Origin of the sequence: Nocardioides albus (genome assembly GCF_014648255.1) — a bacterium.
Classification (GTDB): Bacteria; Actinomycetota; Actinomycetes; order Propionibacteriales; family Nocardioidaceae; genus Nocardioides; species Nocardioides albus.
Genome location: NZ_BMQT01000012.1, coordinates 1 through 111,870, shown reverse-complemented (window position 1 = coordinate 111,870; position 111,870 = coordinate 1). Strand labels below are relative to the sequence as shown.

The window sequence follows — 111,870 nt, the reverse complement described above, 5'->3', positions numbered from 1 at the left end:
CGGCTGCCACTGCTCGGAGAACACCTATGAAGGGTCGCGCACCTACGCATCGCGGGTCGAAGGCACCGTCGACCACGGCGCCATCGAGCAGATCGGCGCATTCAGCAACTCCGGAGCGAGCCTCGAGCAGACGTTCTCACCGCGGTTCTCCACGCGCCAGGGTTCGGGTGCGTGGGCGAGCCTGGTGGACTCGAACGGGACGTTGTGGGTGGGGGGTGACCTCACCCACGCGGCGAGGGACACCCTGGCGAAGCGGTGGACCGGAGGATTCGCACGGTTCGGTGCGAGGGACGCTGCCGCGCCGGAGAAGCCCTCCGACCTGAGGGTCTTGGCCGACGGCTCCTCACACATCCTGTCGTGGACCGGTCCGGGTGAGAACGGCGTCACCTACCAGGTGCTCCGGAACGGCCGCCCAGTCGGCACGACCACCGAGACCACCCTCACCGTGCCTGCCACCGACGGCGCGCAATACACCGTCCGGACGATCGAGGCCGCGGGCAACGCCTCGGCAAGCACTGCCGTCGAGTCGGCCGCTGACGCCCCGGCGCTGGTGGTGCCGAACGGGGCACAGTGGGACGTCTCGTACGGCCAGGGCACGCCCCGCGGTTGGCCGGCAGTCGGGTCGCTCGACGCGTACGGCCCGGCGCCGCTCGGCTGGGGGACGACCGACGTCGCCACGGAGATTCCCGCAGCCGCGGACGGGTCGCGCCCGATCACGTCCTACTACGCGCGGGCGTTCGAGGTCCCGGAATCGGCGTCGGGCGACGGGCTCGAGGTCACGGTCCGGGTGGACGACGGCGTCGCCGTCTATCTCAACGGCACCGAGATCGTTCGAGAGAACCTGCCCGGCGGCGCGCTGACCGAGAACACGTACGCATCCTCGGCGGTGAGCTCGTCGTCCGCATCCACCTCCACCGTGAAGGTCGTGGTTCCGCGCGACCTGCTCGAGACCGGCACCAACGTCTTGACCGCTGAAGTTCATTCCAACTACCGCAAGACGCCCAGCCATACGTTCGATCTGAGTGCGGCCCTCGCGACCGACGGTCGTTAGCCGCCCGATGACGAGCTCGAGGAAGGTCCCACACATGCAACAAGACTCGATTCGTAAGATCCCGACACGTCGTGTCCGGCTAGCGGTGGGCGTTGTCGTCGTCGCCGTCTCGGCAGGGCTGTTCACCGCATGTCAGCTGCGGGACGAGACTGACCCGACCGGCGGCGAGAGGAAGAGCCAGGACGGCCTTCCGGGCCCGTCGTCGTCGCCGTCACCTGAGACCACGCCGCAGACCATCGAGGCACCCAGCCCGCTCACCCCGGAGGACGGACCCCGCGCGAGCGAGGGGTCGAAGGCGGGCAAGGGCACTGGCAAGCAGGAGGACGAAGGCTCGACCAAGCGCGGTGCCACCTCCCCGAACGCAGGGTCTGACGCGGAGGCAGAGGACCCTGATGGGTGGCGAACGCTGTGGCGGGACGACTTCACAGATCTCGACAGCAGCCGGTGGAACGTACGCGACTACGGGCAGGCACCCAACCAGGAGGCGCTGTTCATGCGCGACAACGTCAAGGTGGACCAGGGGCTGCTCCACCTCCGGGCCAAGAAGCAGGACGTGGCGGGCTGGAACTACACCTCGGGTTACGTGGACAGCAACGACAAGGCCGCGCTGCCCGACGAGTTCCGGCTCGAGGTGCGGGCCAAGGTGCCGGTGGAGCGCGGGCTCTGGCCGGCTCCGCTGTGGCTGCGCCCCGACGACCGCTCGTCCGGCGAGATCGACTTGATCGAGACCTTCGGGCGCGAGGTCAACGATCCAGCCACCCATCACACGGTGCACACCGCCTACGGTCCTGGCCGTGAGCAGGATGTCGAGGTGAAGAAGTACTCCGAGCTTCCCGGCACGGCCGACGGCTGGCACGTCTACTCGATGGTGAAGACTCCGGGATCGATCCGGATGTGGGTCGACGGTGTCCCGACCGCCACCTTCAAGTCGGGTGAGCCGTCGTGGTTCGACAGGTACTACGAGGTAGGCAAGAGCTGGAACATCCGGATCAACCTCAACGTCGGCGGCGACTGGAACGGGATGCCGGACCACACGACCGACTGGTCTGCGTCGGAGTCCGTCATGCACCTCGACTACATCCACACGTGGGTGCGGGACTGAGGTCACCGCGTGACGTTTCTCCTGACTCGGGAAGGAAGTCGATGAACATGCTCCAGCGCAATCGCGCCGGCTGGGCCGCATCGATCGCGCTGGCGGCCGTGCTCGGCCTGGGAGCCCCGGTCGCCGGCGCTCCGCCGCCGACGGCACCGCTGGGCACGGAGTCGAACCCGGCCGGGTCGTGCTGGGAGATCAAGCAGGTGCGGCCGGACGCGCCGTCGGGCACCTACTGGCTGTGGACGCCGGAGCTGGTCATCGCCGACCAGTTCTACTGCGACCAGGTGACCAGCGGTGGAGGCTGGGTGCTCGTCGGCCGCGGCCGTGAGGGGTGGAGCCCGGCCGCGAGCGGGCGCGGCACGACCGCAGACGTACGGACCGACGTCGCGAGCGTCGACGGGTTCTCGCCTCGCCAGCTGCCGGTCGCGACCGTGGACGCCTTGCTCGGTGATCTGCGGGTCGATGACACCTGGGTGCGGCTGAGACGCGCGACAGACGCGGCTGGGACCAGGTGGCAGGAGGCGCAGTTCCAGTTCGGCGGCGAGGGCCAGCCGGGGTGGACGTGGCAGTTCGAGTCAGCGATGCCGGTCACCAACGCTCTGTTCGACGGCACCCCCACAGCCGGCGGCACGGGCGCTCGATTCGGAAGCGACACCAACCTCGCCTTCGACGTGAACACCACGACGGACGCCAAGTCGGGCTGGTCAGAAGGATGGGGCATCACGGACCCCGTGAACGTCCTGGGCGGTTCGACCTCGGGCAGCAGCTACCTCTACAAGAACGGGACGCAGGTCACCAAGCCGTTCACCCAGGTCTACCTCCGTCCGGCGCGCTTCAGCTCCGACTTCGGAGAGCTTCCAGCGGAAGGTACGCCTGCCGTGACCCGGCCCGCGGTCGCGAAGAGCGAGTCGCGGTGGAACCCGTGGGGAGTGAGCGGCGTCGGTCCCTCGTACGACAGCTACTACGACGTCGAGGTGCAGGCGTTCGCCGAAGGTGACGGCGTGATGTACGTCGGTGGGAACTTCACCAAGGTCCAGCGCGATGGGCGCGGCACGGACTCGGTGGATCAGCCGTACCTGGCGGCCTTCGACGTCGGCTCGGGTGAGTGGGTCTCGGCCTTCCGGCCGGCTCTGAACGATCAGGTGCGGTCGCTGGAGGTGCTGCCTGACGGTCGGCTGGTCGTGGGCGGTGAGTTCACCACCGTGAACGGCGAAGACCACCAGGGACTCGCGGTCATGGACCCCTCGACCGGGGATGTCGACGACTCGGTGACGACCAAGCTCCTCAACCGGGTCGGCACGTTGCTTCCCTCGGTGTGGGCCACCGAGGTGAAGGACGGGCACCTCTACATCGGTGGAAAGTTCACGCACGCCACAAGCGCGCGCTCGACCCACGAGGTCTACAGCCGCAACCTCATGCGTCTGTCCGCGGAGGACCTTTCTCCGGACAGCACCTTCAAGGCGAACCTCAACGGGTCGCTCTTCGACCTGGACGTCTCCGACGAGGGCGATCGGCTCTACGCCGCCGGCCGGTTCACCATGAACGGGTCCGTCGACGCCGTCAGTGCGCTGGCGATGGATCTCACGACCATGAGCCAGATCCCCTGGACGATCTCCAAGTCGCACGACGTCTACTCGCTGCAAGGGGCGGTCCTCGCCGTCGGGGACGACGTGTGGCTCACGGGAGCCGAGCACCTGCTCGCCGTCTACGACGCCGACACGATGCAGGTGCGCCAGACCTGGCTGAGCCACAACGGTGGCGACGGTCAGACGCTGGTCGCCGACGGGGACACCGTGTACGCAGGGTGCCACTGCTCGGAGAACGTCTACGAAGGTGCGTCGCGGATGCTGGAGTGGACTCGAGGGACCTCGAACCACGGCGCGGTCGATCAGATCGGCGCGTACGACAGCTCCGAAGCGACGCTCGAGACTGCATTCGCGCCGCGGTTCACCACCCGGGAGGGTTCGGGGGTGTGGGCGAGCCTGATGGACTCGAACGGGACCATGTGGGTCGGCGGCGACCTGACACATGCTGGCCGGGACTCGATCTCCAAGCGGTGGACCGGCGGATTCGCCCGGTTCGCTCGTGCGGACGCGGCCGTCCCGGCTGCCCCTTCCGGTCTGAAGGTCGTGTCGGACGGGGTGACGGCCTCGCTGTCGTGGACCGGGTCGCCCGAGCCAGGCGTGACCTACCAGGTGCTGAGGAACGATCGCCCAGTGGCGATGACCACCGACACCATGATGGGACTGCCGGCGGAGATCGGTGCGGCCTATGCGGTACGCGCGATCGACGCGGCGGGCAATGCTTCCGCGAGCACCGCCACCGCGACGCCCTGACAACCAGATCCCTCGGTCAGCTCCGCGTTGATGGTGCGGCGTCCGAGCACCGGCCGGACGGCGAGTGTGCGCTGTCCGGCCGGCCCCGTCTGTGGTCCAGCTCCGTCTCGTTCTAGCGGAGGACGGCTTCGAGGTCGAAGGTGGAGCTGGGTGCCTTGGTCCAGTTGGAGTGGACTTCTGCGGTGATGGTGTTGGTGCCTTCGGCCAGGTCGGCGACGGGGATCCGGACGGTCTTGGTGCTGTCCGGTGCCGCATAGCCGGCGACCGAGGTGGTGGCGTAGGTGCGGTCGGTGAGGTCACCTGTGGGCAGGTTCTCTCGCAGGATCTCCTTGCCGTTGAGGTAGACGGCGGCGCCGTCGTCGAGACGTACGGTGAGGACGAGCTCCTTGTGGGGTGCGTCGGCGGGGAGGTCGAACGCTTTCGCGTAGTACGAGGTGAGCGGTCGGGTGCCGTCGGCGGCTGCCGGGAACTTCGTGACGACGTCCTTGGTGCCCCAGCCGAGTGGCGCTGTGCCGGTGGACTCGAGGGTCTCTACGGTCGGCCAACCCTGCGGTATGCCTGCGTCAAAGGAATAGGTCCAGCTCGCGCGCGGCGAGATGACCTGGACCGGCTGGGTCTCGCCGCCCTCCGGGATGCGATCGGGTGGGATCGTGCCCGGCTCTGCGGCAGCGGGGCTGCCGGTTGCGGAGGCGTTGCCTGCTGCGTCGACGGCGCGTACCAGGTATCGGGTGCCTTCGGGGCTCGCCGGCACGGTGACCGTGGTGTCGGTCGTCTGCGCGACCATTTCGCTGCCGCCGATGCGGAACACCTGATAGGTCAGGTCGTCCTCGCCTGCTGGGTTCCAGGAGAGCGCGTCCCAGGTGCCGTCGGTGACGGCGGTCAGGCCGGTCGGGACCGGAGGTGCGGTGGCGTCTCCTGCTTGCTCGAATCGGACGAAGCCGCCGGTCCAGCGGCGTGAGGTCCAGCCGTGGGGCTGCGCGTGGGTGAAGTCGCCGCCTGTCCACAGGGTGCCACGGGAGTCGATGAGGCTCGCCCAGGCGCCGTCGCCACGGCGGGCGGAGAGGACTGGGTCCCAGACCTCGGGCTTACGCTGGATCGTCGCGGCAGCGGCGTCATAGGCGCCGATCGCCGAGATCTGCTCGAAGTTGCTCGAAGTCTGTCCGAGATTGCGCGAACCTTCGTAGGTGTTGCCCCAGCAGTGGCATCCGGCGAAGACGGTGTCGCCGTTGCTGGCGATCGTCTGGCCGTCACCGCCCCAAGCCTGGATCCAGGTCTGCTTCAACGTCAGCGCAGCCGGGTCGTAGGCCGCGATGAGGTGTTCGGCGCCGGTGAGCCAGACCGAGGAGTCGGTCGCGACCACGCCATATTGGCGGGTGTTGAGTGGGGCGGTGCCGTAGCTGGTGTGGATCTTCCAGGGGATCTGGGTGCGGTCGGTGAGGTCGATGGCGAGGGCGCGGAATGCTGGGGCGCCCTTGTTGGTGCTGAAGGTGCCGGCTGCGTAGAGGCGGTTGCCTTTGATGTCGAGGTCGACGGCGCCGCCGTTGAGCTCTGTGGTGAAGTCGCGGTCGGGGGTGAGGTCGTCGAGGCGGAGGCGGATGAGGTTGCGGCTGTAGACCTCGCGGGTTCCTGGTTTGCTGGCGTGGGTGAACTTGCCGGCGAGGTAGAGCCAGCCGTCGTCGATCACCGTGTCCCAGACCGAGACCGTCTCCACGGAGACCCGGTTGACGAGCAGCGTGGTGAAGTCTTCGTGGACGCGGCCTGTGGTCTTGTCCAGGACCACGAAGCCCTCGTGCGGTGCGCCGTCGGCGGTGCTGAACTCGCCACCGACCGCCAATCGGCCGCCGGGCAGCACCTCGACCGACTTGACCTGTCCGTCCAGCGTGGGCCGGAACGTGGGGATCCACTCGCCGCTCACGGCGTCGAACGCCGCGAGGAACTCCTGGGTCTCGGCGTCCGTGCCGGCGCTGTCGCGTTGCACGGTGGTGAAGTTGCCGCCTGCGTACATGGTGTCGGTGGCCTCGTCCTCGCCGAAGGCTTGGACCTCGACGTCGAGGTTGTCCTGGAACAGGGGACTACGACCGGTCACACCCCACGGGTTCTTCATCGACCCGCTGCGAACCACCTTCTTCGCCCTGCTCTCGGCCAAGCCCTCTTCCGGGACAGGCACGGGCGGGCTGTTCATGCTCAGGCCGCTGATGCGGAAGTCGTCGCCCGGCGTGACGCTGTTCGTGATCGCGGTCATCGCGAACCGAACCACGCCAGCTGCCGGGACGTTGTCCGGAAGAGTCACCTGGTACGCGGTGGCGGCCCGTTCCGCAGACCCTGTCGTCGGCGCGATCGCAGCCCCGTTGGCGACGACCACCTTCGACGAGCCGGCCGGGTACGGGGTCTGCCAGGCCGCGTAGTTCACGCCCGCGTAGGACAGGGTCAGCTGCATGGCGTCGCCGGGGTTGGGGATGCCGTGGTTCCAGTACACGGTCACGGACAGCGTGCTTCCCGGCGTCACGCCGGTTACCGTCTGCTGCAGCTGGCTGCCTGCGCCGCTGGGGGTGTCGTCGGCGTTCGCGTAGCCGGCGCCACCGCTGAGCTCCACCCAGTTCTGGGCCCCGCTTCCGGACGGATCACCACCGTTGCCCAACGTCCACGCGCCGAACTCGAGCGGGTCGTAGTCGTCAGCGGGCACCGCAGCCAGCGCCGCCGCCTTGCTCGGTGGCGATGCAGCCTCCACCGGCGACGGGGACGCGATCGTCGAGATCCCGAGCGTCACGGCGAGGATGAGCCCTATTCCGGTGCTTCGGCGACTGAGCACCCGAACCCCACCTCCGCTCGGGGAGGGTCGGGTCATGGAGTTCTTGTGCATTTGGGCTTCTCTTCCTGTGCTGTGTGTTCAACAACCAAGACACCGAGGAGCCGTGGCTATGACGCTGTGGCGAGCACCGGCCGGACAGCGATTGCGCAGTGCGCGCTGCCCGGCCGGCCCGTTCTGATTCCGCTTCTGTCCTGGCTTCCGTTACTGCAGGACGGCTTCGAGGTCGAAGGTCGAGCTGGGTGCCTTGGTCCAGTTGGAGTGGACCTCCGCGGTGATGGTGTTGGTGCCTTCGGCCAGGTCGGTGATGGGGATCCGGACGGTCTTGGTGTTGTCCGGTGCCGCGTTTCCGGAGACCGACTGGGTGGCGTACGTGCGATCGGCGAGCTCCCCGTCGGGGAGGTTCTCGCGTAGGACCTCTTTGCCGTTGAGGTAGACGGCGGTGCCGTCGTCGATGCGGACGGTGACGACGAGCTCCTGATGTGGGGCGTCGGCGGGGAGATCGAAGGACTTGGCGTAGTAGGAGGCCAGGGGGCGGGTGCCGTCGGCGGCGGCGGGGAAGGCGGTGGCGACGTCGTTGGTGCCCCAGCCGAGCGGTGCGGTGCCGGTTGAGGTGAACGGTTCGACGGCTGGCCAGCCGTCGGGTCGTCCGGCGTCGTGGGAGTGGGACCAGGTCGCGCGTGGCGAGATGAGCTGGACCGGCCGGGTCGGGCTGGCCTCGGGGATGAGATCGGCGGAGATCTCGCCGGGCTGGGCGACGACGGCGTTGCTGGTTGCGGAGATGTTGCCGTCGGAGTCGAGGGCGCGTACGACATAGCGGGTGCCATCAGGGCGCGCAGGCACGGCGACGGCGGTGTCGGTGGTCTGGGTGACCAGTTCGCCGCTGCCGATCGCGAACACCTGGTATGTCACGCCCTCACCTCCCGGTTCCCAGGAGAGCGCGTCCCAGGTGCCGTCGGTGACGACGGACAGGCCGGTCGGGACCGCGGGTGCGATGGCATCGAGGTCTTGCTCGAACCGGACGAAGCCACCGGTCCAGCGACGCGAGGTCCAGCCGTGTGGCACCGCGTGGGTGAAGTCGCCACCGACCCACAGAGTGCCGCGGGAGTCGATGTGGCTGGCCCAGGCACCGTCACCGTGACGGGAGGAGAATGCCGGGTCCCAGACCTTGGGTGTGCGCTGGAGGGTGGTGCCGACGGCGTCGTAGGCGCCGATCGCAGAGATCTCCTCGAAGTTCGTCCCCGATGCGCCCCATTTCGCAGCACCCTCGTAGGACTTGCCCCAGCAGTGGCATCCGGCGAAGACGGTGTCACCGTTGCTGGCGATCGTCTGACCGTCGCCACCCGCGTACTGCATCCAGGTCTGCTTCAGCGACAGATCGCTGGAGTCGTAAGCCGCATGGAGGTGCTCCGCCCCCGTGAGCCACACGGAGGTGTCGGTGGCCACCACACCGTACTGGCGGGAGTTCAGGACCGCGTTGCCGTAGCTGACGTTGATCTTCCAGGGAACCTGCGTGTAGTCGCTGAGGTTGATGGCGAGTGCCCGGAAAGCTGAGGCGCCCTTGTTCAGGCTGAAGGTGCCGGCTGCGTAGAGGCGGCCGTTGTGGATGTCGAGGTCGACGGCGCCGCCGTTGAGCTCTGCGGTGAAGGTGCGGTCGGGGGTGAGGTCGTCGAGGCGCAGGCGCATGATGTTGCGGCTGTAGACCTCACGGGTGGAGCTCGGGCCGGTGGCGTGGGTGAACTTGCCGCCGAGGTAGAGCCAGCCGTCGTGGGTGACGATGTCCCACACGGAGACGGTCTCGACGGAGACGCGGTTGACGAGCAGCGTGCTGAAGTCCTGGTGGACGCGCCCGGTGGACTTGTCCAGGACGACGAAGCCTTCGTGGGGTGCGCTGTCGGCGTTGCTGAACTCGCCGCCGACGGCGAGGCGTCCGCCGGGGAGGACTTCGATGGACTTGACCTGCCCGTCGAGCTCGGGGCGGAAGGTGGGGATCCACTCGCCGGTGGTGGCGTCGAAGGCGGCGAGGAACTGCTGGGTGGCGGCGTCGGTGGCGCTGCTGTCGCGTTGGACGGTGGTGAAGTTGCCGCCGACATACATGATGCCTGTGGCCTTGTCCTCGCCGAAGGCCTGGACCTCGACGTCGAGGTTGTCTCGGAACAGGGGGCTACGCCCGGTGACGCCCCAGGGGTTCTTCAACGACCCGTCGCGGACGACGGCCTTGTTGCGCGCCTCGGCCAGACCCTCCTCCGGAACCGCGACGAAGGCGGACGAGGTCACCTTCGGCCGGCTGAACACCTGCGTGAACGGCACGTTGAGCCAGCCGCCGCTGTGGTAGACGTAGCTGTCGCTCGCTGTCGAAGCGCCGGGCAGAGCTGCCGTCTTGTGGTGGGCCCAGGTGCCCCCGTTGTAGGTGTACGCGTTGATCCGGGTGTAGAGGCTGGCGATGCTCTGCTGGGTCCCTACCCAACCTACGGTGTTGCTTCCGGCGGCGGCTGTCGCACCGTCGAAGGTCACCCCTTTGACCGGAGTCTCGGCTCCGTGGGCTGCAGGCCAGGACCAGGTCGGCATACCCGACGAGTAGGCGTAGCGGGTCTCCTGCCAGTTGGTGCCGGTGCCGTCCAGGGCGCGGCGCAGCCGCATCTGCTGGGCGTCGGCCCGCTCGCCGTTGTACAGGCCGTTGATCACCTCGGCCGAGAGGGTGCGAGGGGCGAAGGCGCCGGGGCCGGTGATGGTCTTGCGTACGTCGGCGGTCGTGCCCATGCCGGCGTCGGACCGGTTCCAGGCTTCGCGGCCGCGCCCGATCAGCACCCAGCCGCCGCCGTCGGTCTCCTGGTCGCAGTAGAACTGGTCGGCGACCTCGAGCTTCGGCGTCCACAGCCAGTACGTCCCCGACGGCGCGTCCGGGCGCTGCTCCTTGATCTCCCAGCACGACGCCGCCGGGCGAGAGATTGAGCCGAGCGCTGCGGTCGCGTCCGGAGACGTGGCCTGAGGTGTGTCCGTCGCCGGGGACCCTGTCGCCGGCCGTCCTGCCGCCGCACCCGTGGATGCCAGCACCGTGGTGGTGACCGCCAGGGCGATGGGCAGTGCGACCGCCCTCATCTTGTGCCGGCGTCGGCCGGGTGTGGACGTCGTGATCATCTGTTCCCTCATGTCCTGCGCATCTCTGGGGGCACGGCATCGATGGCCGTGCGGTGGAAGGTTCCCGAGAGGTGGAGGTTTTTCAGGCCGAGCAGTCCGCGTTGCCGGCGAGGCTGCGGGAGGTCACCCGCCACTCGCCCTTGACCAGGTCCATCTCGAACACCGACCGCGACCGGGTGGCGGTCTTCGTCGTCATGTCTCGGCCGGTGGAGTTCTTGATGGTGACGTCGCTGGTGTCGACGCACGCCCTGATCGTCATCGCCTTGGGCTTGCTCGGGTCGTCGACCTCGACCACCTCGAGGTCATCCATCGTGGGGGTCCCGGTGATCGTCCAACCGGCGTCCTGACGCTCGTACTGGACGATCTCGATCTCGTCAGCCAGAGCCTTCCCGACGTTGGGGACCTCGGGCTTCTCCCCCTCTTCGAGCGGAGCGAAGAACGAGTCGAGCGCCGTGTCGATGCTCGTCGTGGCGTCCGCGACGGTCGCGGGTTCGACCGAGGCCTTCTTCGCGGCGGCGGTCAGCGCCCCCGCGCTCAGGCCGGTGCTGTCGCTGAGGTCGGGCGTCGTGTCGGCAGCGTTCGGCGCGTCCTTCTCGCTGTCCGGTGACGCGCTCGGCGCGCTTGGCGAGCTCGCCGTCGGTTCGTCGGGTGTCGGGGTGCTGCCGGTCAGGTTCATGACGGCAACCACGCCACCTCCGGCCAGGAGGAAGGCGAAGGCGCCCATGATGACTGCTCGGTGTCGTCTTGGCTCGTGCAACGGGGGTACTTCTTTCGGATCGAAGTGATCCACACGAGTTCCGCGGATGGTCGCGAGCGGCGCTGCTCGCTCCGGTGCGGTACGTGTGGAGTGACTCGATAGGCCAAGACAGCGATCCGACCGTGCTATGACGGCACAGGAGAAAGTGTGACGCACATCATCTCCCCGTCTGGGGAAGGGAAAGGCGCCTGAACTCCTCGTCTTCGTGGCGTCATGATCCGCGTCGGGGGTGTCTTGAAGGATTAGACGACAGAAGAGTCGCCTGTCATGACAAGGGGGAAACCGTGGACGATCGTGCACGACTCGAGGCGTACTTCGCCGCCGTTGACGTGGCCCAGGAACGGCTGAACTCGACCAATCCGACCGACTCCTGGCTTCGCCGGATCACCAAGCACGCCGTTCCGGTGAGCAAGCGCGGGACTGCCCGGATGGTCGTGACCAACGCGGTGAGTCCCGTTCAGCGTCGCAAAGCCCGAAGCATGTTCCGGGCGGGAGGCTTCCCGGAGCCCGGTCGTCGCATGTTCGGCGACACCGAGCTCGACGCCGCCCCTGACACCGAACGGCGACGGGCCGAGTCGCTCTACATGGAGGCCATCAAGCCCTGGTAACCCGGGGCACGGATACTCCATCGAGGATCTGGGGGAGTGCTTCGGCGAGGAGCCGGTCGGCGCGGGGGTCGTCGGGCCGGATCGTACGCATCGTGAGGCTGTGCAGGAACACGCCCATCATCGTCTGGGCGAGGAGATCGGTCGGCATGGTGGAGGTGCAGTCGAGGCGGTCCAGGGCGAGCTCGACCACCTCGACCAGCTGCTCGCTCAGGGCGGTGAAGGTGGCCGAGCTGATCTCCCGCGCGTCGGGGTCGCGGAGGCTCTGCAGGACCACCTCGCTCTGCAGGACGAACCAGCGGTCCTGCGTGGGGCGGACCGCGTCGAAGGCTGCCGAGATCAGCGACTCGCTCGACTCGGCGTCGGCGTGTTCGGCGACGGCGGAGCGTACGGCCTCGATGAGTCTCTCGGACTCCTCCTTGAACGCCTCGAGGAGCACCTCCTCGACGCTGGCGAAGTTGGAGTAGAAGGCTCCGCGCGTGTAGCCGGCGGCGCTGACCAGGTCGTCGACGGTGACCCGGCGCGCCCCGCGCTCGACGAAGACGTCGACGGCCGCGTTCAGCAGTCGCGCGCGGGTGTTCGTACGTCGCCTGGGGGCCTTCACCTCGGTCATGTAGCAATCCTCACATACGCCGACGATACAGTTTTGTACTGAATGCGTTAATGTATCGAATGTGTCCTCCTACCTCTACCGACTCGGCCGACAGGTCGCGCGCCACGCCAAGACCGTGCTGGCGCTCTGGCTCCTGCTCGCGGTGCTGCTGGGTGCGCTGACCGTCTCGCTCGGCGGCAAGCTGCAGAACGACTTCACGATCCCGGGCACCGAGTCCCAGCAGGGGCTGGACGCGCTCACCCAGCGCTTCCCCGAGGTCTCCGGGACCTCGGCTCAGCTGGTTTTCGTGGCTCCCGAAGGGGATCGGATCGAGGACCACAGGGGCGAGGTCGCGGACGTGCTCGCCGAGGTCGAGAAGGTGGACCACGTCGCGACGGTCACCGACCCGCTTGCCTCGGAGAGCAGGACCGTCAGCGACAACGGCCGGGACGCGCTGGCGACGGTGCAGCTCGACGTCGGTCTCGACGAGCTCCCCGAGGGTGTGACCTCGGATCTGGAAGATGCTGTGGAGCTGCCGTCGGGGTCTTCGCTGGAGCTCCACGTCGGCGGGGATGCGTACTCCGTCACGGGGGTGCACGTCAGTGCGACCGAGGGGATCGGGATCCTGATCGCCCTGCTCGTCCTGGCGATCACGTTCGGGTCGCTGCTGGCCGCCGGCCTGCCGATCCTGACCGCACTGCTCGGGGTGGCGATCGCGATGGCGGGGATCTTCTCGGTCGCCGCCGTCACCACGATCTCGGCGACCACCCCGACGCTGGCGCTGATGATCGGGCTCGCGGTCGGCATCGACTACGCGCTGTTCGTGATCGCGCGGCATCGCAGCCAGCTCGCCGCCGGTCTCGGGGTGGAGGAGTCGATCGCCCGGGCGGTGGCGACAGCCGGCAGCGCGGTCATCTTCGCGGGTGTCACGGTCATCATCGCGCTGTGCGGCCTCGTGGTCGCGGGCATCCCGTTCCTGGCGGTGATGGGGTACGCGGCCGCCTCGGCCGTCCTGGTCGCGGTGCTCGTCGCGCTCACCGCCGTGCCCGCTCTCCTCGCTCTCGCGGGTGAGCGGCTTCGGCCGAAGCCCGGGTCTCGGGCCCATCGGCGTGAGGCTGTCGCGGAGGGGCGGCCTCACGCCAACACTCTCGGGGCACGCTGGGTGCGACTGGTGACCAAGGTGCCGGTTCTCACCGTCGTTGTCTCGCTGCTGGTGATCGCCGTCCTGGCGATCCCGGCGCGCGACCTCGCGCTGGGGCTCAACGACAACGGCAGCGCCGAGCCCGGGAGCGCTCCGCGGGAGACGTACGACCTGATCAGCCGCGACTTCGGGCCGGGCTACAACGCGCCGCTGTTCGTGACCGCGGACATCATCGCCAACACAGACCCGATCGGGGTGATGGACTCCCTGGGCGAAACGCTCGGGACCTACGACGGGGTGCAGAAGGTCGCCCTGGCGACGCCGAACCGGACCGCAGACCTCGGGCTCGTGGTGATCTATCCGACCACCGAGAAGAGCTCTCCGGAGACCGCTGCCCTGGTCAAGGAGATCCGCGCGGACTCCGCCGACCTGGAGAAGCGGTTCGGGGTCGAGGACGTCATGGTCACCGGGCAGACCGCGGTCGCCATCGATGTCAGCGCTCGGCTGTCCGGGGCGATCCTCCCGTTCGGAGCCGTCGTGGTCGGGCTGTCGTTGATCCTGCTGGCGATCGTGTTCCGCTCGATCGCGGTGCCGTTGAAGGCCACCTTGGGCTATGTGCTGTCCGTGGCGGCCTCGTTCGGTGTCGTCGCCGCGGTCTTCGAGTGGGGCTGGGGCGCCGACCTGTTCAACGTCGCCAAGGTCGGCCCGGTGATCGCGTTCTTCCCGATCATCCTGATGGGCGTGCTCTTCGGGCTCGCGATGGACTACGAGGTGTTCCTGGTCTCCCGGATGCGCGAGGACTTCGTCCACACCGGCGACGCGCGGCGTTCCGTGGACACCGGGTTCGCCGCCAGCGCCCGCGTCGTCACCGCCGCGGCGATCATCATGGTCGCCGTCTTCGCGGCCTTCGTGCCCAACGGCGACCCGATCGTGAAGCCGATGGCGCTGGGTCTCACCGTGGGCGTGCTCGTGGACGCGTTCCTGGTGCGGATGACGCTGGTTCCGGCGGTGCTCGCCCTGCTCGGGCGCCGGGCCTGGTGGCTGCCGCGCTGGCTCGATCGACGGATGCCGGTCCTCGACATCGAGGGCGAGGCGCTCGTCCACCACCTGGAGCATGCCGACTACGTGGCCTCGCACGGCTCGGTTGCCGTGCGGGCTCGTCACGTCGCGGTGTCCGATGCGCTTGCTCCGCTCGACCTGACGCTGCGGCCGGCGGGGATCGGCGTCGTCCACGGATCCGACCCCATCGCCCGGTCTGCCGCACTCGCTGCCCTCACCGGCCGGCTCGGGTTCTCCGGGCAGCTGGTGGTGCTCGACCGGCTTCTGCCCGAGGAGTCCGGAGCGGTACGCGCCCGGGCGGCCCTCATCGGCAGCGTCGACGAAGCGCTTGGGCTCGCCGAGACCCGGCGGGTGCCGGCGCTGGTCGCGATCGACAACCCCACCGTGCTCGACAGCGGCCAGATCGCGGCCCTGTCAGCGCTGACCTCGCGAGGCGCCACCGTGCTTCTCGGGATGCCGTCCCTGCCGGCCGTGCCGCAGGTCGCGGACGCGATCGTCCATGCCGTACCGGCCGCAGACACCCGACCCCAGACCGCGCTCGCTGACCCCGTCGAGCCGGTCGCCGACCTGGAGACAGTCCGATGAAACGTACGAGATCATGGTGGGGCGGCCGCCGTCTGGTCGCCGCCGCGGTCCTGCTGCCGGTCCTCGTGACGGCGCTCGCCCTCGTCGCGCTCGGCGACCGTGCCGAGAACCTCGACCAGGTGCCCGCCGCGGTGGTCAACCTCGACGAGCCGGTGACGACGGGGAGCGGGAAGGACAAGCAGACGATCTACGCCGGGAGGGCGCTGGCCGCGGACCTGGTCTCGTCCTCGGGGTCGTCCGCGAGCCCCACGCTCGGCTGGGAGCTCACCGATGCTGCGGATGCACGGGAGGGTCTTACCGGTGGGGAGTACGCCGCGGTGATCACGATCCCCAAGGACCTGTCCAAGACGCTGTCGGGGGTGCAGGGCAGCGACCCGAGCGCCGGCCGGGTCAGCGTGGAGGCGTCCGACGCCTCCAGCGAGGTGACCGCCGAGATCGCCCGGCAGGTGGCGCGGCAGTCGGCCTCGACCCTGGGACGTACGGTCACGACGACCTATCTCGACGGCGTCCGGGACCAGACCGGGAGGCTCAAGACCAGCCTGGACTCGGCCGCCGACGGTGCCGACCAGCTCGCCGAGGGCACCGCTGCCGCCGACTCGGGCGCCGGGAAGGTCGCCGATGGTGCTCGGTCGCTCAGCTCCGGTGCGTCCGGGGCTGCTGACGGCGCCTCGCAGGTCGCGGGTGGGCTCGATTCGCTCGCCGGCGGGACCGCGCGGCTGGTGTCGGGGGCGGGATCGCTGGCAGGGGGAGCGGGCAAGGCGTCCAAGGGCGCATCCTCGCTGACTGTCGGAGCCGACGAGCTCAGTGGCGGGCTGAGCCGGCTCGAGAGGTCGACCGCGGGGCTCCCGGCGCAGGCCTCGTCGCTCGCGACCGGTGCATCCCAGGTTTCGGAGGGAGTGGCCGGCTACACCCAGCTCGCCAAGGGCTGGGCGCAGGCGTGCGCGAGCGACCGGCTGCTCGCGGCCTCCAAGCCGCAGCTGTGCGGTGCCACCGCCTCGGCGGTCGGCTCCGGCGGCGGGCAGGCGGACCAGCTCGCGGCCGGGGCGGAGCAGGTCGCTTCGGGAGCTTCGGCTCTGTCGCAGGCGGCTCCTGAGCTGAGCGGAGGGATCTCGTCGGCGGCGGACGGTGCCGGGAAGGTCGCCTCCGGGGCCTCGCAGGTCGCCGACGCCAATGGTCGCCTCGCTGCCGGCGCTCGTGAGCTCGAGGCCGGTCTCCGCAAGACCAACGGCGGCGCCACTGCGCTGGCCTCCGGGGCCGATCAGCTCGCCTCCGGGACCAAGCAGCTCGAAAGCGGGTCGGCGTCTCTCGCCTCTGGGGCCGACTCGCTGGCCTCAGGCACGTCCTCGCTGACCGAGGGCGCCGACTCGCTGGCCTCGGGTCTCGACGACGGTGCCTCGCAGATCGCGGTCCCTGGCGAGAAGCAGGCCGAGGTCGTCGCCGACCCGGTGCAGGTCTCGGTCGCCTCCGGCCCCTCGACCGCAGGGGCGACCCGGCTGGCGCCGACGGTGATCGCGCTGGCGCTGTGGCTCGGTGCGCTGGCGATCTACCTGCTCCGTCCGGCCTTCCCGGCCGGGCGGCTGCGGGAGGCGCTCACAGCGCGGCGGCTCACCTTCATCGGCCTGTGGCCGGCGACCCTCGTCGGGTTGGTGCAGGCTGTGCTTCTCACGGTCGCAGCTGCGCTTCTCGGCGCCGATCTCGCGCGACCGTTCGCCACGGTCGGGATCGCGGTGCTCGCCGCGTCGGCCTTCGTCGCGGTCCATCAAGCCGTCGTCGCGCTCGCCGGCCAGCGCCGCGGCTGGCTGATCTCGCTCGCCTTCCTCGCCCTGCAGCTGGTCTCCCTCGGCGGGCTGCTGCCGGTCGCGGCATCTGCGCCGCTCGGTGGGTTCGGTGCGTTCGCGGGGATCTTGCCGGTCCCGCTCGCCGCCGAGGCGATTCGAGGAGTCGCGGTTGCGCAGAGCGGCGCCGCCGTCGGTACGTCGGTCGGGGGCCTGGTCCTCTGGCTCCTGCTGGCGCTGTCTGTCAGCGTCTTCGCGGCCGGGCGGGCGCAGCGTACGTCTGTGGCGGAGATCCGTGGGGCGGCGGCTGCTGGCTGAGGCTGGCCGGCCGGGCCGGCTGTAACACGTCGTTCGTAGTACTACTCGCCCTATCAGATAGGGCGAGTAGTACTACGAACGACGTGTTACACCTCGGCGCGACCGCTCCCAGCGCAGCGGCGGCGGCTACAGCGAGGTGTCGTGCAGGACCACGTGCTCGTCGAGCGGAGCGCGGGTCATGTCGACGCGGTTCACCGAGGCGTCGGGGTCGGCGGTGCCGAAGGAGATGCCGTAGAGCAGCTTGCGGTCTGCCGGCAGGCCGAGGTGGGCGCGGACGGTGTCGGCGAACAGGCCGTGCATGCCCTGCGGGACGCCGTGGTAGCCGCGGGCGGTGAGGGAGAGCAGGAAGTTCTGGGCGTACATCCCGACGTCGTTGGCGGCGCGTACGACATCGCCGAGCTCCGGCACGAAGAGCAGAGCCACGTGGGGCGCACCGTAGAAGCGGAGGTTCTCGGCGACGGCCTTGGCGCGTCCGTGCTGGTCGTCCCGGGCGATGCCCATGGCGCCGTAGAGGGTGGCGCCGGCCTGCTGGGACCGCTGGACGTGGACGCTGTCGTCGTCACCGTACGTCGTGCTGAAGTCAGGACTCATCTGGCCGGCCTCGAACGCCTTCAGCATCGCCTCGCTGAGGCGGTCGCGGGCGTCACCGGAGAAGATGTGGACCTCCCAGGGCTGGGTGTTGCTGTGCGACGGGGCGCGCTGGGCGTCCTCGAGCACACCGCGGATGTCGTCGGCGGGCACCGGGTCGGGCAGGAAGGCTCGCGCGGAGCGGCGCGAGCGAATCACGTCCGTGAAGGTGTCGACGGCAGTCGTGGTCACAAGGAGTTCCTCTCAGGTCTGCCGAGGCCGGTGGCCTCGATCCACTCCTGACGAAAGACGGAGGGACTCTCCGGTATTCCCGAGATCGGTGCCGAGGTGGCCCAACACACAGTCCAGGGTCCTACCTGGTTCGGGTGATACCCGGGGATCGGACGGAGGTCTTTACCGAGGCGCGACGAAGACTCGAGGTCCGACTATCTGAGGGGGAACCCATGATCCGAAAGCTCGCCGGCGCGGTCGCGGCGGGGGTCGCTGCGGCGGCGCTGTGGTCGATGCCGGCCTCGTCTGCGCCGGTGCTGCAGCTGTCCGGCGCGATCTTCACCACCGACGTCTCCGGCGCGCCTGTCAACCTCAACCACTACGCCGCCAAGCAGGACGTCTACCTCAACGGCGGCCCGGGGATCAATGCCCCCGATGACGCGGCCGGACTGCCTGCCGGGATCTATGCCTTCCAGGTGACCGACCCGTCCGGCAAGACGCTTCTCTCCACCGATCCGGCCTCCTGCCGGCGGGTCGAGGTCGACGCCAGCGGCCGGTTCGTCAGCGTCGCCCCGAGCGGTGCCTGTGCGCACTCGACCGGCACCGATGCCGAGGACGGTGGCATCACCGTGCAGCTGTTCCCGTTCCTCGACACCCCGAACAACGGTGGTGAGTACAAGGTCTGGCTGACGCCGTACGCCGCGCTCAACCCTGCCGCTCCCGGCAGCCGGCACGGTTTCGTCCCGGCAGACAGCAAGACCGACAACTTCAAGGTCCGGGCCCGGGCGATCGTCGAGATCGACACCCGGTTCTCGCGGCACGGCGGGCCGTTCATCGACGGTCTGGCTGCCGAGTGGACCGACACGCTGGGCGCGCACAACGTGAAGTACTCCGAGTACAACCCGGCGGTCCTCGCGTTCCACGAGGCGCACGTCGAGGCTGCTGAGGCGGGGCTGCACAAGATCACCGTGACCCATCAGACCGGCTGCGAGATCGACGACGTGCACTACGCCGGGCAGACCTTCGTTCCCGGCGCGAACGGCTCGGTCGCGGTCCCGGTGCAGGTCAAGAAGCACATGAGCGGGAACCACACCTACTGGGTCGACGTGCACTGCGTCTGAGTCGCGATCACTCGGATCCGGTCACCGGGACCACAACCTAGCATTTGCTTGGTAGCCGCTCTAGACTGCCGGACATGGCAGTCGAGATCGACTTCAGCGGCAAGGTGGTCGCGGTGACCGGCGGCGCTCGCGGTGTGGGCGCCGGGATCGTCGCGCGGTTCCTCGAGGCGGGCGCGGAGGTCGAGATCTGCGGCCGGAACGCCCCCGCCGAGCTCCCCGTGGTGGACGGACGCAAGCCGGTCTTCTCGCAGGTGGACGTGCGTGATCCCGCCCAGGTCGCGGCGTGGGTCGCCGCGATCACCTCCCGGCTCGGACGGCTCGACGTGGTCGTCAACAACGCCGGTGGATCGCCCTACGCCGACTTCGCGACCGCCTCGCCGCGCTTCCACGAGAAGATCTCCGCGATCAACTTCCTCGCCACCGCCTACGTCTGCCAGGCGGCGTACGAGGCCTTGAAGGCCTCTCGCGGCTCCATCATCAACATCAGCTCGATCTCGGCACGGCGCCCCAGCCCCGGGACCGCGATCTACGGCGCCGCGAAGGCGGCAGTCGAGAGCCTGACCGGGTCGATCGCGGTGGAGTGGGCGCCCGACGTACGCGTCAACGCGGTCTCCTGCGGGATCGTCGCGACCCCGGGGTCTGAGGACCACTACGGCAGCCCTGAGCAGCGGGCCGCCGTCGCGGCGACCATCCCCCGCGGGGTCTTCGCGACGCCTGAGGAGATCGGCGACGCCTGCCTCCTGCTCGCCTCGCCGCTCGCCGCCCACGTCACCGGTGCGGTTCTCGCCGTCGACGGCGGCGGGGAATGGCCCGCCTTCCTGCAGCACACCCCCAACTCCTGAGGAGAAACCGTGCCTGAAGCCGTCATCGTCTCCGCCGCCCGCTCGCCGATCGGCCGCGCCTTCAAGGGATCGCTCAAGGACCTGCGCCCCGACGAGCTGGCCGAGCAGATCGTACGCAGCGCCCTCGCTGCGGTGCCCGAGCTCGACCCGACGCAGCTCGACGACCTGATGATGGGCTGTGCCCAGCCGGCGGGAGAGCAGGGCTACAACATCGGCCGGGTCGTCGGCGTACGCCTGGGTCTGGACGCCGTTCCCGGCACCACCGTCCACCGCTACTGCGCCTCGTCGCTGCAGACCACCCGGATGGCCTACCACGCGATCCGCGCCGGCGAGGGAGATGCGTTCGTCTCCGCCGGGGTGGAGTGCGTGTCCCGCTATGAGCGCGGCAAGGCCGACGGGATGCCGGACACCAAGGCCGAGGAGTTCCTCGAGGCGGGCGAGCGTGGCGCTGCGCGGGTGGCCGCGGGTGAGACCTGGTCCGACCCACGCGAGTCCGGCGAGCTGCCCGACTACCACCTCGCGATGGGCGAGACCGCGGAGAACGTCGCGTCGATCTACGGGGTGACGAGGGAGGCGCAGGACGAGTGGGGCGTACGTTCCCAGAACCGTGCCGAGGCTGCTGCTGCGCGGGGCTTCTGGGAGCGAGACATCACCCCCGTGACGCTGCCGTCCGGCGAGGTGGTGTCGTCCGACGACGGGCCGCGCGCCGGCGTGACTCTCGAGAAGGTCGCCGGGCTGAAGCCGGTGTTCCGTGAGAACGGCACCGTCACCGCCGGCAACTGTTGCCCCCTGAACGACGGCGCCGCTGCGCTGGTGATCATGAGCGACTCCCGCGCCGCCGAGCTCGGGATCACCCCGCTGGCCCGGATCGTGTCGACCGGAGTATCCGGGCTCTCACCCGAGATCATGGGCCTCGGACCCGTCGAGGCCTCCCGTCAGGCGCTCGCCCGCGCCGGGCTCTCTGCGTCCGACATCGACCTCGTGGAGATGAACGAGGCCTTCGCCGCCCAGGTGCTGCCGAGCATCGACCAGATCGGGCTCGACCCCGAGCGGGTCAACGTCAACGGCGGCGCGATCGCTCTCGGCCACCCCTTCGGCTCCACCGGCGCCCGCCTCGCGACCACCCTCCTCCACGGTCTGCAGGAGACCGGCGGCCGCTACGGCCTGGAGACCATGTGCGCCGCCGGCGGTCAGGGGATGGCGCTCGTGATCGAGCGCCTCTGAACCTGGCTGGTCGAGCCGCGAGTCTCTCCCGTCGGTCGAGCCGCGAGCGCCAGCGAGCGTGTCGAGACCAACACGGTCTCCTCGGCGTTCGATGGGACTGTGTTGGTCTCGACGACGGGGGTCAGACGCTGCGGCGACCCAGGTGGATGACGGCGACGGTGATGTGACGCTCCTCGATGACGTACACGATGCGGTAGCGACCGACACGGAGACGGTAGCGGTCCTTCCCCCACGCGTAGGCGCCGACGTCGCGCGGGGTCTCGGCCAGGGTGTCGATCGTGTCGAAGACCTGGATCAGGCCGATGGGGTCGTCGTCGACGTACGCCTCGGCCGAGCGCAGCGCTTCGTCGGCCCAGACGACTTGATAGGTCACCGGCAGGTCACTCGCCGACCGGGCCGTCGAGGCCGAGGGCTCGGCGAGCCTCGGCGTGCGGGGTGTAGCTGACCTCGCCGAGCTCGCGTCGCAGGGAGTAGCGCGCGATGGCGAGATCGTCCTCGAGATCCTCGACGCGCCGGTCGTGGTCGTTCAGATAGGCGCGGATGGCCTCGCGGGCGATCTCCTGCTTGGACCGGTTCTCCGTCCGGGCGCGGTCGGTCAGCAGCCGGTCGTCGGCCTCGCTGAGTCGCAGTGTCATTGCCATGGACCCAGCGTAACCCGCGGTGGTATCACGCGGTATCGTACGTGTGTCGGAACGTCGAGTTTCAGCCTGGGGGATATCCGAATATGTCGCTGACCGCGCTCTACCTGCTCGTCGCACTAGGAGCGGGGCTGGTCGCGATGTTCCTCAAGCTCCCGCCCCTGGTCGGCTTCCTGGCCGCCGGGTTCGGGCTGCACGCCGCCGGAGTCGGCGAGCTCGAAGGACTGCACACGCTGGCCGATCTCGGTGTCACGCTGCTCCTGTTCGGGATCGGCCTCAAGCTCGACGTGAAGTCGCTGCTGAGACCCGACGTGTGGCTGAGCACCTTCGCCCACCTCGGCTTCAGCGTGATCGTCGGCGTGGGTCTGCTGGTCGGGATCGCACCGCTCGGCTTCGCGCTCCTCGCCGATGCCGACCTGGCGGAGATGGCGCTGATCGCCTTCGTCCTCTCGTTCTCCTCGACCGTCTTCGCGATCAAGGTCCTCGACGAGCGTCACGACAACAACACCCTCTACGGTCGGATCGCGATCGGCGTGCTGGTCATGCAGGACATCGTCGCGGTCGTGTTCCTGACCGTCTCCAAGGGTCACTGGCCCTCGCCGTGGGTCTTCGCGCTGGTGCTGCTCCTTCCCGGCGCCTGGCTCGCCCACCGGGTCTGGGACCGCATCACCTCCACCGAGCTGACCGCCCTCTTCGGCCTGGCGATCGCGCTCGTACCGGGCTACTGGCTCTTCGAGGCCGTGGGGCTCAAGGGCGACCTCGGCGCACTGGTGGTCGGCGTGCTCCTCGGGTCGCACGCGAAGGCGCCGGCGCTGGCGAAGGTGCTGTTCAGCACCAAGGAGCTCCTGCTCATCGCCTTCTTCCTGAGCATCGGGCTGACCGGGGTGCCATCTCTCGAGGACCTCGCGCTCGCCACCGTGCTGCAGATCCTGCTGCCGCTCCAGGCAGCCGCCTACGTCGTGATCTTCGTGCTCATGGGGTTGCGCTACCGCACCGCCACACTGGCCTCGTTCACGCTGACCAACTACTCCGAGTTCGGACTGATCGTGATCGTGATCGCCTCCGCGACCGGGCTGGCGTCGGCCCAGTGGCAGACGGTGCTCGCGGTGGCCACCTCGCTCTCGTTCCTGGTGGCCGCGGTCTTCAATGCGTACGCCGCGAGGTTCATCAACCTGCTCAACCGGGCGTTGCCGGAGCGGAAGCCCGAGCGGCTCCAGGAGGCCGACCGGCCGATCAACCTCGGTGGCGCCAAGGCGCTGGTGGTCGGGATGGGCCGGGTGGGACGTACGACCTACGAGGAGCTGTGCGAGACCCAGGGCTACCAGGTGCTGGGCATCGAGCACGACTCGCTGCGGGCCGGCTCGCTCAAGGCCGAGGGCTTCGACGTCGTCGAGGCCGACGCGACCGACCAGGACTTCTGGGAGCGGGTCAAGAAGGGCGCTGGCATGGAGCTGGTCGTCCTCACGATGCCGTTCCACGGCGACAACCTGCTCGCGATGGACCTGCTGCGCAAGCTCGGCTTCACCGGCACAGTGGCTGCGATCGCCCTGCGGCCCGAGGAGCGCGACGAGCTCAAGAAGCGCGGCGCCCACGCCGTCCTGAACCTGTATGCCTCCGCCGGCTCCGACCTCGCCGAGAAGGCGATCCGGGTCAACCAGGAACGCCAGCTCTCTGCGTGAGTTGTGAAGCTGAGAGTGACCCATAGGCCCCTCTCAGCTTCACAACTCGGGTCAGCCGAGCAGGTCGTACCCCGTCGAAAGCGCACCCAGGTAGGTGCGGCTCATGCTCGTGCCGCCGGTCCCGCGCTGGAACGCGTAGAGGTAGCCCCCGGAGCGGGCGAGCAGGTCACCGCCGGCGCCACCGCGGAGGTCCCGGACACCGAGGACCGCGTTGTAGCCGGAGAGGTTGACCGACAGGGTCCGGTAGGAGACCAGGCCACCAGGGCCGTTGCTCTCGTGGACGACCAGGGAGCGACCGTTGACGAAGAGCACGTCCGGGGTGTTGCCGGAGTTCCAGCGGCCGACCCCGACCAGGCGGGTGCCGGAGGCGGAGGAGCGCATCACGATCGAGGTGCCGACCCTGCTGGTGCCCTTGCCCGGCCAGAGCTTGATCCTGCCGTCCGAGGTGCGGCCCATCACGTCGGGGTAGCCGTCGCCGGTGACGTCACCGACGGCGTCGAGCACGTTGACCGAGCCCAGTCCGCTCCCGATCACGACGCCGCTGGAGAAGCCGCCGCTGCCGTTGCCGCGGTAGAGACGCAGCGTGCCGTCGGAGAGCTTGGCGAGGAGGTCGCCCTTGCCGTCCCGGTTCCAGTCGCCGGCGTTCATCAGCACCTTGGCCGAGGTGAGCCTCAGTCCGGAATAGATCGGCTTGGCGAGGTTGATGCGGCCGTTGTTTGGCTTGACGTAGAGCGTCGAGCCGCCCTTCATCATCAGGTCGGGCAGGCGGTTGCCGGTGACGTTGGCGGCGCCGACGAGGGTGCGGGTCACCCCTGCGTACGGGCCCAGCGGCTTGCCGAAGCTGGATCCGCTGGCGGGGTAGACCCAGCCACGGCCTGACTTGTCGCGGCCGATCAGGTCGCCACGGCCGTCGCCGGTGAAGTCGCCGTAGCCGGTGATCTGGACCAGCGAAGACCACGAAGGGCTGCGTGCGGGGAGTCGTACGGCGGTGGTGAAGGTGCCTCGGCCGGTGCCCTTGAGGTAGTAGAGCGCCCCGGACTTGCGGCCAATCAGGTCGCGCCTGCCGTCGCGGTTGACGTCGCCGGTCGCGGCGAGCAGCCCGAAGCCGGACAGCGAGCGCGTGGTCGTCTTGCGGTCGAAGCCGCCGCGGCCGTTGCCGAAGAACCGCACCAGCTTGCCGGTCGAGGACTTGCCGACGAGGTCGTTGTGGCGGGTGCTACCGATGTTTCCGACCGCGGTGATCAGCGATACGCCCCGGAACTTGGTGTAGGGCAGATTCTTGTAGACCGGCGCGAAGGTGCCGTTGCCGCGCCCCTTGCGGATGCCCGCGGAGCCGTTCCGACGGACCTGGATCAGGTCGGCCTTGCCGTCGCCGGTGATGTCAGGGGTGACGACCTGGGCGCGGACCGTGCTGCCGAAGGTCGTCGACTTCTGGGTGCTGTTGAAGCCGGCGAATCCGCCCGTACGCACGGTGAACACCTTGCCGTCGGACTTCCGCCGCGCGACGAGGTCGGAGTGGCTGGTGCCGGTGATGTTGGACTCCAGGTCGCGTCCCGACCAGCTCTTCTGGAGGCCGGCGGCCAGCGTACGGATGGCGGGGATCTTGGCGTACAGGTTCGCTCCGGGGCACGCGGTGTTGACGGCGTCGCGGTGGCCCTTGATCGCGTGGGAGAACGTGGTGCCGTCGATCTTCACGTTGGTCGCGCCTGCGCTGATGCCGTGCAGCGAGAGCTTCCAGGCGTAGAGAGCGCCGTAGGCCTGGATCAGCTCTGTAGTCGGCTGGGCGGTCTCGAAGTTGCCGAGCGCGGAGGCGGCGAAGCTGTCGGTGTTGTAGCCGGAGGTATGGGCGCCTTCGACCGGCCGCGCGACGCCGCCGTTGCGGCCCTCCCAGATCCGGCCGAACTTGTCGATGAAGAAGTTGTAGCCGACATCGCGCCAGCCGTTCGTCTTCACGTGGTAGGCGTAGATCCCCCGAATGATCCCGGGGACGTCGGCCGAGGTGTAGTCGTTCGTCCCGGCGGTGTGGTGGACGAAGCCGCCGTGGATCGTGCGGTACGTCGGCGCGACCTGGTCGCGGATCGACTCGTCGGCACCCCACTGGGCGCGACTGTAGATCCGCGGGCTCGGCGTGTAGGCGGCGGCGGCGAGGTTGAGGTCGGCGTCCTCGTTCTTCTTGTGCGTCGACGGGGCCTTCTTGGCGCCCTCCGCGGTATCGATCTCGGGGAGCTCCTCGATCGTGTCGTCAGGCTTGCCAGGCTCGATGACGGCGAGCTCGAGATCCTCGGGGACCTCGGCGCCAGCCGGGACGACGACCCGGGTCTGGACCTCGTCGACGTGGCCGACGAGGAACTCGCGCGTGCCCTCACGGACGCCCTTCCCCTCGGCGCTGCCCGCGTCGGGGCCGTGCTCGTCGACGTGGACCTCCATGGGCCGCCACTTCGACCATGCACCGTCGGTCTTGGTGCGGACCTTGGCCTTCATGGTGTCGTGGTCGATGTCGCTGTCCGGGGACCAGGTCATGCCGACGACACCGAAGCCGGTGACGTCCTGGGGGACGCTGGTGAGGACGGTCCTGCGTGGCTCGGTCGCCAGCGTGGTTCCGCCGGTCTCCTCGCCTGATTTCGTGGTCAGATCGATCTCGTCGACGTGAGCCTCCACCGGGCCGTCCGGGAGCGTCGCCGGCTTCGACGAGGCCGCCTGGAAGGCGGCCAGGGAGCCGGTCGTGCTGGCACCGGGGGTGGTGAGGTCGACGTCGAGCATGGTCGGCAGCGCGACCGCGGTCGCGGCACCGATCACGAGGATGGTGCCGGAGATGGACGCGATCTTGGCGCGTCGGGGCATCGAAGCCTCCGTGGGGGAAGTAAAGATGGGCTCCGGAAACCTACACCCTGCCCCGGGGGGTGTCTCACCAATTTCGGGGTTATTTCGAGGTTTCGCGCAGATCCGTCTTGAGGACCTTGCCGCTGGCATTGCGCGGAAGGCTGTCGACCAGCACGTACGCCCTCGGCTGCTTGTAGTTGGCGAGGCGATCCTTGAGCCAGGCTGCGATCGTGTCGGGGGTCAGGTCGTCGTCGCGTACGACGACGAAGGCCTTGCCCACCTGGCCGAGGCGTGCGTCGGAGACGCCGACGACGGCGGCCTCGACGATGCCAGGGTGTCCGGCGAGGGTGTTCTCCACCTCGGCGGGATAGACGTTGAAGCCGCCGACGGTGAACATGTCCTTGATCCGGTCGGTGATCTTCAGGCAGCCGTGCTCGTCCAGGAAGCCGACGTCGCCGGTGTGGAGCCAGCCGTTCTCGTCGATCGCCTCCGCGGTGGCGTCGGGATTCTCGAAGTAGCCGAGCATGACGGCGTCGCCGCGGATCCAGACCTCGCCGTCCTCACCGGGTTCGGTGTCATCGCTGGCCGCGTTGACGGTGCGGATCTCCAGGCCCTCGACGGCGGGTCCGACCACCTTGGCCACGTGCGCGGGATCTTCGCCGGGCCGGGTGGTGGTGGCGACCAGGCACTCGGTGAGCCCGTAGGCGCCCTTGACCTCGTCGATCCCGAGGATGTCGCGCATGTCGGCGAAGAGGCTCTCCGGAACGCTCGCGGCGCCGGCGATCGCGAAGCGCAGCGAGGAGAGGTCGTACGCCTTCAGGTCGGGGTGGTTGATGAGCGTGGTGAAGATCGTGGGAGCGCCGGGGAGGACGGTGATCTGCTCGTCCTGGATCAGCTTCAGCGTCTGGGTCGGGTCGTAGGTCGGGATCGGATAGATCGTCGCGCCCGAGGTGAACGCCGCGATGAACCCTGCCTTGTAGCCGAAGCCGTGGAAGAACGGGTTGACGATGGCGTAGCGGTCCTCCGGGGTGAGCTTGGCGCCGCGCGCCCAGACGTCGCCGACGCCGATCGTCTGACGCTGGGCGCTCATCACGCCTTTCGGCTTCCCGGTCGTGCCGGAGGTGAACAGCAGGTCGGCCAGGGTGTCGGGGGTGACCGTCGCCTTGGCGGCTTCGAATCGCTCGTCGGAGATCTCCCGGCCCTTGGCGAGAAACTCGTCCCACCCGATGACCGAGCCGAGGGCCGAGTCGGAGGTCTCCCTGGCGAGGTCGACGATGGTGAGCAGGTGCTCCGGGAGCGGGCCGGCGTCCCGCAGCATCTGGACGTAGTCGGTGCCTAGGAAGCCGTTGACCGTGACCAGCGCGGTCGCTCGGGACCGGTCCAGGATCTCGCGGGCCTCGTGCCCGCGATAGCGAGTGTTCAGCGGCACCACGGTCGCTCCGATCGTCTGCGCGCCGAGGACCGCGACCGGGAACTCCCAACGGTTGGGCGCCCAGATGGCGACGCGGTCGCCGCTGCGTACGCCGCCGGCCAGGAAAGCGCGTGCGGCCGCGGCGGCTGCGTCGGCGAGCCCGGTGTAGGTGAGCGTCGTCGAGCCGTCGACGATCGCCGGGCGGTCGGCGTAGGTCTGCTTGGCCTTCTCGATCAGGGCGGGGATCGTGCGGGGGGTCATCCGGCCAAGCGTAGTTGAGCAACTGCTTGTTTGGTAGACTCCGTCCATGACTGACACGGGGGTTGCGCCGCGAAGGCGGGGGACGGCGTCGGGCTCGTCACGACGAGCCGAGCTGCTCACACTGGCGGCGGAGATGTTCGCGACCAAGGGCTTCGCCCAGACGACCGTACGTGACATCGCGGACGCTGCGGGGATCCTTTCCGGCTCGCTCTACCACCACTTCCGCTCCAAGGAAGCGATGCTGACCGAGCTGCTGTCCGGGTTCCTCGACGGGCTCAACGCGCGGTTCACCGAGATCGTGGAGTCCGGAGTCGACCCGCAGGCCGATCTCGACGGGCTGATCGCGGAGTCGTTCCGTACGATCCACCGCGAGCGCCTCGCGGTTGCGCTCTACCAGAACGAGGCGTCCTTCCTGGCGACGGTCGAAGGCTTCGAGTTCGTCGCCGAGCGCTCCCGCGACAACGAGGCGCTGTGGATCCGGGTCATCGAGGCCGGGCAGGCCTCCGGTGCCTTCCAGGCATCCCTCGACCCGGCGCTGACCTACCGGTTCATCCGTGACGGCGTCTGGTCGACCGTCTCCTGGTATCGGCCTGGGGGTCGGCACACCCCTGAGACGCTCGCGGAGCAGTATCTGAAGCTGCTCCACGCCGGCATCCTCGCCTGACGCTCGCTGGTCGAGCCATGGGCCGGCCCCGCTGGTCGAGCCGCGAGGCCGCCTGCGGCCGAGCGTGTCGAGACCAACACAGTCCCATCGAGCGCGACAGGGGACTGTGTTGGTCTCGACACGGGTTCGTTCGTTCCTCACGAACCCGTGTCGACCGGCGGGCGGGTGTCTTACGGGACCTCTTTGAAGCGGAGACCCTTGGGGTCTTCTGCCTCGATGATCCTCAGCTCCTCCGAAGTGGGCTCGCGGGTGAGCGGCGCATCGCTGGTGTCGATCTCGAAGCCGGTGGCCTCCTGTAGCTCTTCGGGGGTGACGCCGGGGTGGATCGAGCTGACCTTGATCAGCCCCGACTCGTCGTAGCCGAAGACGGCGAGGTTGGTGACGATGATGCCGAGGTCGTGGAAGCGGCCGGCGGTGCCGACCGCGCGGTCGTTGCCGACGCCGCTGGCGACGTCGACGCTCCCGACGAAGATCCGGGCGGAGTGCTTGGCGACCCAGTAGTCGACGCGGTGGTTGACGGTGTTGCCCGGAGCGCCGCGGACGCCGATCAGCTGCCGCTTCGGCTGACGCCAGTCACCGATGGAGGAGATGTTCTGGTTGCCGTGGCGGTCGATCTGGCTGGCACCCATCATCGAGTGCCGGCGGCCGCTGGCGACGATGTCGAAGATGCTGCGGAAAGGCACCCAGGCCTCCGGGGTTCCCCCTGCGGCAGCGGTCTTCAGCAGAGGCGGAGCCTCGGCCATCATGAACGCCTCACCGTCGCTGAGCGCGAGCTCGGGGGTGTGGGTGGCCTTGGCCAGACGTACGCCGATGGCCGGCACGATCCCGACGGCGTGGGCGAGCACCTCGCCGGAGTCCTTGAAGGCATCGGAGACGGCGGCGACGCAGACGTCGGCCCGGGTGACGGTCTGGGTGGTGGTCTGGGTGGTCACTGGGTGTCTCCCTCGTTGGTGAACGCTTCGACTGCGGCCTGGTAGGCGGCCTCGTCGCCGGAGAGGAACCGGGACTCGAAGGCGGTCCAGTCGTCGTCGGAGCGGGCGGCAGCTGCGTACGCCTTCTGGAACGCCTCGTCGCGGCCGTAGTCGGGCTCGCAGAGCGTGAAGTGGGCGCCGCCCGGGGTCTCGACGACGTGATTGACGAAGATCCGGGGGACCAGGAGCGTCTGGGGCGGGGCCTTGGCGGTCAGGTCGGCGGTCGAGACGACCTGCTCCACGGACATGATCGTGGTGTCGGCGGCCATCGCAAAGAGTTCGTCGAAGTAGGGGTCGGGGCCGAGGTACTGCCCGTTGCCCGCCGCGTCGGCGCGGTTGAGGTGGATGAGCGAGACGTCGAGGCGGAGCCCGGGGACGGCGACGTACTCCTCGTCGTCATAAGGCGACTTCACCGTCTTGAGGTCGGGGTTCATCGCCAGTACGTCGCTGCCGAGGCCGGCGCGGATCGGCTGGAACGAGAGCCGGTTGGCGCCCGCCTTGAGCCCGGCCACGAACATGCCCTCGTCGTACTCGCTCGTCTCCGGGATCTCGCCCCGCTCGCGGGCGCGGGTGAAGTTGGGGTCGAGCGGGATCGAGTCGAGCGAGACGAAGCCGTAGACGAGCTTGCGGATCTTGCCGGCGCGGGCGAGGAGACCGACGTCGGGGCCACCGAAGGCGACCACGGTCAGGTCGGTGATATCGCTGCGCAGGATCTCGCGCACCAGCGCCATCGGCTTGCGGCGGGAGCCCCAGCCGCCGATCCCGATGGTCATCCCGGACTCGATCTTGCTGGTCACCTCGCTCAGCGGCAGGGTCTTGTCGATCATCGGGCTCCCTCGATGGTGGTGGGGTCGGTTGCTGCCGCGCGCCGGTGCTCGGCCGCCCGCCCGAAGAGCTGGGCGGTGGCGTGGGCGCGCTTGAAGTAGAGGTGGGCGTCGTGCTCCCAGGTGATCGCCACGCCCCCGTGGAGCTGGATCATCTCGGCTGCGACCTGCGAGAACGCGTCGCTGCACCAGGACTTGGCCAACGACGCCCGTACGCCCTGGTCGGGCTGTCCCACGGACCAGGCCGCCGCCCAGGACATCGTGCGTGCGGTCTCCGTCTGGACCAGCAGGTCGGCACACCGGTGCTTCAGCGCCTGGAACGAGCCGAGCGGGCGGCCGAACTGGTGGCGCTCCTTCAGATAGGCGACCGTGATCTCAAGCGCTCGTGCGGCGGCGCCGGCCTGGAGGGCGGTCATCGCGGTCGCGCCGACGGCGTGGATGCGGTTCGCGTCGGCAGCGCCGATCGAGGTCGCCTGCGTCCTGTCGTAGCGCACCTTGCCGAAGCGGAGCGTCTGGTCGAGGGCATCGATCGGAGTGACCTCGGCGTCGACGACCTCGAGGAGCTCGTCGCCATCGAGCGCGAGCAGGATCTCGGCGCCGGGGGCGTCGAGGACGAGGTCGTCGAGGACGAGGTCGTCGTCGATGACGAGGGCCGCGGTCGTGCCGGCCGCGATCTGCGGGAGCAACCGCCGCTTGGCCTCGTCGCTGCCGCCGATCAGGAGCGCCTCGGTGGCGAGCAGCAGGCCCAGCAGCGGCGAAGGGGTGAGCCCGGCGCCGAGCTCCTCAAGCACGAGGTGCGCCTCGAGGTAGGTGCAGCCGGCCCCGTCGTACTCCTCCGGGATCGCCAGCGCCGCGACCCCGATCTGTTCGGTGAGCGTCTGCCACAGGACGGTGTCGTAGCCCTCCGGTGTGGCCATCGCGGCGCGCAGGTCCATCGAGGTCGCGCGCTTGGCGACCAACGTACGCACCGTGGCGACCAGGTCGGACTGCTCCTCGGTGAGCGCGAACCTCATCGGGCGCCCTCCCCGGAGACCAGCGACTCGAGGATCCGTGCCCGGTGCTCGGCCGGGGTGCCCCACGCGCCGACCAGCGCGCGGACCTTGAGGATCCACAGGCTCAGATCGAACTCGCGGGTGTAGCCGATCGCCCCGTGGACCTGGAGGGCAGTCCGCGAAGCGAGGTACGCCGCATCGCCAGCCGCCACCTTCGCCGCCGAGACCGACCGGGCCGCCGTCGGCGCCTCCGCCTCGAGGTCGACGGCCGCGTTGTGCACCAACGGGGCCGCGAAGTCCAGGGCGACGCGTACGTCCGCGAGCAGGTGCTTCACCGCCTGCTGGGCCCCGATCGGCTTGCCGAACTGGTGGCGCTGCTTGGCGTACGCGACGGAGGCGTGGAGCAGCCTGCTGCCGGCTCCGAGGAGCTGGGCACTGCAGGCCAGAGTTCCGAGATCCAGGGACCGACCGGCGTCGACGGTAGCGATCTGCTCGGTTGGCGTGAGGTCGAAGAGGCGACGTGTCGCATCGACGGATCCATGTCGGTCACCAGGCTCAGCGCGGTACAGCGCGGAGGTGGTCGTGAGCGCGAAAGCGTGGTCGGCGACGTCCGCATCGAGCGCCCGGGGTGTCAACCGTGGGGCCGCGAGCGTGGCGACGGCCTGTCCCGAGGCGATCCCGGCGAGCACCTTTGCCTCGTCTGCCTGTGTCAGTAGCGCTGGGAGGACGGCGACGGACTCGACCCAAGGACCAGGAACCCCGTGATACCCGAGCCTCTCGAACGCGACAGTCACGTCGACGGGGGACGCGCCCAATCCGTCGTACTCCTCGGGCACCAGCAGTCCCGCGACTCCCAGTTCTGCAAGGCGCTGCCACAACGAAAGCCCGAGTGCAGGGTCCCCGTCGGCCCACGAACGTGCCGCGCCCGGAGTGTCGGCCGCCCCCAACAGATCGTCGAGGGCGTCCGCGAACGCCGTCTGTTCCGGCGTACGTCCAAAGCGCATGTGCTCCTCCTTGTGTGACCGCTGCACAGTGAGGTTACCAAGCAAATGCTTGGTCGTCGAGAAGGCGTCCGAAAACCATCAGAGCGCCGCCTGCGACTTGCAGGCGGCGCTCCGACGGCATCGTCAGCGAGGATCGACGAGGACGCGGCGTGAAGCTGGTACGTATCTCGTCGTTCCGGCGTACTTGACGATCCAGTACCCCTTGGCCCGCACCTGGATCGACGTGCGGTAGATCCCGGTCGAGGTGGTGGTGAGCGTGCGCTTCAGCGCGGGACCGGCGGCGCCCGCCGGGTCGAAGTAGATCTTCACCGTAGTCCGTGCGAGAGGCCGCCAGCGCGGCCCGACCGAGGTCTTCTTGACGGCCTTCAGGTCGCCGGCGAACGTGACCCGTGCGCCGCGTCGGGGCGTCTTGGTGGACGCGTTGATCCTCGCCAAGGTCGCCTGCCTGGTGGTCGTCAGCGCCTCGGACGGGGCGTATGAGGCCGAGCCGGGATAGCGGGCGACCCAACGGCCTGGCGTGGTGACGGCGGTGGAGTAGGAATATGCCCCCGACGTGCTTGTCTTCACGGTCGCTCGGTATTGCGGTCCTGTCGTTCCGGCCGGATCGAAGTAGAGCCTCACGCCCAGACCGGCGACCGGCCGCCAGGCGGGGGCCCAGGTGCCCGAGGCGAGGTTGACGGCCTTGACCGTGCCGCCGATCCGGTGCCGGACGCTCGTGGTCGAAGCAGGAGGAGTCGCCCGAATGCTGGTCGTCGTCACCTTCCTCACGGCGATGGAGCCGACCGCAGTGCCGTTGAGGTTGATCGCGTAGGTGCCCGGCGGAGCCATGCCGTCGATCCAGATCGTTCCGCGAGCGGTGTAACTGTCGAGGGTATGAATGAGGTGTGGCCCGAAACGGTCGCCAAAGCCCACCTTGAGCGGCGAGACGGACATCTTGACATCGCCCCACAGTCGGATCCGGTCCCAGCCGCCGATGTATTCGACATCGATGGGCAGGCCGACTGGTTTGGTGCCTACGGTGACGCTGGTCGGCGTGAAGACGCGGGCTTTGATGCTGCCGTCTCCGACCTTGATCGTGACGGTCTTCTCTCGATAGGCGGTGCCGGGGTGGACCCGGATGTCCTCGGCCAACGCGGCAGCGATCTCGGTCGCCGAACCGGCGTACACGGCGCTGATGACGCCACTTGTCGTCGCCGTGAAGCTCGTGGAGAAAGCGCCTGTGGATGAGGAGGTCACGGTCGCGATCTTTCGCTTCGCTTCGGTGCCAGTGGGGTCTAGGTATATGTCAACCGTTCGGCCGGCGGCCGGCGCGTAGCTGGATTCGTCATCGGTGGCTTTGATCGAGCCGAAGACCTTCATGGTCTTTCCGGACGGAGCGATTCGCGGAGCGACATTCATCTCCATGCGTACGTCACGTTTGAGCCCGAACTCGATCGCCTGAGGTGCGTCGAGACGGATCTCGTGCTCCCGCCCGTCCTTGGTGACGATGACGTGCTGGGTCAAGCTGAGGGAGAACCGGCCATCGGTGTTGTAGAGCACGCCACGCGCACGGGTGCGGCTGCTGTCGACGGAGGCCAGGGTCCAGTCCGACAGAGTCGATGTTCCGTCCGCCCGGGCGATCGAGATCGTCGGCCGATTGCCCGCCTCGTCCACGAACCGGAGTGAGGTGCCGTTGTGCTCGTAGTGCACGTCGACGACGACGTTCTCCTCCGTGGCGTTCCACCACCCGCGAGCGTTGGCGGTCGCGTCCTGGACACGGATCCTTGCGGTCACGACGGCGTCGCCGTCGGTGAACTCCCGGGTGACCTCGTTGATGACGGGGGCTGCTTTGGCGCGGTCCTGGGATACCGAGAGGAGGCCTACGCCCGCGGCGAGGGCGAGTACGACGAGACCACTGAGGATGCGGGGCGTTCTCAACTCGCCACCGCCTTGCTCGAGGAGGACGCCGCCCAAGTCGTGGATCCGGAGAAAGCGAGTGACCAGGTCCCCTTGCCCTTCCGGGGAACGATGAGATCGAAAGTTCCGATGGCCGACATGTAGATGCTGCGCTGCAACGCTTTGGGGCTGGTGCCGGCGGGGTCGAAGTAGATCCGAAGGAGTTCACCCGGGACGGCCTGGGTGCGGCCGTACTCTCCGGGCGCCCGGAGAGACCCGGAGAACCGGAGGGTCTTCGTCGTGCCAGCGCTCTCGAGTGCAACCTCGGTCTTGGTCTTCACACTGAAGGACCCGAGCTTGACGTTGCCGAAGGTGAAGTCGTCGTACGCCTCCGCACCCTCGTCGAAGTGTGCCCTCACGCGGGCGACTTCCAGGAAGACCTCGTACTTCCCGTTGAGCGTCGGGGCCGGGCCACGGTTGGACATCATGGGCACGTTGATCCGCGTCGTACCGGCGCCCGTCGGTGTGGAGACCTGCGCGGACGTGCTCACCGGTCCGTATCCATCGGTCTGCTCGATCCGCAGTTGCACCAGGTCATCGGTGAACTCGAGCCGATCGGCCGTCGTCGACCACGTCAGATCGACCGGGACGGTGGTCGACGACGCGTTGCTGAGCGTGACAGTCGACGGAATCCTGGCCGTCACCGTGACCGTCGTGTCCAGCGACTTCGCGGTTTGCTGGTTGGTGCCTATCTGCCAGGTGGCCGCCGGCGTGGCGCCGGCGGTACCGGCCACCAGCACCAAGCCCGCAAGCACACCGAGAAAGCGTGTGGGGGTGATTCTCATGAAGGTGTTGCTCCGAGTGTGTGCCCGAGCCCGGTAGATCCGGGTGCACGGATGCTGCCATACCCGGGGGTGGTGTGCAGGGGCGATTCGTTCACGAACGCCCCTCGTCTGAGCAACAGTTCGCTAGCCGAGCCGGGGGAGCCCCAGAATCCGCTCGGCGACGATGTTGCGCTGGATCTGGTTGGTGCCGGCGTAGATCGGGCCGGACAGGGAGAAGAGATAGTCGTCGAGGCACGGGCCTTCGAGCTCGGCGTCGGCGCCGAGCAGGTCGAGCGCGGTCTCGTGCAGGGAGAGATCGAGGTCGGACCACCAGAGCTTGTTGATCGAGCCCTCGGCGCCGACCGAGCCGCCGGCCTCGACGTGGGTGACGGCGCCCCAGGTGTAGAGGCGATAGGCCTCGGCGCCGATCCAGGCGTCGACGACCTGATCGCGCAGATGCGGTTGCGGATCGGTCTGCCACAGGTCGAGAAGACGGTCGGCGGCGGCGCAGAACCGACCCGGCGAGCGCAGCGAGAGACCCCGCTCGTTACCGGCAGTCGACATCGCGACCTTCCAGCCGTCGCCGACGCCGCCGAGCACGTCCTCGTCGGGCACGAAGACGTCGTCGAAGAAGATCTCGGCGAAGCCGGGGGTGCCGTCGAGCTGGTCGATCGGGCGGACCGTGACGCCGTCGGCCGAGAGGTCGAAGAGGAAGTACGTCAGGCCCCGGTGCCGCTCGGCGGACGGATCCGAGCGGAAGAGGCCGAAGCCGCGGTCGGCGAACGGCGCCCGGCTGCTCCAGGTCTTCTGTCCGTTGAGCTTCCAACCGCCCTCGACCTGTGTCGCCGTCGCGCGGAGCGAAGCCAGGTCAGAGCCCGCTTCCGGCTCGGACCACGCCTGCGCCCAGACGAGCGTCCCGTCGGTCATGTCGCGCAGGTAGCGCTCCTTCTGCTCCTCGGTCCCGTGGCCGAAGATGATCGGTGCGAGCAGCGAGATGCCGTTTTGCGAGATGCGGGTCGGGGCGCCGGCGAGATAGTACTCCTCCTCGAAGATGACCCACTCGGTCAGCGACGCATCGCGACCGCCGTACGCCTCGGGCCAGGTCACCACCGACCAACGACCGGAGGCCAGGGTGCGCTCCCAGTCGCGGTGGGCCGCGGCGCCTTCGGCGGTGTCCATCGAGGGCAGTCGGCCGGGGTTGTTGGCGGCGAGCCAGTCACGGGCCTCGAGGCGGAACGTCTCCTCGGCTTCGGTGAACTCGAGAGTCCCCTGGTCGAAAGTCACTGCTTCATCGCCTTCGCGTTCATCCCCGCGAGCGAGTCCTGGCCGACTTCTGCGTTGTGGGCGTGCGCGGCGTGGTGAAGACCGAAGACCGAGTCCATCCCGGCGCGCATGCCCATCAGGTCCTCGGCCTGGTTGACCGCCTTCTTGGCCAGCGCGAGCCCCAGGCGTGGCATCTCGGCGATCTTGCCGGCGAGCGCGAGCGTCTCGGACTCGAGGTCGTCGCGGGGTACGACGTGGTTGACCATGCCCCACCTCTCCGCCTGTGAAGCAGAGAACCGGCCGCCGGTGAAGAGCATCTCCTTGGCGGCGCGGGGGTTGGTGACCCACGGGTGGGCAAAGTACTCGACGCCGGGGATGCCCATCTTGACCACCGGGTCGGAGAAGAACGCGTCGTCGGAGGCGACGATGAAGTCGCAGGACCAGGCCAGCATCAGGCCGCCGGCGATGCAGGCGCCCTGCACCATCGCGATCGTCGGCTTCGGCAGCTCGCGCCAGCGGCGGCACATGCCGAGGTAGACCTCGGACTCGCGCGCGAAGCGGGAGTCGACGCCCTCCTTGCCGACGTGGTCCCACCACATCACGGCCTTGCGCTCGAAGCTCTCGTCGATGTCGCGGCCCGGGGTGCCGATGTCGTGGCCGGCGCAGAAGTGCTTGCCGTTGCCGCCGAGGACGATCACCTTGATCTCGTCATCGTTGGTCGCGCGCGTGAACGCCTCGTCGAGTGCGTAGGTCACCTTCGAGTTCTGGGCGTTGCGGTATTCGGGGCGGTTCAGCCGGACCACCGCGACGGGTCCGTGGGTCTCGTACGTCACGACACTGGTCTCGGTTGGAGTGGCGCTCATGCCGCAGACGCTACCAAACAAGTGCTTGGTTTGGTAGGTTGTCCGGCATGGACCTGACCTACTCCGCAGAGGACGAGGCGTTCCGTGCCGAGGTGCGCGAGTGGCTGGCCGACCATCTGGTCGGCGAGTGGGCGGCGTTGCGCGGCACCGGCGGGAACGGGCGTGACCACGAGTCGTACCAGGGGCGGCTGGCGTGGAACCGCTACCTGGCCGAGCACGGCTGGACCTGTCTGGGCTGGCCCGAGGAGCACGGCGGGCGCGGCCTGCCGCTGTTCCAGCAGGTGATCTTCCACGAGGAGTACGCCCGGGCAGACGCCCCCGTCCGGATCAACCATCTCGGCGAGGAGCTGCTCGGACCCACCTTGATCGCCCACGGGACCGACACCCAGAAGGAGCGGTTCCTCCCGAAGATCGTGGCCGTGGAAGAGCTCTGGTGCCAGGGCTACTCCGAGCCGGGCGCGGGCTCCGACCTGGCCGGGGTGCGCACCCGGGCCAGGCTCGACGGCGACCAGTGGGTCGTCGACGGGCAGAAGGTGTGGACCTCGAACGCCCACCTGTCCGACTGGTGCTTCGTGGTGTGCCGTACGACGCCTGGCTCCGAACGCCACCACGGCTTGTCCTACCTGCTGGTCCCGATGCAGCAGTCCGGCGTCGACGTGCGCCCGATCCAGCAGCTGACCGGCACCTCGGAGTTCAACGAGGTCTTCTTCGACGGCGCCGTGACCTCGGCCGACCTGGTGGTCGGAGAGCCCGGCGACGGCTGGAAGGTCGCCATGGCGACACTCGGTTTCGAGCGCGGCGTCTCCACGATCGGCCAGCAGGTCGGCTTCGCCCGCGAGCTGGCGACGGTCGAGGAGGCGGCCCGGACCTCCGGTGTCATCGATGCCCCGGACATCGCGGATCGCCTCGCCCAGGCCCACGTCGGGTTGGAGGTGCTCCGACTCCATGCGCTGCGGACGCTCTCTGCGTACGACTCCGGCTCCTCGGGCCCGGAGGCGAGCGTCTCCAAGCTGCTGTGGGCCCGCTGGCACCGCGAGCTCGGTGAGCTGGCGATGGACGTCGTCGGGCTCGCCGGCCTGACCACCGGCGAGGGCTACGCGCTCGACCGGCTGCAGTCGCTCTACCTCTTCTCCCGCGCCGACACCATCTACGGCGGCTCGGACGAGATCCAACGGAACATCATCGCCGAGCGTGTGCTCGGCCTGCCACGAGAGGCTCGTGCATGAAGCTCGAACAGCCCACCCCCGCGTACGTCCCCGGCCACTCGCTCCTCCACGGCCGGGTCGTCGTCGTGACCGCCGCGGCGGGCGCCGGGATCGGCGCTGCTGTGGTTCGTAAGGTGCTCGAGGAGGGCGCCGAGGCGGTCGTCATGTCCGACACCCACGAGCGCCGGCTCAAGGAGTCGCGCGACGCGCTCGCCGAGGAGTTCGGGGAGGACCGGATCACGGCCGTGACCTGCGACGTCACGCAGGAGGACCAGGTGCAGGCGCTGCTCGATGCGGCCGAGCCGTACGACGGCGTCGACGTGATGATCAACAACGCCGGCCTCGGTGGCACCGCCTCGGTGCTCGAGATGACGGACGACCAGTGGTCCAAGGTCCTCGACATCACTCTGACCGGGACGTTCCGGTGCATCCGCGCGGTCGGGCAGCGGTTCGTGGCCGCCGGGAAGCGCGGCGTGATCGTCAACAACGCCTCCGTCATCGGCTGGCGAGCCCAGGAGGGCCAGGCGCACTACGCCGCGGCGAAGGCCGGCGTGATGGCGCTGACCCGCTCCGCCGCCGCCGATCTCGCCCCCCACGGCATCCGGGTAAACGCGGTCTCGCCGTCGCTGGCGATGCACCCGTTCCTGGAGAAGGTGACGAGCCCCGAGCTCCTGGTGGAGCTCAAGGGCCGTGAGGCCTTCGGCCGCGCGGCCGCGCCCTGGGAGGTCGCCAACGTGATGGTCTTCCTGGCCAGCGACTACGCGTCGTACATGACCGGCGAGGTCGTCTCGGTGAGCAGCCAACATGCCTAACCCCCCGAGAAGTCAGTTCTCGACGCCGAGAAGTCAGTTCCTGACGCCGAGGAGTCAGTTCCTGATCCCCTCGGCGCCAGAAATCGACGTCTCGAGCCCAACTACTGACGTTTCGGCGTCAAAAATCGACCTTTCGGCGGAGATCAGGAGTTCACATGGGTGAGGCATTCATCATCGATGCGGTTCGTACGGCGGTTGGGAAGCGCGGGGGAGCGCTTGCGGAGGTGCATCCGGCCGATCTGGGGGCGCACTCGCTGACGGCGCTCGTCGACCGCACCGGGATCGACGCGGGAGCCGTCGACGACGTGATCATGGGGTGCTGCGACACCATCGGCGGGCAGGCGGGCGACGTCGCACGGACCGCGTGGCTGGTGGCCGGGCTGCCCGACCACGTACCGGGCGTGACCATCGACCGGCAGTGCGGCTCCTCCCAGCAGGCGGTGCACTTCGCGGCTCAGGGTGTGATGTCGGGTACGCAGGATCTGGTCGTCGCAGGTGGGCTGCAGAACATGTCCGCGATCCCGATCTCGGCGGCGATGCTGGTGGGACAGCAGTACGGGTTCACCACTCCGTTCGCCGAGTCGCCGGGCTGGGTGAAGCGCTACGGCGACCAGGAGGTCTCCCAGTTCCGCTCCGCCGAGATGATCGCGGAGAAGTGGGACATCTCGCGGGAGGACATGGAGGCGTATGCCCTCGCTTCGCACCAGCGTGCCAAGGCCGCGATCGCCGAGGGGCGGTTCGACCGGGAGATCGTGCCAATCGGTGACTTCACCGTCGACCAGTGCCCGCGTGAGACCTCGCTCGAGAAGATGGCCTCCCTGGAGCCGCTCGCTCCGGGCGGCCGGATCACCGCAGCCGTCGCCTCGCAGATCTGCGACGCCTCCTCGGCGCTGCTGATCGCCTCCGAGGCCGCCGTCCGTGACCACGGGCTCACCCCGCGCGCACGCATCCACCACCTCTCGGTCCGCGGCGACGACCCGGTCTGGATGCTCACCGGCCCGATCGAGGCCACCCGTCACGCCTTGGCCAAGACCGGTCTGACGGTCGACGACATCGACCTGTTCGAGTGCAACGAGGCCTTCGCCTCCGTCGTCCTGGCGTGGATGAAGGAGCTCGACGTCCCGCACTCGAAGGTGAACGTCAACGGCGGCGGCATCGCCCTCGGCCACCCCATCGGCGCCACCGGCGCCCGGCTGATGACAACGCTCCTCAACGAGCTCGAGCGCACCGGCGGCCGCTACGGCCTGCAGACGATGTGCGAGGGCGGCGGCCAGGCCAACGTCACCATCATCGAGCGGCTGTGATCCTGAAGTTGTGAAGCTGAGAGTGGCCTATAGACCACTCTCAGCTTCACAACTCCCGGACCGACCGGGTCAGGCCGGCTGCAGCCTGAGCGTGCGGCGCTCAGCGGCGGGGGAGCCGGGGGTGGGGAACCTGTGGTGGATGACGGCGGCTTGGCCGGCGGTCCACAGGCCGCTGATGACCCAGTAGACGAGCAGCGCGAGCGGGACGGTGCTGCCGGCGAGGAGCATTCCGACGGCGGAGATGACGGGCATGAGCTCTTGCATCCGGATCATCGACTCGGGCAGGTCGGCGCGGACCATGTTGGGGAGCACCCACAGACGCTGGCTGAGGTAGCTGACCAGCGCAGCGGTCGCGGCGAGACCGAGAGTGATCACCAGGTGGGCGGTGTCGCCGGTGAGGTAGCCGTGGCCGGTGAGCGGCGTGCCGAGGAAGGTGGCTGACCCGAGCGAGGCGACCAGCGAGTCGTTCATCGCGCCGACCGCAGTGTCCCGGCTGACGTCGGAGAGCAGATGGTAGAGCGCCAGGAAGATCGGCAGCTGGGCGAAGGCGGCGAGCATCGCGAAGCGGGGTACGCCGTGCTCCTCGTTGATCTTGCGCCGCTCCGCCATCATCGCCATCACGTCGTCCTGGCTGGGGCTCCCGGACGATCCCTTCTTGGCGTACTTCTTCGTGAGGGCCTGGAGCTGTGGGCGCGCCCGGGCGGAGGCGTGAGCGTGGCGTACGCCGCGGATCGTGAGCGGGAGGAGAGCGAGCCGGACCAGCACCACGAGGGCTGCGATGGCAAGCAGCCAGCTGGCGTTCGGGCCGATGGAGGCGAGGACGTGGTGGGCGCCGGCGAGGACGGCGGCGAGGGCATGCGACAACGGGGCGAGAACGGACATGGGTGTGCTCCTGAGCTGAGTGGGTAGGACTGACGGGCTCGCCGGTGGCGAGAGTCAGAACTGCTCAGGAGCGCGCGGGCGACGCGGGGAGCACACCGGGTCGGTGACCCGGGCAGCCAGATGATGGGGTCCGTCGGAGACGTCCGGGCGGACCGTCGAACGTGCCCTGACCAGGGCGAACGAGCGAACGTTGTGGAGCGAGCCCACCGCGACGGCGGCGAGCGCTGTCGAGACCGCGATGGTGAGCAGCGCCTGCTCGGGGTCGACGCTCATCAGCGCCGGGAGCATCAGCGTGAAAAGAGCGACCAGCGCGATGCGTACGCGGCTCGTCTCGGTATTCACGACTCACACTGTACCGATCAGGGCCAAGCCGGGCCTCATCTCAGGTCGCGCCGCATCAGTACGCGGGGGTGACCGGAGAGGACCGAGGTGGTGTCGGCGGCCCAGGTGAAGCCCGCGGCCTCGAAGTTCTTGCGGATCCCGGCGTACGCCATCGTCAGGTCGACCTTGGCGCCCTGGTTGTCGAGCGGGTAGGCCTCGATGGCCGGGGCGCCGCGGTCGCGCGCGAAGTCGATGGCACCCTCGATGAGCGCGTGCGAGATGCCCTTGCCGCGGTAGCCGGGCCGGACCCGGATGCACCACACGGACCACACCGGCAGGTCGTCGACGTGGGGGATCTTCCGGTTGCGGGCGAAGGTGGTGTCCGCACGCGGGGCGACGGCGGCCCAGCCGACCGGCTCGTCGCCCTCGTAGGCAAGCACGCCGAGCGGGCCGGAGGCGAGCAGGTCGCGTACGAACTCCCCGCGCTCCTGGCCGCGCATCTTGTTGTTGATCGTCGAGGGGATCCGGTAGCTCAGGCACCAGCAGACGCTGGCGTCGTCGCGCTTGGGGCCGACAAGGGTGCGTACGTCGTCGAAGACCTCTGCCGGGCGAACCTCGATCGTCATGGGATCGCCCTGAGGCTCAGGTCCGGGTCGCGTCCAGATATTTGAGGCGGTCGGCGGCCTGGGCGACGATGCGGTCGACCAGCTCCTCGCAGGTGGGGAGGTCGTCGAGGAGACCGACGACCTGGCCGCTGGAGAGCATGCCGGCGTTGGTGTCGCCCTCGACGAGGCCGGCCCGGAGGAGCATGGGGGTGTTGGCGGCGAGGACGACCTCGGCCCACGTCCGGTCGCCGCCGTGGACCATCGCGCGGCCGTCCTTGAAGAGCGTCGACCACTTCGAGCCGGACATCTCCTTGAACTGGAGCGTGCGCTTGAGCGTCCGCAGCAGCTTCGCGGTCGCCCCTTCCTTCTCCAGGGTGTCGATGAACTCGGTGCGGAGCAGGCGGTGCGGCATGCCGTCGGCCTTCGTGGTCACGACGGTGCCGTCGAGCCCGAAGTCGAGATAGCGACGGCGTACGTCCTCCGGGACCGCGGAGTCGGCGGTCAGCAGGAACCGGGTGCCCATGCCGATGCCGGCCGCGCCGTAGGAGAGTGCAGCGGCGAGACCGCGGCCGTCGAAGAACCCGCCTGCCGCGACGACCGGGATGTCGACGGCGTCGAGGACCGACGGGAGGAGCAGGGTGGTGGGGACCGCGCCGGTGTGGCCGCCGCCCTCGCCGCCCTGGATCATCACCATGTCGGCGCCCCAGCCTGCCACCTTCTTGGCGTGCTTGGCCGCGCCGATCGACGGCATCACGACGACGTCGTGCTCCTTGAGCGTGCTGATCAGCTCGGGTTTGGGTGCCAGCGCGAAGCTGGCGACCTTGACGCCGTGGTCGATCAGCAGCCGGCAGCGGTCGGGGGCGTCCGAGGCGTCGGCACGGAGGTTGACGCCGAACGGCTTGTCGGTGCGGCCCTTGACCTCGACGATCGCCTTCTCGAGCTGGTCGAGGGTCATCGTGGCCGAGGCCAGGATGCCCAGCGCGCCGGCGTTGGCGGTCGCGGAGACGAGCCGCGGGCCGGCGACCCAGCCCATGCCGGTCTGCACGATCGGGTGGTCGACACCGGTGAGCTCGGTCAGCGGCGTACGGAAGGTGGGGGCGGTGCTCATCGGCCATCCTTGACGAAGGCGTCGCGGCGCTCGTCGGCCACGCCGGCGAGGTTGAGCTCGTAGGTGAAGCCCTGCTCGAAGCGGTAGGAGGCGTTCACGTCGATCGGGTCGATCCCGTTGAGCGCGGCCTTGGCGGCGCGGATGACCTGCGGGTCCTTCTTCGCGATCTGTCGGGCGACCTCGAGGGCTTTGTCGTCCAGGTCGTCGCGGGGGACGACCGCGTGGACCGATCCGAGCTCGTGGAGACGCTGGGCGGTGATGGTCTGGGCGGTGAAATAGAGCGTACGCAGCATGTGCTGTGGCACCAGCCGGCTCAGATGGGTGGCGGCGCCGAGGGCTCCGCGGTCGACCTCGGGTACGCCGAAGAAGGCATCGTCGCTGGCCACGATCGTGTCCGCGTTGCCGACCAGGCCGACGCCCCCGCCGAGGCAGAAGCCGTTGACCGCGGCGACGACCGGGACCGGGCACTCGTAGATCGCCTTGAAGGCCGCATAGCAGCCGCGGTTGGCGCCGAGGATGCCGTCGAAACCCTCGATCTGCTGCATCTCCTTGATGTCGACGCCGGCGTTGAAGCCCTTGCCCTCGGCGCGCAGGATCACGACTCGGGCGCCGTCGTGGGCGGCGGTCGTGACTGCGTCGGCGACCTCGAACCAGCCCTTCACCGGCAGCGCGTTGACCGGGGGGTGGTTCATCGTGACGACGGCGATCTGCTCGTCGGTGATCTCGGTGGAGATGCCCATGGTCCGTTCCTAACCTAGCGATTGCTTGGTAGCCTAGCAGTTGCTTGGTTTCTGAACGCAAGACTGGAAAGGGACGCCACCATGGCTCGACTGCTCGAAGGCCGGATCGCGATCGTCACCGGAGCGGGGCGAGGTATCGGCCGGGCGCACGCGCTCGAGCTCGCCCGGCATGGCGCGAAGGTGGTCGTCAACGACTTCGGCGTCTCGCTGGCGGGCGAGGGCACCGGTGAGTCGCCCGCGGAGCGGGTGGTCGAGGAGATCGTTGCCGCAGGTGGGGAGGCGGTTGCCAACGCCGCCGATGTGGCGGACTTCGCGGAGGCCGAGGCGATGGTGCGACAGGCCATCGAGACGTACGGCGGTCTGGACATCCTCGTCAACAACGCCGGTTTCGTACGCGACCGGATGCTCGTCAACACCTCCGAGGAGGAGTGGGACGCGGTCATCCGGGTGCATCTGAAGGGTCACTTCGCGACGCTGCGGCACGCGGGTGCGTACTGGCGGGCCGAGTCCAAAGCGGGCCGGCAGCGGGATGCCCGGGTCATCAACACCTCCTCCGGCGCGGGCCTCCAGGGTTCGATCGGGCAGGGCACCTACTCAGCCGCCAAGGCCGGGATCGCCGGGCTCACCCTGGTCGCCGCCGCTGAAATGTCCCGCTACGGCGTGACCGTCAACGCCATCGCGCCAGTCGCCAAGACCCGGATGACCGAGGGCGCCTTCGACACCTCCGCCATGGCACTGCCCGAGGACAACAGCCCCGTCGTCGCCTGGCTCGCCTCCGAGGAGGCCCGCGACATCACCGGCCGCGTCATCGAGATCGACGGGACCACGATCACCGTCGAGAACGGCTGGGCACACGGTCCCTCCGCCGACGCCGGTGCCCGCTGGGATGCCGGCGACGTCGGTCCCGCCCTCCGCAAGCTGCTCGGCGAGGCGCCGGTGCCGGAGAAGGTCTACGGCACCTGATCGCTGCTCAGTGGAGTTCTGCCGGTGGGGCGGCGCGGGACATGTAACACGTCGTTCGTAGCACTATCCGGTCGTTCCAATAGGGCGAGTAGTACTACGAACGACGTGTTACAGCTCGTCGCCGCCGCCCCAGAGCTAGCCGAGTTCGGCGCAAACGACCGCCGCGATGTCCTCGAGCGGCGCGTCGAGGGGAGCAGCGGCAGGGTCGTCGGAGCGGGTCAGCGCGGCGATGACGATCGGGGCGCCGTCGGGAGTCCAGGTGACGCCGACGTCGTTGCGCGAGGCGTAGTCGCCGCCGCCGGTCTTGTCGGCAAGGCGCCAGGAGGCGGGAACCCCGGCGCCGAACCGGGTGACGGTCGACTGGTTGGCGAGCATCCAGGTGGTCAGCTGGTCGCGGTCCGCACGGTCGAGCGCGTCGCCGAGGAGCAGCTTGGTGTAGGTCTGTGCGATCGCACGCGGAGACGTGGTGTCGCGCGGGTCGCCCGGGATCGCGCTGTTGAGGTCGGGCTCCCAGCGGTCCAGGCGGCTCACCTGGTCGCCGAGGGACCGGGCGAAGGCGGTGACGCCCGCAGGTCCGCCGGTGAGACGCATCAGTACGTTGGCAGCGGTGTTGTCGGACCGGGTGATGGTCGCCTCGCAGAGCTGCGCCACGGTCAGGCCGTTGCGCGTGGTGAGCGAGGTGATCGGGGAGTTGACGACGAGGTCGCTCGCGTCCCAGGTCAGGCGCTGCTGGAGCGTACGCGCGGGGAGGTCGCGCAGGATCTGCGCGCCGAGCAGGGTCTTGAAGGTCGACAGCATCGGGAATCGTTCCTCGGCACGGTGCTCGATGGTGCGTCCGGTCCGCATGTTCTTGGCCCAGACGCCGAGATGACGCCCGTGCTTCTGCTCGAGCGCGGCGATCGAGCCGCGTCCGGCGGCGTACGCCATCGGACCACGGGCGACGGTCGCGGTCGCGGCGACTGCGGCCGCGGCTCCGCCGAGGACGGCGCGGCGGCTGAGGGTCGGGTGAGTCATGTGAGTCCTTTGCTGAAGGGCGTTCCTGAGGTGCTGCGGGAATCGTGCCGCCGCCGCGGCGATGGCGTCCAAGGACGATCCGACATGGACGTATGCGCTGGTGACATGGGACGCGCTACGGGTGATCGGACATCCTGTACGCGTGGACCTACTGCTTCATCTGCGCGGCTTCGCCGCGGTGGCGGACGAGATGAGCGTCTCGGAGGCCGCCCTGGAGCTGGGCGTCGACCAGCCGCTGCTCAGCCGTCGCCTGCGCGCCCTCGAGCGTGAGCTGGGCGTCGAGCTGCTCGACCGCAGCCGGCGCCAGATCGCGCTCACCCCGGCCGGGCACGCGCTGCTGCCGCGGGCGCGCCATCTCCTCGACCAGGCCGACCATCTGCTGCGCAGCATCCGGCGACATGACCGAGAGCGTTTCGTGCTCGCGGTGCCGTCCGGCTGCGCCCCCGCTCCGCTCGGCCGGTTGGTCGCCCTGCTGGAGGCAGAAGGCGTCGACATCCGCCTCACGAGCGACGACGAGGAGACGCCGCAGTCGGCTGCCTGGCTGGTCGACGCGTGCGATCCCGATGCGGCCACCTGGATCACTCCGCTCGGTGTCGCGACGCCGCCTGCCGCCCCCGAGGCCAGCCAGCGGCCGGTGTCGCTGGGCTCGCTGCGACCCCGCAGACGCGGGGAACGTACGCAGCTGCTGGCCCTCCCGCGAGACCTCGACGATCCCGCCGGCCGACTGCGGCGGCTCGCGGACAGGGCCGGTATCGGGCCGGCCGCCCTGCGCCGTACGCCGCACCGGCTCGCGGTGGCCGAGACCCTGGCCGGCCGCGCGACGATGGTCTGCGCACGGCACGAGGCGGTGACGTACGGACTGAGCTGGTCACCCTTCGTCGACCCGGTGTCGCGCGGCCATCGGCTGATCGAGCTGCAGCCGTTGCCCGCAAAGCTGGCCGCAGGCCCGGTTCGGGAGCAGTCGCTCGCCTTGCTCGGTGCCTGCGTCGGCGTGCCCGAGGAGGGGAGCGCATGAGTCCGCTGGTCGGCAGCGACCGGGGGTTGATCGACCTCGCCGAGGCCGCGGTCGAACGCTTCCGGGAGCTTCAGGTCAGGGTTGCGTTTCTGGCCCGCGACATCGACACCGGACACGAGGTCGGGGTAGGTGTCGACCGGCAGATGCCGCTGGCATCGGTGGCCAAGGTGCCGCTCGCCCTGGTCGTCGCCGACCGGATCGCTCGCGGTGAGATCGATCCTGTTTCACAGGTGACGCTGACCGCCGACGGGCGGAGCTACGGGCCCTTCGGCTTCTCGGCGTTCACGCACGACGTGACCTGCTCGGTCGCCGACCTGATGCTGATGATGCTCAGCCTCAGCGACAACGCCGCCGCCGACGCGCTCTTCGACCGGGTCTCGCCCCGCGAGGTCGACGAGCAGCTCGCCGAGTGGGGCGTGGAGGGGCTACGGGTACGCCACCGGATGCAGCCCATGTACGACTACGCCACCCGCGTCGCCGGCCACGACTTCGCTATCGCCACCCAGCTCGCGGTCGAGGGTCGCCGTCCGGGCGGCCGGCACGTGATCGACTCTCTCGACGTCGAGCGCGCCACCGTCGGCTCACCGCGGGTCTGCGTCGATCTGCTCGAGCGGGTCTGGCGTGACGAGGTCGCGAAGCCCGAGGCGACCGCCATGCTGCGCGAGACGATGGGCAAGCAGGTCTTCACCCACCGGCTCGCCGCCGAGCTGCTCGCCGACGACATCCACCTCGCCGGTAAGACCGGCGGGTTCCTCACCCTGCGACACGAGATCGCCGTCGTCACCCATCCTGGTGGACGCGTCGCCATCGCCGTACTCACCGACTCCGACCGCACCGCCCGGATCCAGAACGACGTCGACCTCGCCATCGCGGCCACCGCCCGCGACGCCGTCGACGCCCTCGCCTCCCGCCGAACCTGAGCCGAAACGTCACTGCGGTCGGCCGAGGCGTCACGTACGCAGGTCGAAGCGTCACTCCGGTCGGCCGAGATGGCACCACGGTGCCATCTCGGCCGACGCGCCTGACGTTTCGGCCGACGCTGGTGACGCCTCGGCTAAAACCAGGTGTCAACCACCCGGTCGCGGTGATGGAATCAGCCGGTGCCCGCCCTGCCCGTCTTCATCAACAACTTGATCCCGCCGACACCGTTGTCGCGGCGGTTGGCGACGCAGTCGTTGCTCTTCGCGGCGGGGGACGGGACGTTCAACACCGCGGCCGCGTTCTACCTGGTCGCGTTCGTCGGTCTGAGCCCGGCGCAGATCGGCGTGGGCCTGACGGTGGCGGGGATCGCGTCGTTCCTCACCGCCTACCCGATGGGCAAGCTGGCCGACTTCATCGGCCCGAAGCGGGTCTGGGCGATCAGCGCCGCGCTGAGCGCGTCGATGTTCGCGCTGATGCCGTTCATCCACGGTTTCTGGGCCTACCTGGGCGTCATCGTCGTCTTCGAGGTGGTCAACAATGCTGGCGGCGCCGGCCGGAATGCGTACGTCCTCGACGTCCTCCCCGACAAGGAGCGGGTCGAGACCCAGGCGTTCATGTACTCCAGCCTCAACCTCGGCTTCACCATCGGCGCCCTGATCGCCGGTATCGCGCTCGCGCTGGAGACCGACGCCGTCCTCAAGTGGGGCGTGCCGTTCTTCGCGCTGGTCATCGGGCTCGCCAACTCTGTCTGGATCACCCGGCTGCCGATGGCTCCCCACGAGGAGCGCCGCGCGGCGGGCGAGATCGTCCAGAAGCTGCCGGGCCCGGGTGCGCTGCGCAACGTCGGCTGGCTCCTGGTGACGACCTTCACCGGCACGCTGTGGTCCAACCAGGTGCTGCTGCACACCGTGATCCCGCTGTGGCTGGTCGAATACACCGACTCGCCGCGCTGGCTCCTGGCCTGGCTCTTCGCGACCAACACGGTGCTGTGCATCATCCTCCCGGCCTACACCTCGAAGGGCGTCCGCAACGTCCGCGACGCGTTGCGCCGGGTGTGGTGGAGCAGCGCGTTCTTCGTCGCCGCGTGCGCGATCACGCTGGTCACCCACGACACCCGCGGGTTCCTCACGATCTTCCTGGTCTGGCTCGGCCACGTCGCCGTGACCGGCGCCGAGCTGGCCATCGGGTCGGCCTCGTGGGCCTTCCAGGCCGAGCTCATGGACCCCGAACGACGGGGTGAGTACGAAGGGGTCGCCGGCATCGGCCGCCAGCTCGGCGGCGCCTGGGCCCCGGCCCTGTTCACGTTCCTCGCCATGGGCTGGCACCCCGACTTCTACAGCGGCGCCGGGTGGATCGTCATCGCCGTCATCGTCGTCGCCGCCGCGGCCGCCATGGGTCCATCGACCCGGATGGCCGTACGTTTCAAGCAGACCCACTTCCCGCGCGAGGACGAACCGGAGCCGGCCGCTGCCTGAGCTGGTCGCGAGCGCGACCGGCAGGGGTCAGGAGCCGAGGATGTGCTCCAGGTGAGGGTTTCCGAAGGTACGAGACGGGTCGAGCTTGTCCCGCAGCGCGACGAAGTCGCCGAACCGTGGATAGCGTTCGGCCAGGTCAGCCGCGGAGAGCGTGTGCATCTTGCCCCAGTGCGGGCGGCCACCGACCTCGCCGGCGATGCGCTCGAAGGCCGCGAAGTACTCCTCGCGCCAAGGCGAGGAGGGCGCGGTGTGGATGGCGATGTAGACGTTCTCCCGCTCGAACCCGGTGGACAGCGGGATGTCGTCGGCGCCCGCGACCCGGACCTCGACGGGGAAGGAGATGTTCCACGACGAGGCTTCGACCGCACGCTGCAACGACGCGAGCACGTCCATGCCGACGGCACGCGGGACGGCGTACTCGCTCTCCACGAACCGCACCTTCCGCTGCGAGGTGAAGACGCGGTAGGAGACGTCGGTGAACTCGCGCGGCGAGAGGGCCGAGGCGGCGAAGCGGGCCAGCGGTTTGACCAGCCCAGGGACCCGGAGCCCGAGTCCGACGGTCGCTCCGAAGGCCGTGTTGGAGAGGAGCTCGTCGTCGAACCAGCCGCGGAGCCGACCCACCGGCTCGAGCGGGGTCTCCGGGAGCGGCAGCCGGGTGTTGTGCTTGGTGAGGACCCGGGTGGTGTGCGGGAACCAGTAGAACTCGAAATGGTCGGTCCCAGACGCGTGCTCGTCGAACGAAGACATCACCTCTGCGAGCGAGCCGTTGCCCTCGCGTGCGTTCAGCGCGAAGAGCGGCTCGGTCTGGAGCGTGACCTCGACGATGATCCCGAGCGCGCCGAGGCCCACGCGGGCGAGGTCGAAGATCTCCGGGTTCTCCGACGCCGAGCAGGAGACGACGGAGCCGTCGGCGAGGAGCAGCCGCAGGCCGCGTACCTGGGTCGCCAGACCGCCGAACCGGGCCCCGGTCCCGTGGGTGCCGGTCGAGATCGCCCCGGAGATCGACTGCTCCTCGATGTCGCCGAGGTTGGTCATCGACAGCCCGAGCGCCTCGAGCGCACGGTTGAGGACCTTGAGCCGGGTGCCGCCGCGCACCGTCACCAGGCCGGTCGTCGAGTCCGCCCGCACGATCCCGGCGAGACGATCCAGGCTGACCTGGACGTCGACCGGAGCGCCGATCGCAGTGAACGAGTGTCCCGCGCCGATCGGCCGCACCTGCCGACCGGCCTCCGCCGCGGCCACGATGACGGCCGACAGCTCTGCCTCGTCACGAGGCACGATCACCTCGACCCGGCCGGTCTGCTGGTTGCCGGCCCAGTTCTGCCACTCGTCCACGCGGGCAAGCGTGGCGGGTCCGCGTCGTACGGTCAACGCATTGGCCGTACGCCGGAACAGTTGCGTCAACCACGTTGACGCGAGTGCCGCGCGGGGCATAGACACATGCGTCGTGGTTAAGCCCTCTATTCAACGCTCCCACCATCTCTCCGGCCAGCAGCACGAACGGTTCGACCGCGCGACCGCCGGTCTCGACGGACCCGTGGGCGTGGTCGACCTGGCGGCGTTCGACGCCAACGCCGACGACCTCGTACGTCGCGCCGCAGGCACCCCGATCAGGGTGGCCAGCAAGTCCGTCCGCTGTCGGGCGCTCATCGACCGCGCGCTCGCCCGCGAGGGATACGAGGGGATCCTGGCGTTCACCCTGGCCGAGGCGCTGTGGCTGGCCGAGACGCACTACGACATCGTGATCGGCTACCCGGCCGTGGACCGTGCCGGGCTCGCGGCCCTCGCGAAGGACGAGGAGAAGCTCGCCCGGATCACGCTGATGATCGACAGCGCCGAAGGGTTGGCGCTGGTCAAGGCCGCGATCGGCACCCCGGCCGCGCCCGTACGCGTCGCCATCGATCTCGACGCGGCCCTCGTCGTCGCGCGCCGCATCTGGCTCGGTGCCCGCCGCTCCCCGATCCGCACCCCCGAGGAGGCCGTCGCTCTTGCCCGGATCGTCGCCGAAGACCCGGCCTTCCAGCTGGTCGGACTGATGGCGTACGAGGGTCAGGTCGCCGGCACCGTCGATCGCCCGCTCAGCGGCAACCCGCCCGCGGCTGTCATCAAGCGGATGAAGAGGGCCTCCATCGCCGAGATCACCGAGCGTCGCGGGAAGATCGTCGCCGCCGTACGCTCCCTGGCCGACCTCGAGTTCGTCAACGGCGGCGGCACGGGCTCGATCGAGTCCACCCACGCCGACCTCTCGGTGACCGAGATCGCGGCCGGATCCGGGCTCTTCGGTCCGACGCTCTTCGACCGCTACGACGGCTTCACGCCCCACCCGGCGGCCTACTTCGGGCTGAGCGTCGTCCGGCGCCCCGCGCCCGGCATCGTCACGGTCGCCGGTGGCGGCTGGGTCGCCTCCGGCCCGCCCGGACACGACCGGGTCCCGACCCCGACCTACCCCTTCGGGCTGGAGTACGTCCCCACCGAAGGCGCCGGAGAGGTTCAGACGCCGCTGCGCGGCCATGCCGCCGACGAGCTCGCGATCGGCGACAAGGTCTGGTTCCGCCACGCGAAGGCCGGTGAGGTCTGCGAGCGGCTCGATGCCCTCCATCTGGTCGAGGGTGACTCGATCATCACCGTCGCGCCGACCTACCGGGGCGAGGGGCGGACGTTCCTGTGACCTACCGGCTCGGCGAGGTTTGGTCCGGGTCGCCCAGCAGCTGGAACCAGCTCTCCGTGACCAGGTCGCACATACGGTCCTGCTCGACACCCCAGAACCCGTCGGCCCAGCGCTGGAACAGGTAGTCGAGCTGCGCGACCGCCAGTGCGCCGCGCAGCCGCCGGCTGTCGGCGTCGAACCGGTCCGCCTTGTCCAGGCCCGCGCTGACGTCCTCGATCGTCTCGTCCGTCCAGGCGTCGACGATGTGGGTGAGATCGGGATCGACGGCCTGCGCGGCGCGGGCGATCGTGACGATCGGGCGCACCCCCGGCCATCGGGCCATCGCCTGCCGGATCCAGGCACCGAGCTGCTCGCGGGTGCCGGCCGCCACCGCGTCGGCGAGGCCGCCGAGCGAGCTGCCCTTCGGTGAGCGGAGCTGGGCGAGGTCATCCTCGAGGCGCTCGGTGATCAAGGCCTTGATGACCTCGGACTTCGAGCGGAAGTAGGCATAGAACGTCACCCGGGTGGTGCCCGCCGCCGAGGCGATCTCATCGATCGTCGTGGCCGCGTAGCCGCTCGCGACGAACCGGTCCATCGCCGCGTCCAGGAGGAGCTGGCGAGTCATCGCCTTCTGGGCTGCACGGAGGTTGGCCATGGCGTCACGATAAGCGACGCCGATACCTCCCTGGGGATTTCCACGGTTTCTCGAAAACCCGGTGTCCCGCAGCCGGGCCGTGGGTAGGTTTCTGTCCGATGGATGATCACGTGACCTGGGCGGACAAGGGCTTCTGGGAGCCAGGAGAAGCCGTCGACCTCACTGCGTACGAAGCCTCCGGGCGCAACCTCTTCGACGGCTCGTTCACGTGGCCGACGATGGTGCTCAAGAAGCACGCGCTGGAGCACAACATCGCGACCGTCGCCGCCTTTGTCGACGAGCACGACCTGCTGCTCGCTCCGCACGGCAAGACCACGATGGCGCCCTCGCTCTACCGGCGGCAGCTGGACGCCGGCGCGTGGGCGATCACGGTCGCCTCGCCCAGCCAGGCCCTGGTCGCTCGCCATGCTGGCGTACGCCGGGTGCTGGTCGCCAACGAGATCCTCGACCACAGCGCGCTGAGCTGGGTCGCCTCCGAGCGTGCGGCCGACCCGGAGTTCCTCCATCTCCACTGGGTCGACTCGGTCGAGGGGGTCCAGGTCGCAGCCGAGGCTTCGGCCCTGGTGGGTGTCGAGGACCGGCCGATGGCGGTGCTGGTCGACCTGGGCTTCCCGGGCGGACGCACCGGTTGCCGGTCCGTCGAGGCGGCGGTCGAGCTCGCGCGGGTGGTGGACGCCACTCCGGGCGTACTCCTGGCGGGTGTGGCCGGCTATGAGGGCGGGCTGGGGACGCAGGCAGCCGTCGGTGACTACTTCGACCGGCTCAAGGAGCTCGCCTCGACCCTGTTCACCGAAGGCCTGGTCGCCGCCGATGCGATCGTCTCCGCAGGTGGGAGCGCGTTCTTCGACGTGCTCGCCGAGCGCTGGTCCGCGGGCTGGCCGGACGGGATGACGCCTCGCAAGGTGCTGCGCAGCGGGACGTACGTCTCCCACGACCATGGCCTCTACGCCGACACGACGCCCTACAACCGCATCGAGGGGAGTCTGGACCCGGCCCTCGAGGTCTGGGCCCAGGTCCTCTCGGCTCCCGAGGAGGGCCTGGGCATCGTTGGCATGGGTCGACGGGATGCGCCCTACGACAACGGCCTGCCGATCCCGCTCACGGTGCGGCGCAACGGCAGCGGCTCTGCGGAGGCGCTCGACGGCACCGTCGAGAAGCTGGGCGACCAGCACGCCTTCCTGCGCACCGACGCCGGACTGAGGCCGGGCGATCTCGTCGGCTTCGGGGTCTCGCACCCGTGCACGGCGTTCGACAAGTGGCGGCTGATCCCGGTCGTGGAGACCGACTACATCGTGACCGAGCTGGTCCGGACGTACTTCTGAGGACTCAGAGGACGTCCGAGATCCGCACCCTGACCTGGTAGAACGCGCCGTGGTCGGTGGCGCGGCGGGCCGACGGGCCGGAGTAGACCCGGTAGCGGTCAGGTCGCAGCGACGGGCTGAGGAACGCCTGGTCGATCGGCGCCCGAGGGGCGGTCGCACACCCGTCGTACGTCGCGAGCGGGCTCACCAGACCGGTCCCTGGTGAGGTCAGGTCGCAGAGGATGTCGTTGCGCTGGTTGAAGTCACCCGCGACGACCATCGGCACCTCGGAGCGCGCCACCACGTTCTTGACGATCCGGGCGTTCAGGTCGCGCCACCTCCTCTGCTCGGGGACCGAGGGCAGGCTTGCCGGAAAGTGCACCGGCAGGATCCCGACACGCCGGCCCGAGGATCGCTCCTCCAGCACCACGACCGGTGCGATGACGCGCTCGCCGTGGCGGTAGTACATGGTGACCGGGTCCTTGCTGACCAGCCGGAAGACCGAGCGGCGGTAGAAGACCGCGTCGTCGGTCGCATCAGGGGTGGACACGAGCGCGAACTCCCGGCCGAAGGACTCGAAGGCCTCGCGCTGCGGAGCCTCCACCTCGGCGAGCACTCCGAAGTCGATGAGCGTACGCCGCAGGTGACCCACCACGATCCGCATCCGCGGCACCCCGTCGAGCCGCCCGGCGGCAGCGCCGCCGGGAGCGGTGTGGTGGTCGGCCCAGGCGTTGAGCCAGGCGAAACGCTGGAAACCCGGCTGGACCGGAGTGGCCTGGGCGACCGTGACGGTCGGCCCTGCCGTCGCGGTCGTCGGCACGAGGAAGCTGATCGCGGCGGCGAGGACGCCGCACAGCGCGACGGCGACGACGGTGGCGCGCCATCGTAGGTCGATCCTCTCGAGTCCGTTCGAAGCGGAGCCCGAGGCGAACGGTGCGTTGGGGGACACGCCTACTGACGGTATGGGCGAGCCGTGTGCGCTGAACCAAACGCGTTCGAATACTCGGAAACCTCGGGTGAACTCCGGCGACCGCCCCTACAGGTCCATGAAGGCGAGTGCGCCCGCGATGTCGGCGGTGCCGTAGTGGAGATAGTCGTCGACGGTCTTCTCCGGCACGCCCTTCTGTGCGGTCACGAAGCCGACGACGACGGCCTTGGAGGAGTCCTTGGCGACCCACTTCCCGATCACGTCGTCATCGATGAGGCTGCCGGTGGGCAGGTCGAAGTCGGTCTCCTTGACCGACGCCGCGGCCGCCGTCGCCTCTGCCTCGCTGTCGAAGACGTAGATCACCCGGAGCATCCGCAGCTTGCCGCCCTGGGCGTCGTGGATCCCCATCGCGGCGTAGCGACAGCCCTTCCGCTCCAGGGCCGCCGACGCGATCGGACCACACTCGGGGTAGTCCTGGGAGGCCACGTACGTCGCGTTCATGCTCACGTCGCCGAGCTTGAACCTCCAGTCGCCCTCGAAGAGCTCCGCGGCCAGCCCGCCGGGCGCCGGGTTGGTGGCTGAGGGGTCCGGCGATGTGCTCGGCGTCGCCGTCACGGTGAGCGGACCCGGTCTGGCGGTCGGGTCGCCGTCACCGCTGAGGAGGACGATGCCGGCCGTGATGATCACGCCGATGATCAGCACGCCGGCGATCGCGCTGAGCCCGATGACGATGGGCCACGGGTTGTGCGACGTGGGGCTCGGCGGCGGCCCGCCGGCGCCGAACGAATTCTCGTTCGGCGACCGGACGGGCTGCTGAGGTCCGGGCCGCAGGTCCGGCGCCGGCGGCATCGCACCATAACCGTCCGGCGGTGGTGGTGTCGGCGTGGTCATCGGGCCCCCTGCGCGAGTGAAGAATCACGTGGGAGAAACGTTCCCACGTGGTTCCCACATTCTTCCCTACGCCTCCGAACTGTCTCGGTCAGGGAGCGACGGGGTAGTGGCTGGAGATCGCGATCCGGTTCCAGGAGTTGATCGCGATCGCGACCCAGGTGAGGGCGGCGATCTGCTTGGCGTCGAGGATGCTCTCGACGTCGACCTTGGGCGCGGCCGCGGTGTGCAGGTCGCCGATGCGGGTGATCTGCTCGGCGATGGTGAGCGCGGCCTGCTCCTCCTGGGTGAAGTACTGCGACTCCCACCAAGCGGCGACGAGGGCGAGACGGTCGGTCGTCTCACCGTTCTTGAGGGCGTCCTGGGTGTGCATCCGCAGGCAGAAGGCGCAGCCGTTGATCTGGGAGGCGCGGAGCTTGACCAGGTCGACGGTGAGCCGGTCCAGGCCGGCGACGGTGATGGCTTCCTCAACCGCCTCCTCGACGGCCATCTGGGCCTTGTATGCAGCAGGGAACATCTTGGTGACGTTGACGTCGGCGAGCATCGGGGTTCCTTCGAGTTCGGGCCCGCCACGTCGCGGGCACTCGATGGGTTGACGAGGTGGCGACCATGAATGTGAGGTCGCCACCTCACGATCGCGCTGTCTGGCTCGTCACACTGGGTGAACCCCGGGAGGAGATGCCACGATGCCTGACATGGATGACCTGGGCGAGGTGATGGTCGAGCGCCGGCGCTTGATCGCGCTCGCCTACCGCCTGCTCGGCACGCTAGAGGAGGCGGAGGATGCCGTCCAGGAGACCTACCTGCGCTGGTATCGCCTCACCGACGACGAGCGCGCGGCGATCGACAATCCTTCCGGCTGGCTGAGCCGAGTGACCAGCCGGATCTGCCTCGACGTGCTCAAGTCGGCACGCGCCCGTCGGGAAAGGTACGTCGGGCCCTGGCTGCCCGAGCCGGTGCGGCCGGGGTTCCTCGCCGCACCCGAGGATCCGGCCGACCGGGCGACCCTGGACGACACGGTGAGCACCGCGCTGCTCGTCGTGCTCGACGCGATGACCCCGGCCGAGCGGGTCGCGTTCGTGCTCCACGACATCTTCGCCATCCCGTTCGGCGACATCGCCGGGGTGGTCGGCCGCTCCCCGGCCGCGGTGCGCCAGCTCGCCGCCTCGGCACGCCGCCGGGTTGCCGAGCAGCGGGACGATGTCGCCCCGCTGCCGGAGCACGACGACGTCGTCCGCGCCTTCGTCTCGGCCACCGCCGGCGGCGACCTCGGCCGGCTGGTGACGCTGCTGGACTCGTCGGTCACGCTCCGCTCCGACGGTGGCGGCCGGGTCAGCGCCGCCCTCAACCCGATCGAAGGTCCGGAGAGAGTGGCGCGGTTCTTGCTGGGCGTCCTCACGAAACGCCCGACCTGGACCGTGCGTGCCGAACCCACGGCCGACGGACTCGGGTTCACGCTGGTCGAGGACGGGGCTCACCGCGGTGTCGCCAACCTCAGGGTCGTCGGCGGGCTGGTCACCGACGTCTGGATCGTCCTCAACCCTGACAAGCTCGCTCGCTGGACCTGATCACAGCGGAACGAACGTTCATTCGGACTTGCGTGCGGAACGAACGTTCATTCGGACTTGCGTGCGGAACGAACGTTCATTCGGACTTGCGTGCGGAACGAACGTTCATTCGGACTTGCGTGCGGAACGAACGTTCATTCGGACCTGCGTGCCGAACGAACGTTCGTTCGGGCGGCGCGCACCTCACAGCCACGGCCCCAGCTCCGGTGCGTCGACGAGAGCGTGCGGCCGTCCGGCGAGCCAGGCAGTGACCTCGGGAAGCGGACCGGCGACGTCGCGCAGGTCATTGTCGGAGAGACCCCGCTTCGTCCGGATCTCGTCGGCCAGCGCGAGCAGGAAGTCGTCGGGCAGGTCTGCGAAGGTGATCCCGACACCGAGGTCGACGGCGTGGACGAAGACCTCCCGAGCGCGCATCCAAGGGACATCGCCGGCCTTCCGGGTGACGAGCTGCGCGGTGATCACCTCGTGCCCCCACTGCTCGGGGCTCAGCCCGTCCATGGCCTCCTCCAGCTCCTCGGCACCGCGGAGATACCACGCCCCGAGCTCGTCGGCCGGTCGCGTCGCGGCCGCCTCGATGTCGGCGTTGCGCTGCTCGGGGGAGGCGTACATCCGCTTCTCCACGCCCGTCGCGGCCCACGAGATCAGGTTGCCCAGGGCGTCGGCGTTGGCAGCGACGTGGCCGATCAGGTGCTTGCGAGTCCAGCCCGGCAGCTGGGAGGCGGTGTCATAGCCGGCGGGCTCGAGGCGGTCGATGGCGGCGGTGAACAGGGCGGTGCCCTCGGCGGCCCAGCGGCGGGCGTCGTCGAATGTACGGGCGGGGGTGGCGCCGATCAGGATCGTCATGGTCACAGAGTGCTGGCTCCGGACGGATAGAACAAATAATTCTGTTGTAAAGAACAACTAGCTCCGTGAATCTCCTGCGGAGAAAGGCGATTGATGCTTGGTTTGGTGTGATCAGGAAGAGGTGGGATGGACAAGCCGATCAAGACCCGGCCCCCGTATGCGATCACCAGCGTCGACCACGCACTCAAGCTGGCGGCGATCCTTCAGGTCGAAGGTCGCTTGACGGTCTCAGAGGCCGCGGCTCGGCTCGACGTCGCCCGCTCTACCGCTCACCGGCTGCTCGCCATGCTCGTCTACCGCGACTTCGCGGTCCAGGACGAGGACAAGGTCTACCGGGCCGGCCCGGTGCTGGAGCTGGCCGCCCACTCCCGCTCGACCGCGTCTCGGCTCCGTCAGGTCGCGCTGCCACACCTGCAGCGCCTGGTCGACCTGCTGGGCGAGTCCGCCAACGTCGCCGTCCGCACCGGTGACACGTGTCGGTTCATCGCCTCGGTCGAGTCCCCGCAGTCGCTCAAGGTCGGCTCCCGCGAGGGGATGGTCTTCCCCGCCCACCGCACCACCGCCGGTCTCCTGCTCCTCGCCCAGATCGCCGACGAGGAGCTCGCCTCGATCTACTCCCGGGAGAGGTACGCCGACCAGCCGGCCGATCGCCCGGAAATCGACGCGCTGCGTACCGAGCTCGAGCGGGTACGCCGCAACGGATTCGCCTTCAACGACGGTCGCACCGAGCGTGGTGTGGTCGCGGTCGGTGTCCCCGTCCGAGGCGCTGGTGGTGACGTCGTCGCCGGGATGTCGATCTCCATGCCCAGCGTCCGTTACGACAAGGAGTCTCTGCCGAGCCTGGTCGCGACCCTGATGTCCGGTGCGGCGGCTCTGGAGCGTGATCTGAGCCAGGGGTGACCTATGTCATCGAAGTCGGTAGCGTCGGGTGGCACCGGTTAACCTGGATTCGATGAGTGACAGCGCACCCTCCAGTGGCCACCGGAGCGATCTCCAGGACTCGAAGCCTGCCGGCATCGACTGGCTCGCGACGACTGCCGGCGCGCTCGCTGCCGTCACCTCCGCGCTGCTGCTCTCCACGCTCGGTGCCGTGGGCACCCTGCTGGGTGCCGCGGTCGGCAGCGTCGCGGCCACGATCGGCACCAATCTGTATTCGCAGTGGCTGGCGAAGAGCCGCGAGAAGGTGGCCCGGGCTCAGGCGCTGGCCCGGTGGCGGTCGGCCGGGATCGCCGGCGCGCGCGGGCGATCGAACCCTGTGTCTGAGTCCGTCGCGGAGGCCGCTTCCGTCGCCGAGGACGAGTCCGCCGTGACCACCGACGACGCGGGGCGGGGGGCCGTGTGGCGAGAGCGTCTCCGAACGCTGCCCTGGAAACGGATCGGCCTGGCCTCGCTGGCGATGTTCGTGGTCGTGATCGCCGCGATCACGATCATCGAGCTGCTCGCCGGACGCAGCGTCAGCTCCATGGTCGGCGGTGAGGACCAGCGTACGACGATCTCTGGGGTGACCGGCGACTCCGGCAAGGCAGACCGGAAGCAGCGTCAGGATCCGTCGCCCGGCGCCACGCCGACGCCGGAGGAGTCGTCCAGCCCGAGGGCCGAACCCTCGGAGGACGTCCAGCAGTCGGATCCGGCCGTTCCGGACGAGGGCGAGGCGGAGGAGCCGAGCGCGGAGCCGTCGACAGGATCGAGCGCCGAGCCTCAGGAGCAGCCGAGCGGTGGTCTGAGCGAAGCGCCGCCTTCGGTCGAAGCCGACCAGACGACACCCTGATCCCCCCGGACTCACATCCGGAAGAGGATCTCCGCACCGAGGTCGGTGTTCCCGTAGGAGGTGTACTCCTTGCCCTTGGCCTCGGTGATGCCGCCGGTGGCCGTGACCATCGTGTAGACGACGTACTTGCCGTAGTCCTTCACCTTGAACCAACCCTGGGTGTAGCCGGGCAGGGAAGCCTCGGTGGGCGGTATCACGTGCTTCGGCTCGATCTTCGCGGCGGCTTTCCCGGCGGCTTCGACCGTGCTGAAGTCGTAGATGAAGTGAGTCATCCGCACGTTGTTCTGCTGAGCCTTGTAGGAGACCCGCACGGCGTAGCCGCAGCCGAGGTCACGGACCACGCGCTTGAGCGTCGCTCTGCAGCCCGAGTAGTCCTTGCCGCTGAGGTAGCGGGCCTTCAGCGTGACCGCGCCGTAGGTGAACTCCCACGGCCGGGGGACATCCGCCTTGGAGAGGCGCTCGGGACCGATGGTCGAACGCGAGGTGGCCCCGTCGCTCGGATCGGCCGGCGAGCTCGTCCCGGGCCAGCCGGGCTTGCCGCTGGACTCGCCGCTGACGTCGGAGCGCCCGCCTCCCGGGCTCGCCGAGTCGGTCGGACCCGCCCCGGACGAGGGGGTGTCGCTCGCCGTCGGCACTCCGGCCGTCGTGGCCGCATGGTCCCCGCGGGTGAAGAGGGCGTAGACCACCACACCGCACACGACCACGAGACCGAGGGACACGGCGATGGTCAGGACCTGGCGCAACGGGCCGCCGTGACCGGCTCGCTCCTTGCGAGCGTTGAACGCGGGCCGGTCGCCGCCGTCCTCCACAGACAGCCCGATCAGGCGCTCGTTGTAGTCGAACGGGGCAGACTGCTTCTGCGGCTCCTCGTCAGGCGCGCCCGAACCGGGGGAGCCTGAGGGCGGCGGATACGGCATGGGGTTTGTCTACCATCTATCAGCGGTCGCCACGCCGAAGGTGAGGAAGACGGACGATCTCCTGCCCGGATCCCTCGCTCGAGCAGCGAGATGAACACGAAATACCTACCGTACGCGGCCCGCGACTCGGGCACCTACAACTTCGCAATGCTTTCGCATTCCTCTTCGGCGGGCAAATGCCCGAAAGGGCCGGAAAATGCGTGTTGCTGCACTGCAAGAATCCGAAGACCCAGTCGTTGCAATGCAGATTCTTGGGGAATCGAATGTGGTGCGATCCCGAGGAAAGAACACGAAACTCAGTTACCCGTACCCGGTAAGCCACGAAACCCGTGGTTCGGGTGCCGGAGCCCGTGACCAGCGGGCCGTTCCCCCAGGAGGAGACGTATGAGGTTCGATCGCACCACTTTCCGTCCCCGCACGATCGCCGCGCTCGCCGCGGGTGTGGGTCTCGCGGCCTCCGCCGCCGTCGCCGTCCCGGCTGCCGCCGCGGACGCCGAGTTCAGCAAGGCCGAGGTCGCATCGGTCAAATCGGCTGTCGCCGAGTCCGCTCCGGTCGGCTCGTCGTGGTACACCGACCCGGCCACCAACAAGGTCGTCGTCACCGTCGACGAGACGGTGTCCGCGTCCGAGATCGCCCAGGTCAAGAAGGCTGCCGCCGAGAAGACCAGCCAGGGCGACGAGGCTGTGACGGTCAAGCACACCAAGGGCGAGTTCAGCCCGCTCATCGGCCCCGGCGACGCCATCTACGGCGGCGGCTCGCGCTGCTCGCTCGGCTTCAACGTCAAGGTCGGCGGCGCGGACTACTTCCTGACCGCGGGCCACTGCACCGACGCGGTCTCGACCTGGTACGCGAACTCGTCCCAGAGCACGCTGCTCGGTTCGACCGCGGGCTCGAGCTTCCCGGGCAACGACTACGGCATCGTCCGTTACAACTCCTCGATCTCCAAGAGCGGCGGCTTCACCGCGGGCACCGCTCGGGTCGGCCAGAGCGTGACCCGTGACGGCTCGACCACCGGTGTCCACACCGGCACCGTCACGGCGGTCAACGCGAGCGTCCGATACGCCGAGGGAACGGTCAGCGGTCTGATCCAGACCAACGTGTGTGCCGAGCCCGGTGACTCCGGCGGCGCGCTCTACTCCGGTTCGACCGCGCTGGGTCTGACCTCCGGCGGCAGCGGCAACTGCTCCACCGGTGGAACGACCTTCTTCCAGCCGGTGACCGAGGCGCTCAGCGTCTACGGTGCCACCATCTACTGATCGAGCACAGGTACGCCGCGGGGCGGGGTGGTCTGAACCACTCCGCCCCGCGGCGTACGTCGTTTCGTTGTGGTCGAGAAAGTTTGCGTCGAGCACTGGCGAGGAGGTGCCGACAACGACATACTCACTGTGATCGTGTTCGGGCACGTAGGAGGAACGCATGAGGTTCACCAGGTCACGCAACCGTCTGCTGGCGGCAGCGGTCGGACTAGGGCTGGCGGCCACCGCCGCGGCCTCACCGGCAGTCGCCGCACCTCCGGAGGAGAAGCTCAGCGCGAAGACGCTCGCGGCTGTCCACTCCGCCGTCGACTCCGCGGTCAACAGGTCAGCCCTGTCCGGGATCGCGTGGTACACCGACGAGGACACCGGCAAGGTGGTGATCACCGCGGACTCCACGGTCCCCGCGGCTGCGCTGAGCAGACTGACCAGAACTGCCGGCGTGGATACCGACGCGATCACGGTCAAGCGCACCAAGGGCGAGTTCAAGCCGTTGGTCAGCGCCGGAGATGCCATCTACGGCGGCGGCTTCCGATGCTCGCTGGGCTTCAACGTACGCAGCGGAGGCAGCTACTACCTGCTCACCGCCGGCCACTGCGCCGAGGAGGTGGGGACGTGGTACACCAACTCCCGCGAGACCACCCGGATCGGGCCGACCGCCAAGTCGAGCTTCCCGGGCAACGACTACGCCCTGGTGCGTTACGACAACACCACGCTCAGCCACCCCGGTGGCTACACCATCGGTGATGCTCGGGTCGGCCAGCGCGTCACCCGGGAAGGGTCGTCCACCGGCGTACGCTCCGGCCGGGTCGAGGCGCTGAACGTCTCGGTCCGCTACCGCGGGTCAGGCACCGTCCGCGGCATGATCCAGGCCGATGTCTGTGCCGAGTCCGGCGACTCCGGCGGCCCCCTCTACGCCGGCTCGACCGCTCTCGGGATCACCTCGGGCGGCACCGGCGACTGCTCCTCCGGCGGCACCACCTTCTTCCAGCCGGTCCGCGAGGCCGTCAAGGCTTACGACGTCAGCCTCTACTGAGCCGCTCCGTCGGTCGAGCCCTCCGCTGGTCGAGCCGCCGGAGCCGCTAGGCGGAGGCGTGTCGAGACCAACACAGTTCAGTCGCGCTCCAGGGGACCGTGTTGGTTTCGACACCGGCTTGCTGGCGCTCACCGGGCTCAACCGACGACGGCGGCGTCAGACCGCGACCGGGATGAGTGCCGAGTCCGCGGACTCCTTGATGATCCGGGCGTACGCGTCGAATAGCCGCTGCTCGGAGAGGCGCTGCCGGTTGCGGAAGATGCGCTCGAAGTGCTCCTCGCGCTGGGCGAAGGCGGCCTCCCAGGACTCGGCCATGTCGACCGGGTCGAAGCTCGCGACCAGACGAGGATCGCCGACCATGGCCGGTGCGTCGCCGACGGGGGTGGTCACCGGTACCGCTCCGCAGGCCATGCCCTCGAGCAGGCAGAGCGGCGCGGCCTCGCCGAACGCCGAGGTGAGCGTGATCAGATCGGCGGCGTTGTAGAGCGGCGCCATCTGGCTCTGGATCCCGAGAGCGTGCAGGTTGGTCTCCAGCGCCGGCCACGCGCCGAGCTCCTCGGTGATGAGCTGAGCGAAAGCCGGGTTCTCCGCGGTCATCCCGGCACCGCACATGACCAGGTGGGCGTCGGGGTGCTCCCGGACGAACCGACGCGCGGCGCGGACGAAGAGCGGGATGTTCTTCATCTCGTCGAAGCGCGCCGCGATCATCACCACGGGTGCGTCGCCCTGCACGCCGAGCTCGGCCCGCCTGCCGGTCCGCAGCTCCGCGTCGGTGCGGAATCTGTCGAGATCGACCCCGTTGGGAAAGACCGGCAGCCGTTCCAGCGGGATCCCGGTCGCCTGGTGGTAGGCCAGCTGGGTCGACTCTGCGCAGCACACCGCCGCGGTGAGCAGTCCGGCCCGGTCGAGGTCGGTGAGCTCCTGTACGCCGGCCCCCTGGTGCTCCGGGTCCGAGCGGTGCAATGCCGTGATCAGCGGGGTGCCGGAGGTGCCGACCTTGCCCAGCACGGTGAGCGGCTGCTCCTTGAGGGAGAGCACCACGTCCGCCCGTGCCACCGACTGCGCCACGCGCTTGAGCTGGCTGGTGGTGATCGGGCCCGTCGGCGTACGTCTCAAGGCCCTGACCGGCACGCCGGCCGAGGTCAGGCGTCGGTAGGAGTTGTCCGAGGAGATCCGTTGGGCGGTGAACTCGCGCTGCACCCGGTCGCTCAGGCTCAGGACGCTGTGCCGCTGGGACGTGGTGGCGTCGAGCGAGCGGATCACTGCGGTGTGCAGGATCCGCGCGCCACCGGCGAAGAAGCCTTCGTACAGGGAGAGGACGGAGGGGCCGTCCTCGAGAAACGTCACGGTGGACATGTCGACCTCACTTTTCCGCAGGAGGCAACGCCCGAGCGGTGATGGTGGTGGGGCTACGGCAGAGATATGCGGCTCTGTCCGGACGCTAACGCGTCCGTCGGCGCTTCCCAAGACATCGTCGTCCAGGTGCGAAGGATTTCACGTGATCGTCATCTTCACGCGCGCATTGTGGCGAGAGACGGATAATTTATCGAAACCGGCCGGGAACCGGGTCGATTTACGTTATCGGATGTGGCGTTCATCACGCTATATGTTCACCGAGATTGCTCGGTGAACGGTTGGCGCGGGTCTCGGACGCGCTGGTGAATAGGGGCGCGGAGGCGGCTGGATCCCGCTACGTTCGGGGAGCATGACGACCGAGGTGACGACGTACCGCTATGTCCGTTTCGCGCTGTGCTGTCTGCTCGCCGGGCTGGCGATCTCGGTGGGCGCCGAGACGATCACGAGCGGCGAGTGGCAGACCTCCATCTCGTCCTACTACTACACCCCCGCAGGCCCGGTCTTCACTGCCGTGCTGTGCGCGCTGGGTGTGTGCCTGGTGGTGCTGCGGGGCTATACCGACGCGGAGGACACCGCGCTCAACCTCGCCGGGCTCTCGGCGCCGATGGTGGGTATCGTGCCGACGCCGGAGATCGGACAGGAGATCGACAAGGCGGCCATCGTCAATAACGCCTGGAGCTACCTGGCGGTGATGGCGATCGGCTGGGTGGTCGTGCTGATCTTCGGGCTGCGCAAGCGTGCCGCCGCTGGTGCCTGGCCCTCTCGCTGGGGGCTGATCGGGCTCGTCTCGGTCGCCGGGGCATGGGCCGTCGGCGTGGGCTGGCTGCTGATCGACCAGGAGACCTTCGCGACCAAGGCGCACGGGCTCGCGGCGATCTTCACCTTCACGCCGTTCGCGCTCGCTGTCGTGCTCAACACCGACTGGGGTGTGCGGAAGATCGCGCAGGAGGCCGACAAGGCGCGTACGCGGCTCGACAAGACCTACTGGGCGTTGGTCGTGGCCATGGTGGTCCTGCTGGCGGGCGGCATAGTGCTGGGTCTGGCTGGTTGGGACCACTGGCTGCTCGCGACCGAGGTCTCGCTGCTGGTCTGCTTCACGATCTTCTGGGTCCTGCAGAGCTTCGACCTGATGGACCCGAGGCGGGACGCGCTCACCACGCGCCCGCGTGACCCACTCACCGGAAGTCGATGAGCAGGTCGTCGTCGCCGTTGTCCGGGTCGGTGATGACCCGGGGGAGGCGTACGGCGGTGTCGGTGCGCTTCGCCAACGGCACCGCCGGCGTCTCACCATCGTCGCGCGCCTCGCGGTCGTCCACCTCGACGACCTCGTGCCCGCCGGTGGCGGGGCCCGTCGAGACCACCTGGGCGTGCGGAAGCACCTGCGCGTGCCACGCGCGGCAGTTGTAGGGCAGCTGCATGCCGTCCATGCCGCGGCCGTAGTCGTCGTAGAAGGCCAGCACCTCGCGCCGCTTCTGTTCCTGGGCTTCCTGCCCGAGCCCGGCGATGTTGGACCGCGAGACGGCCAGGTCCTGGATCGTGTGGCGGTCGACGACCTGCCAGTGCCGGAAGGTCTTCGACTCGACCGCCGAGAAGAGGCCGGAGTCGTCCAGGATCGCGACGTGGTCGACGTCGTGGTCGAGATGACCCAGGAGGTTGCCGAGCCTGCGGACCCACGGGATACGGGTGTCCCTGTCGTTCTGGATGATCGCCAGACGGCCCTCGCTCTTCAGGACCCGGGCGATCTCCGCGAGCGCCTTGGCATGGTCGAACCAGTGGAAGGCCTGGCCGACGACGACCACGTCGTAGAGGCTGTCGCCGGTGGGGATCTGCTCGGCGGTGCCGCTGGTGGCGCGTACGTCCGGGAGCTTCTCGGACAGAATGTCGAGCATCGCATCGTCCGGGTCGGTCGCGAAGACGTCGTGGCCCAGGCCGACGAGAACCTCGGTGAGCTTGCCGGTGCCGGCACCGAGCTCGAGGATCGAGCGCGGCTCGTTGCCGATCAGCCACTTCACCGCATCAGTCGGATAGGACGGGCGCCCACGGTCATAGCTGTCCGCCACGCCTCCGAAGGAGCGTGCCGGATCGGGGTTGGCTGGGTCCGTCATCTCGGTCAGGGTAACCCCCGCTTAAGGTTGACGCGTGAAGGACGATCCGCTTGCCCGGTTGGTGTCGCTCGAAGGTGTGGCCTCGGGGTTCGCCGCTGCTCGCGACGGCATCGACGTGATGCTGCGTGACCGGGGGCTGCGGCGTACGTCCCCGGAGACCACCGCCGAGTCGCTGCTGCGCGGTGCGCATGCCTCGGCCGTGCTGGAGGGTTCCGGGTCGACGCTGGCTGAGGTGCGGGCCTCCGGTGGGGACGCGATCGCGCAGGACGCGGTGCGGCTCTCGACCGAGCTGCTCTCCCTGGTGCCGGTGGTGAAGCAGGCGCCGTTGCAGGCGTTCGCGCGGATGCACGCGCTGGCGGCGGGGGCGTCGCTGGAGGCCGAGGAGCTGGGGCGGCCGCGATCGTCGTCGTCGGCCGAGCGGTTGCGGCGCCTCTCCGATCTTCTGCTCGCCCCGACGACGGCTCCGGCGTTGGTCGTGGCTGCCTTCGTGCACGCCGATCTGGCGACGGCGGCGCCGTTCGCATCCCACAACGGACTGGTCGCGCGTGCCGCAGAGCGGCTCGTCCTGGTCGCGCGCGGCGTGGACGAGAAGTCGCTGGTCGTGCCCGAGGCCGGCCACCTGGCGCTGCGCGCGGCCTACGAGTCGAACCTGCGGGGGTTCCGTGAAGGCGGCCAGGCGGGGGCACACTCGTGGCTTCTCTATGCGGCCGAGGCGTACGCTGCCGGCGCCGAGGCCTCGCCGCTGCGCCTGGACGCGGCCGAATAAAAGTGAAGGTGGCACCCGGTGGGTTGTGAGCACCGGATGCCACCACGGACACGAGGCCGTCTGGTTACCAAGCGTGCAAGGTCTGGTCACTGCGTCGGGATTTCTCCCCGGCTACAGCACCCCATCAGATGGGTTGATCGCCGCGTGGGTGCCTTGGCACTCGTGTACGTCTTGTTACGTCATCGTTTCTACGCTGATCGGCGGCGAGATTCAAGGCTGGAAATTCCGCGGGATGAGGAGGATCATTCCGCTCCTGCGAGATCCATACGCGATCCTGGGCGGCGGGCAGGTCAGGCGCCGAGGCGTCGGCGCTTCGTACCGGCCCAGATGACGCCGCCGGCGATCGCCACGGCACCGCCGACGGCCAGCGCGGCCAGGGTCGGTGTCGACGGGGTGAGCACTCGGCTACGTAGTGCGACGGGCTTGTTGAAGACCAGGATGTCCCAGCCGCGCTCCTTGGCGACCTTGCGAAGGTCCTTGTCGGGGTTGACGGCGAACGCGTGCCCGACCTCCTCCAGCATGGGTGTGTCGGTGACCGAGTCGGAGTAGGCGTAGGACTGCTCCAGGTCATAGCCGAAGCGTTCGGCCAGCTGCTGGACCGCGCGGGCCTTCTCCTCGCGGTAGGCGTAGAGCGCGATCTCGCCGGTGTAGCGGCCGTCCTCGATCTCCATCTGGGTGGCGACGACGTGGTCGGCGCCGAGCATCGCGCCGATCGGCTCGACCAGCTCGGTGCCGGAGGCGGAGACGATGATGACGTCGTGGCCCTGGGCGTGATGCTGCTCGATGAGCTGCACGGCCTCCTCGTAGACGAGCGGGTCGACCACGTTGTGGAGGGTGTCGGCCACGATCTCCTTGACCGTGGCCACGTCCCAACCGGTGACCATCTCGGAGAGCGCCTTGCGCATCTTCTCCATCTGGTCGTGGTCGGCGCCACCGACGACATAGACGAACTGTGTGTAGGCCGATCGGATCATGGCCGCACGAGTGATCAGGCCGCCGGCCTGGAAATGCTTGGAGAACGCAAGCGTGCTCGACCTCGCGATGATCGTCTTGTCGAGGTCGAAGAACGCAGCGATGCGTGTCATGGGCACATCGTAGACGCCCGATGGTGGGCCGTTAGTCATCCACAGGGCGGGTTCGGGACAGGGTTATCCACAGGCTCTGGAAATGCGGGTGGAAATGTCGGCGGCCAGACGGATCCTGCTGTCATGACCTCGGAACCTCTCGTCATCACCTCGGACTCGCTGCTGGCCGCTGAGGCGGCCCGCCTGGCTGCTGCCTCCGGCGTCGCCGTCGAGGAGTGCACCGACGCCGTCGGCGCTCTGCGCCGATGGCAACGACCACCGCTGATTCTCGTCGGCGCCGATCTCCTGGTGGAAGTGGCGTCTTTGCGCCCGCCCCGCAGAGACGGGGTGTACGTCGTGGGATGGGGCGCGACCGGTGAGCCGCTGCTCCGGGCCGCGCTCGAGATCGGCGCCGAGACGATGCTGGAGCTGCCCGCCGCCGAGACCGTGGTCGCCGGGCTGCTCGCCGACGTCAGCGACGGCGAGGGCGGCGACGGGATGGTCGTCGGAATCATGGCCGGTTCGGGTGGCGCCGGGGCGACGACGTACGCCGCGGCTCTGGCCAGCCTCGGAGCCGACCGTGGACCGACCCTGCTGGTCGACGCCGACCGGCTCGGTCCGGGTGCCGGCCGGGTGCTCGGCCTGGATGAGATCCCCGGGGTGACCTGGAGTGATCTCGGGCAGACCGCTGGTCGACTGGGTGCCCGTGCGTTGCGCGAGGCGGTGCCGCACATCGGTTCGCTCGGCCTGCTGGGCTGGCCCACGGGTGGCGACACGTCTCCACCGCGACCCGAGATCGCGCGCGAAGTGCTTGCCGCCGCACGTCGAGGCCACGACCTCGTCGTGGTCGACCTGCCACGGGCGGGGGACGAGGGCATCGAGGCGCTGCTGACCGGGTGCGACATCGTCCTCATCGTGGTTCGGGCCGACGTCACCGGCACGGCCTCCGCTGCGCGCCTGATCTCCCGCCTTCCCGAGCGGGACCGGGTGCGGATCGTCGTCCGTGGCCGCGCGGCCGAGCCGGAGGCCGTCGGGCGAGCGCTCGGGGTCCCGGTGATCGCCTCGCTGTCCGACCAGCGCGGATTGTCCGAGGCCATCGACCTGGGGTTGGGGCCGATCCGCTCCAAGCGGGCGCCGCTGGCCCGGGCCGCCGCCGAGGTGCTGACCCGATGCCGCCTTCGTGCCGGGGCGATGGCCGCATGATGGGCGCTCTCGGGGCAGTCGACATCGCCCCCCAGGTCGTCGACCTGGTGCGCGATCACCTGGCGCGTACGCCGGGAGGGCTCACCCCGCACCGGGTCCAGGAAGCGCTCCGTGCCGAGGGGAGGATCGTCGGTGATGCGACCGTGCTCGGCGTCTTCGAGATGCTGCGCCGTGACGTGGTCGGGGCAGGTCCGCTGGAGCCGCTGCTGCGGCTTCCCGGAGTGACCGACGTCCTCGTCAACGGTCCCGACCAGGTCTTCATCGACCGCGGCTCCGGTCTGGAGCCCGCTCCGGTCGCCTTTCCGGACGACGATGCGGTCCGGCGGCTGGCGCAGCGGCTGGCGGCGGGGGCCGGCCGTCGTCTGGACGACGCCTCGCCCTATGTCGATCTGAGACTGGGCGACGGCAGCCGCTTCCACGCGGTGCTCGCCCCGCTGGCACGGCCAGGCACGGTGATCTCGCTCCGGGTGCCGTCGGCGCGGGCGTTCACGCTCGACGAGCTGGAGTCCTCCGGGATGGTCGTCCCCTTCATCGCGGATCTCCTACGGCGGCTCGTGCTGGCGCGCTCCGCGTTCCTGGTGTCGGGAGGAACGGGCAGCGGGAAGACCACCCTGCTGGCGTCGCTGCTGTCGTTGGTGCCGCCTCAGGAGCGGCTGGTGCTGGTGGAGGATGCTTCCGAGCTGCGGCCGGACCACCCGCATGTGGTCGGTCTGGAAGCGCGTCCGGCCAACATCGAGGCCGCAGGCGCGGTCGAGCTCCACACCCTGGTCCGCCAAGCCCTCCGGATGCGACCGGACCGGCTGGTCGTGGGGGAGGTGCGTGGTGCCGAGGTCGTCGATCTGCTCGCTGCGCTGAACACCGGGCACGAGGGCGGCTGCGGGACGTTGCACGCCAACTCCGCCGCGGACGTGCCGGCGCGGGTCGAGGCTCTGGCGCTCGCCGCCGGTCTCGGCCGGGAGGCAGCGCACAGCCAGTTCGCCTCCGGGGTGGACGTGGTCGTGCATCTGCGCCGGCGCGACGGGCGCCGAGTGCTGACCGAGATCGCCGTCCCGTGTCGCGGAGCCGACGGTCTGGTCGGGATGGAGACTGCCTTCTCGGTGGCCGCCGATGACGGTGTGATCGCCGGACCGGCATCGGACCGGCTCGAGGCGCTGCTGGGAGCGGACCGGTGAGCGGGGTGAGCCTCGGGCTGGTCGCCTTGTTGGCAGGGGCTGCCGCCGCGCTGATGCTCCGTCCATCTGCGGCGGTCGGATCGCGATCGCCCGCGTGGCGGGTGCCGCGGTGGACGGTCCTCTTGGTCGCCCTGATCCCCATCGTCTTCCCGGGCAAGGCGGTCGTCGCGGCTGTCTTGCTCGGGATCGCCACCTTCGGCGGGGTCGCCCTGTGGCGGCGCCGCTGTGAGCGGATCGAGGCGGGACGTACGGCAAGCCGGGTGGTCGAGGCCTGCGAACAGATGGCAGCCGAGCTGGCTGCCGGGCACCCACCCGGGCCGGCGCTGTCCCAGCTCGCCGCGGAGTGGCCGGTGGTCGAGCCGGTCGCAGAGGCGCAGCGGATGGGCGCGGACGTCCCTGCCGCCTGGCGGAAGGTCGCCGAGGTCCCCGGGGCGGGCTCCCTTCGTGTGGTTGCTGCGGCCTGGCAGATCGCGCACCAGACCGGCAGCGGACTCGCGGACGCGCTCGACAGGGTCGCGCTCGACCTGCGAGCCGCCGCCGCCACCCAGCGGGTGGTCGACGGCGAGCTCGGCTCGGCCCGCTCTACCGCTCGGCTGATCGCCGGCCTGCCCGTGGCCGCTCTGGCGATGGGCAGCGGAGTCGGCGGCGAACCGCTTGCCTTCCTCTTCGGATCACCGGTCGGACTGGCCTGCCTCGGTCTCGGGCTGCTGCTCGGCTGGTTGGGGCTGTGGTGGATCGAGGGCATCGCGCGCGGGGTCGAAGCGACATGACCGTGACCGTCTGGCTTGTGGCCATCGCGCTCGGGCTGGCGGCCGCATTGTTGCCGGCGCCGACCGCGCGTCTTCCCGGCACGGCAACGATCGTCGAGGGTCGGGACGATCCCGGCGGCTGGATGATGCGCTGGCGGCCACTCCTCGCGCTGCTTGCCGCCGGAGCGGTCTACTCCTTCGTCGGCGGTGCCCCGGGCGCTGTGCTCGCCGCACCAGCAGGTGCCGTCTGCTGGGTGGTCATCGGTCGGGTCGAGCCGGTCGACGTCCGGCGCGAACGCGAGGCGGCCAAGGCTGAGCTGCCGGCCCTGGTCCGTCTTCTCTCCGCTGCGCTCTCCTCGGGCGCGGCTCCGGCCGAGGCCTTGGTCGCGGTGGCGGCAGCGCTGCCCGGGCCAGCGGCTTCCCGGCTCCTGCCGGCGGCCTCTCGGCTCCACCTGGGAGCCGATCCGGAGAAGACCTGGCGGACCCTGGTGGACGATCCCGCCTTGGCGCCACTTGGTCGGGCGCTGGCCCGGGCACAGGCCACAGGTGCTCCGGTCGCGACGACGGTGGAGCGGCTCGCCGACGACCTGACCAGGAACGCCCGCGCCGAGGTCGAGGATCGCGCCCGTGCGGTGGGTGTCAAAGCCGCCGTACCGCTCGGCATCTGCCTCCTCCCCTCCTTCCTGCTCCTGGGTGTCGTCCCGGTCGTCGGCGGCCTCCTCGCCAACCTCGGGATCTAACCCCTCTGCCGTCTCCGCGCTTCGCGCGGTCACTCCCTCGCTCGGCGCGAGCGGACGAGCAAGCTCGCCGCTCGACCTCGCTTCGGTCGTCTCGGCAGGCCTGTTTCCCCTGATCAACGGGCCGATCGCCATCCACAGGGCGGGTTCGGGATCGAGTTGTCCACAGTCACCGAAAGGGCGCTCGCGAATGTCGGTGGAACGGGTCATCGTCGTCTGTGAACGGCCGTACAGATCGGCCATCGACCAGAGAGGACCAACCATGTTCAAGGCACCACTTCGGAAGGACGAGAAGGGGATCACGACGGCTGAGTACGCCGTGGGCACCGCAGCTGGTGCGGGGCTTGCCGGCCTGCTCTACAAGCTGCTCACCGGTGGCCTCGGCAACGACCTGCTCAACAGGCTGTTCCAGCACGTGCTCAGTCTCCTGGGGATCTGAGCCGTGACTGAGCCCAGCTCCACCGAGCTCCGCCTGCGCGCCACCATACGGGCGCGCTGGCGGCGTTGCCGCCGCTCAACAGACGCCCGGTATGCCATCGCGGACGGCGCCTTGCCATCACACCCGTCTGGTGACGCGCGCGACAGCGGCCATCTCGACAAGCTCGATACACCGCATCGGCGGATCTGGGCTCGGTACCAGCGAGACGAACGAGGCGCCGCCACCGCGGAACTGGTGATGGTCATCCCGCTCCTGGTGGCGGTGACCATCGGGTTGGTGTGGTTGCTGTCGGTGGGGGCAGCGCAGATCCAGGTGGTCGACGCGGCCCGCGAGACTGCTCGGGCTGTCGCCCGAGGGGATGACCGCGGCGCCGCCGCTGCTCGCGGCCGCCGGATCGGACCTGCGGGCACCCAGGTGCTGGTCAGCGCTGGGGCCGAGGAGGTCGTGGCCTCAGCGCGGGCCCGGGTCACCGGGCCCGGTGGGATCTTCAGCTGGATGCCGGGGGTGACTGTGCGTGGCGAGGCGGTGGCCGCGACCGAGACCACCCAGGGGGAGCAGTGAGTCCGGTCGGAGCAGCTCGGGACGAGCATGGGTCGGCAGCGCCATTCGCCGTCGGCGCGATCGGGCTGCTGCTCTTCATCGGTGCGGCTCTGGGTGTGGTGGGCGCGGTCTTCGTGGCCCACCGCACCGCACAGTCCGCTGCCGACCTGGCCGCGCTGGCGGGGGCCGACGCGCTCCAGCTCTCCGGTGACGCGTGTGCTGCAGCCGCGAGGATCACCGTTCGAAACGGGGCCACCCTGGAGTCCTGTGAGATCGCAGGAGAGGACGTCACGGTCATCGTGCGGGTAGGAGGGCCGCGTTGGCTCGGTCAGACAGGGGATCCGGTTGCCGAGGCGAGGGCCGGCCCGAGCGAGCCTCGGCCGGACTAGTGGTGCATCCTTCCTGGACGCGCCACTGGAGGCAGCGTCCAGGCGGGGTCGGTCCTGGTCAGGCTACGAGGCTCATCTCGATAGTGTGACCGCCATGACCGCAAGCAGCGCGGATGACAACCGACGGGCACAGGCCCACCTCTATGGTGAGCCGCTCGGTGACTTGATCAAGCGGTGTTCCTCGGTGTTGTCGTTGACGCAGGTCAGGGTCGCCGATCTGTTGGGCATCTCAGCGCCGATGCTGTCTCAGCTCATGAATGCGCGGAGAGTCAAGATCGGCAATCCTGCGGCGGTCAAACGCCTGCAGCTGATGTACGCCGCCGCGTGCCGCGTCGCCGCTGGTGAACAATCGATCGACGATGCCGTACGACAGCTCGAAGCAGCGCGCACGTCGGAGGCGGTCGTCACGCATCACACCGAAGCCGACCCTGCCGCCGTACGCGCAGTATTCCGCGCTGCCGCGTCATCCCAAGAGTTCGTAGCGGCAGCCGAACAGCTGCGTGCGAGTCATCCGGCGATCGCCAAGCTCCTGCTGACGTTCGGCGTCAACGATGGGTGAGGTCTTCGCGGGCCGCTACGAGCTTCTCGAACCCATCGGCGAAGGCGGCATGGGGACGGTCTGGCTCGCCTGGGACCAGCGTGAGGGCGTTCATCGTGCTGCCAAGATGCTGCGCCACAGTGACGCAGCGTCGTTGATCCGCTTTGTCCGTGAGCAGTCGTTCAGGATCGACAGTGAGCATTGTGTGTCACCGCTGGGCTGGTCGGCCGAGGACGATCGGGTCCTGTTCACGATGGACCTCGTCCGCGGTGGATCGGTGCACAGTCTCTTGAAGGACTACGGCCCCTTGCCCGGGCAATGGGCCGCATGCCTGCTCGATCAGCTCCTCGTCGCGCTCGACGCGGTGCACAGTGCCGGGGTCGTTCATCGCGACGTGAAGCCCGGAAACCTGCTGCTGGAGCCGACCGGGCTGGGGCGCCCGCATCTGCGTCTCTCGGACTTTGGCATTGCGATCGCCGCCGAGGAGCCGCGGTTGACCGAGGCCTATCAGCTGCTGGGAACGCCTGGGTATCGCGCCCCCGAGCAGGGCGTGATGAGTGATCCGAGCCCAGCGCAGGATCTGTGGGCGGCTGGCGTCGTACTCATGGAGATGCTGACGGCTACCCGACCTCCCGCAGAAGGCGGAAGCCTGGCGGCGGTCGCTCCTGATGGTGTCGATCAGCGGCTGTGGAATGTGGCCTGCTCTCTGGCGAGCAGAGACCCGGCCCTCCGACCGGCCTCGGCTCTGGACGCCCGTCGCCTGCTTGCGCAGACCGGCCAGGTTCCGCCTGAGGGCGTTGCGCCCGACGACGAGGGCAGGCAGATCGAGGTGCTCGAGCACCTCGACCTGCCTACTCAACCTCCAGCTCAAACCCCTGCTCGAATCCCATGGGCCCGATCAGCGGTGCTCGGCATGTTGGCGACCGTCGTCGGGTTGGGATTGCTGTCGACGGGCGTCTGGATGCTCTTCAGCTGATCTGACGGCGCTTGCGTGTGGTCAGAACGGTGGCGACGATCCCGCCGACCAGCAGGAGCGCACCGATGCCGGTGAGTGTCGCACCCACGACGGGGAAGTCGTCATCGGTTGCCGGGCCCGAACTGGCGGGCTCTTGCGGTTCGACCGCGACGTCCTGGTCGCCGTCCGGAGCGACCGCGTCGCCGTCCTCGGCGTACTCGGGCTCACCGTCGCCTGCTTGGCCGAGGACCTTGACCGTCAGGTCGTACTCGACGACGGCATCTGGGTTGTCGATGTTGTAGCCGACGTCGATGTAGCGATAGCCGGCCAGGGAAGAGGCGACCATGTCTTGGTCGACGACCGAGCGGTTGAGGTAGCTCACCGGGTGGCTGGCCGCGCCCTTTCGCCAATGCCAGCTGTCGACGTTCGGCATGTTGGCGAGTGGAAGGTCCGACCAGTCGTCGGGCATGTGGACGCCGAAGTTGTAGCTCTCGTCGCCGCGGGTCGGGCTGATGATGTTGGGCTCGAACCCGCCATTGACGCTATGGGTGTTGATGGTCTTCTCCGACAGGTCGGCGTCGATCTGCACCTGTAGGCGCTCGCCCCAGTTCAGAGGGATCGCGAAGACCTGACGCTCGCCGGAGCGGATGTCGAGCGTGTAGCTGCCGGGCTCGATCTCGGGGGCGCTCGCGATGCTGGTCCCGGAGACGACCTCGCCGGTCGACTTGCCGGGAGCCATCGGCTCCCACTCGATGGCCTTGTCGGCAGGCGGAAGGCTCTGCTCCGAGCCTTCGGCCAGCGGAGGCTCCTCGAAGACCACGATCTCGACGGGGCTGTCCTCGAGGTCGTTGTTGATCGACTGCTTGATGCTCAGCACCAGGGAGTCGACCGTGGCGCAGCTGTCGTCCGGGTTGGACGACCAGCTGTTGAGGCTCGCGTTCAACAGCCTGACGCCACCGGAGATCCCATCGAACGAGGTGGCGCGGTCACACTCGGTTACGCCGTTGGGGTCGTCGCTCAGTGTCATCAAGAGGCCGGTGCCACCGCCTTTGACTGTCGTACGGGCGGTGGTGCCGACATGGATGGTGGAGCCAGGGACCGTACGCCGGATCTTGTAGAAGGTGACGCCGTCCTTCGTCGGCAACTGGTCGAGGTACTGGCCCACGCCGATCTCGGGCGCGTCCAGCGGGTTCGCCGATCCGGTCACAGGAGTTCCGGAGAAGTCGAAGGGCCGGAAGGCCCGGGTGGAGGTGACGGTGAGCCGTTCGGTGAGCGATTCGGCGTCGTCGGCGTCGAAGTAGCTGCCGTGCCCCGCGTCGGCGATGCAGCGGAGCTTCTTGCGGGTCTTGGCGTCTACCGAGAGACCGACGACATCGATCTTGAGGTCGATGCCGTCCCGGGAGAGCTCTCTGGCGACCTCGCAGGGATCGGGGGAGCAGGTGGGCTCGCCGTCGGAGACCAGGACGATGGTGCGTTTGCCTTCGCTGCCGAGGTCTTTTCCTGCCTGCTGGAGGGCATATCCGATAGGGGTTTCACCGAGGGGCTTGTAGGCCGTGATCGCGTCGCGGAGCTGGTCGCGGTTGTCGGTTCCGGGGGCAACGACCTCTTGGGAGTCGGTGCAGGCTTTGGGCCCGGTGCTGACCTTGGCGCCATAGACCCGCAGGCCGACCTGAGCTTGGTCCGGCAAGGTGTCGATGACATGGCCGAGAGCCGTGCGGGCGGCTTGGATCTTGGTGCCGTTGGCTGCGGGTTCCTTCATCGAACCGGACGCATCCAGGACCAGCTGGAGTCGCTGGTTCTCGGTGGTGTCGGTGTCGTCGGCAACAGCGGGGCTGGTGGTCAGGGCAAGGGCGATGATGGTGAACGCGAGGGCTAGTCGAGGCATGCGACGTGTGGGGGTCACGTATTCTCCTTGTCGGTTCGCTATCGCAAATTTAGCGGGCACCAAATGCCTTTGCAATAGCAAATCCGAGGGTTCTGCGGAGACCCTCCGCGATGCTCCGAAACGAGAACTACGCCTCGTCCTTCGACTCGGGCGTGATGTCCTGAAGCGTCTTGGCCATGGTCCGCATCTCGCGCTTCTGCTTCATGTACTTCATCTGGAGCTTGCCGCCCCACTTGGTCAGCGAGATGCCGAAGAGGAGCAGGACGCCGGCGACGAGGCCGATCACGAAGATCGGCGTCGCGCCGACCGGCAGGCCGAGCATGGTGGCAGTCGGGTCATCGAGGTTGCCGTTGCCGGTCGTGAAGAGACCTAGAACGATGAGGACTGCTGCGACGACGATCAGCACGAGGCCCAAGATCAACATTTCCCCAGACTAGGCCCATCCGGACAGGACCAGCCGCAACAACACGATCGCGCCCTGTTTGTCGAGCGGGTTGTTCTGGTTGCCACACTTCGGCGACTGCACGCACGAGGGGCAGCCGTCGTCGCACTCGCACGCCTCGATGGTCTCCAACGTGGCTCCCAACCATTCCCGGGCGGCATGGAACCCGCGCTCGGAGATTCCGGCGCCGCCGGGATGGCCGTCGTAGACGAAGACGGTGAGCATGCCGGTGTCCGGATGGGAGGCGGTGCTCACGCCGCCGATGTCCCAGCGGTCGCACGTCGCGATCAGTGGCAGCAGGCCGATCGAGCAGTGCTCGGCGGCGTGGGCGGCGCCTGGGATGTCCGCCTGCTCCAGGCCGACCGCCTCGAGGGCCGAGGCGGGCACGGTCCACCAGACGGCGGAGGTTCGCAGCGTACGTTCCGGGAGGTCGAGAAGCTCCTCACCCAGCACCTCACCGCTCGGCTGTCGGCGGCGCAGGAAGGAGACGACCTGGTGGGTGACGTCGACGTCGCCGTACGCCAAGCGGCACTCACCCCAGGCGACCTGCTCCCTCTCGGCGACGATGGAGATCTCAGTGATCTCCCGGGCGAACGTGGAGTAGCCGGGGTCGTCGCGGGAGATGACCGCGACGTTCTCGTCCAGATCGAGCTCGTGCACGAGATAGGTCTCACCACGGTGGACGTAGACGGCGCCGGCGTGCGCGCTCGCGTGTGAGCTCGCCGCGTCGACCGTGCCGACGACCCGGCCGGTCTCCGCCTCGATCAGCTGCACCTGAGATCCGCCCGAGGAGCGGATGTCGGCGAGGTCGGCGGCGCGCCGACGGTCGGTCCAGAACCAGCCCCGCGGCCGCTTGCGCAGCAGCCCCGAGGCGACCAGGTTGTCCAGAATCTCGCGGGCACCCGGACCGAAGAGCGGCAGGTCAGGCTCCGTCAGCGGCAGCTCCTGTGCGGCCGCGCACAGGTGCGGGCCGACGACGTAGGGATTCGCCGGGTCGAAGACGGTCGCCTCGACCGGTTGGCCGAGCAGCGCGTCCGGATGGGTGACGAGGTAGGTGTCCAGCGGGTCGTCGCGGGCGACCAGGATGCCGAGCGCGTCGCCCGCGCCCCTCCCGGCACGGCCGATCTGCTGCCAGAAGGCCGATCGCCTGCCCGGATAGCCGGCCAGCACGACCGCATCCAGACCGCTGATGTCGATGCCGAGCTCGAGGGCGTTCGTCGCCGCCAGGCCCATCAGCTCACCGGAGCGCAACGAGGCCTCGATGGCCCGGCGCTCCTCGGGCAGATAGCCGCCACGGTAGGACGCCACCCGTCCTGGCAACGACGGATCGACCTCAGCGAGCTCGGCGGCCGCGGTCAGTGCGACCTGCTCGGCGCCGACCCTGGAGCGTACGAAAGCCAGCGTGCGTACGTCCGAGGAGACCAGGTCGGCGAGGAGGTCGGCGGTCTCGGCGGAGGCTGCGCGGCGAACAGGCGCACCGTTCTCACCGGCGTACGTCGTCAGCGGCGGCTGCCACAGGGCGATCGAGAGCTCGCCACGCGGCGAGGCGTCGGCGGTTACCGGCAGCACGGGAAGGCCGATGAGGCGTTCCCCTGCGGTCGATGGCTCAGCGACAGTGGCTGAGGCCAGGATGAACGTCGGTGACGAGCCGTAGAACGCGCAGATGCGCCGCAGCCGCCGCAGGATGTGCGCGACGTGCGCTCCGAAGACGCCGCGGTAGTGATGGCACTCATCGATGACGACGTAGCGCAACGAGCGGAAATAGGCCGCCCACCGCTGGTGACCGGGGAGCAGTGACCGATGAAGCATGTCGGGGTTGGTCAGGATGTACTCGCCGAAGTCGCGGGCCCAGTCCCGCTGCTCCCGGGTGCTGTCACCGTCGTGCGTCACCGCGCGCACGTCGATCCCGAGCTCGCGCAGCCCGTTCAGCTGGTCCTGGGCGAGCGCCTTGGTGGGAGCGAGGTAGAGGACGCCGGCACCCCGCTCGCCGCGTGGACCACGTCCGTCTCGGATCGCGGTCAGCGCGGGCAGCTGATAGGCCAGCGACTTCCCGGAGGCGGTGCCGGTCGAGACGATCACGTGGCTGCCTTCATGGGCTGCCTCGGCGGCCACCGCCTGGTGCTGCCAGGGCCGCTCGATGCCGCGAGCGGTGAAGGCGGCGACCACGTCGGCTGCTGCCCAGGTCGGCCAGTCTGCGAAGACCGCCTCTCTCGGCGGGACCTGCTCGAGGTGGGCGAGCCGGTCCTCGCGGCCCGGGACAGCGGCCAGCCGGCGTACGAGATCACCGGTCGCCGTCGTCAACACCTTCGTGATTCTCCCAGAATCCGGGTGACCGCCACGCTTGCGGTCCCGTATCTGGCCACGACGTTGCGAGTTTCTTACGCGCATCCTGGTGAGCCGTGGTTACATTACGATCGACTCTGGGTGTCGGACTCGAGGATGGTCGATACCTGAGCCGGTTGTCTCACGTTCCTTGGCAGGAGAACTTCGAAGTGGATCTGACGCTTGCGACTCGCGAGCTCGACTCGGCCACCGTCGTGGCCGTGGGCGGCGAGATCGACGTCTATACCGCGCCGAAGCTCAGGGACAAGATCACCGAGTTAGTCGCCAGAGGGCACTACGACATCGTCGTCGACCTCGAAGCCGTGGAGTTCCTCGACTCCACCGGCCTCGGTGTCCTGGTGGGTGGCCTGAAGAAGGTGCGCCAGCACGACGGAATGCTCCGCCTTGTCTGCACGCAGGAGCGACTGCTCAAGATCTTCCGGATCACCGGCCTCGCCAAGGTCTTCGACATTCACGCCAGCGCCGAGGGCGCCGCAGCAGGCTGAACCCGGGCGCGCATTAGGCTCCTGGTGTGAGTGACCTCCCGCACCGGCTCCGTGACGCCCTCCAGCAGGCCGACTTCTCCTACGACTCCGTCGCCGAGCTGCTCGGCCCGATCGCCCACAGCGCGCTGAGCCGCAACGAGACCCTGCCGGGCCGGCGGCGCACTCACGGTGGTTCGCCGCTCGAGACCCTCATCCGGCTCTTCCTGCTGCAGACGACGGTGCCGCTCGACCACGCCGAAGCCGCCCTCCCGGGGCTCGTCGACCGGCTGGCCGTCGAGGGGATCCTGGAGCAGTCGGTGGGCGAGGTCGCCGCCCGTCTCGACGTACGCCCGTACGCCACCGACGACACCTCCCTGTGGGTCGTCTCCGACCTCACCCCGGGCCTCGACGGCGGCCCCCAGCGCATCGGCACCGAGCACGTGCTCGGGATCAGCCCAGCCTCGACCTCGCTCGCGCAGTTGACCATCCGAGACCAGGTCGGCACGTCTCTCGACCTCGGCACCGGCTGCGGCGTCCAGGCCCTCCACCTCGCCACCCACAGCAACCGGGTGGTCGCGACCGACGTCAATCAGCGAGCGCTGTGGATCACCGCGTTCAACGCCGCTCTCAACGACGTCGCGGACCGGGTCGACGTGCGCAACGGATCGTTCTTCGAGCCCGTTGCCGGGGAGCGCTTCGACCTGATCGCCACCAATCCGCCGTTCGTGATCAGCCCGGCGACCGGCGAGCGCCTCGTCTACCGCGACTCCGGACTCCCGGGCGACCGGGTGGTCGAGGACATCGTCAAGGCGGCTCCCGGCATGCTCACTGAGGGCGGTTGGTGTCAGATCCTGGGCAACTGGATCATCTCCGAGGACCAGCCCTGGGACGACCGTCTCGAGGGCTGGCTGAGCGACGAGGTCGACGCGTTCGTGGTCCAGCGTGAGGTGCTGGACCCCGCGTCCTACGTCGAGCTCTGGCTCAAGGACTCCGGTCACCACGGCGCTCAGGACTATCTGACCCGCTACGACACCTGGCTGTCGTGGTTCGAGGAGCAGAAGATCGAGGGCGTCGGGTTCGGCTGGATCAACCTGCACCGCCGAAGCGGAGCCCGAGGCAATGTGCAGAGCACCGGCGCGAGCAACCCGAAGCGCGAGCTCCTCGAGTGGCCCTACGACGTCGAGCAGCCGATCGCGCCGGCGCTCAAGGCGTGGGGCGAGGCGGCCCGCGTCGAGGTCACCGAGGACTCCACGCTGGTGCTCGTCGAGGACATCCAGCAGGAGACCCTCGGCCAACCCGGCGCAGAGGACCCCAGCACCGTCATCCTGCGCCAGCAGCGTGGCCTGCGCCGCGCACGCCAGGCGGACACGATCGAGGCGGCCTTCGCGGGCGCGTGCGACGGTGACCTGGCCGTCGGCCAGATTCTCGACGCGCTCGCGCAGATCCTCGACCGCGACCCCGCGGTCGTGCGCAGCAGCTATCTGCCGATCGCCCAGGAGCTGGTCAACGAGGGTTTCCTCCGTCCCGCGCCAGGCACGCCTGGTCCCGCAGCCTGATCAGGCGTCGCCGCACGCTCGAGACGAGCAGATCCGGATAGCCCAGCGGCTCGAGGTCGGGAAGGTCGCGCATGCCCCACGGCCGCTGGGCCTGCCACGGCCAGAAGCCACGGAGCGCGGCCGCCAGCTGCTTGCCGTAGGCCGAGGGCGTCGAGTTCACGCCCAGCCGTTCCTTGAGCTCCGTCGCGGTGACCAGGCCGCCCGGCCCGGCGAGCCCGTTGGCGCCCAGGACCGTCCACACGATCCCGGCCGCCACCTGGGCCGGCTGGGTGGGCCGGTCGACGACCAGCGGGTCGATCTCCCACAGCCGCAGCAGCGCCCGTCGCAGAGCGAAGCCCACCTCCGCTACCGGGAAGTCGGCCGCGACCTCGTCGAGCAGCGCGGCGACCGCCTCCAGCTGCGTACGTCCCGCCGGATCGTCCACGACCGGCAGGTCCAGCCCGTCCTCGACCAGCGGCGCGGCATCCAGCGTGGTGACCGCCTCGTGGCCTCCGCACAGCGCGGCCAACCAGTCCAGGGCGACCTCGTGGTCGGGCCGTGGCGGCGTTTCCGGCTCCGTCCAGCGGGGCCGGGTCAGCTCGGCCTCCAGGCGCTCCAGAATCACGTTGGTCCGGGTGAGAAGCTGCGCACACTCGGCGCACACCAGGTGCTCCGGGGGCGTGGCCAGACCCTCTATGTAGTCGATGTATTCGGTGTCGATCATCAGCAGAGACCTCTCGGTTCAGATGGGTCTCGCCGTCCTCGAAAAGCCACCATACGGACGAGCACCGACAGTTTTCGGACATCGCCGGATGAGACACCGATTTCACGCTCCCGCTCCCCAGCGTGCTAGGTATTGTCTTCGCGGCGCCCAAGGCAACACGCCATGTTGTCCGAGAGCTCAGTGCCGCATGAACCGCGGTGACTGGACCCATGCCGGCTGGAGACACGCGCTAACGTGTCTCGCCAGAGCTTGTCAGTGGTGCCAGGCTCTGCTGCAGTGAGATAAGGACGTCAGTGGCACACAAGTTGGTGATCGTCGAGTCCCCGGCGAAGGCACAGAAGATCGGCGGATACCTCGGACAGGGGTATGTCGTCGAGGCCTCCGTCGGGCACATCCGCGACCTTCCGCAGAGCGCGGCAGACACCCCTGCCAAGATCAAGGACAAGCCGTGGGGGCGCTTCGGCGTCGATGTCGACAACGGCTTCACCCCTTACTACGTCGTGCCCAGCGACAAGAAGAAGCAGATCGCCAAGCTCAAGTCGCTCCTCAAGGACGCCGACGAGCTCTACCTCGCCACCGATGAGGACCGCGAGGGAGAGGCGATCGCCTGGCACCTCCTCGACGAGCTGAAGCCGAAGAAGGGCATCCCGGTCAAGCGGATGGTCTTCCACGAGATCACCAAGCCCGCGATCCTGGCGGCCGCCGAGAATCCGCGCGAGCTCGACATGGACCTCGTCGAGGCCCAGGAGTCCCGCCGCATCCTCGACCGTCTCTACGGCTACGAGATCTCCCCGGTGCTGTGGAAGAAGGTCATGCCGCGCCTCAGCGCCGGTCGTGTCCAGTCCGTCGCCACCCGGCTCGTCGTAGACCGCGAGCGTGAGCGGATCGCATTCCGGACCGCCTCCTACTGGGACCTCGCCGGAACCTTCGACGCCGGCTCGCAGCACGATCCGCGGATGTTCCCGGCCAAGATCACCTCGATCGACGGCGGCCGCGTCGCCCGCGGCGCCGACTTCGGTCCCGACGGCCTCATCAAGAGCGACAAGGTCGTCCACCTCGACCGCGGCCGGGCCGAGGCCCTGGTCGCCGGTCTCGAGGGGCAGACCTACGAGGTCCGCTCCGTCGAGTCCAAGCCCTACAAGCGCAGCCCCTACGCCCCCTTCCGCACGACCACGATGCAGCAGGAGGCCAGCCGCAAGCTCGGGATGAGCGCGTCGACGACCATGTCGGTCGCCCAGCGCCTCTACGAGAACGGCTTCATCACCTACATGCGTACCGACTCCACGACCCTGAGCAGCGACGCCGTCAACGCGGCCCGCGCTCAGGTCAGGGAGCTCTACGGGGCCGAATACCTGCCCGACGCCCCCCGGACGTACGCCTCCAAGGTCAAGAACGCTCAAGAGGCCCACGAGGCGATCCGCCCCGCAGGCGACTCGTTCCGGACCCCGGCGCAGACCGGGCTGGCCGGCGACCAGTTCCGCCTCTACGAGCTGATCTGGATGCGCACGGTCGCCTCCCAGATGAAGGACGCGGTCGGAAACTCCGTCGCGATCCGCCTCGGCGCCACGGCGACCACCGGCGAGGACGTGGTCTTCTCCGCGACCGGCCGGGTGATCACCTTCCACGGCTTCCTGAAGGCGTACGTCGAAGGCACCGACTCCGCCGACCAGACCTCGGACGACCAGCAGACCCGCCTCCCGAACCTCTCCGAGGGCGACAACGTGAACGCCGCGAGCCTCACCGCGGACGGCCACGAGACCAAGCCGCCGGCTCGCTACACCGAGGCGACCCTGGTCCGTGAGCTCGAAGAGCGCGAGATCGGCCGCCCGTCGACCTATGCGAGCATCATCCAGACCATCATCAACCGCGGCTACGTCTTCAAGAAGGGCACCGCCCTGGTGCCCGCCTGGGTCGCGTTCTCGGTGGTCAGACTGCTGGAGGAGCACTTCCCGCGGCAGATCGACTATCGGTTCACGGCGAGCATGGAGGAGATCCTCGACGAGATCGCCAAGGGCGCCAAGGACATGACCACCGAGCTCGGGGAGTTCTACTTCGGCTCCGAGCGGGTCAAGGGCCTCAAGCCCCTGGTCGACGGGCTCGGTGACATCGATGCCCGCGAGCTGGCGACGTTCCCGGTCGGCGACCCGGAGGCGGGGGTCAACCTTCGGGTCGGCCGCTACGGTCCCTACATCGAAGGTCCTGGCGACGACGGCACCCCGCTCGCGGTGCGTGCCAACGTCCCCGACGACCTGCCTCCCGACGAGCTCACCCTGGAGAAGGCCAAGGAGCTCTTCGCCAACCCCGCCGGTGAGGAGCTCAACCTCGGCGTCCACCCCGACACGGGGCTCACCGTCGTCGCGAAGAGCGGCCGGTTCGGTCCGTACGTCACCGAGCAGCTCCCTGAGGACGCGAAGAAGGGCGCCAAGCCCCGCACCGCGAGCCTGTTCAAGTCGATGAGCCTGCAGACCATCACGCTCGAGGACGCCGTCAAGCTGCTGACGCTGCCACGGGTCGTCGGCACTGCCGCAGACGGCGAGGAGATCACCGCCCAGAACGGCCGCTACGGGCCGTACCTCAAGAAGGACAAGGATTCTCGCACGCTGAGCTCGGAGGACCAGCTGCTCACGATCACGCTGGAGGAGGCTGAGCAGATCTACGCCCAGCCGAAGCAGCGCGGCCGTGCAGCCGCCAAACCGCCGCTCAAGGAGCTCGGCCCCGACCCTGTCTCCGGCCAGCCGATGGTGGTCAAGGACGGCCGCTTCGGCCCCTATGTCACCGACGGTGAGTACAACGCCACCCTCCGCGCCGCCGACGACCTGGAGACCCTGACCGCCGAGCGTGCGGCCGAGCTGCTCGCCGACAAGCGAGCCAAGGGCCCGGCGAAGAAGACCACCAAGCGGACCACGAAGAAGACCGCCAAGAAGGCCACGAAGAAGGCTCCGGCGAAGAAGTCGACCGCCAAGAAGACGGCCAAGAAGGCCGCTGCCAAGAAGTCCTGATCAGGTTGTGAAGCTGAGCGCGGCCTATAGGTCACTCTCAGCTTCACAACCTGCTGCGAAGGTCGACTCGTCAGCCGAGCGACCCGACGACCTCGTCGTAGTCCAACCGTTCGGCTGCGATGTAGAAGAGCCGCGCCCCAGCGGCGACGGGCAGCTCCCAGGACGGGCTGACCTGGATGCCGTCGGCGGTGTGGACGGCCAGAAGCGTGGCGCCGTGGGAGCGCCCGAGGGCGGACTGCCAGACGCCGGCGGTGGCGGGCGCAGCCCCGGACGGCACGGTGAGGGAGTAGGTGCCCTTGCCGCCGGCGGTGGCGAGCTCCTGGTAGACCTCCGCGATCCCCGGATCGCTGAGCTCCTCGGCGATCAGCTGGGTGTTGTGCCACTGGACGCAGTGGACGGTGGTGTCGACCCGGAAGATCGTGCGCTGCACCCGAAGGTCCCGCAGCGCCACGATCGTGTGCACCGAGGGAGCAGCCGCGTTGGCCGCGACGGTGAGCGTGACCGCCTCGTTGTCGTCGCGCGCGTCGATCAGCACGCTGTGCGCGCCGACCAGACCGGTCCGAGCGAGCACCGAGAGGTCGGTGATGTCGCCGCGTACGAAGTGGAGCCTGTCCTCCCCGGGCTGAGGGTGCTCGGAGAGCTGGTCCTCCCAGGTCGCGAGCACCACCTCCCGTGAGGGCTCGGAGAGCAGCTCGGCCAGCAGCCGCTCGGTGCGGCCAGGGGTGTAGCCGAGCAGCACGATGTGGTTTCGTCCGCTGAAAGAGATCTCTCCACGCATGCGGCGTCCTTTGGCGTTCTCGATGATTGCCGAGATCCGGCTGAACAAGATGGCGAGGGTGGTGATGGAGCCGAAGACGACGTACGCCCCGACGAGTCGGCCCCCGGTGGTCTCCGGGAAGAAGTCGCCGTAGCCGACGGTGGTGGCGGTGACCAGGAACCACCACCAGTAGTTGCCGCGGTGGACGATGTCGCTGCCCGGCTCGGCCAGCGCCATCGCGATCCAACCGGTGACGAAGACGAAGCCGATGATCATCAGCGGAAGCACCCAGGCGGAGTGCCGAGAGGTCCGCCGGACCAGCCGGATCAGGAAGAACATCAGTAACCCACCCAGCCCTTCCGGGCGTAGTCCAGGATCGCCGGATCCAGCAGCGTGGTGACCGAGGTCGGCCGCTCGGCTCGGTCCGGCGGGAACGACGAAGCGGCCGCGAGCACGGCGTCGCTGGCGTAGCGCAGCCCGCCCGGCGCCTCGTCGTCGAGAGCGAGCTCAGGGGCCGACCCGTCGCGGGAGGCGAGGACGTAGCCCCAGTTCCCGAAGGACGGTACGTCCGCCTGGTAGGGCGTGGTCCGCCAGCCGGCCTCGGCGAGGGTGTGCCGCACCGACCAGAACGCGTCCGGCGCGAAGAACGGGCTGCCCGCCTGCACGACCATCCGCCCGGACGGGGCGAGCAGCCGCGCGATCATGCTGTAGTTCTCTACCGAGTAGAGCTTGGCCAGAGCGGTCGAGTCAGGGTCCGGGAAATCGGCGATGACTACGTCGAACGGCGCCCCCGAGTAGTCCCGCACCCAAGAGAACGCGTCGTCGGAGACGTACGTCAGCCGGGGGTCCTCCAACGAGCCCGAGGTCAGCGACGAGACCGGCTCGAAGGAACGCGCCAGGGACACGACCGCCGGGTCGAGATCGACCAGGGTCACCGACGACACCGACTGATAGCGCAGCACCTCGCGGGCCGCGAGCCCGTCGCCGCCGCCGAGGATCAGCACCCGCTGGTGCGTCCCGTTCATCGCCGGATGGACGAGCATCTCGTGATAGCGATACTCGTCCAACGAGGAGAACTGCAGGTCACCGTCGAGGAAGAGGCGTACGTCGTCGAACTCCGGGCCGACCGGCGCGCCTCGCGTCACCACGATGTCCTGATAGGCCGACCGCTGGGAGTGGATGATCGGGTCGCGGTAGAGCGCCTGCCGGGCGTTGAGCTCGAAGGAGTCGGCGGTCACCGCGGTCAGACCGAGGGCGACCGCGAGCACGCCGCAGACCGCCGTGACGAGCCCCCGCTGCCGCCGGGCTCCGGCCAAGGCGACGCCGACCATCCACGCGGCGATGACGTTGAGCGCTGCGGTCGCCACGGTCCCCACCAGCAGCCCCAGCGTCGGCAGCAGCAGGAACGGGAAGGCCAGTCCGCCGATGAGCGCGCCGACGTAGTCGACCGCGTTGATGTCTGCGACCGCGAGCGAGGCCTGCTGGCGCCGGAGGCGCTGCAACAGCTCCATCAGCAACGGGATCTCGGCGCCGACCAGAGCGCCGATGAGGAACGTCACCACCAGCATCATCGGGGTGTAGAGATGCAGCCACGCGAACGAGGCGTAGAGCGCCGGCACCGAGGCGCCGCCGACCGCCGCCAGCGCGATCTCCACGCCCACGAACGCGCGCAGCGGCCGCGCGGTGAGCGGCTTGGCGAGCACGGCACCGACGCCCATGGCGAACATCGACACCGCGATCACCAACGAGGTCTGCGCGATCGAGTTGCCGAGCAGATAGCTCCCCAACGTCACCAGCGCGAGCTCGTAGACCAGCCCGCAGGCGGCGCAGACGAACACCGCCGCGAGGACGAGCAGCCGGGCTGCCCGTCCCTCCGGCATCGCCGACAACGAGGGGAGCGAGAGACTCACGTGATCGAGGCCGCCACGATCACGCCGACGGCCAGCTGCACCGCGACGGTGACCCAGATCGCGGGGTCGTCCTTGTCGTCGGTCATCAGCTCGCCGAGCCGTCCCGGGGTCAGCAGGTCGAGGATCACGAACGCGACCGCCAGCAGGGCGATGCCGACGAGTCCGTACGCAGCGGTCTCGGCGAGACCGTGAAGCGTGTCCGTCTCCGCGGTGTAGATCGAGGTCGCCACGATCGTGGCGATCGCGAGAACCGAGGAACCGAGCAGCAGCGCCGGGTCGCGGCGGTGCTCCACGAAGATCAGCTGCCCGAGCTTGCCGGGCGTGAGCAGGTCGATCACGTAGAAGCCGACCACCAACAGGACCAGCCCGAGGGCGGCGAAGGCGACGGTGGACAGCAGTCCGCTCAAGAGGTCATTCATCATTCATCTCCAAGTCTGAGGTGGTCACTTGCCGGATCCGCTGCCGCCGCCGCGGAAGGAGTCACCGCTGCTGCCGCTGCCGACGTTGCGGCCGTAGAAGGTGTTCCAGCCCCACAGGCCGATCACCGTCGAGTGGTGGCGGTAGCCGCGGTCGTACTCGTAGAGGGTGATCGTCGACCCCGACGGCGTACGCGGCTCGACGACGACCAGCCAGTCGTCGTCGTAGCGCAGATACTGGTTGGACCCGTCGGCGCGGTTCTCGTCGGCGTCCGTGGCGGTGGCGATCTGGTTGGCGACCGAGGTCACCGTGCCGTCGTCCTCGAAGACGATCCCGGCGTCGCTGTCGGGGTCGCTGCCGCTGACGTGGTCGAAGTTCTCGCGCAGGTACTTCTCGGGGCTGTTGCTGTCGTCGCCGGACACGGCGATGGCGACGATGATGGCGATCACGACGCAGACCGCGACGATCGACCAGCCGATCAGCTTGCGGTTCGGACCAGAGTTCGGTTCAGACACTGATGCCCTCCTCGGGCCGGTAGCTGGTGGTGGTGGCGACGATCTCGCCGGTCTGTGGGTAGGTGTGCCAGGTGTGCCAGGTGATCTCCCCGTCGACCCCGTCCAAGGCCAGGGCGGTCACCGCGTGCGGGTCGCCCGGGAAGTGCGCGACGACGGCATCGGTACGTCCGCTCAACCGCTCGACGAGCCGCGATGCCTCCGCGGCGAGCTCTTCAGGACCCACCTCGCGCGCGTCCGACTCCAGGCGGTAGCCGCCCGCCACGTGCGCCGCAGGGAGCGGCGCGGCGTCAGCGATCCCGCACGCGATGGTCTCGTGCAGGAGTGGGCGGTCGTGGCGGCGTACGACGACCTGGTGGCTGGCGCCCAGGACGCTCAGCGTGACGCTCAACCCGGCCTCGAGCTGCACCGTCCGAGATGCCAGCGGAGCGCAGGGGACAGGGTCGAGGGTCCAGCACAGGGTGTCGCCGCGTACGTCCGCGAACGGGACGTCGAGAAGCGTCACTCGTCGTCCAGGGTCGCGGGGCGGTCGGTGGACGGGTAGACGGTCAGCTCGAACGGCTGCAGCACCTCGCCGAGGGAGGGCTCCCAGTTGCTGCCCCACTTCTCGAAGCCGAGCAGCTTGCCGTCGACCGACTTGTAGTCGGCGTAGTCGGCCGTCCCGGACGGCGCCGTGCCGGTCGCGCCGGTGGCGGTGAAGGCGGCCGTGCCCTTCTCCTGGAGCCGATAGGCGACGCCGCCGACGATGACGTCGCGGTCACCGACGGTGCCCTGCTCGATGTCGCCGAGCGGGATCGCGTGCCACAGCGAGACCTCGAAGCTCTCGTCGTCCTCGATCGAGAGCCACTTCTTGCCCTCGGCGTCGTCGAGCATGTGCTCGGTCCAGCGGTAGCCGTGCTCGTCGAAGTCGATCCGCCCGCGGACGAACCAGTTGTGGCCGAGGTATTCGATGACGTCGCCGTTGCGCACCTGGCGCAGCTGGTCGGAGGCGTGCTTGTGCTGGTCGCCGATGAAGTCGTCGGGCTCCTTCTGCGCCGTCGGCTGCTGTCGGCTCTTCCAGAGCAGATAGCCCGCGACCGCAAGTGCGGCCAGCAGCAGGACGATCAGGACGTAGATCACCGGAGACTCCTTGTTCAGCGTGAGGACGACCCGAACCTTAACCTGGTGGTGCCAGCTTCGACAGCCTGAATCGCTCCACCCGTGGGCGGCGTACTCAGGTGTTGTCGGTCCCACCCCGTAGGTTTGCCTCGTGAACGAGCGTCAGCGAGTGAACCATGAAGTCATCACGCAGCCGCGTCCGTATTCTGGCGCTTGCGCTACGGAGGTGGCTGCGTGAGGTTTCCGGGTGTCTACGCAGAGCACGGCGTCTTCGTCTGTTTCGAGGGCGGCGAGGGGTCGGGCAAGTCGACCCAGTCCCGACTGCTCCACGAAGCGTTGACCGCCCGCGGCCACCGGGTCCTGCTGACCTTCGAGCCGGGCGACACGGCCGTAGGCAAGGACGTACGCCGCATCGTGCTGTCCCCGGAGACCGGCGACCTCGACGACCGGACCGAGGCCCTCCTGTTCGCTGCCGACAAGGCCGAGCACATCGAGTCGATGGTGCGCCCGGCCCTGGAGCGCGGCGAAGTGGTCATCACCGATCGCTACGTCGACTCGATGCTGGCCTACCAGGGCGCCGGCCGGGTCCTGGACGCCGCGCAGCTCGAGGAGGTGGCGCGCTGGGCGACGGCCGACCTGCGGCCCCATCTGACGGTGCTGCTCGACCTGGATCCGACTGCCGGGTTCACCCGGTTCGAGGAGCGCGACCGGATGGAGCAGGAGTCGGTCGAGTTCCACCAGCGGGTGCGCGAGGCGTTCGTCGAGCTGGCGAAACGAAACCCTGACCACTATCTCGTCCTCGACGCTCGTGCGCCGGTGGACGAGGTCCACGCTGCAGTGCTGGCGCGCCTCGAGCCCCTGCTCAGCCAGGCGGTGAGCGCATGAGCGTCGCCGCCACTTCGGTGGGGCGGTCGGTCTGGGACAACCTCGTCGGCCAGCGCCACATCATCTCCACGCTGCAGACCGCCGCGGCCGCCGCGACCGACGGCAGCGGGCGACGCTTCGGCAAGGGCATGACCCAGTCGTGGCTCTTCACGGGCCCTCCGGGCTCAGGACGCTCCAACGCCGCGATCGCCTTCGCGGCCGCGCTGCAGTGCCCGAACGGCGGCTGCGGCCAGTGCCACGAGTGCCACACGGTGCTCGCCGGGAGTCACGCCGACGTCAACCTGGTCCGCACCGAGAAGCTGACCCTCGGGGTAACCGAGATTCGCGACCTGGTGCGCCAGTCCGCGCTCTCGCCGGCCGGAAGCCGTTGGCAGATCCTGATCATCGAGGACGCCGACCGGCTCACCGAGCAGGCCAACAACGCGCTGCTCAAGGCGGTCGAGGAGCCTGGCGCCCGCACCGTATGGATGCTGTGCGCGCCGACGGTCGAGGACGTCCTCCCGACCATCCGGTCGCGATGTCGTCTGGTCACGTTGACGACTCCGACGACCCCGGACGTGACAGCTTTCCTGCAACGTACGCTCGGCGTCGACGAGGCACGGGCCGCCTACGCAGCGCGCGCGAGCCAGGGTCACATCGGCCGGGCCAAGGCGCTGGCCCGTGACGACGACACCCGTCGGCGGCGCGAGCAGGTGGTCGCCTACCCGACCCGCCTGACCACGCTCGCCGACGCGCTCAGAGCCGCCGGCGAGCTCGCCGCGGTCTCGAAGGAGGAGGCCGACGCGGTCACCGCCGACCTGGACGCCAAGGAGAAGGCCGACCTCGACGCGGGCTATGGCGTGGTCGACCGCGGGCGGCGCCCGCGTGAGTACGGACCTGCGCTGGCCGTGCTCGAGAAGGACCAGAAACGCCGGGCGACCCGCCGCCACCGCGACGTGATCGACCGCGGGCTGATGGACCTGGTCTCGATCTATCGTGACGCGATCACCCTGGCAGCCGGTGCCCCGGTGGGGTTGGTCAACGAGGAGCACCGGCACGAGATCGAGCGGCTCGTCGAGAGCTCCACCCCCGAGCTCAACCTGCAGCGCATCGGCGCGATCTTCGAAGCCCGAGAGCAGCTGTTGGAGTTCAACGTGCAGCCCCAGTTGGTGCTGGAGGCCATGATGGTGGCGCTGTTGCCGCCCGGAGGAGATCAGTGAAACTCAAAGCAGTGACCGGCGCCGTCGCGCTGACCGCTCTGACCGTGATCACCGCAGCCTGTGGTGCCGGCGGGGGCACTCCCGACGCCGACCAGGTGAGTCCGAGCGCTGGGACGACCGCGGCTCCGGAGGAGGGGTTGCAGAGCTTCTACAGCCAGAAGCTGGACTGGAAGGGCTGCAACGGCGCCTTCGAGTGCGCGACCCTCGAGGTCCCGCTCGACTACTCCGACCCGACCGGCCGCACCATCGACGTCGCGGTGATCAAGGACCCGGCCAGCAAGGACAAGATCGGCTCCCTGGCGATCAACCCGGGTGGCCCGGGCGGGTCGGGCATCGACTACGCCCTCTACAACAACCAGTCCTTCAGCCGCGAGGTCCGCGACTCCTACGACATCGTCGGGTTCGACCCGCGTGGCGTCGGGCAGAGCACCCCGGTCGACTGCCTCGACGACGATGCCCTGGATGCCTACGTCGCCGTCGACCCCGACCCCGACAACCTCGCCGAGGTGAAGGCGTACGTCGACACCGGTGTCGAGATGGCCAACGGCTGCGCGTCCCAGCGGCGCGGGATCTCCGATCACGTCAGCACCGTCGAGGCGGCCCGCGACATGGACGTGCTCCGAGCCGCGCTCGGTGAGGACCAGCTCGACTACTTCGGCGCCTCCTACGGCACCCAGCTCGGCTCGACCTACGCAGAGCTCTATCCCGACCGCGTCGGCCGCTTCGTGCTCGACGGTGCGATCGCGCCCGGCCTGAGCGTGGTCGACGCCAACCTGGCGCAGGCGAAGGGATTCGAGGTCGCGCTCCGCTCCTACGTCGAGAACTGCGTCGACGAGGGCGACTGCTTCCTCGGTGACACCGTCGACGAGGGCGTCGAGCGGGTTCAGAAGCTGTTGGCCGACATCGACGCCGAGCCGCTCCCGGCCGGTGACCGCGAGCTGACTGCGGGCAACGCGCTCTACGGCCTCATCACACCGCTATATGTCGAGTCCTACTGGCCCTACCTCACCGAGGCCCTCCAGGCGGCGATGAAGGGCGACGGCGCCCCGCTGATGAGCCTCTCGGACAACTACGCAGGACGCGACCCCAAGGGCGGCTACATCAACAACACGATGGAAGCCAACTGGGCGATCAACTGTCTCGACGACTCCTCCGGCCTCAGCCCGACAGAGGTACGCGAGCAGGTGCCCGCCTTCGAGAAGGCCGCTCCCACCTTCGGTGCCGCTCTCGCCTGGATGCTCAACGGCTGCTCCGCGGAGAAGTTCGAGGCCACCGAGCCCGAGCCGGAGATCGACGCCGAGGGCTCCAATCCGATCGTCGTCATCGGCACCACCCGCGACCCCGCCACCCCCTACGAGTGGGCCAAGGACCTCGCCAAGGCGCTCGACAACGGCGTACTCGTCTCCCGCGACGGCGACGGCCACACCGGCTACATGCAGGGCAACCGCTGCGTCGACAACGCCATCAACGACTACCTCGTCGACGGAAAGGTCCCCGACGACGGCTTGGAGTGCTGACGCGCGCCTACCCCATATTGGGTTGGTTTCGGTCTTCTTCCGGCGGCGGCTCGCTGCGACCCTGAGGATCGCTCTCGGTAAAATTTCGTTCCGAGAAGAAGGGTCACCACCACGTGATCACGAGTCAGCGAGCCCGTTCGATGACGAAGGCTTTCGCTGCCACCGCAGTCGCCGCTCTGGCGGTCGCGGTCGCACCACTCATCAGCAGCCCGGCCCACGCCGACACCGCGCCCCTGCCGTATATCGGCGGCTACGCCACTCTCACCGTCAACAACGTGACGAAGGCCCAGAACTGTGAAGAGTATGGGGTGAGGGGCACAAACATCCCGGTCTCGGTGGATGTCTCGTTCGGTGCGAACTACACCGACGAGTTCACCGCACCGACCACCAGGTGGGAGGTCGCCGTCTTCGACTCCGCCGGGGATGACGTCACCAACTACATCGAGGGCACCGACTTCCCTGAGGGGTCGGCCACCGGCAACCTCTGCTCGTTCCTCCCGGTGGGCAACTACCGAGCGGTCGCGTACATCTTCACCATGGACGACGCGGGCAGCTACACCGACACGGCCGAGGTGACGGATGCCTTCTCGATCCGGGCGGCGCACAGCTACACGCTGTCCGCGGGCCGCTCGGCCACGACCATCAAGTCTCAGCTGAAGGACTACGGCAAGGCTCTCGCCGGCAGGTCGGTGGCGGTCCAGCGCAAGTCCAGCGGCACCTGGAAGACCATCACCCACCGTACGACCGGCTCGACAGGCTGGGCCTCCGCGAGCGTTGCCCGCGGGTACTCCTACCGGTTCACCTACGGCGGCAAGTACAGCGCCGCGGTCTGGGTCCCGAAGGTGGCCACGAGCGTCGCCAAGATCTCCGTGAGCAAGTACGGGAAGACGTCCTACCGTTCCGTGGGCAAGCTGACCGCGGGCGGGAAGGTGGTCAAGGGCAAGCGGATCCTCCTGCAGAAGCGGAGCAACGGTGGCTGGGTCACCGTGAAGTCGTGTGTGACGAGCGCCTACGGCAAGTGCGCCGCGGTCACCGCCCCGGCCTCGAGCCGAAACTACCGCTGGAAGTACGCCGGTGACGCCACCCGCGCAGCCGACGTGTCCGCGTCGTTCTACCTGCGGAAGCGCGGCTGAGATCATGCATCAGCGAATCCGCTCGGCGACGAAGGTCTTCGTCGCCTCTGCCGTCGCCGCCTTGGCGATCGCGGTAGCCCCCGTCGTCAGCCAGCCCGCCCACGCCGACACCCCTCCGGGAGCCGTGGCCAAGGTGGCCACCAAGGTCGTCAAGGTCTCCGCCAACAGATACGGGACCAGGTCCTACCGGCCCGTCGGCAAGCTGACCGCGGGTGGAAAGGCGATCAAGGGCCGACGGATCCACTTGCAGAAGAAGGCGAGCGGCCGCTGGTCCAGTGTGGCCTCCTGCGTCACGAACCGATACGGCAAGTGCGCTGTGGTCGTGACGCCGAAGGTCAGCCGCTACTACCGATGGAAGTTCGCCGGCGACGCCAACCGGAGGGCCGACGTCTCGGGGTCGTTCTACCTGGCCAAGCGTGGCTCGTCATCCGGTAGCACCGGGTCAGACCTGGACTACACCTATGCCAACGGTGCGACGGTCTACAACGCCACATCGACGAACGACCTCGACTGCGGCCAGATCCCGTCGTACAAGAAGCCCGTGCGCGTCCACGGCTCCGACCCGTGGCGTCTCGACGCTGACGACGACGGATACGGCTGCGACTGAGCCTCCATCGAGGTATGCAGGCCAAGGCTCACATCCCCAGCGGAGCTCCGCACGGGATGTGAGCCTTCGGCGGCATACCCTTCGGCGGGATCAGGGCTCCGCCCTTGGCGAAGGAAAGCTAGCGCCGATGAACGGGGTCCGCGATCGCCCGGATCCGTTTCGTGGCCAGCTCGATCATCAGCGTGGCGGCGGGGGAGAGGGTGGCGTCGGTGCGATGGACGATGGCGAAGGTGTCGTACGTCCGGGGTCGCAGCGACACCCAGCCGGCCTTCGGCGCCAGCCGGGGGAGCAGCTGCTCGGCTGCTCCCTTCGCGATGACGCTGTCGGCGTACCCCATCCCCACCAGCTCGACCGCCGTCTCGATGTCCTCGACCTCGACCCGGCTGGGCGGGTTGCGTCCGGTCTCGTGGAGCAGGTTGCGGATGGTGACCCGGGTGGGGTCCTCGGAGCTCCAGCTCGTGTCGGACATGACCAGCGTGGCCAGCGAGAGCCGGTGCGCGGTGACCGGTGTGGCCAGGTGGGCGGGGTCGGCCGAGATGTAGACGAGCTCGTCGCGAGCCACAGGGGTGACCTTCAGCCCCGGACCGGAGACGCTGCCGACGAGCAGCATCGCCGCTTCGAGCCGCCCGCGCCGCAGGTCCTCCTGGACCTCGGTGGAGTTCTGCCCGATCAGCTCGACGCGCACGCCCGGATACCGGTCGAGCACGTCGGCCACCAGTCCGGCGCCGCCGTAGAGCCGCGCGATCCCGAACATCCCGAACCGGATCGTTCCGGTCTCGAACTGTTTCACCGCCTGCACGGCCTTGCGCGCGTCCTCGGCAGCCGCGACCGTACGCTCCGCGTGCGGCCGCAGCTCGTCGGCGACCCCGGTCGGCACCACTCCTCGCCCGACGCGTCGGAAGAGCTGGACGCCCAGCGTACGCTCCAGGCTCCTGACCTGCTCGGAGATCGACGGCTGCGCATAGCCGAGCTCCTCGGCCGCCGCGGTCAGCGAGCCATGCTCGTAGACCGCGAGGAACACGCGGAGCTGGTGCAGCGACAACATAGAGACATCCTATGTCTTTTAAAGGAAAGATCGTCTACCTCTATGAGTCGCCAGAGGTCATCCTTGAATCACCACCACTGTGTCCGCAGTCGGTGGCAGATCCATGTTCACAGGGGAGCAGAACAAACAATGAAGCACGGCGTACGCCGCTTGGGCCGCCTCATCGGCAAGGGCAAGCCCACCCGCATGACCATCGAGGAGCAGGTCGAGGCGCACCGTTTTAGTGTCGAGCGCGCAGTCTCGGTACACTCTTCCGGTCCGCTCAACCAGACCCGCTACATGCGGTAACGGATGACGGTACGCCGCCTTAGCTCAGTCGGTAGAGCGTCTCACTCGTAATGAGAAGGTCGTCGGTTCGATTCCGACAGGCGGCTCCGACAGAAACCCCCGTCTGACCAGCGCGAACGCGGCAGGAAAGACGGGGGTTCTTCTTGTCTAGCGCTGCCGTTTCGGTGAAGATTCCCCCCGGATTCCCCCCGAGCCGTTCAGACGGGCCAATCCGGTCTCGTCAGCGACCGTCCCGAGGTGGTGCAAGTAGATGTTCGTCGTGGCGATCGAGGCATGCCCCATCCAGGCCTGCACCGTCGTCGCGGGGACGCCCTTTGCGAGCCACAGGCAGGCAGCAGTGTGGCGCAGATCGTGGATCCGCCGGCCGTGGGAGATCAGCTCCCAATCGACGGCGCGCTTGACGGCACTCACATGCAGCCGATGACCGGTGGCGGTCACGAAGACCAGGTCTCGGCTCGTGCGCCCGGCCATGAGCGCCATGACTGTTGGGAGTATCCGATCGGCAAGCGGGACGAACCTCGACTTACCCGACTTGGTCCGTTTCGCCTCGCCTCCTTCAGGTGCGGCGCGACGCACGTAGATGCCCGGAATCGGCTGCAGCGCGATGTCGCTAACCCTCACCTCGCGCAGCTCAGACCACCGAAGCCCGGTCCATCCCGCGATCAACAGAATGTCCGCGAGCCGCGCTAGGTCGCGGGCCCTGTCTGTCGCGCGGATCAGGCTCACCGAATCACGGGAGGAGAGCTGCGCGGCGTCAGCGACGAGCGTTTCCAACTCGGCCTCGCTGAACGGCTGCATCTCCGTCGCGACCTCGCTCGCCTTGGGGACTCGGGTTGGGGTTACAGGGTTGTGCTGGACCATGCGCTCGCGCACTGCCCAGGCGAAGAATGACGCCAGCGAGGCGCGGTATCGCTTGACCGACTTCTCGGCGAGCCCGCGACGGCGGAGGGACACCAGCGCGCGTGAGACCTCGCGTTCGGTGACGCTGCCGATCTGAAGGGCCGCGAGTGATGTCGGTGTCAGTCGCACGACGGCCGCGTCGGCAACGTACGTCTTGGGGGCGACGGTGGTCTTGCGCTCCTCCAGCCACATCGGCAGCGCCTTGCGTACGGTCACCTGTCCGGCGCGACGGTCGAACCCACCCGCGAGCGCCGCACGCTCGCGGGTGAGCCAGTCGACAGCCTCGCGACGCGTGTCGAACATCTTCGTTCCGATGTCGGTGCGACCCTGCTTCAGGCGGGCCTGCCATCGGCCGTTCGGCATCTTTCGGACGTTCACGCGGCCACCTCCTCAAGCCAGGCCAGGACGTCACTACGGCGGTAGCGGGGGGAGTCGGGGGAAAGCCAGTAGACCCGTGGGCCCTTGCCGGTCGCTCGCCAACGGCAGAGGGTCGAGGGGGTGACCTTCAGGGCTTCCGCCACCTCCCGCGATGTCCAAAGGATCGGGAGAGCGTCGGTGATCTCTTCATGCGAATCAGCGACGGTCAGGTGGTCGCGGCGGGTGTGTTTGCTCATCGCTTGGCCTCCGATGCACAGGTCGAGTGAGTGTGTGATCCGTCGTGGTTGGCGAGCTGTAGGCGGCAGGTTGGGAGGGGGTAAGCCGTACCAGCCGTACCAGCCGTACCAACGGCGTGTTTGGGCTGGTCAGATGCTGTTTTGGGGTGGTACGGCTTTGGTACGGCTGGTACGGCTTGGGGATTTTGGTACGGCTTTGGTACGGGCCGATTTTTCGAGCCGTACCACCTGAAATCGGTGTCTGACCTGGGGAAACGTCGTCTTGGTACGGCTGGTACGGCTGGTACGGCTTGGTGGCCTAGAACCGTCGTCGCTGTCGTCATCGGCGGGCCTCGGGATCGCACGTCGGGTGGGTGTGGGTGCCGTCGTCGTGGGTCAGAGGCTGGTGGCAGACGGCGCAGGTTGTGGGGGTGGCGCAGTAGCGGGCCCAGGCATCGGCGAACGTGGTGCGGCGGTAGCCCTTTGCCTGACTGCCCGCGAACCGGATGGTGTCGGAGCGGATGTCGAAGTCTCGGAGCAGGAATCCGAGCTTCATCGCGGTGAGCCCGTTGTTCTGGTAGGTCGCCCACGGGGCCTCAGGGTCCGCGTGGAGCCGTTCGAGGAGGACGGTGGTGGGCAGTGCCTCGGCGTCGCCGAACGCGGCGCGGCAGTCGGTCAGGAGACGGGTTTGCAGGGTGGTCTGTGCGTTGGCGTCGCGGGTCTCGGTCAGCGTGATGCAGGCTTCGCGGGCGAGGTCGGGCCAGGGGCCTCCGGCGAGGTCGGCGATGGCGAGGAGGGGTTCCCAGGTGTCGGCGGCGCGGTCCTCGACAGGCATGTCGGGGGTGGCGGTGCCGAGGTGTTCGAGGTGGGCCCTGACCCATTGGTTCAGCCGGTTGCGGAGGTTGTCGAGGGCTGGACCATCGCGGCGGGTTCGGAGCGGGGCGACAGCCTCACCTGGTGCGCGGCGGCGCATCCGGATGACCACGGCGCGGTCCTCGATGGTGTCGGGCATCGCGCCGATCCCGGCGAGGGCCGCCATGGCGAAGGTCTGGATCTTCTCCACGCTGGAGGTAGACGCGTTGTAGCGCAGGGCGGGGCGGTTGCGCTGGTGTCCGGCGTTGAGCAGGCCGCGCAGGTCCTCGTTCTCTCCGGCCTTGGGTCCGAAGATGGTGTCGGCCTCGTCAAGGAGGATGGTGGGCGGGTTCTTCCGCTTCATCCCGATCGAGCGGTACACGGCCGAGGGTGAGGCGTTGACGGTGAGCAGCGGGTCATGGCACGTGGCCTCGACCAGGTCGAGGAGCCGAGACTTGCCACAGCGCTTCTCGGGTGCGCGGATGACCAGGCGGGCGGCGTGGGCCCAGGCGGGCACGGCGTGGGTGGCAGCGATCCAGAGCACGACTCCGGTGGTTGAGTGTTCGTCGGGCAAGATGACGAACCGGGTGAGGGCCTCGCGGACTTCGTTGAGCAGCAGCTCTCCGGCGTTCGCGTCGAAGTCGGCAGGGGTGAGCGCGTCGCCGCCGTTGCCCTGTTCCTGGTCGGCGAGGGGGTAGGCGTTGGGCAGGTTCTCGGTGTCCATGGTGGTCTCCTCCGGGTCGGGTGCGGGCTGGTCGGGTCGATCTGGTTGGCCGGTGCTCATGCGGCGGCCTCGGTCTGTGTCGCGGTGAGGGCTTGGACGGCTTCACCGCTGGGTGGTGTGCGGCCGGTGACGGCGGCGAGGACGTGGGCGGCGAGCAGGGGCGGGATGGCGTTGCCGACCTGCTCGTATTGCTTGGACTTGCTGCCACGCCACGGGAAGTCGGCCCGGAAGGACTGGAGGACTCCGGCCTCGGCGACAGAGACCGTCACGGAGCCGGGTGCGTTCTGTCGGCTCTCCTGGGTGCGATAGCCGGGCGCGGCGACGACCTCGGGCTTGAAGCTCCCGACGATCGTGGTTGCGGGCCGCTCGAAGACCCACCGGGAACCGCTGCGGCGCTTCTCGGACTGTGCGTCCCACGCCAGCGCCTCAGCCATCGAGACCCACCCGGCGAGCCGGTCGCCGAACAGATCGGCGTCTTGCGGATGCTCAGCGTGCGTCGGCCTCGGCGGGGCGATAGTGCGGGTGCGGTGAGCGCCGAGGATCGCGCGACGTCGGGTCTGGGCAACGCCGTAATCGGCGGCGTTGAGGACCAGGGCGAAGCAGGACCAGCCCTGGGCGCGGAGCTCGTGCTTGTAGACCTGCCACAGCGGCAGTACGTCGGGCACCTGCTCCAGCGCTACCCACTCGGGTTCGAGCTCCGCGATCCGCCGGGCGGGCTCCAGTACGAGCGCGGCGATCTTGGCGTCGAGGCGGGCCTTCTCGGCGACCTTCTCCGGCTCCCACGGTGTCATGCGCTTGGCGTTGGTGCGCTGGGCCTGGGTCAGAGCGACGGGGAAGATCGCGGCCCGGGTGCGGTCTCGGACGGTGGCCGGGTCGTGGCCGCGCAGGATGTCGCGGATGCCGTCGGCGAGGATGTCGAGAACCAGGAGACCCACGCCGGTTCCGGTGGCTGAGAACAGGGTGCACGAGGGCGAGGAGACGTGCCCGCGTCCACGTGCCCAGTCGGGGCTGGGGTGGGTGGTGACATCGGCGGTCTCTCGTGCGTGCCCGGCGACGGTCGCGGTCTGGCAGGCGGCCTTGTCGTGGTCGACGCCGAACAGGCGCAGCCCGATCAGGCGGGCACCCTCGTCCCATCCACCAGGTCCGGCGAAGTCATCGAGGGCGTCGGGGCCGTCGTGCTGGATCTGGGTGCTCATGCGGCGCTCCGAGTGGCGGCCCGGCGGAAGCCGGAGAGGATCGTGCTTTCGGCCTCGTAGTGCGTGTAGGCACCTGCGGCGATGTGGCCCGCGGCGGCGGTCATGAGCCGGTCGACGGCGACGTACTCGGTGATCAGGCCGCGCGTGACCAGCTTGCCGACGGTGGCGGCCGCGACGTAGAGCGCGGCGTTTCGGCCGCCTTCGGTCGCGTCCAGGAGGCCCGCGACACCGCGCGCTACATCGCCATTGATCGCGATGTCGAAGACCCGGTCCACGTACGCGTCCTGGTCCCTGACGGACTCGCCAGACCCAACCGACCGCGCCGGCCGGTTAGAGAGCCGCTGAGGGCCGTTCTGTGCGGTGCTGAGTGCCGGGCGCTGGTCGCGGCCGAGGAGGTCGAGCAGGAACAGCGGCAGCGGTGCCGGCGGGCGGTCGTCCACCACGGTGTAGGCGCTCGTGCCGATGGTGGTTGGGGGTGCGGCGACGTAGCCACCGTGGGCGCGGGTATCGATCAGCCAGCCGACCTTTCCGGCGGTGTTGGTGAACCGGCGGGTGGTGTCGGGCGCTTGGTAGTAGAGGTGGGTTCCGCCGGAGACGGTGCGCACGGTGTAGGTGGGCGTGATGGTGCCGCCGTGGGCTCCGGCGAGGTGGTCGAGCACGTCCTCACCTGTGGTGATGCCGAAGCGGTGCCAGGGCTCGGGGATCTCGGAGCCGGGCTTGTGGGTGTCGAGGTCGACCACGACCAGCCGCGAGGGGCCACAGGCGATCCCGATCCCGTAGGCGGGGTTGCTGGACCAGGCTCGGGTGATCCAGTCGGGCCGGTTGGTGGCGCGCTGCTCCCACCCGGCGTGACCGGTGCGGCACCAGGGATCGGTGGCGTCGCAGTCGGCGGCCCGGTGGCCAGGGGTGGCGGGCCGCTTGGAGTCGGGCAGGAGGGGGAAGACTCGCCAGCCACGGGCGGCGTAGTCCAGGGCGATGTGGAGGGCGTCCGGGCGGGTGTTGGTGAGGGTGTCAGGCTGCTGCGTCATCGGTCTGTCCTTCCTCGGTGTCGTGCTCGGTCTCGTGCTGGTCGGGTTCGTGGCGGTCGGGGCGAGCGTTGGCGACCATGAAGCCCTTCAAGGTGGGCCTCGGGCGGGCGGCGGCGTACTGCTCGAGTTCGGTTGGGTAGCCCAGGGATTCGGCCTCTGCGTCGAGCTCCCAGGCGTGGGTGGCGAGGTAGAACTCGCTGGTGATCAGGTCGCGCCACCAGTGAGGGCGGCGCTGCACGTAGCGGCGACGTTCACGGCGTGGGCGGCTCATCAGGCATCCGCGGCCTTGCTGTTGGTCCAGCGCTGGACGGTCCGGTCAGCAACCTTCAGCAGCCCGGCGACCTCGCGCACGGGCATCCCGTACGCCCGCAGCTCGACGGCAGCACAAGCGGCGTGCACCTGGTCGTCGTCCTCGCTCAGTGCCTCATCGCAGACGGCACACAGGCCGGGGCGGTCCTCGGCGTCGTCGTCCTCGGCGTCCGGCATGTCGGGGATGACAGTCAGCGCGGGCATGGGGGTGACAGAGGCAGCGGGAACGGCGATCGCGTTGGGCTCGTTGTCGGGCTGATTGTCGGGGTCGGTGTCGGGGTCGGCGTCACCCTCGATGTCAGGGGTGGTGTCAGGGGCGGGGGTCGACTGGTGACCGATCAGCTCGCGGTAGGCGACCGCCCCGGCGGCGTGCCTCTCGGCGGACGTGGTGAGTCGCCGGGCGGCCTTGTTCTCGGCGCGCTCGACGGTCACCTTGATCTCGGCCAGGGCGTGCGTGCGGGCGGCGAGGCGGGCGGACTCGCGGTAGCCGGTGATGGTCTCCATGTGGGCCTCGTGGCGGGCCTCGATCGTCGCGAGGGCGCGCTGGTCGCGGATCTCGGCGGTACGGGCCCGGATGATCTCGGCAGTCTCGGCCGACACGGTGACCTGGTCACGGATCCCGTCCGCGACCAGCAGCAGCGCGGCGAGCGCCGGAATCGCGGACCAGGGGCCCATGTGCCCGACAGCGGCGAGCAGGACCGTGGAGACGGCCACAGCGACCGCCGTAGCGGCACCGAAGCCGTACGCGGCGGCTCGCTGGCCGGACTTGTAGGCCTGGATCGTGGTGTGACCGAGAGCGGCCCACACGACGTCGGCGGCCAGGGCGACGGCCACGCCGACAGCCGGAGCGGCGCTGCCAGCGGCGGGGATCATCTCGGCGACCTGGGGAGCGATGGTCACGGCGACCTGGACGAAGCCGACGAACGTCATGCCGTAGCCGACAGCAGCGAGGCCGGAGGGGCGGCCGGAGCGGGGAGCAGAAGCGGTGTTCATGGCGAGTCTCTTTCCTGTGGCTTGTGGCTGTTTGTGCTGGTCAGAAGGGGTGTTTAGGCATGGGTCGGGTAGGGACCTGGGCCCGTTGGGCCCGTGCGAGGGTGAGAGGCGGTTACCAGCCGGGGCGGTGCGGCGGCTGCTTCGGGTCGCGCTGGGGCGGCATGGTCGTGGTGGTGGCCTCGGTGTGGATGCGGCGGGCGTGGTTGTAGAGCGCGCGCCCGGTCCGGAGGCGGGTGCCGGTGCCTCGGCAGGTGCGGCAGGCGCGGAGCTTGCGGAAGACGGTGCCGGTGGTGCGTGAGCCGGTGCCCTGGCAGCGGCGGCACGGCTTGAACGGCAGCTCGCGGCACAGGGTGGCGTAGATCCCAGTGGCCAGCGTGATGAGCACGGCGGTCGCGAGGGTAGCGACGGTGAGCGGTGTCATGGAATCTGTCTCCTGGGCTGGTTTCTGGTGGTCTCGGGGAGGGTCGCTACCCGCTACCTTCGAACGTCTGTGCTGGTCAGGCTGGGAATTGGTGGTAGCGGGGTGGGTAGCGAGGTCGCTACCGGGTGGTGGTCCGCTACCTCCTCCGCTACCCCTCCTTCTGGGTGTCGGTCTGGGCCTCCTCGCGAGCGGCGCGGAGTTTGTTGAGGTCGGCGCGGCGGTAGCCCTTGCGAACGGCACCCGCGATCTTCACGTCGACCGAGGACAGGCCAGCGGTGCGTGCCATGTCAGACAGGGCGGCGGCCGAGAGGTGGGTGTAGGCGTCGGGCCAGGTCTCGGTGAGCGCCTCGGCGGCGGTGTCCCAGTGCTGCCCGTTGGGCGCGGCGACCTCGGTCAGGTCGGCGAGCAGGTCACGGGCCGGGGCGGTCTCGATCGGCGCACCCACCGCAACGCCACCGCGCAGCGAGGTAGCCCGGGCAACCATCGAGTCCCAGACCTCATCGGCGGGGAACTGCGAGCGGGCGGCGACCGGGGACGCGCCACCGGTCATGCAGCCCCACCCGGCGTCGAACACAGGCCGGTAGACGGTCCCGGTCAGACCGCGCTTGTAGGCGCCGGTGCCGAGGATCATGTCGTTCTCGACCTGACCAGCGACCGAGAGGCACCAGCGGTTGGTGACACAGCGAGTGATGCCCGGGGGCAGGGACGCCTTGTCAGGGATCTGGGTCGCGAGGATGACGCAGATACCGAGAGCACGCAGGCGCTTGATGGCGCGTTCGAAGTCGGAGGCGGCGTCTGGGGAGTACAGGAACAGCTCGTGGGCCTCATCGATGAGCACGCACACCGGGTGCAGACCGGACCCGGGCTTAGCAGCCAGCTCGGGGGTGACCTTGCCCTGAGGGGCCTCTCCGCGCTTGCGGGCGGCGAGGATCCGCTTTCCGCGCTTCTCAGCCTCGACCACCAGCCACCGGCCGATCGCAGCGCCCTGGTCCAGCGCTTCATCATCGACACCCACGACGTAGGTCGAGCACAGGGGCTCGAGGTCGAGGAAGTCACCGGTTCCCTTGAACTCAGCAATCTTCAGCTCACAGGTCGGGTCCAGCATCGCGATCGCGATCAGCGCACGGGCGGCATAGGACTTACCCGAACCGGGCTGGCCACCGATCAGGTAAGAGCGCTGGAACAGCGTCGTATCGATCGGGCGGGAGCGCTCGTCGCTGCTGAACTCGGCAGGCTCGAAGAACGACGTACGCGCGTTCTCGGCGGCCAGCGACCATGCAGGCTGTCCCATCTCGGAGGCGGGGTGGTAGCCCACCCACAGGTCGAGCTGGCCAGGGTGGTCGGGCCCGGCCGCCGGCCACACCTGGTCGACCGGGATCCGCAGCGCCGAGGCCAGGCCGTCGCGGCGCTCTAGCACCTTCACCGCGGTGACACCCTCGGGCAGGTTCACGCGGGCGAGCCAGCCGGGCCCGTCACGGTGGATGCCGGGGTGACAGAACTCGATCTGCTCCGGCGCGGTGATGCCGCGTACGGCCAGCGAGACCAGGGAGTTGCGGACCAGGTCACCGGTCAGCTTGGTGAACCGGCGACCTGTCGCGACACGGCCCAGGATCGGCTTGTCGGCCGGGCGGCCAGCGCGGACGGTGACCACGATCAGCGCCGCCAGGGCGGCCCACAGAACGGGCGCGAGCAGGCCGGTCACGGCCAGGATGGCCACGACGATGAGCGTTGCGGCGGTGGCGATCGCCAGGCCCCACATGCGGCCCCGGGACTCACGCTCGCGGATCTTGTTGAGCGCCTGCCAGGTGTAGGCGTCGTTTGTCTCAGCGGCCTTCTGACGCAGCTCGTAGTTGCCCTCCTCGGCACGCACCCACCGGGTGACCTTCCCCGTTACCCGGCCAGCACCCACAACGGAGTAGTGCATCGTCTTCACGGTGTAGAACGGGCTCCGTACGGCGTGGAACGCGGTGTGGTAGCCAGCAGCCGACAGGGCCTGACGTGCGGCGGCCTTGCGGGCCTCGCGAGAGCGCAGCCACGGCGGGATGATCGGAACACGCTCACCGGCCACCCGATCCGGTGCAGCCCAGGAGAACGTCGAGGTCACATCCTCGGGCTCACCCGACTCGGCCGCGTCGGTCTCGGCCTCGCCCTGGTCGCTCCCAGAGAACGGCGTCGTGGTGTCGACGTGGTCGACCACGGCGAGAACTTCGCCCTCGAACACGTCGATTCGCTCAGCGTCCTCGTAGTCGGCCTGGTCGGCCTCGGCCAGGCCGATCCGGTTGTCGAACAGGGCGGCCGGGCTGTCCGGTGCGGTCCCGTTCGTGGGGTAGTAGTCAGTCATCGTCGGGGTCCTTCCGTTGGTCTGGGTCATCGGGTCTGGGTCATGAGGTGGGTGAGGCGGTGATGCACGATCGCGAGGAGTCGGCGCTTAGCCATGGACGGTTCGATCTGTTCGGCATCGAGCAGGGCGAGGACGGCGGCCAGGCCCCGGACCAGCAGCCCGAACCGTTCCTGCATCACTTGCAGCTCACGGCGGGTCTGCTCGCACGTCTGGCACGGGCCCTCAGACATGGCGTGGGGGATCTCCGGTCTCGATCAGTGCTGGTCCAGCAGGCTCAGCGCCTCCTGGAGCAGGTCGACGTGGGCGGGGAAGACCACACCGCCACGCTCTGCGATCGCGGCCTGCAGCTCGTCCCAGGAACCGGCGGGGAGCCAGGCGGCCTCGTCGGCGTCGTCCTGTCCGCTGACGGCCGGGAGCGGGGAGTTGATGAGCGTGACGATGCCCGGGATGGTGACCATCCAGGCGTTCTCTCCGGCGCGGGGATCGTCAACGACCCGGGCCGGGAGCATGTCGAACACGCCGGGGTGCAGCCGGAAACCGGTCTCCTCCTCCAGTTCGCGGGAGCATCCGCCCTCGGCGGTCTCGCCCTCGTCCAGGCCACCGCCGGGCAGCGCCCAGCCGTGGCCGTCACCGCGCTTGATCAGGAGCAGGTGACGCTCCTCGGTGAACGGGTTGAGGTTGAAGACGATCGCGTCGCTGCACACGCCCTCGCCCCAGTGCCACAGGTCGCCCTTGCCCGGCTTGAGGTCGGGGCGGGGGCGCGGGTTGATCGGGAGACCGTCAACGACCTCGAACGGCACGGCGGAGCGGGCCTGGCGCTCGGTCCAGTCGATGGCGTGCGGGTCCTCGCCGCGCAGCTCCTCATCGCCCTTGACGTTGTGGCCCGTGGTCGACTCCTCCTCGACTCGGCTGATCTCAACTCGGGTGATACGGGAGTTGGCGGTGTCGTGCTCCAGCCACGCCTCGATCTCCTCGGCGTCGGTGGTGGTGAACGTCTTGGTCTTGCCAGAGGCCCAGTGGAGGGTGATCCGGGTCAGCGGCGCAGCGGAGACGCGGCGGCTGTTGACGAACACGACGGACTCGTTGCTGACGGTCGCGGCCACGATGCCGACCACGCCGTTGTTGATGCTCACGAAGATGTCGTTCTGCTGGTTCATGGTGGGTCTCCTCAGATCTGGTTCGGGTTGGTCTTGCGGATGTGGTCCAGCGCGGCCAGGCAGGCCGCACACATCGGCGCGTACGGGCTCCGGGCCCGGTCGGCTGGTTGGCGGCTGGACATGGCGTGGGCGGTGGCCGGGATCTGGAAGCCGCACAGGGTGGTGATTCCGGCGGCGGTGGCCTCGTCCTGGATGTGGATCAGGCCCGGCTGGCTGGTCCGGAGCCGCCACAGCGTCAGCTGGTCAGGTCCGTCCTGGTCGGTGCTCTCGTCGGCGTTCGTCACTGCTGCTCCTCGGAGAGGTCGTCGGCCTTGTCCCGCGTGAGGACTGAATGGATCCACTCGGCGATCAGCACGACGCAGCCGAGGATCAGGAGCGCGGTAGCCATCAGATACCCGCCTTGATGGCGTCGGAGATGCCCTGGACAACGGCGTTCGACCCGGCCTCCAGGCCCTGGATCATCGGCGGTCCGATGAGCGTGGAAGCCAACGCGATCCCGAACAGGATGTTCACGATGGTGGCCGCGATGGTCGACGCGGTGCCCTTGGTCATGAAGAAGGCGATGACGCCCAGGATGAGGACGAGAGGTGCAGTAACCATGACGAGATTCCTTCCCGAGAATCAGGCGGCCTCGGCCGGGTCGGCCGGGCCAAAGTTGGTGAGCATGTAGACAGGCGCGGCCTTGCCCGCGTCGTGGTTGACCTGCTGAACCATCAGGAGCAGCAACGCGCTCACCGCACGGCGGTGCGCCCGCTTGGCGAGCGCGTCGGCCGGGTCGGCGAGCAGACGGCATTCGGCGTCGACCAGGTCGCGCTCGGCGGCGATCTGCGGCCACTCGGCCTCAATGGCGGCGAGGTCGCCTTGGGTCGGCTCCTCGGCGGCAGACCGAGTGTGTGGCTCGTTGCGGTTCATCTGACCTCCTCGTTGCCACCTATCTAGTTAGGTGGATAGGTGGACCGTAGCACGGTCGTTGCTCACCTGACTAGATATGTGTGAGAAAGTTTCAGAGTGGCCATCGATCAGTCAGACCCGAAGTCACCCGCGCAGCAGATCGCGGACCAGCTGCGCGCGGTGATCCGTTCCGGCGACCTCGCTCCGGGCGACCGTGTGCCGTCTACGTCGCAGCTCATGGAGACGTACGGCGTCGCGTACCAGACCGCGAGGAACGCAATCGACGCCCTGAAAGGAGAGGGCCTCGTAGAAACCCGCAAGGGTGCTGGCGCCTTCGTGCGGCGGCTTCCACCGATGATCCGTCTCGGGTCAGATCGCTACTCCCGCGCAGTCCGGGACGGTGGCAAGGCTCCATTCCAGGCTGAGGCGGAGACGGCTGGCCTGACCTGGAGTCAGGAGATCCTCGCGCTCGAAACCGTGCCCGCACCAGCCTGGGTAGCCGAGTGGTTCGACATCCCCGCCGGCACCGAAGTCTTCGCACGGCGGCGTCGGACGCTGCTGGAGGGGGTACCCACCCAACTCGGGGACAGTTACTACCGCCTGGAGGTGGTCGAGGGCACCGCAATCATGCAGGAAGACACCGGCCCGGGAGGGGGATACGCGCGCCTAGAGGAGCGCGGCCACAAGCTGACGAGGTTCCGTGAGGAACTCGCCTCGCGGCAGCCGACGCCGGAGGAAGTAAGTGCACTCCGCCTGTCGAGGGGCACAACAGTCGTGGAACTGCACCGCATCGCCTTCAGCGAGGCCGGACCCGTCGAGGTCTTCCGGTCCGTCCTGGCGGGAGACCGTCACACCTTCGCTTACGAATTCGAGGCACCAGCGTGACCAACACCAACACCAGCCCAGATGCATTCGGTCTAGACGCACGGTCTTACTCCGAGGCGTCGCCAGACCACGCGGTCAACGAAGACTTTGTCCTCATCGGTCAGAACTTCGCAGTGGTCCTCGATGGCGCGTCACCCGTGAAGGGCCTCGACACCGGATGCATCCACGACGTGCCGTGGCTGGTCCGCACTCTCGCGGGACAACTGCTCGCGCTGCTCACGACGTCGAACGACAGCCTCGGCGACATCCTCACGCAGGCAATCGAGGGCGTGAACGGTGCCCACGCGGGCACCTGCGACCTGTCCAACCCGAACAGCCCGTCGAGCACCGTCGCAATCCTTCGCAGGCGGCGGCAGGAGATCGACTACCTGGTCCTGGCGGACTCGCCAATCGTGGTCCAGCGACACGACGGCACGATTACCGCGATCACCGACGACAGGATCGACCACCTCCCGGACTACTCGGTCGCGGGTATCAGCAAGCTGAGGAACTCCCCCGATGGATTCTGGGTCGCCAGCACGCGCCCGGAAGCCGGGAGCATGGCCGTCACAGGCACCCTTGACCTGAACGACGGCGGCCCGGTCCAGCAGATCCGCACGGCGGCACTCCTCACCGATGGTGCCGCCACGCTTGTGGAGCGCCACGGCGGGGAGTGGGCCGACACGATGCGCCTCCTCGAGATAGGACCTCGGGAACTGATCGGACACGTTCGCACTGTCGACGAGAGCGGCACCGGGAAGTTCCGCGGCAAGCGCCACGATGACGCGACCGCCGTTCTATGTACATTCCCGACGAACGCCTACCACGCCGCCGCCCAGGTCGACTAGCTACCTGGCGACGTGGGCTGGGCCCCGCTCAGTCGGTGGACTGCTCGCCGTATCGGACCATGTCCATCGCAGTCCTATTGCGGCTTAGAATCGGGTGTGCAGAAATCTGCCCCTGACGGGGCCACAAAGGCGCCCCGTTCAACCAGCCACGAGGTAGTAGTACCAGCCTTGGTGGGTGGTCTAACAGCGGCGCTGATTTCAGGCCTATTCACGCTTTGGGCGGTTCACTCGCAAGGAGAACAGACACGAGCGCAACAGGCGCGTGAATTTGCCGAGGAACGCGATCTGCGATTCCAGGACCTCCGCCGACCCGTCTACGACGACTTCCTCGACAAAGCCGACAAGTGGGCTGTCGCTCAGGCTGCCCGAGCGGAAGAATGCAAACCTGGAACGGACGAACCGAGGACCGAAAGCGGGACGTGCACCGTTTCATACCTAGGAGAACTCCAGGCCGCGCGCTACGAGTTCCGAGTTGCCAACAACGCAATGTCTACCGTCGAGTCTCGGCACGGCGAGTGGGTGCGGGTGCTACTTCTGACGACGCTCCCGAGTTCTGTGCCTCGCGAGCCTGGCCCGGCGGAGGGGCCCCCTAGCAGTCGATACTCAGAGGCCTACAACATGTTCCTCGACCAGACGGCTTGCGATACCAATCCCGAACCCAACAAGGTTGAGTGTTCCAAGTTAAGAACCAAGATTCGCGAAACCACATGGGCTTGGCTAGCCGATCCTGACTACTCGTCGTAGCGCTCGATGCCGAGTAGCACCCAGCCTTCGGGCACCTGGCCGCGCAGTTGCTCAAGGGCGGCTTCGTAGGTCTCGGCACTGGCGGTCAGCTCGCGCGGCTCGTGGTCGTTGAAGGCGGGGTCGGTCAGTCGCGGGCGTACGCGGGAGCGCAGGACGTAGGTCACTGGCTGATGGTAAGTCGAAGGCACGCCCCAACCTCGCATTGATCGAACAAGCGTTCTAGTCTGGTGGCATGCGGGAGGCGACACCGACTGTCATCTCCCAGGACATCGGTGACGGTTCTGCATCAAGACATTGGTGACACGTCTGGTGGTCTTGGTGGTGACACTTCGGCCGTGATGCTCGGGCGGTGCCTCGCCGTGAACTCATTGATCCCCGTGTCCGTCTCGCGATCTCGCAGTGGCCCGAAGACGCCCCACGCGGTGCGGTCTCGACGTTCTGCCTCGAGCACGGCATCTCGCGTAAGTCGTTCTACGAGCTACGCAAGCGTGCCCTGGTCGAGGGGCCGGCGGCCGTCCTCGAGCCCCGGTCACGTCGTCCGCGGTCGAGCCCGTCGAAGCTGAGCGAGCAGGTCAAGGAGCAGGCCATCGGGGTACGTGCCGCTTTGGAGGCATCTGGCCTGGACCACGGGCCGATCAGCGTGCACGAGAAGATGCGGACGATGGGCTTGGCACAGGTGCCGTCCACGGCGTCGTTGGCCCGGATCTTCCGGGAGGCCGGTGTCGCTCGTCGG

The 111,870-nt window shown here is 68.9% G+C and carries 107 protein-coding genes and 1 tRNA gene (1 of these 108 only partly in view); 49 read left to right on the top strand and 59 right to left on the bottom strand.

Annotated elements, in window-relative coordinates:
• The 3 genes in view from IEY84_RS22905 to IEY84_RS22895 are tightly spaced (at most 41 nt apart) and all read left to right on the top strand, a layout consistent with a single transcriptional unit that may run on beyond the window.
• Window positions 1–1,051, top strand: partial view of a fibrinogen-like YCDxxxxGGGW domain-containing protein gene (locus IEY84_RS22905; RefSeq protein WP_183549704.1) — the end only. The gene continues 1,796 nt to the left of window position 1, outside the view; 1,051 of the gene's 2,847 nt are visible here — the last part of the coding sequence; the start codon falls outside the window, past its left edge; it ends in the stop codon at window positions 1,049–1,051.
• Between the two features lie 34 nt (window positions 1,052–1,085).
• Entirely contained in the window at window positions 1,086–2,153 is a 1,068-nt protein-coding gene (locus IEY84_RS22900) for a glycoside hydrolase family 16 protein (protein ID WP_183549707.1), read from the top strand.
• Window positions 2,154–2,194: 41 nt separating this feature from the next.
• Window positions 2,195–4,483: a fibrinogen-like YCDxxxxGGGW domain-containing protein gene (locus tag IEY84_RS22895; protein WP_183549710.1), complete on the top strand. Its 2,289-nt coding sequence runs from the start codon at window positions 2,195–2,197 to the stop codon at window positions 4,481–4,483.
• 112 nt (window positions 4,484–4,595) lie between these two features.
• Here IEY84_RS22895 and IEY84_RS22890 read toward each other — a convergent pair whose 3' ends face one another.
• The 3 genes from IEY84_RS22890 to IEY84_RS22880 form a co-directional block, all read right to left on the bottom strand.
• On the bottom strand, window positions 4,596–7,343 hold the full coding sequence (locus IEY84_RS22890; protein WP_183549713.1) for a fibronectin type III domain-containing protein: 2,748 nt from the start codon (window positions 7,341–7,343) through the stop codon (window positions 4,596–4,598).
• Window positions 7,344–7,493: 150 nt separating this feature from the next.
• Window positions 7,494–10,427, bottom strand: a complete 2,934-nt coding sequence (locus IEY84_RS22885; RefSeq protein ID WP_183549716.1) for a fibrinogen-like YCDxxxxGGGW domain-containing protein — start codon at window positions 10,425–10,427, stop codon at window positions 7,494–7,496.
• A gap of 82 nt (window positions 10,428–10,509) precedes the next feature.
• A complete protein-coding gene (locus tag IEY84_RS22880) occupies window positions 10,510–11,151 on the bottom strand; it encodes a hypothetical protein (protein ID WP_183549718.1) in 642 nt (213 codons plus the stop codon).
• 317 nt (window positions 11,152–11,468) lie between these two features.
• On the opposite strand from IEY84_RS22880, the gene IEY84_RS22875 reads away from it, so the two are divergent.
• Complete coding sequence (locus IEY84_RS22875; protein ID WP_183549721.1) at window positions 11,469–11,792, top strand: hypothetical protein; 324 nt, start codon at window positions 11,469–11,471, stop codon at window positions 11,790–11,792.
• Here IEY84_RS22875 and IEY84_RS22870 read toward each other — a convergent pair.
• Entirely contained in the window at window positions 11,779–12,402 is a 624-nt protein-coding gene (locus IEY84_RS22870) for a TetR/AcrR family transcriptional regulator (RefSeq protein WP_183549724.1), read from the bottom strand. The genes IEY84_RS22875 and IEY84_RS22870 overlap by 14 nt on opposite strands.
• Window positions 12,403–12,463: 61 nt before the next feature.
• Here IEY84_RS22870 and IEY84_RS22865 point away from each other — a divergent pair, with 61 nt between their 5' ends.
• Both IEY84_RS22865 and IEY84_RS22860 read left to right on the top strand, forming a co-directional pair.
• Window positions 12,464–15,166, top strand: a complete 2,703-nt coding sequence (locus IEY84_RS22865; protein ID WP_183549727.1) for an MMPL family transporter — start codon at window positions 12,464–12,466, stop codon at window positions 15,164–15,166.
• The gene (locus tag IEY84_RS22860; RefSeq protein ID WP_183549731.1) at window positions 15,163–17,259 is read left to right on the top strand and encodes a YhgE/Pip domain-containing protein; all 2,097 of its coding nucleotides are present in this window, start codon (window positions 15,163–15,165) and stop codon (window positions 17,257–17,259) included. The genes IEY84_RS22865 and IEY84_RS22860 overlap by 4 nt, the downstream gene beginning before the upstream one ends.
• Before the next feature lie 126 nt (window positions 17,260–17,385).
• On the opposite strand, the gene IEY84_RS22855 is transcribed toward IEY84_RS22860, so the two are convergent.
• Window positions 17,386–18,078 carry a nitroreductase gene (locus IEY84_RS22855; protein ID WP_183549734.1) on the bottom strand — a complete coding sequence of 231 codons (693 nt, stop codon included), beginning with the start codon at window positions 18,076–18,078 and terminating at the stop codon, window positions 17,386–17,388.
• Window positions 18,079–18,290: 212 nt separating this feature from the next.
• Here IEY84_RS22855 and IEY84_RS22850 point away from each other — a divergent pair, with 212 nt between their 5' ends.
• The 3 genes from IEY84_RS22850 to IEY84_RS22840 all read left to right on the top strand — a co-directional run bounded on the left by IEY84_RS22850 (window position 18,291) and on the right by IEY84_RS22840 (window position 21,244).
• Window positions 18,291–19,178, top strand: a complete 888-nt coding sequence (locus IEY84_RS22850) for a hypothetical protein (protein ID WP_183549737.1) — start codon at window positions 18,291–18,293, stop codon at window positions 19,176–19,178.
• 74 nt (window positions 19,179–19,252) lie between these two features.
• Window positions 19,253–20,020 (top strand): SDR family oxidoreductase, encoded by a 768-nt coding sequence (locus tag IEY84_RS22845; protein ID WP_183549740.1) that lies wholly within the window; start codon window positions 19,253–19,255, stop codon window positions 20,018–20,020.
• 9 nt (window positions 20,021–20,029) lie between these two features.
• Window positions 20,030–21,244: an acetyl-CoA C-acetyltransferase gene (locus IEY84_RS22840; RefSeq protein WP_183549743.1), complete on the top strand. Its 1,215-nt coding sequence runs from the start codon at window positions 20,030–20,032 to the stop codon at window positions 21,242–21,244.
• Between the two features lie 121 nt (window positions 21,245–21,365).
• Here the strand turns inward: IEY84_RS22840 and IEY84_RS22835 are convergent, their stop codons facing one another.
• Both IEY84_RS22835 and IEY84_RS22830 read right to left on the bottom strand, forming a co-directional pair.
• Window positions 21,366–21,617, bottom strand: coding sequence for a type II toxin-antitoxin system RelE family toxin (locus IEY84_RS22835; RefSeq protein WP_183549746.1), 252 nt, complete (start codon window positions 21,615–21,617; stop codon window positions 21,366–21,368).
• 7 nt (window positions 21,618–21,624) lie between these two features.
• A complete protein-coding gene (locus IEY84_RS22830) occupies window positions 21,625–21,885 on the bottom strand; it encodes a YlcI/YnfO family protein (protein ID WP_183549749.1) in 261 nt (86 codons plus the stop codon).
• 83 nt (window positions 21,886–21,968) lie between these two features.
• Here IEY84_RS22830 and IEY84_RS22825 point away from each other — a divergent pair, with 83 nt between their 5' ends.
• Window positions 21,969–23,561, top strand: coding sequence for a cation:proton antiporter domain-containing protein (locus IEY84_RS22825; RefSeq protein ID WP_221209174.1), 1,593 nt, complete (start codon window positions 21,969–21,971; stop codon window positions 23,559–23,561).
• A 51-nt stretch (window positions 23,562–23,612) separates the two neighbouring features.
• On the opposite strand, the gene IEY84_RS22820 is transcribed toward IEY84_RS22825, so the two are convergent.
• Both IEY84_RS22820 and IEY84_RS22815 read right to left on the bottom strand, forming a co-directional pair.
• Window positions 23,613–26,402, bottom strand: a complete 2,790-nt coding sequence (locus IEY84_RS22820; protein ID WP_183549754.1) for an FG-GAP-like repeat-containing protein — start codon at window positions 26,400–26,402, stop codon at window positions 23,613–23,615.
• 79 nt (window positions 26,403–26,481) lie between these two features.
• The gene (locus IEY84_RS22815) at window positions 26,482–28,053 is read right to left on the bottom strand and encodes an AMP-binding protein (RefSeq protein WP_183549757.1); all 1,572 of its coding nucleotides are present in this window, start codon (window positions 28,051–28,053) and stop codon (window positions 26,482–26,484) included.
• 46 nt (window positions 28,054–28,099) lie between these two features.
• Here IEY84_RS22815 and IEY84_RS22810 point away from each other — a divergent pair, with 46 nt between their 5' ends.
• Entirely contained in the window at window positions 28,100–28,717 is a 618-nt protein-coding gene (locus IEY84_RS22810; RefSeq protein WP_183549760.1) for a TetR/AcrR family transcriptional regulator, read from the top strand.
• Window positions 28,718–28,887: 170 nt separating this feature from the next.
• Here IEY84_RS22810 and IEY84_RS22805 read toward each other — a convergent pair whose 3' ends face one another.
• The 8 genes from IEY84_RS22805 to IEY84_RS22770 form a co-directional block, all read right to left on the bottom strand.
• A complete protein-coding gene (locus IEY84_RS22805; protein WP_183549763.1) occupies window positions 28,888–29,649 on the bottom strand; it encodes a CoA-transferase subunit beta in 762 nt (253 codons plus the stop codon).
• On the bottom strand, window positions 29,646–30,515 hold the full coding sequence (locus IEY84_RS22800; protein WP_183549765.1) for a CoA transferase subunit A: 870 nt from the start codon (window positions 30,513–30,515) through the stop codon (window positions 29,646–29,648). Before IEY84_RS22800 ends, IEY84_RS22805 begins: the two co-directional genes overlap by 4 nt.
• On the bottom strand, window positions 30,512–31,525 hold the full coding sequence (locus IEY84_RS22795) for an acyl-CoA dehydrogenase family protein (protein ID WP_183549768.1): 1,014 nt from the start codon (window positions 31,523–31,525) through the stop codon (window positions 30,512–30,514). Before IEY84_RS22795 ends, IEY84_RS22800 begins: the two co-directional genes overlap by 4 nt.
• On the bottom strand, window positions 31,522–32,508 hold the full coding sequence (locus IEY84_RS22790) for an acyl-CoA dehydrogenase family protein (RefSeq protein ID WP_183549770.1): 987 nt from the start codon (window positions 32,506–32,508) through the stop codon (window positions 31,522–31,524). Before IEY84_RS22790 ends, IEY84_RS22795 begins: the two co-directional genes overlap by 4 nt.
• 123 nt (window positions 32,509–32,631) lie before the next feature.
• Entirely contained in the window at window positions 32,632–34,425 is a 1,794-nt protein-coding gene (locus IEY84_RS22785; RefSeq protein ID WP_183549773.1) for a hypothetical protein, read from the bottom strand.
• Window positions 34,422–35,228, bottom strand: a complete 807-nt coding sequence (locus IEY84_RS22780; protein ID WP_183549776.1) for a hypothetical protein — start codon at window positions 35,226–35,228, stop codon at window positions 34,422–34,424. Before IEY84_RS22780 ends, IEY84_RS22785 begins: the two co-directional genes overlap by 4 nt.
• Before the next feature lie 123 nt (window positions 35,229–35,351).
• Window positions 35,352–36,491: an acyl-CoA dehydrogenase family protein gene (locus IEY84_RS22775; protein WP_183549780.1), complete on the bottom strand. Its 1,140-nt coding sequence runs from the start codon at window positions 36,489–36,491 to the stop codon at window positions 35,352–35,354.
• Window positions 36,488–37,333, bottom strand: a complete 846-nt coding sequence (locus IEY84_RS22770) for an enoyl-CoA hydratase (RefSeq protein WP_183549783.1) — start codon at window positions 37,331–37,333, stop codon at window positions 36,488–36,490. The genes IEY84_RS22775 and IEY84_RS22770 overlap by 4 nt, the downstream gene beginning before the upstream one ends.
• Window positions 37,334–37,380: 47 nt before the next feature.
• Between IEY84_RS22770 and IEY84_RS22765 the strand changes: the two genes are divergently transcribed.
• The 3 genes from IEY84_RS22765 (at window position 37,381) to IEY84_RS22755 (ending at window position 40,654) form a co-directional block, all read left to right on the top strand.
• Window positions 37,381–38,559 carry an acyl-CoA dehydrogenase family protein gene (locus tag IEY84_RS22765; RefSeq protein WP_183549786.1) on the top strand — a complete coding sequence of 393 codons (1,179 nt, stop codon included), beginning with the start codon at window positions 37,381–37,383 and terminating at the stop codon, window positions 38,557–38,559.
• Window positions 38,556–39,350: an SDR family oxidoreductase gene (locus IEY84_RS22760; RefSeq protein WP_183549788.1), complete on the top strand. Its 795-nt coding sequence runs from the start codon at window positions 38,556–38,558 to the stop codon at window positions 39,348–39,350. Before IEY84_RS22765 ends, IEY84_RS22760 begins: the two co-directional genes overlap by 4 nt.
• Window positions 39,351–39,505: 155 nt before the next feature.
• Complete coding sequence (locus IEY84_RS22755; protein ID WP_183549790.1) at window positions 39,506–40,654, top strand: acetyl-CoA C-acetyltransferase; 1,149 nt, start codon at window positions 39,506–39,508, stop codon at window positions 40,652–40,654.
• Between the two features lie 69 nt (window positions 40,655–40,723).
• Here the strand turns inward: IEY84_RS22755 and yidC are convergent, their stop codons facing one another.
• From yidC to IEY84_RS22730, 5 genes are read right to left on the bottom strand one after another with little or no spacing between them, the layout of a single operon-like run.
• Window positions 40,724–41,536: a membrane protein insertase YidC gene (gene yidC, locus IEY84_RS22750; RefSeq protein WP_183549793.1), complete on the bottom strand. Its 813-nt coding sequence runs from the start codon at window positions 41,534–41,536 to the stop codon at window positions 40,724–40,726.
• A 54-nt stretch (window positions 41,537–41,590) separates the two neighbouring features.
• The gene (locus IEY84_RS22745) at window positions 41,591–41,878 is read right to left on the bottom strand and encodes a hypothetical protein (RefSeq protein WP_183549796.1); all 288 of its coding nucleotides are present in this window, start codon (window positions 41,876–41,878) and stop codon (window positions 41,591–41,593) included.
• Window positions 41,879–41,913: 35 nt separating this feature from the next.
• Window positions 41,914–42,483: a GNAT family N-acetyltransferase gene (locus tag IEY84_RS22740; protein ID WP_183549799.1), complete on the bottom strand. Its 570-nt coding sequence runs from the start codon at window positions 42,481–42,483 to the stop codon at window positions 41,914–41,916.
• A 16-nt stretch (window positions 42,484–42,499) separates the two neighbouring features.
• A complete protein-coding gene (locus tag IEY84_RS22735) occupies window positions 42,500–43,570 on the bottom strand; it encodes an NAD(P)H-dependent flavin oxidoreductase (protein ID WP_183549803.1) in 1,071 nt (356 codons plus the stop codon).
• Window positions 43,567–44,310, bottom strand: coding sequence for an enoyl-CoA hydratase family protein (locus tag IEY84_RS22730; RefSeq protein ID WP_183549806.1), 744 nt, complete (start codon window positions 44,308–44,310; stop codon window positions 43,567–43,569). The genes IEY84_RS22735 and IEY84_RS22730 overlap by 4 nt, the downstream gene beginning before the upstream one ends.
• 81 nt (window positions 44,311–44,391) lie before the next feature.
• On the opposite strand from IEY84_RS22730, the gene IEY84_RS22725 reads away from it, so the two are divergent.
• On the top strand, window positions 44,392–45,273 hold the full coding sequence (locus IEY84_RS22725; RefSeq protein ID WP_183549808.1) for an SDR family oxidoreductase: 882 nt from the start codon (window positions 44,392–44,394) through the stop codon (window positions 45,271–45,273).
• Between the two features lie 135 nt (window positions 45,274–45,408).
• Here the strand turns inward: IEY84_RS22725 and bla are convergent, their stop codons facing one another.
• Window positions 45,409–46,287 (bottom strand): class A beta-lactamase, encoded by an 879-nt coding sequence (bla, locus tag IEY84_RS22720; protein WP_183549811.1) that lies wholly within the window; start codon window positions 46,285–46,287, stop codon window positions 45,409–45,411.
• A gap of 142 nt (window positions 46,288–46,429) precedes the next feature.
• On the opposite strand from bla, the gene IEY84_RS22715 reads away from it, so the two are divergent.
• The 3 genes from IEY84_RS22715 (at window position 46,430) to IEY84_RS22705 (ending at window position 49,698) form a co-directional block, all read left to right on the top strand.
• A complete protein-coding gene (locus tag IEY84_RS22715; protein ID WP_183549813.1) occupies window positions 46,430–47,302 on the top strand; it encodes a LysR family transcriptional regulator in 873 nt (290 codons plus the stop codon).
• Window positions 47,299–48,222: a serine hydrolase gene (locus IEY84_RS22710; protein WP_183549815.1), complete on the top strand. Its 924-nt coding sequence runs from the start codon at window positions 47,299–47,301 to the stop codon at window positions 48,220–48,222. Before IEY84_RS22715 ends, IEY84_RS22710 begins: the two co-directional genes overlap by 4 nt.
• 180 nt (window positions 48,223–48,402) lie before the next feature.
• Entirely contained in the window at window positions 48,403–49,698 is a 1,296-nt protein-coding gene (locus tag IEY84_RS22705) for an MFS transporter (protein WP_183549833.1), read from the top strand.
• A 27-nt stretch (window positions 49,699–49,725) separates the two neighbouring features.
• Here IEY84_RS22705 and IEY84_RS22700 read toward each other — a convergent pair whose 3' ends face one another.
• Entirely contained in the window at window positions 49,726–51,033 is a 1,308-nt protein-coding gene (locus tag IEY84_RS22700) for a D-arabinono-1,4-lactone oxidase (RefSeq protein WP_183549835.1), read from the bottom strand.
• Window positions 51,034–51,145: 112 nt separating this feature from the next.
• On the opposite strand from IEY84_RS22700, the gene IEY84_RS22695 reads away from it, so the two are divergent.
• A complete protein-coding gene (locus tag IEY84_RS22695) occupies window positions 51,146–52,366 on the top strand; it encodes an amino acid deaminase/aldolase (protein ID WP_229788937.1) in 1,221 nt (406 codons plus the stop codon).
• A gap of 1 nt (window position 52,367) precedes the next feature.
• Here IEY84_RS22695 and IEY84_RS22690 read toward each other — a convergent pair whose 3' ends face one another.
• Window positions 52,368–53,000: a TetR/AcrR family transcriptional regulator gene (locus IEY84_RS22690; protein ID WP_183549837.1), complete on the bottom strand. Its 633-nt coding sequence runs from the start codon at window positions 52,998–53,000 to the stop codon at window positions 52,368–52,370.
• A 98-nt stretch (window positions 53,001–53,098) separates the two neighbouring features.
• Between IEY84_RS22690 and IEY84_RS22685 the strand changes: the two genes are divergently transcribed.
• A complete protein-coding gene (locus IEY84_RS22685; protein WP_183549839.1) occupies window positions 53,099–54,322 on the top strand; it encodes an alanine racemase in 1,224 nt (407 codons plus the stop codon).
• A 4-nt stretch (window positions 54,323–54,326) separates the two neighbouring features.
• On the opposite strand, the gene IEY84_RS22680 is transcribed toward IEY84_RS22685, so the two are convergent.
• The 3 genes from IEY84_RS22680 to IEY84_RS22670 all read right to left on the bottom strand — a co-directional run bounded on the left by IEY84_RS22680 (window position 54,327) and on the right by IEY84_RS22670 (window position 56,661).
• On the bottom strand, window positions 54,327–55,250 hold the full coding sequence (locus tag IEY84_RS22680; RefSeq protein WP_183549842.1) for an endonuclease/exonuclease/phosphatase family protein: 924 nt from the start codon (window positions 55,248–55,250) through the stop codon (window positions 54,327–54,329).
• Window positions 55,251–55,337: 87 nt separating this feature from the next.
• Window positions 55,338–56,120: a hypothetical protein gene (locus IEY84_RS22675; RefSeq protein ID WP_183549845.1), complete on the bottom strand. Its 783-nt coding sequence runs from the start codon at window positions 56,118–56,120 to the stop codon at window positions 55,338–55,340.
• 88 nt (window positions 56,121–56,208) lie between these two features.
• The gene (locus tag IEY84_RS22670; RefSeq protein ID WP_183549848.1) at window positions 56,209–56,661 is read right to left on the bottom strand and encodes a carboxymuconolactone decarboxylase family protein; all 453 of its coding nucleotides are present in this window, start codon (window positions 56,659–56,661) and stop codon (window positions 56,209–56,211) included.
• A gap of 142 nt (window positions 56,662–56,803) precedes the next feature.
• Between IEY84_RS22670 and sigJ the strand changes: the two genes are divergently transcribed.
• On the top strand, window positions 56,804–57,685 hold the full coding sequence (sigJ, locus tag IEY84_RS22665) for an RNA polymerase sigma factor SigJ (RefSeq protein ID WP_183549851.1): 882 nt from the start codon (window positions 56,804–56,806) through the stop codon (window positions 57,683–57,685).
• 183 nt (window positions 57,686–57,868) lie between these two features.
• Here sigJ and IEY84_RS22660 read toward each other — a convergent pair whose 3' ends face one another.
• Window positions 57,869–58,528 carry a maleylpyruvate isomerase family mycothiol-dependent enzyme gene (locus IEY84_RS22660; RefSeq protein ID WP_183549854.1) on the bottom strand — a complete coding sequence of 220 codons (660 nt, stop codon included), beginning with the start codon at window positions 58,526–58,528 and terminating at the stop codon, window positions 57,869–57,871.
• Window positions 58,529–58,654: 126 nt separating this feature from the next.
• Between IEY84_RS22660 and IEY84_RS22655 the strand changes: the two genes are divergently transcribed.
• Both IEY84_RS22655 and IEY84_RS22650 read left to right on the top strand, forming a co-directional pair.
• Window positions 58,655–59,428 carry an IclR family transcriptional regulator gene (locus tag IEY84_RS22655; protein WP_183549857.1) on the top strand — a complete coding sequence of 258 codons (774 nt, stop codon included), beginning with the start codon at window positions 58,655–58,657 and terminating at the stop codon, window positions 59,426–59,428.
• A gap of 52 nt (window positions 59,429–59,480) precedes the next feature.
• The gene (locus tag IEY84_RS22650) at window positions 59,481–60,296 is read left to right on the top strand and encodes a prolipoprotein diacylglyceryl transferase (protein WP_183549859.1); all 816 of its coding nucleotides are present in this window, start codon (window positions 59,481–59,483) and stop codon (window positions 60,294–60,296) included.
• 11 nt (window positions 60,297–60,307) lie between these two features.
• Here IEY84_RS22650 and IEY84_RS22645 read toward each other — a convergent pair whose 3' ends face one another.
• A complete protein-coding gene (locus tag IEY84_RS22645) occupies window positions 60,308–61,213 on the bottom strand; it encodes a hypothetical protein (protein WP_183549863.1) in 906 nt (301 codons plus the stop codon).
• Window positions 61,214–61,597: 384 nt separating this feature from the next.
• Between IEY84_RS22645 and IEY84_RS22640 the strand changes: the two genes are divergently transcribed.
• The gene (locus tag IEY84_RS22640) at window positions 61,598–62,470 is read left to right on the top strand and encodes a S1 family peptidase (RefSeq protein ID WP_183549865.1); all 873 of its coding nucleotides are present in this window, start codon (window positions 61,598–61,600) and stop codon (window positions 62,468–62,470) included.
• Between the two features lie 160 nt (window positions 62,471–62,630).
• A complete protein-coding gene (locus IEY84_RS22635; RefSeq protein ID WP_183549868.1) occupies window positions 62,631–63,503 on the top strand; it encodes a S1 family peptidase in 873 nt (290 codons plus the stop codon).
• Window positions 63,504–63,659: 156 nt separating this feature from the next.
• On the opposite strand, the gene IEY84_RS22630 is transcribed toward IEY84_RS22635, so the two are convergent.
• On the bottom strand, window positions 63,660–64,859 hold the full coding sequence (locus tag IEY84_RS22630; RefSeq protein WP_183549871.1) for a glycosyltransferase: 1,200 nt from the start codon (window positions 64,857–64,859) through the stop codon (window positions 63,660–63,662).
• A gap of 349 nt (window positions 64,860–65,208) precedes the next feature.
• Here IEY84_RS22630 and IEY84_RS22625 point away from each other — a divergent pair, with 349 nt between their 5' ends.
• Window positions 65,209–66,051 (top strand): hypothetical protein, encoded by an 843-nt coding sequence (locus tag IEY84_RS22625; RefSeq protein ID WP_183549874.1) that lies wholly within the window; start codon window positions 65,209–65,211, stop codon window positions 66,049–66,051.
• On the opposite strand, the gene IEY84_RS22620 is transcribed toward IEY84_RS22625, so the two are convergent.
• On the bottom strand, window positions 66,035–66,964 hold the full coding sequence (locus IEY84_RS22620; RefSeq protein ID WP_221209176.1) for a class I SAM-dependent methyltransferase: 930 nt from the start codon (window positions 66,962–66,964) through the stop codon (window positions 66,035–66,037). The genes IEY84_RS22625 and IEY84_RS22620 overlap by 17 nt on opposite strands.
• A gap of 34 nt (window positions 66,965–66,998) precedes the next feature.
• Between IEY84_RS22620 and IEY84_RS22615 the strand changes: the two genes are divergently transcribed.
• Window positions 66,999–67,730, top strand: coding sequence for a Fic family protein (locus IEY84_RS22615; protein ID WP_183549877.1), 732 nt, complete (start codon window positions 66,999–67,001; stop codon window positions 67,728–67,730).
• Window positions 67,731–68,020: 290 nt separating this feature from the next.
• Here IEY84_RS22615 and IEY84_RS22610 read toward each other — a convergent pair whose 3' ends face one another.
• Window positions 68,021–68,815, bottom strand: coding sequence for an HAD family hydrolase (locus IEY84_RS22610; RefSeq protein ID WP_183549880.1), 795 nt, complete (start codon window positions 68,813–68,815; stop codon window positions 68,021–68,023).
• 123 nt (window positions 68,816–68,938) lie between these two features.
• On the opposite strand from IEY84_RS22610, the gene ssd reads away from it, so the two are divergent.
• The 9 genes from ssd (at window position 68,939) to IEY84_RS22565 (ending at window position 75,537) form a co-directional block, all read left to right on the top strand.
• Window positions 68,939–69,997: a septum site-determining protein Ssd gene (ssd, locus tag IEY84_RS22605; RefSeq protein WP_183549883.1), complete on the top strand. Its 1,059-nt coding sequence runs from the start codon at window positions 68,939–68,941 to the stop codon at window positions 69,995–69,997.
• Entirely contained in the window at window positions 69,997–71,169 is a 1,173-nt protein-coding gene (locus tag IEY84_RS22600; RefSeq protein ID WP_183550019.1) for a TadA family conjugal transfer-associated ATPase, read from the top strand. The genes ssd and IEY84_RS22600 overlap by 1 nt, the downstream gene beginning before the upstream one ends.
• Entirely contained in the window at window positions 71,166–71,939 is a 774-nt protein-coding gene (locus IEY84_RS22595; RefSeq protein ID WP_183549898.1) for a type II secretion system F family protein, read from the top strand. The genes IEY84_RS22600 and IEY84_RS22595 overlap by 4 nt, the downstream gene beginning before the upstream one ends.
• Window positions 71,936–72,658 carry a type II secretion system F family protein gene (locus IEY84_RS22590; protein WP_183549901.1) on the top strand — a complete coding sequence of 241 codons (723 nt, stop codon included), beginning with the start codon at window positions 71,936–71,938 and terminating at the stop codon, window positions 72,656–72,658. Before IEY84_RS22595 ends, IEY84_RS22590 begins: the two co-directional genes overlap by 4 nt.
• Before the next feature lie 259 nt (window positions 72,659–72,917).
• The gene (locus tag IEY84_RS22585) at window positions 72,918–73,094 is read left to right on the top strand and encodes a DUF4244 domain-containing protein (protein ID WP_183549904.1); all 177 of its coding nucleotides are present in this window, start codon (window positions 72,918–72,920) and stop codon (window positions 73,092–73,094) included.
• Window positions 73,095–73,277: 183 nt separating this feature from the next.
• Complete coding sequence (locus tag IEY84_RS22580; protein ID WP_183550022.1) at window positions 73,278–73,655, top strand: TadE family protein; 378 nt, start codon at window positions 73,278–73,280, stop codon at window positions 73,653–73,655.
• Complete coding sequence (locus tag IEY84_RS22575) at window positions 73,652–74,023, top strand: Rv3654c family TadE-like protein (RefSeq protein WP_183549907.1); 372 nt, start codon at window positions 73,652–73,654, stop codon at window positions 74,021–74,023. Before IEY84_RS22580 ends, IEY84_RS22575 begins: the two co-directional genes overlap by 4 nt.
• A 94-nt stretch (window positions 74,024–74,117) precedes the next feature.
• Window positions 74,118–74,582, top strand: coding sequence for a DNA-binding protein (locus IEY84_RS22570; RefSeq protein ID WP_183549910.1), 465 nt, complete (start codon window positions 74,118–74,120; stop codon window positions 74,580–74,582).
• The gene (locus IEY84_RS22565; protein ID WP_183549913.1) at window positions 74,575–75,537 is read left to right on the top strand and encodes a serine/threonine-protein kinase; all 963 of its coding nucleotides are present in this window, start codon (window positions 74,575–74,577) and stop codon (window positions 75,535–75,537) included. The genes IEY84_RS22570 and IEY84_RS22565 overlap by 8 nt, the downstream gene beginning before the upstream one ends.
• Here IEY84_RS22565 and IEY84_RS22560 read toward each other — a convergent pair.
• The 3 genes from IEY84_RS22560 to sftH form a co-directional block, all read right to left on the bottom strand.
• Entirely contained in the window at window positions 75,530–77,419 is a 1,890-nt protein-coding gene (locus tag IEY84_RS22560) for a vWA domain-containing protein (RefSeq protein WP_183549916.1), read from the bottom strand. The two genes, IEY84_RS22565 and IEY84_RS22560, sit on opposite strands and share 8 nt — an antisense overlap.
• 109 nt (window positions 77,420–77,528) lie before the next feature.
• Window positions 77,529–77,825 carry a hypothetical protein gene (locus tag IEY84_RS22555; RefSeq protein WP_183549919.1) on the bottom strand — a complete coding sequence of 99 codons (297 nt, stop codon included), beginning with the start codon at window positions 77,823–77,825 and terminating at the stop codon, window positions 77,529–77,531.
• A 9-nt stretch (window positions 77,826–77,834) separates the two neighbouring features.
• A complete protein-coding gene (sftH, locus tag IEY84_RS22550) occupies window positions 77,835–80,147 on the bottom strand; it encodes a DEAD/DEAH box helicase (protein WP_229788936.1) in 2,313 nt (770 codons plus the stop codon).
• Window positions 80,148–80,335: 188 nt separating this feature from the next.
• On the opposite strand from sftH, the gene IEY84_RS22545 reads away from it, so the two are divergent.
• Window positions 80,336–80,671, top strand: coding sequence for an anti-sigma factor antagonist (locus tag IEY84_RS22545; protein ID WP_165109518.1), 336 nt, complete (start codon window positions 80,336–80,338; stop codon window positions 80,669–80,671).
• A gap of 26 nt (window positions 80,672–80,697) precedes the next feature.
• Window positions 80,698–82,206, top strand: coding sequence for a DUF7059 domain-containing protein (locus IEY84_RS22540; RefSeq protein WP_183549922.1), 1,509 nt, complete (start codon window positions 80,698–80,700; stop codon window positions 82,204–82,206).
• Here the strand turns inward: IEY84_RS22540 and IEY84_RS22535 are convergent.
• Complete coding sequence (locus IEY84_RS22535) at window positions 82,154–82,909, bottom strand: hypothetical protein (protein ID WP_183549927.1); 756 nt, start codon at window positions 82,907–82,909, stop codon at window positions 82,154–82,156. The genes IEY84_RS22540 and IEY84_RS22535 overlap by 53 nt on opposite strands.
• 293 nt (window positions 82,910–83,202) lie before the next feature.
• On the opposite strand from IEY84_RS22535, the gene topA reads away from it, so the two are divergent.
• On the top strand, window positions 83,203–85,908 hold the full coding sequence (topA, locus tag IEY84_RS22530) for a type I DNA topoisomerase (RefSeq protein ID WP_183549930.1): 2,706 nt from the start codon (window positions 83,203–83,205) through the stop codon (window positions 85,906–85,908).
• A gap of 70 nt (window positions 85,909–85,978) precedes the next feature.
• Here topA and IEY84_RS22525 read toward each other — a convergent pair whose 3' ends face one another.
• From IEY84_RS22525 to IEY84_RS22500, 6 genes are read right to left on the bottom strand one after another with little or no spacing between them, the layout of a single operon-like run.
• Window positions 85,979–87,004: an ion channel gene (locus tag IEY84_RS22525; protein ID WP_183549933.1), complete on the bottom strand. Its 1,026-nt coding sequence runs from the start codon at window positions 87,002–87,004 to the stop codon at window positions 85,979–85,981.
• Window positions 87,004–88,575, bottom strand: a complete 1,572-nt coding sequence (locus IEY84_RS22520) for a polyamine aminopropyltransferase (RefSeq protein WP_229788934.1) — start codon at window positions 88,573–88,575, stop codon at window positions 87,004–87,006. The genes IEY84_RS22525 and IEY84_RS22520 overlap by 1 nt, the downstream gene beginning before the upstream one ends.
• Window positions 88,572–88,994: a DUF350 domain-containing protein gene (locus IEY84_RS22515; RefSeq protein ID WP_183549936.1), complete on the bottom strand. Its 423-nt coding sequence runs from the start codon at window positions 88,992–88,994 to the stop codon at window positions 88,572–88,574. Before IEY84_RS22515 ends, IEY84_RS22520 begins: the two co-directional genes overlap by 4 nt.
• 24 nt (window positions 88,995–89,018) lie before the next feature.
• The gene (locus IEY84_RS22510; protein WP_183549937.1) at window positions 89,019–89,507 is read right to left on the bottom strand and encodes a DUF4247 domain-containing protein; all 489 of its coding nucleotides are present in this window, start codon (window positions 89,505–89,507) and stop codon (window positions 89,019–89,021) included.
• Window positions 89,500–90,009 carry a DUF2617 family protein gene (locus tag IEY84_RS22505; RefSeq protein ID WP_183549940.1) on the bottom strand — a complete coding sequence of 170 codons (510 nt, stop codon included), beginning with the start codon at window positions 90,007–90,009 and terminating at the stop codon, window positions 89,500–89,502. Before IEY84_RS22505 ends, IEY84_RS22510 begins: the two co-directional genes overlap by 8 nt.
• Window positions 90,006–90,623 (bottom strand): DUF4178 domain-containing protein, encoded by a 618-nt coding sequence (locus IEY84_RS22500; RefSeq protein WP_183549943.1) that lies wholly within the window; start codon window positions 90,621–90,623, stop codon window positions 90,006–90,008. The genes IEY84_RS22505 and IEY84_RS22500 overlap by 4 nt, the downstream gene beginning before the upstream one ends.
• A gap of 213 nt (window positions 90,624–90,836) precedes the next feature.
• Between IEY84_RS22500 and tmk the strand changes: the two genes are divergently transcribed.
• The 5 genes from tmk to IEY84_RS22475 all read left to right on the top strand — a co-directional run bounded on the left by tmk (window position 90,837) and on the right by IEY84_RS22475 (window position 95,943).
• Window positions 90,837–91,487 (top strand): dTMP kinase, encoded by a 651-nt coding sequence (tmk, locus tag IEY84_RS22495; protein WP_183549944.1) that lies wholly within the window; start codon window positions 90,837–90,839, stop codon window positions 91,485–91,487.
• A complete protein-coding gene (locus IEY84_RS22490) occupies window positions 91,484–92,686 on the top strand; it encodes a DNA polymerase III subunit delta' (RefSeq protein WP_183549947.1) in 1,203 nt (400 codons plus the stop codon). The genes tmk and IEY84_RS22490 overlap by 4 nt, the downstream gene beginning before the upstream one ends.
• Window positions 92,683–94,203 carry an alpha/beta hydrolase gene (locus IEY84_RS22485; protein ID WP_229788933.1) on the top strand — a complete coding sequence of 507 codons (1,521 nt, stop codon included), beginning with the start codon at window positions 92,683–92,685 and terminating at the stop codon, window positions 94,201–94,203. The genes IEY84_RS22490 and IEY84_RS22485 overlap by 4 nt, the downstream gene beginning before the upstream one ends.
• Window positions 94,204–94,343: 140 nt before the next feature.
• Window positions 94,344–95,336: a hypothetical protein gene (locus tag IEY84_RS22480; protein WP_183549950.1), complete on the top strand. Its 993-nt coding sequence runs from the start codon at window positions 94,344–94,346 to the stop codon at window positions 95,334–95,336.
• A gap of 4 nt (window positions 95,337–95,340) precedes the next feature.
• Window positions 95,341–95,943 (top strand): hypothetical protein, encoded by a 603-nt coding sequence (locus IEY84_RS22475; RefSeq protein WP_183549953.1) that lies wholly within the window; start codon window positions 95,341–95,343, stop codon window positions 95,941–95,943.
• 118 nt (window positions 95,944–96,061) lie between these two features.
• Here IEY84_RS22475 and IEY84_RS22470 read toward each other — a convergent pair whose 3' ends face one another.
• On the bottom strand, window positions 96,062–96,988 hold the full coding sequence (locus IEY84_RS22470; protein WP_183549956.1) for a LysR family transcriptional regulator: 927 nt from the start codon (window positions 96,986–96,988) through the stop codon (window positions 96,062–96,064).
• Window positions 96,989–97,117: 129 nt separating this feature from the next.
• On the opposite strand from IEY84_RS22470, the gene IEY84_RS22465 reads away from it, so the two are divergent.
• Both IEY84_RS22465 and IEY84_RS22460 read left to right on the top strand, forming a co-directional pair.
• On the top strand, window positions 97,118–97,276 hold the full coding sequence (locus tag IEY84_RS22465; protein ID WP_183549959.1) for a hypothetical protein: 159 nt from the start codon (window positions 97,118–97,120) through the stop codon (window positions 97,274–97,276).
• Between the two features lie 13 nt (window positions 97,277–97,289).
• A tRNA-Thr gene (locus IEY84_RS22460) sits at window positions 97,290–97,362 on the top strand.
• Between the two features lie 61 nt (window positions 97,363–97,423).
• Here IEY84_RS22460 and IEY84_RS22455 read toward each other — a convergent pair.
• The 14 genes from IEY84_RS22455 to IEY84_RS22390 form a co-directional block, all read right to left on the bottom strand.
• Window positions 97,424–98,539 (bottom strand): tyrosine-type recombinase/integrase, encoded by a 1,116-nt coding sequence (locus IEY84_RS22455; protein WP_221209191.1) that lies wholly within the window; start codon window positions 98,537–98,539, stop codon window positions 97,424–97,426.
• Window positions 98,540–98,550: 11 nt separating this feature from the next.
• On the bottom strand, window positions 98,551–98,790 hold the full coding sequence (locus IEY84_RS22450; protein WP_183549965.1) for a helix-turn-helix transcriptional regulator: 240 nt from the start codon (window positions 98,788–98,790) through the stop codon (window positions 98,551–98,553).
• Between the two features lie 319 nt (window positions 98,791–99,109).
• Window positions 99,110–100,405 carry a DUF3631 domain-containing protein gene (locus IEY84_RS22445; RefSeq protein ID WP_229788931.1) on the bottom strand — a complete coding sequence of 432 codons (1,296 nt, stop codon included), beginning with the start codon at window positions 100,403–100,405 and terminating at the stop codon, window positions 99,110–99,112.
• Window positions 100,402–101,541: a DNA cytosine methyltransferase gene (locus IEY84_RS22440; RefSeq protein ID WP_183549967.1), complete on the bottom strand. Its 1,140-nt coding sequence runs from the start codon at window positions 101,539–101,541 to the stop codon at window positions 100,402–100,404. Before IEY84_RS22440 ends, IEY84_RS22445 begins: the two co-directional genes overlap by 4 nt.
• Entirely contained in the window at window positions 101,538–102,569 is a 1,032-nt protein-coding gene (locus tag IEY84_RS22435; RefSeq protein ID WP_183549970.1) for a bifunctional DNA primase/polymerase, read from the bottom strand. Before IEY84_RS22435 ends, IEY84_RS22440 begins: the two co-directional genes overlap by 4 nt.
• Window positions 102,553–102,840, bottom strand: coding sequence for a hypothetical protein (locus IEY84_RS22430; protein WP_183549973.1), 288 nt, complete (start codon window positions 102,838–102,840; stop codon window positions 102,553–102,555). The genes IEY84_RS22435 and IEY84_RS22430 overlap by 17 nt, the downstream gene beginning before the upstream one ends.
• Window positions 102,840–103,871, bottom strand: coding sequence for a hypothetical protein (locus IEY84_RS22425; protein WP_183549976.1), 1,032 nt, complete (start codon window positions 103,869–103,871; stop codon window positions 102,840–102,842). Before IEY84_RS22425 ends, IEY84_RS22430 begins: the two co-directional genes overlap by 1 nt.
• Window positions 103,872–103,983: 112 nt before the next feature.
• The gene (locus IEY84_RS22420; protein WP_183549979.1) at window positions 103,984–104,292 is read right to left on the bottom strand and encodes a hypothetical protein; all 309 of its coding nucleotides are present in this window, start codon (window positions 104,290–104,292) and stop codon (window positions 103,984–103,986) included.
• Between the two features lie 148 nt (window positions 104,293–104,440).
• The gene (locus tag IEY84_RS22415) at window positions 104,441–106,633 is read right to left on the bottom strand and encodes a cell division protein FtsK (RefSeq protein ID WP_183549982.1); all 2,193 of its coding nucleotides are present in this window, start codon (window positions 106,631–106,633) and stop codon (window positions 104,441–104,443) included.
• A 26-nt stretch (window positions 106,634–106,659) separates the two neighbouring features.
• On the bottom strand, window positions 106,660–106,863 hold the full coding sequence (locus tag IEY84_RS22410; protein WP_183549985.1) for a hypothetical protein: 204 nt from the start codon (window positions 106,861–106,863) through the stop codon (window positions 106,660–106,662).
• 24 nt (window positions 106,864–106,887) lie between these two features.
• Entirely contained in the window at window positions 106,888–107,790 is a 903-nt protein-coding gene (locus tag IEY84_RS22405) for an NUDIX domain-containing protein (protein ID WP_183549988.1), read from the bottom strand.
• 11 nt (window positions 107,791–107,801) lie between these two features.
• Window positions 107,802–108,074: a hypothetical protein gene (locus IEY84_RS22400; protein ID WP_183549991.1), complete on the bottom strand. Its 273-nt coding sequence runs from the start codon at window positions 108,072–108,074 to the stop codon at window positions 107,802–107,804.
• Window positions 108,075–108,177: 103 nt separating this feature from the next.
• On the bottom strand, window positions 108,178–108,390 hold the full coding sequence (locus IEY84_RS22395) for a hypothetical protein (protein WP_183549994.1): 213 nt from the start codon (window positions 108,388–108,390) through the stop codon (window positions 108,178–108,180).
• 21 nt (window positions 108,391–108,411) lie between these two features.
• On the bottom strand, window positions 108,412–108,702 hold the full coding sequence (locus IEY84_RS22390) for a DUF6284 family protein (RefSeq protein ID WP_183550040.1): 291 nt from the start codon (window positions 108,700–108,702) through the stop codon (window positions 108,412–108,414).
• A gap of 96 nt (window positions 108,703–108,798) precedes the next feature.
• Here IEY84_RS22390 and IEY84_RS22385 point away from each other — a divergent pair, with 96 nt between their 5' ends.
• Both IEY84_RS22385 and IEY84_RS22380 read left to right on the top strand, forming a co-directional pair.
• Complete coding sequence (locus IEY84_RS22385) at window positions 108,799–109,566, top strand: GntR family transcriptional regulator (protein ID WP_221209179.1); 768 nt, start codon at window positions 108,799–108,801, stop codon at window positions 109,564–109,566.
• The gene (locus IEY84_RS22380) at window positions 109,563–110,393 is read left to right on the top strand and encodes a protein phosphatase 2C domain-containing protein (protein ID WP_183549997.1); all 831 of its coding nucleotides are present in this window, start codon (window positions 109,563–109,565) and stop codon (window positions 110,391–110,393) included. The genes IEY84_RS22385 and IEY84_RS22380 overlap by 4 nt, the downstream gene beginning before the upstream one ends.
• 731 nt (window positions 110,394–111,124) lie before the next feature.
• Here the strand turns inward: IEY84_RS22380 and IEY84_RS22375 are convergent.
• Complete coding sequence (locus IEY84_RS22375; RefSeq protein WP_183549999.1) at window positions 111,125–111,301, bottom strand: hypothetical protein; 177 nt, start codon at window positions 111,299–111,301, stop codon at window positions 111,125–111,127.
• Between the two features lie 185 nt (window positions 111,302–111,486).
• Here IEY84_RS22375 and IEY84_RS22370 point away from each other — a divergent pair.
• Window positions 111,487–111,870, top strand: a 384-nt coding sequence (locus IEY84_RS22370; RefSeq protein ID WP_444544194.1) for a helix-turn-helix domain-containing protein, incomplete at its 3' end; no start/stop codon positions are given.

What these genes read in the sequence shown, in the direction of transcription:
- IEY84_RS22490 (WP_183549947.1), top strand. Translation starts at nt 91,484, where the DNA reads ATGAGCGTCGCCGCCACTTCGGTGGGGCGGTCGGTCTGGGACAACCTC.
- IEY84_RS22640 (WP_183549865.1), top strand. Translation starts at nt 61,598, where the DNA reads ATGAGGTTCGATCGCACCACTTTCCGTCCCCGCACGATCGCCGCGCTC.
- IEY84_RS22395 (WP_183549994.1), bottom strand. Translation starts at nt 108,390, where the DNA reads ATGGTTACTGCACCTCTCGTCCTCATCCTGGGCGTCATCGCCTTCTTC.
- IEY84_RS22825 (WP_221209174.1), top strand. Translation starts at nt 21,969, where the DNA reads ATGTCGCTGACCGCGCTCTACCTGCTCGTCGCACTAGGAGCGGGGCTG.
- IEY84_RS22445 (WP_229788931.1), bottom strand. Translation starts at nt 100,405, where the DNA reads ATGAGCACCGGCCAACCAGATCGACCCGACCAGCCCGCACCCGACCCG.
- IEY84_RS22630 (WP_183549871.1), bottom strand. Translation starts at nt 64,859, where the DNA reads ATGTCCACCGTGACGTTTCTCGAGGACGGCCCCTCCGTCCTCTCCCTG.
- IEY84_RS22420 (WP_183549979.1), bottom strand. Translation starts at nt 104,292, where the DNA reads ATGACACCGCTCACCGTCGCTACCCTCGCGACCGCCGTGCTCATCACG.
- IEY84_RS22860 (WP_183549731.1), top strand. Translation starts at nt 15,163, where the DNA reads ATGAAACGTACGAGATCATGGTGGGGCGGCCGCCGTCTGGTCGCCGCC.
- IEY84_RS22515 (WP_183549936.1), bottom strand. Translation starts at nt 88,994, where the DNA reads ATGAATGACCTCTTGAGCGGACTGCTGTCCACCGTCGCCTTCGCCGCC.
- IEY84_RS22730 (WP_183549806.1), bottom strand. Translation starts at nt 44,310, where the DNA reads ATGGGCATCTCCACCGAGATCACCGACGAGCAGATCGCCGTCGTCACG.
- IEY84_RS22655 (WP_183549857.1), top strand. Translation starts at nt 58,655, where the DNA reads ATGGACAAGCCGATCAAGACCCGGCCCCCGTATGCGATCACCAGCGTC.
- IEY84_RS22675 (WP_183549845.1), bottom strand. Translation starts at nt 56,120, where the DNA reads ATGACCACGCCGACACCACCACCGCCGGACGGTTATGGTGCGATGCCG.
- IEY84_RS22480 (WP_183549950.1), top strand. Translation starts at nt 94,344, where the DNA reads ATGACGAAGGCTTTCGCTGCCACCGCAGTCGCCGCTCTGGCGGTCGCG.
- IEY84_RS22810 (WP_183549760.1), top strand. Translation starts at nt 28,100, where the DNA reads ATGACTGACACGGGGGTTGCGCCGCGAAGGCGGGGGACGGCGTCGGGC.
- IEY84_RS22620 (WP_221209176.1), bottom strand. Translation starts at nt 66,964, where the DNA reads ATGACGGACCCAGCCAACCCCGATCCGGCACGCTCCTTCGGAGGCGTG.
- IEY84_RS22590 (WP_183549901.1), top strand. Translation starts at nt 71,936, where the DNA reads ATGACCGTGACCGTCTGGCTTGTGGCCATCGCGCTCGGGCTGGCGGCC.
- IEY84_RS22725 (WP_183549808.1), top strand. Translation starts at nt 44,392, where the DNA reads ATGGCTCGACTGCTCGAAGGCCGGATCGCGATCGTCACCGGAGCGGGG.
- IEY84_RS22555 (WP_183549919.1), bottom strand. Translation starts at nt 77,825, where the DNA reads ATGTTGATCTTGGGCCTCGTGCTGATCGTCGTCGCAGCAGTCCTCATC.
- IEY84_RS22525 (WP_183549933.1), bottom strand. Translation starts at nt 87,004, where the DNA reads ATGTTCTTCCTGATCCGGCTGGTCCGGCGGACCTCTCGGCACTCCGCC.
- IEY84_RS22870 (WP_183549724.1), bottom strand. Translation starts at nt 12,402, where the DNA reads ATGACCGAGGTGAAGGCCCCCAGGCGACGTACGAACACCCGCGCGCGA.
- IEY84_RS22410 (WP_183549985.1), bottom strand. Translation starts at nt 106,863, where the DNA reads ATGTCTGAGGGCCCGTGCCAGACGTGCGAGCAGACCCGCCGTGAGCTG.
- IEY84_RS22780 (WP_183549776.1), bottom strand. Translation starts at nt 35,228, where the DNA reads ATGAGAATCACCCCCACACGCTTTCTCGGTGTGCTTGCGGGCTTGGTG.
- IEY84_RS22465 (WP_183549959.1), top strand. Translation starts at nt 97,118, where the DNA reads ATGAAGCACGGCGTACGCCGCTTGGGCCGCCTCATCGGCAAGGGCAAG.
- IEY84_RS22735 (WP_183549803.1), bottom strand. Translation starts at nt 43,570, where the DNA reads ATGAGCACCGCCCCCACCTTCCGTACGCCGCTGACCGAGCTCACCGGT.
- IEY84_RS22755 (WP_183549790.1), top strand. Translation starts at nt 39,506, where the DNA reads ATGGGTGAGGCATTCATCATCGATGCGGTTCGTACGGCGGTTGGGAAG.
- IEY84_RS22690 (WP_183549837.1), bottom strand. Translation starts at nt 53,000, where the DNA reads ATGGCCAACCTCCGTGCAGCCCAGAAGGCGATGACTCGCCAGCTCCTC.
- IEY84_RS22430 (WP_183549973.1), bottom strand. Translation starts at nt 102,840, where the DNA reads ATGAGCCGCCCACGCCGTGAACGTCGCCGCTACGTGCAGCGCCGCCCT.
- IEY84_RS22475 (WP_183549953.1), top strand. Translation starts at nt 95,341, where the DNA reads ATGCATCAGCGAATCCGCTCGGCGACGAAGGTCTTCGTCGCCTCTGCC.
- IEY84_RS22815 (WP_183549757.1), bottom strand. Translation starts at nt 28,053, where the DNA reads ATGACCCCCCGCACGATCCCCGCCCTGATCGAGAAGGCCAAGCAGACC.
- IEY84_RS22535 (WP_183549927.1), bottom strand. Translation starts at nt 82,909, where the DNA reads ATGATCGACACCGAATACATCGACTACATAGAGGGTCTGGCCACGCCC.
- IEY84_RS22610 (WP_183549880.1), bottom strand. Translation starts at nt 68,815, where the DNA reads ATGACACGCATCGCTGCGTTCTTCGACCTCGACAAGACGATCATCGCG.
- IEY84_RS22670 (WP_183549848.1), bottom strand. Translation starts at nt 56,661, where the DNA reads ATGCTCGCCGACGTCAACGTCACCAAGATGTTCCCTGCTGCATACAAG.
- IEY84_RS22600 (WP_183550019.1), top strand. Translation starts at nt 69,997, where the DNA reads ATGGGCGCTCTCGGGGCAGTCGACATCGCCCCCCAGGTCGTCGACCTG.
- bla (WP_183549811.1), bottom strand. Translation starts at nt 46,287, where the DNA reads ATGACTCACCCGACCCTCAGCCGCCGCGCCGTCCTCGGCGGAGCCGCG.
- IEY84_RS22740 (WP_183549799.1), bottom strand. Translation starts at nt 42,483, where the DNA reads ATGACGATCGAGGTTCGCCCGGCAGAGGTCTTCGACGACGTACGCACC.
- IEY84_RS22625 (WP_183549874.1), top strand. Translation starts at nt 65,209, where the DNA reads ATGACGACCGAGGTGACGACGTACCGCTATGTCCGTTTCGCGCTGTGC.
- IEY84_RS22885 (WP_183549716.1), bottom strand. Translation starts at nt 10,427, where the DNA reads ATGATCACGACGTCCACACCCGGCCGACGCCGGCACAAGATGAGGGCG.
- IEY84_RS22790 (WP_183549770.1), bottom strand. Translation starts at nt 32,508, where the DNA reads ATGCGCTTTGGACGTACGCCGGAACAGACGGCGTTCGCGGACGCCCTC.
- IEY84_RS22890 (WP_183549713.1), bottom strand. Translation starts at nt 7,343, where the DNA reads ATGCACAAGAACTCCATGACCCGACCCTCCCCGAGCGGAGGTGGGGTT.
- IEY84_RS22435 (WP_183549970.1), bottom strand. Translation starts at nt 102,569, where the DNA reads ATGACGCAGCAGCCTGACACCCTCACCAACACCCGCCCGGACGCCCTC.
- IEY84_RS22650 (WP_183549859.1), top strand. Translation starts at nt 59,481, where the DNA reads ATGAGTGACAGCGCACCCTCCAGTGGCCACCGGAGCGATCTCCAGGAC.
- IEY84_RS22565 (WP_183549913.1), top strand. Translation starts at nt 74,575, where the DNA reads ATGGGTGAGGTCTTCGCGGGCCGCTACGAGCTTCTCGAACCCATCGGC.
- IEY84_RS22390 (WP_183550040.1), bottom strand. Translation starts at nt 108,702, where the DNA reads ATGAACCGCAACGAGCCACACACTCGGTCTGCCGCCGAGGAGCCGACC.
- IEY84_RS22570 (WP_183549910.1), top strand. Translation starts at nt 74,118, where the DNA reads ATGACCGCAAGCAGCGCGGATGACAACCGACGGGCACAGGCCCACCTC.
- IEY84_RS22450 (WP_183549965.1), bottom strand. Translation starts at nt 98,790, where the DNA reads ATGAGCAAACACACCCGCCGCGACCACCTGACCGTCGCTGATTCGCAT.
- sigJ (WP_183549851.1), top strand. Translation starts at nt 56,804, where the DNA reads ATGCCTGACATGGATGACCTGGGCGAGGTGATGGTCGAGCGCCGGCGC.
- IEY84_RS22800 (WP_183549765.1), bottom strand. Translation starts at nt 30,515, where the DNA reads ATGATCGACAAGACCCTGCCGCTGAGCGAGGTGACCAGCAAGATCGAG.
- IEY84_RS22895 (WP_183549710.1), top strand. Translation starts at nt 2,195, where the DNA reads ATGAACATGCTCCAGCGCAATCGCGCCGGCTGGGCCGCATCGATCGCG.
- IEY84_RS22710 (WP_183549815.1), top strand. Translation starts at nt 47,299, where the DNA reads ATGAGTCCGCTGGTCGGCAGCGACCGGGGGTTGATCGACCTCGCCGAG.
- IEY84_RS22760 (WP_183549788.1), top strand. Translation starts at nt 38,556, where the DNA reads ATGAAGCTCGAACAGCCCACCCCCGCGTACGTCCCCGGCCACTCGCTC.
- IEY84_RS22415 (WP_183549982.1), bottom strand. Translation starts at nt 106,633, where the DNA reads ATGACTGACTACTACCCCACGAACGGGACCGCACCGGACAGCCCGGCC.
- IEY84_RS22455 (WP_221209191.1), bottom strand. Translation starts at nt 98,539, where the DNA reads ATGCCGAACGGCCGATGGCAGGCCCGCCTGAAGCAGGGTCGCACCGAC.
- IEY84_RS22685 (WP_183549839.1), top strand. Translation starts at nt 53,099, where the DNA reads ATGGATGATCACGTGACCTGGGCGGACAAGGGCTTCTGGGAGCCAGGA.
- IEY84_RS22660 (WP_183549854.1), bottom strand. Translation starts at nt 58,528, where the DNA reads ATGACGATCCTGATCGGCGCCACCCCCGCCCGTACATTCGACGACGCC.
- IEY84_RS22470 (WP_183549956.1), bottom strand. Translation starts at nt 96,988, where the DNA reads ATGTTGTCGCTGCACCAGCTCCGCGTGTTCCTCGCGGTCTACGAGCAT.
- ssd (WP_183549883.1), top strand. Translation starts at nt 68,939, where the DNA reads ATGACCTCGGAACCTCTCGTCATCACCTCGGACTCGCTGCTGGCCGCT.
- yidC (WP_183549793.1), bottom strand. Translation starts at nt 41,536, where the DNA reads ATGTCCGTTCTCGCCCCGTTGTCGCATGCCCTCGCCGCCGTCCTCGCC.
- IEY84_RS22635 (WP_183549868.1), top strand. Translation starts at nt 62,631, where the DNA reads ATGAGGTTCACCAGGTCACGCAACCGTCTGCTGGCGGCAGCGGTCGGA.
- IEY84_RS22845 (WP_183549740.1), top strand. Translation starts at nt 19,253, where the DNA reads ATGGCAGTCGAGATCGACTTCAGCGGCAAGGTGGTCGCGGTGACCGGC.
- IEY84_RS22765 (WP_183549786.1), top strand. Translation starts at nt 37,381, where the DNA reads ATGGACCTGACCTACTCCGCAGAGGACGAGGCGTTCCGTGCCGAGGTG.
- IEY84_RS22645 (WP_183549863.1), bottom strand. Translation starts at nt 61,213, where the DNA reads ATGCCGTATCCGCCGCCCTCAGGCTCCCCCGGTTCGGGCGCGCCTGAC.
- IEY84_RS22820 (WP_183549754.1), bottom strand. Translation starts at nt 26,402, where the DNA reads ATGCCCCGACGCGCCAAGATCGCGTCCATCTCCGGCACCATCCTCGTG.
- IEY84_RS22585 (WP_183549904.1), top strand. Translation starts at nt 72,918, where the DNA reads ATGTTCAAGGCACCACTTCGGAAGGACGAGAAGGGGATCACGACGGCT.
- IEY84_RS22795 (WP_183549768.1), bottom strand. Translation starts at nt 31,525, where the DNA reads ATGAGGTTCGCGCTCACCGAGGAGCAGTCCGACCTGGTCGCCACGGTG.
- IEY84_RS22440 (WP_183549967.1), bottom strand. Translation starts at nt 101,541, where the DNA reads ATGAGCACCCAGATCCAGCACGACGGCCCCGACGCCCTCGATGACTTC.
- IEY84_RS22830 (WP_183549749.1), bottom strand. Translation starts at nt 21,885, where the DNA reads ATGGCAATGACACTGCGACTCAGCGAGGCCGACGACCGGCTGCTGACC.
- IEY84_RS22900 (WP_183549707.1), top strand. Translation starts at nt 1,086, where the DNA reads ATGCAACAAGACTCGATTCGTAAGATCCCGACACGTCGTGTCCGGCTA.
- IEY84_RS22850 (WP_183549737.1), top strand. Translation starts at nt 18,291, where the DNA reads ATGATCCGAAAGCTCGCCGGCGCGGTCGCGGCGGGGGTCGCTGCGGCG.
- IEY84_RS22405 (WP_183549988.1), bottom strand. Translation starts at nt 107,790, where the DNA reads ATGAACCAGCAGAACGACATCTTCGTGAGCATCAACAACGGCGTGGTC.
- IEY84_RS22770 (WP_183549783.1), bottom strand. Translation starts at nt 37,333, where the DNA reads ATGAGCGCCACTCCAACCGAGACCAGTGTCGTGACGTACGAGACCCAC.
- IEY84_RS22880 (WP_183549718.1), bottom strand. Translation starts at nt 11,151, where the DNA reads ATGGGCGCCTTCGCCTTCCTCCTGGCCGGAGGTGGCGTGGTTGCCGTC.
- IEY84_RS22425 (WP_183549976.1), bottom strand. Translation starts at nt 103,871, where the DNA reads ATGAACACCGCTTCTGCTCCCCGCTCCGGCCGCCCCTCCGGCCTCGCT.